The 115343-nt window shown below is 59.3% G+C and carries 103 protein-coding genes, 4 tRNA genes, 2 rRNA genes, 1 pseudogene and 1 riboswitch; of the genes and pseudogenes, 20 read left to right on the top strand and 90 right to left on the bottom strand.

The genetic code is table 11. The features are described from left to right. Window positions 1–60 precede the first annotated feature (60 nt). The 9 genes from AC1DWG_RS14890 to AC1DWG_RS14850 form a co-directional block, all read right to left on the bottom strand. Window positions 61–774, bottom strand: coding sequence for a PqiC family protein (locus tag AC1DWG_RS14890; protein ID WP_477763676.1), 714 nt, complete (start codon window positions 772–774; stop codon window positions 61–63). 175 nt (window positions 775–949) lie between these two features. After that, complete coding sequence (gene parC, locus AC1DWG_RS14885; protein ID WP_477787948.1) at window positions 950–3217, bottom strand: DNA topoisomerase IV subunit A; 2268 nt, start codon at window positions 3215–3217, stop codon at window positions 950–952. A gap of 7 nt (window positions 3218–3224) precedes the next feature. After that, a complete protein-coding gene (locus AC1DWG_RS14880; protein WP_477753912.1) occupies window positions 3225–3749 on the bottom strand; it encodes a retropepsin-like aspartic protease family protein in 525 nt (174 codons plus the stop codon). Then, window positions 3746–4735: an esterase-like activity of phytase family protein gene (locus AC1DWG_RS14875; protein WP_477787947.1), complete on the bottom strand. Its 990-nt coding sequence runs from the start codon at window positions 4733–4735 to the stop codon at window positions 3746–3748. Before AC1DWG_RS14875 ends, AC1DWG_RS14880 begins: the two co-directional genes overlap by 4 nt. After that, complete coding sequence (gene parE, locus AC1DWG_RS14870; RefSeq protein WP_477763679.1) at window positions 4735–6639, bottom strand: DNA topoisomerase IV subunit B; 1905 nt, start codon at window positions 6637–6639, stop codon at window positions 4735–4737. The genes AC1DWG_RS14875 and parE overlap by 1 nt, the downstream gene beginning before the upstream one ends. 50 nt (window positions 6640–6689) lie before the next feature. Further along, window positions 6690–7298: a YqiA/YcfP family alpha/beta fold hydrolase gene (locus AC1DWG_RS14865; RefSeq protein ID WP_477763680.1), complete on the bottom strand. Its 609-nt coding sequence runs from the start codon at window positions 7296–7298 to the stop codon at window positions 6690–6692. A 48-nt stretch (window positions 7299–7346) separates the two neighbouring features. After that, window positions 7347–8162 carry a 3',5'-cyclic-AMP phosphodiesterase gene (gene cpdA, locus AC1DWG_RS14860; RefSeq protein ID WP_477753916.1) on the bottom strand — a complete coding sequence of 272 codons (816 nt, stop codon included), beginning with the start codon at window positions 8160–8162 and terminating at the stop codon, window positions 7347–7349. A gap of 112 nt (window positions 8163–8274) precedes the next feature. Continuing rightward, window positions 8275–8727 (bottom strand): DUF1249 domain-containing protein, encoded by a 453-nt coding sequence (locus AC1DWG_RS14855; RefSeq protein WP_007977461.1) that lies wholly within the window; start codon window positions 8725–8727, stop codon window positions 8275–8277. Continuing rightward, window positions 8718–9335, bottom strand: a complete 618-nt coding sequence (locus tag AC1DWG_RS14850; protein WP_015093209.1) for an NUDIX domain-containing protein — start codon at window positions 9333–9335, stop codon at window positions 8718–8720. The genes AC1DWG_RS14855 and AC1DWG_RS14850 overlap by 10 nt, the downstream gene beginning before the upstream one ends. A gap of 226 nt (window positions 9336–9561) precedes the next feature. On the opposite strand from AC1DWG_RS14850, the gene AC1DWG_RS14845 reads away from it, so the two are divergent. Further along, window positions 9562–10308, top strand: a complete 747-nt coding sequence (locus tag AC1DWG_RS14845) for an RsiV family protein (RefSeq protein WP_477760288.1) — start codon at window positions 9562–9564, stop codon at window positions 10306–10308. Here AC1DWG_RS14845 and cytX read toward each other — a convergent pair. Then, complete coding sequence (gene cytX, locus AC1DWG_RS14840) at window positions 10277–11569, bottom strand: putative hydroxymethylpyrimidine transporter CytX (RefSeq protein ID WP_477787946.1); 1293 nt, start codon at window positions 11567–11569, stop codon at window positions 10277–10279. The two genes, AC1DWG_RS14845 and cytX, sit on opposite strands and share 32 nt — an antisense overlap. A gap of 151 nt (window positions 11570–11720) precedes the next feature. Further along, on the bottom strand, window positions 11721–13610 hold the full coding sequence (gene thiC / locus AC1DWG_RS14835) for a phosphomethylpyrimidine synthase ThiC (protein WP_477787945.1): 1890 nt from the start codon (window positions 13608–13610) through the stop codon (window positions 11721–11723). 165 nt (window positions 13611–13775) lie between these two features. After that, window positions 13776–13881: riboswitch (TPP riboswitch) on the bottom strand. Between the two features lie 204 nt (window positions 13882–14085). Between thiC and AC1DWG_RS14830 the strand changes: the two genes are divergently transcribed. Next, window positions 14086–15525 carry a TolC family outer membrane protein gene (locus tag AC1DWG_RS14830; protein WP_477763683.1) on the top strand — a complete coding sequence of 480 codons (1440 nt, stop codon included), beginning with the start codon at window positions 14086–14088 and terminating at the stop codon, window positions 15523–15525. Between the two features lie 100 nt (window positions 15526–15625). Here AC1DWG_RS14830 and waaA read toward each other — a convergent pair whose 3' ends face one another. Continuing rightward, window positions 15626–16903 carry a lipid IV(A) 3-deoxy-D-manno-octulosonic acid transferase gene (gene waaA / locus AC1DWG_RS14825; protein ID WP_477787944.1) on the bottom strand — a complete coding sequence of 426 codons (1278 nt, stop codon included), beginning with the start codon at window positions 16901–16903 and terminating at the stop codon, window positions 15626–15628. Window positions 16904–16914: 11 nt separating this feature from the next. Continuing rightward, entirely contained in the window at window positions 16915–17817 is a 903-nt protein-coding gene (locus AC1DWG_RS14820) for a LysR family transcriptional regulator (RefSeq protein ID WP_477753922.1), read from the bottom strand. 103 nt (window positions 17818–17920) lie between these two features. Here AC1DWG_RS14820 and AC1DWG_RS14815 point away from each other — a divergent pair, with 103 nt between their 5' ends. The 4 genes from AC1DWG_RS14815 (at window position 17921) to AC1DWG_RS14800 (ending at window position 21386) form a co-directional block, all read left to right on the top strand. After that, window positions 17921–18253: a DMT family transporter gene (locus tag AC1DWG_RS14815; RefSeq protein ID WP_007977444.1), complete on the top strand. Its 333-nt coding sequence runs from the start codon at window positions 17921–17923 to the stop codon at window positions 18251–18253. A gap of 147 nt (window positions 18254–18400) precedes the next feature. Next, window positions 18401–19576: an NAD(P)/FAD-dependent oxidoreductase gene (locus AC1DWG_RS14810; RefSeq protein WP_477763684.1), complete on the top strand. Its 1176-nt coding sequence runs from the start codon at window positions 18401–18403 to the stop codon at window positions 19574–19576. After that, on the top strand, window positions 19573–20385 hold the full coding sequence (locus AC1DWG_RS14805; RefSeq protein ID WP_477760290.1) for an aldo/keto reductase: 813 nt from the start codon (window positions 19573–19575) through the stop codon (window positions 20383–20385). The genes AC1DWG_RS14810 and AC1DWG_RS14805 overlap by 4 nt, the downstream gene beginning before the upstream one ends. A gap of 32 nt (window positions 20386–20417) precedes the next feature. After that, the gene (locus AC1DWG_RS14800) at window positions 20418–21386 is read left to right on the top strand and encodes a metal ABC transporter ATPase (protein ID WP_477787943.1); all 969 of its coding nucleotides are present in this window, start codon (window positions 20418–20420) and stop codon (window positions 21384–21386) included. A gap of 109 nt (window positions 21387–21495) precedes the next feature. Here the strand turns inward: AC1DWG_RS14800 and hldE are convergent, their stop codons facing one another. The 3 genes and pseudogenes from hldE to msbA all read right to left on the bottom strand — a co-directional run bounded on the left by hldE (window position 21496) and on the right by msbA (window position 25094). After that, window positions 21496–22917 carry a bifunctional D-glycero-beta-D-manno-heptose-7-phosphate kinase/D-glycero-beta-D-manno-heptose 1-phosphate adenylyltransferase HldE gene (gene hldE / locus AC1DWG_RS14795; RefSeq protein WP_477753926.1) on the bottom strand — a complete coding sequence of 474 codons (1422 nt, stop codon included), beginning with the start codon at window positions 22915–22917 and terminating at the stop codon, window positions 21496–21498. 102 nt (window positions 22918–23019) lie between these two features. Continuing rightward, a pseudogene (locus AC1DWG_RS14790) lies at window positions 23020–23187 on the bottom strand (adenylyl-sulfate kinase); the annotation flags it as partial. 104 nt (window positions 23188–23291) lie between these two features. After that, window positions 23292–25094, bottom strand: coding sequence for a lipid A export permease/ATP-binding protein MsbA (msbA, locus tag AC1DWG_RS14785; protein WP_477763687.1), 1803 nt, complete (start codon window positions 25092–25094; stop codon window positions 23292–23294). Between the two features lie 154 nt (window positions 25095–25248). Here msbA and AC1DWG_RS14780 point away from each other — a divergent pair, with 154 nt between their 5' ends. Both AC1DWG_RS14780 and AC1DWG_RS14775 read left to right on the top strand, forming a co-directional pair. Further along, a complete protein-coding gene (locus tag AC1DWG_RS14780; protein ID WP_477760292.1) occupies window positions 25249–27111 on the top strand; it encodes an O-antigen ligase family protein in 1863 nt (620 codons plus the stop codon). Beyond that, window positions 27111–28334, top strand: coding sequence for an acyltransferase family protein (locus AC1DWG_RS14775; RefSeq protein ID WP_477753614.1), 1224 nt, complete (start codon window positions 27111–27113; stop codon window positions 28332–28334). The genes AC1DWG_RS14780 and AC1DWG_RS14775 overlap by 1 nt, the downstream gene beginning before the upstream one ends. Window positions 28335–28402: 68 nt before the next feature. On the opposite strand, the gene AC1DWG_RS14770 is transcribed toward AC1DWG_RS14775, so the two are convergent. The 15 genes from AC1DWG_RS14770 to glnE form a co-directional block, all read right to left on the bottom strand. Then, a complete protein-coding gene (locus AC1DWG_RS14770) occupies window positions 28403–29287 on the bottom strand; it encodes a glycosyltransferase (RefSeq protein WP_477763688.1) in 885 nt (294 codons plus the stop codon). Continuing rightward, on the bottom strand, window positions 29284–30438 hold the full coding sequence (locus tag AC1DWG_RS14765) for a glycosyltransferase family 4 protein (RefSeq protein ID WP_477787942.1): 1155 nt from the start codon (window positions 30436–30438) through the stop codon (window positions 29284–29286). Before AC1DWG_RS14765 ends, AC1DWG_RS14770 begins: the two co-directional genes overlap by 4 nt. Further along, complete coding sequence (locus AC1DWG_RS14760; RefSeq protein ID WP_477760293.1) at window positions 30435–31877, bottom strand: PIG-L deacetylase family protein; 1443 nt, start codon at window positions 31875–31877, stop codon at window positions 30435–30437. The genes AC1DWG_RS14765 and AC1DWG_RS14760 overlap by 4 nt, the downstream gene beginning before the upstream one ends. Window positions 31878–31885: 8 nt before the next feature. Further along, on the bottom strand, window positions 31886–32782 hold the full coding sequence (locus AC1DWG_RS14755; protein ID WP_477753618.1) for an antimicrobial resistance protein Mig-14: 897 nt from the start codon (window positions 32780–32782) through the stop codon (window positions 31886–31888). Then, window positions 32782–33912: a glycosyltransferase gene (locus AC1DWG_RS14750; RefSeq protein ID WP_477763690.1), complete on the bottom strand. Its 1131-nt coding sequence runs from the start codon at window positions 33910–33912 to the stop codon at window positions 32782–32784. Before AC1DWG_RS14750 ends, AC1DWG_RS14755 begins: the two co-directional genes overlap by 1 nt. Then, on the bottom strand, window positions 33896–35653 hold the full coding sequence (locus tag AC1DWG_RS14745; protein ID WP_477753620.1) for a carbamoyltransferase family protein: 1758 nt from the start codon (window positions 35651–35653) through the stop codon (window positions 33896–33898). The genes AC1DWG_RS14750 and AC1DWG_RS14745 overlap by 17 nt, the downstream gene beginning before the upstream one ends. A 166-nt stretch (window positions 35654–35819) precedes the next feature. Next, window positions 35820–36155, bottom strand: a complete 336-nt coding sequence (locus AC1DWG_RS14740) for a YceK/YidQ family lipoprotein (protein WP_477753621.1) — start codon at window positions 36153–36155, stop codon at window positions 35820–35822. Window positions 36156–36405: 250 nt separating this feature from the next. Further along, on the bottom strand, window positions 36406–37857 hold the full coding sequence (locus AC1DWG_RS14735; protein ID WP_477753622.1) for a lipopolysaccharide kinase InaA family protein: 1452 nt from the start codon (window positions 37855–37857) through the stop codon (window positions 36406–36408). Further along, window positions 37857–38609: a lipopolysaccharide kinase InaA family protein gene (locus tag AC1DWG_RS14730; RefSeq protein WP_477763692.1), complete on the bottom strand. Its 753-nt coding sequence runs from the start codon at window positions 38607–38609 to the stop codon at window positions 37857–37859. Before AC1DWG_RS14730 ends, AC1DWG_RS14735 begins: the two co-directional genes overlap by 1 nt. Beyond that, complete coding sequence (locus AC1DWG_RS14725; RefSeq protein WP_477753624.1) at window positions 38606–39340, bottom strand: lipopolysaccharide kinase InaA family protein; 735 nt, start codon at window positions 39338–39340, stop codon at window positions 38606–38608. Before AC1DWG_RS14725 ends, AC1DWG_RS14730 begins: the two co-directional genes overlap by 4 nt. Then, window positions 39340–40146, bottom strand: coding sequence for a lipopolysaccharide core heptose(I) kinase RfaP (gene rfaP / locus AC1DWG_RS14720; protein ID WP_477763693.1), 807 nt, complete (start codon window positions 40144–40146; stop codon window positions 39340–39342). The genes AC1DWG_RS14725 and rfaP overlap by 1 nt, the downstream gene beginning before the upstream one ends. Continuing rightward, window positions 40147–41268 (bottom strand): glycosyltransferase family 4 protein, encoded by a 1122-nt coding sequence (locus AC1DWG_RS14715; RefSeq protein WP_477763694.1) that lies wholly within the window; start codon window positions 41266–41268, stop codon window positions 40147–40149. Beyond that, on the bottom strand, window positions 41268–42329 hold the full coding sequence (waaC, locus tag AC1DWG_RS14710; RefSeq protein ID WP_477763695.1) for a lipopolysaccharide heptosyltransferase I: 1062 nt from the start codon (window positions 42327–42329) through the stop codon (window positions 41268–41270). Before waaC ends, AC1DWG_RS14715 begins: the two co-directional genes overlap by 1 nt. 1 nt (window position 42330) lies before the next feature. Further along, entirely contained in the window at window positions 42331–43365 is a 1035-nt protein-coding gene (gene waaF, locus AC1DWG_RS14705) for a lipopolysaccharide heptosyltransferase II (protein WP_477787941.1), read from the bottom strand. A 51-nt stretch (window positions 43366–43416) separates the two neighbouring features. Further along, window positions 43417–46356, bottom strand: coding sequence for a bifunctional [glutamate--ammonia ligase]-adenylyl-L-tyrosine phosphorylase/[glutamate--ammonia-ligase] adenylyltransferase (gene glnE / locus AC1DWG_RS14700; RefSeq protein ID WP_477787940.1), 2940 nt, complete (start codon window positions 46354–46356; stop codon window positions 43417–43419). Between the two features lie 383 nt (window positions 46357–46739). Here glnE and aceE point away from each other — a divergent pair, with 383 nt between their 5' ends. The 5 genes from aceE to AC1DWG_RS14675 all read left to right on the top strand — a co-directional run bounded on the left by aceE (window position 46740) and on the right by AC1DWG_RS14675 (window position 56784). Further along, entirely contained in the window at window positions 46740–49385 is a 2646-nt protein-coding gene (gene aceE, locus AC1DWG_RS14695; RefSeq protein WP_477753630.1) for a pyruvate dehydrogenase (acetyl-transferring), homodimeric type, read from the top strand. 11 nt (window positions 49386–49396) lie between these two features. Next, on the top strand, window positions 49397–51343 hold the full coding sequence (aceF, locus tag AC1DWG_RS14690) for a dihydrolipoyllysine-residue acetyltransferase (RefSeq protein WP_477763698.1): 1947 nt from the start codon (window positions 49397–49399) through the stop codon (window positions 51341–51343). 273 nt (window positions 51344–51616) lie between these two features. Next, entirely contained in the window at window positions 51617–53011 is a 1395-nt protein-coding gene (locus AC1DWG_RS14685) for an alkaline phosphatase D family protein (RefSeq protein WP_477753632.1), read from the top strand. A 234-nt stretch (window positions 53012–53245) separates the two neighbouring features. Beyond that, complete coding sequence (locus tag AC1DWG_RS14680) at window positions 53246–55939, top strand: sensor domain-containing phosphodiesterase (protein ID WP_477753633.1); 2694 nt, start codon at window positions 53246–53248, stop codon at window positions 55937–55939. A gap of 146 nt (window positions 55940–56085) precedes the next feature. Further along, the gene (locus tag AC1DWG_RS14675; protein ID WP_477753634.1) at window positions 56086–56784 is read left to right on the top strand and encodes an OmpW/AlkL family protein; all 699 of its coding nucleotides are present in this window, start codon (window positions 56086–56088) and stop codon (window positions 56782–56784) included. A gap of 161 nt (window positions 56785–56945) precedes the next feature. Here the strand turns inward: AC1DWG_RS14675 and AC1DWG_RS14670 are convergent, their stop codons facing one another. Both AC1DWG_RS14670 and AC1DWG_RS14665 read right to left on the bottom strand, forming a co-directional pair. Then, complete coding sequence (locus tag AC1DWG_RS14670; RefSeq protein WP_477763699.1) at window positions 56946–57875, bottom strand: NAD-dependent epimerase/dehydratase family protein; 930 nt, start codon at window positions 57873–57875, stop codon at window positions 56946–56948. Continuing rightward, complete coding sequence (locus AC1DWG_RS14665) at window positions 57868–58752, bottom strand: sugar nucleotide-binding protein (protein ID WP_223461694.1); 885 nt, start codon at window positions 58750–58752, stop codon at window positions 57868–57870. Before AC1DWG_RS14665 ends, AC1DWG_RS14670 begins: the two co-directional genes overlap by 8 nt. 309 nt (window positions 58753–59061) lie before the next feature. Between AC1DWG_RS14665 and AC1DWG_RS14660 the strand changes: the two genes are divergently transcribed. Then, window positions 59062–63378, top strand: coding sequence for an Lhr family helicase (locus tag AC1DWG_RS14660; protein WP_477787939.1), 4317 nt, complete (start codon window positions 59062–59064; stop codon window positions 63376–63378). A 94-nt stretch (window positions 63379–63472) separates the two neighbouring features. Here AC1DWG_RS14660 and AC1DWG_RS14655 read toward each other — a convergent pair whose 3' ends face one another. After that, entirely contained in the window at window positions 63473–65593 is a 2121-nt protein-coding gene (locus AC1DWG_RS14655) for a mechanosensitive ion channel family protein (protein ID WP_477787938.1), read from the bottom strand. A 196-nt stretch (window positions 65594–65789) separates the two neighbouring features. On the opposite strand from AC1DWG_RS14655, the gene AC1DWG_RS14650 reads away from it, so the two are divergent. From AC1DWG_RS14650 to AC1DWG_RS14635, 4 genes are all read left to right on the top strand, one after another. Then, window positions 65790–67001 (top strand): MFS transporter, encoded by a 1212-nt coding sequence (locus AC1DWG_RS14650; protein WP_477787937.1) that lies wholly within the window; start codon window positions 65790–65792, stop codon window positions 66999–67001. Between the two features lie 180 nt (window positions 67002–67181). After that, complete coding sequence (locus AC1DWG_RS14645) at window positions 67182–67946, top strand: endonuclease/exonuclease/phosphatase family protein (protein ID WP_477753643.1); 765 nt, start codon at window positions 67182–67184, stop codon at window positions 67944–67946. Continuing rightward, on the top strand, window positions 67943–69235 hold the full coding sequence (clsB, locus tag AC1DWG_RS14640) for a cardiolipin synthase ClsB (protein ID WP_477753640.1): 1293 nt from the start codon (window positions 67943–67945) through the stop codon (window positions 69233–69235). The genes AC1DWG_RS14645 and clsB overlap by 4 nt, the downstream gene beginning before the upstream one ends. Next, on the top strand, window positions 69222–70208 hold the full coding sequence (locus tag AC1DWG_RS14635) for a lysylphosphatidylglycerol synthase domain-containing protein (RefSeq protein ID WP_477753641.1): 987 nt from the start codon (window positions 69222–69224) through the stop codon (window positions 70206–70208). Before clsB ends, AC1DWG_RS14635 begins: the two co-directional genes overlap by 14 nt. Window positions 70209–70346: 138 nt before the next feature. Here AC1DWG_RS14635 and AC1DWG_RS14630 read toward each other — a convergent pair whose 3' ends face one another. The 3 genes from AC1DWG_RS14630 to AC1DWG_RS14620 all read right to left on the bottom strand — a co-directional run bounded on the left by AC1DWG_RS14630 (window position 70347) and on the right by AC1DWG_RS14620 (window position 73498). Further along, window positions 70347–71105, bottom strand: a complete 759-nt coding sequence (locus AC1DWG_RS14630) for an alpha/beta hydrolase family protein (protein WP_477763703.1) — start codon at window positions 71103–71105, stop codon at window positions 70347–70349. Next, window positions 71095–72204 (bottom strand): DUF3182 family protein, encoded by a 1110-nt coding sequence (locus tag AC1DWG_RS14625; protein ID WP_477787936.1) that lies wholly within the window; start codon window positions 72202–72204, stop codon window positions 71095–71097. The genes AC1DWG_RS14630 and AC1DWG_RS14625 overlap by 11 nt, the downstream gene beginning before the upstream one ends. 301 nt (window positions 72205–72505) lie before the next feature. After that, window positions 72506–73498 carry a GlxA family transcriptional regulator gene (locus AC1DWG_RS14620; RefSeq protein WP_477756195.1) on the bottom strand — a complete coding sequence of 331 codons (993 nt, stop codon included), beginning with the start codon at window positions 73496–73498 and terminating at the stop codon, window positions 72506–72508. A gap of 102 nt (window positions 73499–73600) precedes the next feature. Here AC1DWG_RS14620 and AC1DWG_RS14615 point away from each other — a divergent pair, with 102 nt between their 5' ends. Next, window positions 73601–74149 (top strand): cysteine hydrolase family protein, encoded by a 549-nt coding sequence (locus AC1DWG_RS14615; protein WP_477756196.1) that lies wholly within the window; start codon window positions 73601–73603, stop codon window positions 74147–74149. Between the two features lie 91 nt (window positions 74150–74240). On the opposite strand, the gene AC1DWG_RS14610 is transcribed toward AC1DWG_RS14615, so the two are convergent. After that, the gene (locus tag AC1DWG_RS14610; RefSeq protein WP_347909392.1) at window positions 74241–74759 is read right to left on the bottom strand and encodes a single-stranded DNA-binding protein; all 519 of its coding nucleotides are present in this window, start codon (window positions 74757–74759) and stop codon (window positions 74241–74243) included. Window positions 74760–74768: 9 nt separating this feature from the next. After that, window positions 74769–76166 (bottom strand): MFS transporter, encoded by a 1398-nt coding sequence (locus AC1DWG_RS14605; protein ID WP_477760297.1) that lies wholly within the window; start codon window positions 76164–76166, stop codon window positions 74769–74771. A 191-nt stretch (window positions 76167–76357) separates the two neighbouring features. Here AC1DWG_RS14605 and uvrA point away from each other — a divergent pair, with 191 nt between their 5' ends. Beyond that, window positions 76358–79192 carry an excinuclease ABC subunit UvrA gene (gene uvrA / locus AC1DWG_RS14600; protein ID WP_477760298.1) on the top strand — a complete coding sequence of 945 codons (2835 nt, stop codon included), beginning with the start codon at window positions 76358–76360 and terminating at the stop codon, window positions 79190–79192. 179 nt (window positions 79193–79371) lie between these two features. Here uvrA and bfr read toward each other — a convergent pair whose 3' ends face one another. The 51 genes from bfr to AC1DWG_RS14345 form a co-directional block, all read right to left on the bottom strand. Further along, on the bottom strand, window positions 79372–79836 hold the full coding sequence (bfr, locus tag AC1DWG_RS14595) for a bacterioferritin (RefSeq protein ID WP_008053867.1): 465 nt from the start codon (window positions 79834–79836) through the stop codon (window positions 79372–79374). Between the two features lie 149 nt (window positions 79837–79985). Beyond that, the gene (locus tag AC1DWG_RS14590; RefSeq protein WP_477787935.1) at window positions 79986–81440 is read right to left on the bottom strand and encodes a catalase; all 1455 of its coding nucleotides are present in this window, start codon (window positions 81438–81440) and stop codon (window positions 79986–79988) included. Between the two features lie 238 nt (window positions 81441–81678). Beyond that, window positions 81679–82065: a 50S ribosomal protein L17 gene (gene rplQ, locus AC1DWG_RS14585; RefSeq protein WP_046041617.1), complete on the bottom strand. Its 387-nt coding sequence runs from the start codon at window positions 82063–82065 to the stop codon at window positions 81679–81681. Window positions 82066–82107: 42 nt separating this feature from the next. Next, on the bottom strand, window positions 82108–83109 hold the full coding sequence (locus tag AC1DWG_RS14580; protein WP_007970428.1) for a DNA-directed RNA polymerase subunit alpha: 1002 nt from the start codon (window positions 83107–83109) through the stop codon (window positions 82108–82110). A 22-nt stretch (window positions 83110–83131) separates the two neighbouring features. Next, window positions 83132–83752, bottom strand: coding sequence for a 30S ribosomal protein S4 (gene rpsD / locus AC1DWG_RS14575; RefSeq protein ID WP_003176404.1), 621 nt, complete (start codon window positions 83750–83752; stop codon window positions 83132–83134). Window positions 83753–83770: 18 nt separating this feature from the next. Beyond that, window positions 83771–84160 (bottom strand): 30S ribosomal protein S11, encoded by a 390-nt coding sequence (rpsK, locus tag AC1DWG_RS14570; protein ID WP_002555466.1) that lies wholly within the window; start codon window positions 84158–84160, stop codon window positions 83771–83773. Between the two features lie 30 nt (window positions 84161–84190). Next, the gene (rpsM, locus tag AC1DWG_RS14565; protein WP_009045849.1) at window positions 84191–84547 is read right to left on the bottom strand and encodes a 30S ribosomal protein S13; all 357 of its coding nucleotides are present in this window, start codon (window positions 84545–84547) and stop codon (window positions 84191–84193) included. Between the two features lie 130 nt (window positions 84548–84677). Continuing rightward, entirely contained in the window at window positions 84678–84794 is a 117-nt protein-coding gene (gene rpmJ / locus AC1DWG_RS14560; protein WP_002555468.1) for a 50S ribosomal protein L36, read from the bottom strand. A gap of 24 nt (window positions 84795–84818) precedes the next feature. After that, on the bottom strand, window positions 84819–86147 hold the full coding sequence (gene secY / locus AC1DWG_RS14555) for a preprotein translocase subunit SecY (protein ID WP_003228718.1): 1329 nt from the start codon (window positions 86145–86147) through the stop codon (window positions 84819–84821). Then, a complete protein-coding gene (gene rplO, locus AC1DWG_RS14550; protein ID WP_003228720.1) occupies window positions 86148–86585 on the bottom strand; it encodes a 50S ribosomal protein L15 in 438 nt (145 codons plus the stop codon). It lies immediately after the preceding gene. Between the two features lie 3 nt (window positions 86586–86588). Beyond that, window positions 86589–86765 carry a 50S ribosomal protein L30 gene (gene rpmD / locus AC1DWG_RS14545; protein ID WP_003186033.1) on the bottom strand — a complete coding sequence of 59 codons (177 nt, stop codon included), beginning with the start codon at window positions 86763–86765 and terminating at the stop codon, window positions 86589–86591. A 2-nt stretch (window positions 86766–86767) separates the two neighbouring features. Continuing rightward, window positions 86768–87268 (bottom strand): 30S ribosomal protein S5, encoded by a 501-nt coding sequence (gene rpsE, locus AC1DWG_RS14540; RefSeq protein ID WP_003186035.1) that lies wholly within the window; start codon window positions 87266–87268, stop codon window positions 86768–86770. 3 nt (window positions 87269–87271) lie between these two features. Continuing rightward, window positions 87272–87622, bottom strand: coding sequence for a 50S ribosomal protein L18 (rplR, locus tag AC1DWG_RS14535; protein ID WP_003186037.1), 351 nt, complete (start codon window positions 87620–87622; stop codon window positions 87272–87274). 10 nt (window positions 87623–87632) lie between these two features. Then, a complete protein-coding gene (gene rplF / locus AC1DWG_RS14530; RefSeq protein ID WP_003176412.1) occupies window positions 87633–88166 on the bottom strand; it encodes a 50S ribosomal protein L6 in 534 nt (177 codons plus the stop codon). 12 nt (window positions 88167–88178) lie between these two features. Continuing rightward, a complete protein-coding gene (gene rpsH, locus AC1DWG_RS14525; protein WP_003186040.1) occupies window positions 88179–88571 on the bottom strand; it encodes a 30S ribosomal protein S8 in 393 nt (130 codons plus the stop codon). Between the two features lie 209 nt (window positions 88572–88780). Beyond that, entirely contained in the window at window positions 88781–89086 is a 306-nt protein-coding gene (rpsN, locus tag AC1DWG_RS14520) for a 30S ribosomal protein S14 (RefSeq protein WP_003176414.1), read from the bottom strand. A gap of 13 nt (window positions 89087–89099) precedes the next feature. After that, entirely contained in the window at window positions 89100–89639 is a 540-nt protein-coding gene (gene rplE, locus AC1DWG_RS14515; RefSeq protein WP_003210069.1) for a 50S ribosomal protein L5, read from the bottom strand. A gap of 22 nt (window positions 89640–89661) precedes the next feature. Continuing rightward, window positions 89662–89976, bottom strand: coding sequence for a 50S ribosomal protein L24 (rplX, locus tag AC1DWG_RS14510; protein WP_003176416.1), 315 nt, complete (start codon window positions 89974–89976; stop codon window positions 89662–89664). 11 nt (window positions 89977–89987) lie between these two features. Then, window positions 89988–90356 (bottom strand): 50S ribosomal protein L14, encoded by a 369-nt coding sequence (gene rplN, locus AC1DWG_RS14505; protein ID WP_002555479.1) that lies wholly within the window; start codon window positions 90354–90356, stop codon window positions 89988–89990. Between the two features lie 23 nt (window positions 90357–90379). Then, window positions 90380–90646: a 30S ribosomal protein S17 gene (gene rpsQ / locus AC1DWG_RS14500; RefSeq protein WP_003176419.1), complete on the bottom strand. Its 267-nt coding sequence runs from the start codon at window positions 90644–90646 to the stop codon at window positions 90380–90382. A gap of 2 nt (window positions 90647–90648) precedes the next feature. Next, the gene (gene rpmC / locus AC1DWG_RS14495; protein WP_002555481.1) at window positions 90649–90840 is read right to left on the bottom strand and encodes a 50S ribosomal protein L29; all 192 of its coding nucleotides are present in this window, start codon (window positions 90838–90840) and stop codon (window positions 90649–90651) included. Then, window positions 90840–91253 carry a 50S ribosomal protein L16 gene (gene rplP / locus AC1DWG_RS14490; protein ID WP_003176421.1) on the bottom strand — a complete coding sequence of 138 codons (414 nt, stop codon included), beginning with the start codon at window positions 91251–91253 and terminating at the stop codon, window positions 90840–90842. Before rplP ends, rpmC begins: the two co-directional genes overlap by 1 nt. A gap of 12 nt (window positions 91254–91265) precedes the next feature. Next, window positions 91266–91952: a 30S ribosomal protein S3 gene (rpsC, locus tag AC1DWG_RS14485; RefSeq protein WP_008065719.1), complete on the bottom strand. Its 687-nt coding sequence runs from the start codon at window positions 91950–91952 to the stop codon at window positions 91266–91268. Between the two features lie 13 nt (window positions 91953–91965). Then, window positions 91966–92298, bottom strand: a complete 333-nt coding sequence (gene rplV, locus AC1DWG_RS14480; protein ID WP_003103908.1) for a 50S ribosomal protein L22 — start codon at window positions 92296–92298, stop codon at window positions 91966–91968. A gap of 11 nt (window positions 92299–92309) precedes the next feature. Then, a complete protein-coding gene (rpsS, locus tag AC1DWG_RS14475; protein WP_002555486.1) occupies window positions 92310–92585 on the bottom strand; it encodes a 30S ribosomal protein S19 in 276 nt (91 codons plus the stop codon). 16 nt (window positions 92586–92601) lie between these two features. Then, window positions 92602–93426, bottom strand: a complete 825-nt coding sequence (gene rplB / locus AC1DWG_RS14470) for a 50S ribosomal protein L2 (RefSeq protein ID WP_003186055.1) — start codon at window positions 93424–93426, stop codon at window positions 92602–92604. 14 nt (window positions 93427–93440) lie between these two features. Next, on the bottom strand, window positions 93441–93740 hold the full coding sequence (rplW, locus tag AC1DWG_RS14465; RefSeq protein ID WP_002555488.1) for a 50S ribosomal protein L23: 300 nt from the start codon (window positions 93738–93740) through the stop codon (window positions 93441–93443). Then, window positions 93737–94339: a 50S ribosomal protein L4 gene (gene rplD / locus AC1DWG_RS14460; RefSeq protein ID WP_003228735.1), complete on the bottom strand. Its 603-nt coding sequence runs from the start codon at window positions 94337–94339 to the stop codon at window positions 93737–93739. The genes rplW and rplD overlap by 4 nt, the downstream gene beginning before the upstream one ends. 12 nt (window positions 94340–94351) lie before the next feature. Further along, window positions 94352–94987, bottom strand: coding sequence for a 50S ribosomal protein L3 (gene rplC, locus AC1DWG_RS14455; RefSeq protein ID WP_003186059.1), 636 nt, complete (start codon window positions 94985–94987; stop codon window positions 94352–94354). An 80-nt stretch (window positions 94988–95067) separates the two neighbouring features. Next, complete coding sequence (rpsJ, locus tag AC1DWG_RS14450; protein WP_003186070.1) at window positions 95068–95379, bottom strand: 30S ribosomal protein S10; 312 nt, start codon at window positions 95377–95379, stop codon at window positions 95068–95070. 157 nt (window positions 95380–95536) lie between these two features. After that, window positions 95537–96730: an elongation factor Tu gene (tuf, locus tag AC1DWG_RS14445; RefSeq protein ID WP_008053875.1), complete on the bottom strand. Its 1194-nt coding sequence runs from the start codon at window positions 96728–96730 to the stop codon at window positions 95537–95539. Between the two features lie 30 nt (window positions 96731–96760). After that, window positions 96761–98866: an elongation factor G gene (fusA, locus tag AC1DWG_RS14440; RefSeq protein ID WP_007994652.1), complete on the bottom strand. Its 2106-nt coding sequence runs from the start codon at window positions 98864–98866 to the stop codon at window positions 96761–96763. Window positions 98867–98896: 30 nt separating this feature from the next. Then, window positions 98897–99370 carry a 30S ribosomal protein S7 gene (rpsG, locus tag AC1DWG_RS14435; protein ID WP_007994653.1) on the bottom strand — a complete coding sequence of 158 codons (474 nt, stop codon included), beginning with the start codon at window positions 99368–99370 and terminating at the stop codon, window positions 98897–98899. Window positions 99371–99478: 108 nt separating this feature from the next. Continuing rightward, window positions 99479–99850, bottom strand: coding sequence for a 30S ribosomal protein S12 (gene rpsL, locus AC1DWG_RS14430; protein ID WP_003186084.1), 372 nt, complete (start codon window positions 99848–99850; stop codon window positions 99479–99481). Window positions 99851–100066: 216 nt separating this feature from the next. Next, complete coding sequence (gene rpoC, locus AC1DWG_RS14425; protein ID WP_347909400.1) at window positions 100067–104266, bottom strand: DNA-directed RNA polymerase subunit beta'; 4200 nt, start codon at window positions 104264–104266, stop codon at window positions 100067–100069. 64 nt (window positions 104267–104330) lie between these two features. After that, a complete protein-coding gene (gene rpoB, locus AC1DWG_RS14420; protein WP_108218341.1) occupies window positions 104331–108404 on the bottom strand; it encodes a DNA-directed RNA polymerase subunit beta in 4074 nt (1357 codons plus the stop codon). A gap of 220 nt (window positions 108405–108624) precedes the next feature. Next, complete coding sequence (rplL, locus tag AC1DWG_RS14415) at window positions 108625–108990, bottom strand: 50S ribosomal protein L7/L12 (RefSeq protein WP_108218340.1); 366 nt, start codon at window positions 108988–108990, stop codon at window positions 108625–108627. Between the two features lie 75 nt (window positions 108991–109065). Further along, window positions 109066–109566: a 50S ribosomal protein L10 gene (gene rplJ, locus AC1DWG_RS14410; RefSeq protein ID WP_007970413.1), complete on the bottom strand. Its 501-nt coding sequence runs from the start codon at window positions 109564–109566 to the stop codon at window positions 109066–109068. A 198-nt stretch (window positions 109567–109764) separates the two neighbouring features. Then, window positions 109765–110460: a 50S ribosomal protein L1 gene (gene rplA / locus AC1DWG_RS14405; RefSeq protein ID WP_003186095.1), complete on the bottom strand. Its 696-nt coding sequence runs from the start codon at window positions 110458–110460 to the stop codon at window positions 109765–109767. Next, on the bottom strand, window positions 110460–110891 hold the full coding sequence (gene rplK / locus AC1DWG_RS14400; protein ID WP_007933726.1) for a 50S ribosomal protein L11: 432 nt from the start codon (window positions 110889–110891) through the stop codon (window positions 110460–110462). The genes rplA and rplK overlap by 1 nt, the downstream gene beginning before the upstream one ends. Window positions 110892–111008: 117 nt before the next feature. Beyond that, on the bottom strand, window positions 111009–111542 hold the full coding sequence (gene nusG / locus AC1DWG_RS14395) for a transcription termination/antitermination protein NusG (RefSeq protein ID WP_477787934.1): 534 nt from the start codon (window positions 111540–111542) through the stop codon (window positions 111009–111011). A 9-nt stretch (window positions 111543–111551) separates the two neighbouring features. Beyond that, a complete protein-coding gene (gene secE / locus AC1DWG_RS14390) occupies window positions 111552–111920 on the bottom strand; it encodes a preprotein translocase subunit SecE (RefSeq protein ID WP_046041610.1) in 369 nt (122 codons plus the stop codon). 45 nt (window positions 111921–111965) lie between these two features. Next, window positions 111966–112041, bottom strand: a tRNA-Trp gene (locus AC1DWG_RS14385). A 174-nt stretch (window positions 112042–112215) separates the two neighbouring features. After that, a tRNA-Thr gene (locus AC1DWG_RS14380) sits at window positions 112216–112291 on the bottom strand. A 26-nt stretch (window positions 112292–112317) separates the two neighbouring features. After that, a tRNA-Gly gene (locus AC1DWG_RS14375) sits at window positions 112318–112391 on the bottom strand. A 24-nt stretch (window positions 112392–112415) separates the two neighbouring features. After that, a tRNA-Tyr gene (locus AC1DWG_RS14370) sits at window positions 112416–112500 on the bottom strand. Window positions 112501–112643: 143 nt separating this feature from the next. Next, window positions 112644–113084, bottom strand: coding sequence for a hypothetical protein (locus AC1DWG_RS14365; RefSeq protein WP_477763707.1), 441 nt, complete (start codon window positions 113082–113084; stop codon window positions 112644–112646). A gap of 7 nt (window positions 113085–113091) precedes the next feature. Further along, complete coding sequence (locus tag AC1DWG_RS14360) at window positions 113092–113841, bottom strand: pantothenate kinase (protein ID WP_477756580.1); 750 nt, start codon at window positions 113839–113841, stop codon at window positions 113092–113094. Beyond that, complete coding sequence (gene birA, locus AC1DWG_RS14355; protein WP_477763708.1) at window positions 113831–114790, bottom strand: bifunctional biotin--[acetyl-CoA-carboxylase] ligase/biotin operon repressor BirA; 960 nt, start codon at window positions 114788–114790, stop codon at window positions 113831–113833. Before birA ends, AC1DWG_RS14360 begins: the two co-directional genes overlap by 11 nt. A 135-nt stretch (window positions 114791–114925) precedes the next feature. Beyond that, window positions 114926–115041 (bottom strand): 5S ribosomal RNA (gene rrf, locus AC1DWG_RS14350). Window positions 115042–115199: 158 nt separating this feature from the next. Then, window positions 115200–115343, bottom strand: a 23S ribosomal RNA gene (locus tag AC1DWG_RS14345); the annotation flags it as partial.

The raw sequence follows: 115343 nt of genomic DNA, 5'->3' as shown, positions 1-115343 counted from the left end.
GCAGAAACAACAAAGCCCGCACAGGGCGGGCTTTGTATGGGGAACAGCTTCAGTTCCGGGTCAGAAGCGGAACACTTCCATATCCGTCCGGACCGGCGCGGCCATCGGGATCTTAGGCTGCTTTTCCTGTTCTACCGCAGGTGCTGCCGCCTTGGCTGCCGGCTTGCGCGGGACCTCGGCGATCGGCGGCTGATTGGCCAGCGGCTTGAGCGCCACCGACAGCTGCTCGGCCAGGCGTTGCAGCAACACACCCTGAGCCTGGACCTGAGCCGCCGTACTACCGGCATGCTGCTCCTGCAAATGGATGATGCGGTTGTCGCGGACCTGCCCGCGACGGTCGATCAGGCGCCATTGCGCGTCGAGGACCGCCGGTTGTTTTTCACCCGAGTCCAGCCGCGTGATGGTCAGCAGTACCTGAACGTCCGGGGTGAAGCCCACTGTCGCCGGGGCCAGCACCACGCGCTGGCTGTCCAGGCGACCTGCGACCTGACGCAGCAGCAGCTGATCGATATCCGACGAAAGGCTGCCAGCCCAACGACCGTCGGTCGAGGCTTGCAGGCTGCCATCCAGCTGACGCTGCAACAGGGTTTCGCGTTGCAGGTAGTCGGCCACGGTGACCGGCCCCAACAATACCGCCATGCCCGCGTTCTGTGCGGGCTGAACCGGACTACCAGCGTCCAGTTGATACAACGACACCGGTTGGTGAACGCTGCAACCCGCCAGGCCAAGAACGCCGACGAGCAAAAGAATAAAAGGAAGGCGCAGAGCAGTCATCGTCCCATCCAAGTGATCGCTAAAAGGCTGATCACAGTGAAAATACTCAATAAATATGAAGAACGCGCGGCAATGCCGGCGCTTGAAAGGCCATATCATCCGTGAATATGCGTTCCGACTCCAGCGCAAAGCGCCGAACTACGGGTTAAATCGTAGATCGGCGCTTCTAAGTCGCCTAATTGAGGTTTTCGACGAGCAGCGCATCGACCCTCTGGAAGCCACGCGGCAACTTATTGCCACGACGGCCACGTTCACCCTTGTAGTGTTCGAGGTCGTCCGCTTTCAGTGACAAGGTCCGTTTCCCGGCCTGCAACACCAATGTTGCACCGTCCGGCAATACAGCGATGTCCGTCACGAACTCTTCGCGACAGGCCACTCGCTCACCGGGAATCCCGATGATCTTGTTGCCTTTGCCCTTACCTAATTGTGGCAGGTCGCTGATTTTGAAGATCAGCAGGCGACCTTCGGTCGTCACCGACGCCAGCCAGTTCTGCTCACGATCGGCCACTGGGCGCGGCAGCATGACTTTGGCGTTGTTCGGCAGGCTCAGCAGGGCCTTGCCCGCCTTGTTCTTGGCCTGCAGGTCTTCACCCTTGACCACAAAACCGTAGCCGGCGTCGGAGGCTATCACATACAGCGCATCGTCTTCCGGCATCAGCACGCATTCGAAACTCGCTCCCGGCGGTGGCGTCAGGCGACCGGTCAGCGGTTCGCCCTGGCCACGGGCCGACGGCAAGGTGTGGGCGGCCACTGAATAACTGCGGCCGGTGGAGTCGATAAACACCGCGAACTGGTTGGAGCGTCCGGCTGCCAGCGCCTTGAATCCGTCCCCGGCCTTGTAGGAAAGCCCAGTGGCGTCGATTTCGTGGCCTTTGGCGGAGCGAATCCAGCCTTTTTCCGACAAAACGACCGTCACTTTCTCGTTCGGCAGCAGATCGTGCTCGGTCAGGGCCTTGGCTTCGGCGCGCTCGACAATAGGCGACCGACGGTCATCGCCGTAGGTTTCCGCGTCCTTGATCAGTTCGCTGCGCACCAGTTTTTTCAACTTGGCTTCGCTGCTGAGCAGGGCTTGCAGCTTGGCTTGCTCCTTGAGCAGTTCATCCTGCTCCGCACGCAGCTTCATCTCTTCCAGTCGCGCCAACTGACGCAAACGGGTGTCGAGGATGTATTCGGCCTGGATTTCGCTGAGGGCGAAGCGCTCGATCAGCGCGGCTTTCGGGTGCTCCTCGGTGCGGATGATGTGGATCACTTCATCCAGGTTGAGGTAGGCAATCAACAAACCGTCCAACAGGTGCAGGCGACGCTCGACCTTGTCGAGGCGGAATTGCAGGCGGCGACGCACGGTCTGCACCCGGAACTCCAGCCATTCGACCAGCAGCGCCCGCAGGTTTTTCAGTTGCGGCTTGCCGTCCAGGCCAATGATGTTGACGTTGACCCGGTAGCTCGACTCCAGCTCGGTGCTGGCGAACAGGTGCTGCATCAGCGCATCGTGGTCGAAGTTTTTCCGCGCGCCCGGAATGATCACGATCCGGCACGGGTTTTCGTGGTCGGATTCGTCACGCAAGTCGGCAATTTGCGGCGCCTTGGACGGCTTGGCCTGCATCATCGCGGCGATCTGTTCCAGCACCTTGGCGCCCGAGACCTGGTGCGGCAGTGCGGTGACGATGATGTCGCCGTCTTCAATGTGATACACGGCACGCATGCGCACCGAACCACGACCGGTTTCGTAGATCTTCAGCAGGTCGGCGCGCGGGGTGATGATTTCCGCTTCGGTCGGGTAGTCCGGGCCCTGGATGTGTTCGCAGAGCTGTTCGACCGTGGCCTTGGGCTCATCGAGCAAACGCACGCACGCCGTGGCGACTTCCCGCAGGTTGTGCGGCGGAACGTCGGTGGCCATGCCCACGGCGATACCGGTGGTGCCGTTGAGCAGAATGTTCGGCAGACGGGCCGGCAAGACCAGCGGTTCGTCGAGGGTACCGTCGAAGTTCGGGCCCCAATCAGCCGTGCCCTGGCCCAGTTCGCTGAGCAGCACTTCGGAATAACGCGACAACCGCGCTTCGGTGTAACGCATGGCGGCGAAGGACTTGGGATCATCCGGCGCACCCCAGTTGCCCTGGCCGTCGACCAGCGTGTAGCGATAGCTGAACGGCTGGGCCATCAGCACCATGGCTTCGTAGCAGGCCGAATCGCCGTGAGGGTGGAACTTGCCGAGCACGTCACCGACGGTACGCGCCGACTTCTTGTGCTTGGAATCGGCGTCCAGCCCCAACTCGCTCATCGCATAAATAATGCGGCGCTGTACCGGTTTCAGACCGTCGCCGATATGCGGCAGGGCACGGTCCATGATCACGTACATGGAGTAGTTGAGGTAGGCATTTTCGGTGAAGTCAGCCAGCGAGCGGCGTTCTACACCGTCCAGGCTGAGATCAAGGGAGTCGCTCATGCGGGCCTCATCGGTTCGTTGTCTGGCGCAGCAGCATGGTGCCACCGCGCTGGGTAAATTCAAGTTTGTTCAGTGCGCTCATGCCGAGCAACACCTGATCGCCATGCAGCCCCGGGGCCACCAGTGCGCGTACATCCCGCAGCACGATGTCGCCCAGTTGCAGGCGTTCGATACGGGTGCGATAGCCCTGGCTCAGGCCATTGGCCGTGCTCAGGGTCACGCCGAATCCTTCTTCGAGCTTCAATCGCCTGGCCAGATCCAGAGGGATCGATACATCGGTCGCCCCGGTATCGAGCATGAAGTCCACCGGCTGACCGTTGATCTGACCGCTGGCGACAAAATGCCCCTGCACATTGCTGGCCAGTTTCACCTCAATGAAACCTTCGCCCTGCTCCGAACTGACCACCACATTCGGATTTTGCTGACGCGCTTCCCACTGGCCGAAAAACCGCGTGGCCAGAAACAGCGCCGCACACCAGGCCAGCACCATGAACACCCGGCCGATGCGCTGCCCTGGGGTTTGTTGTCTCACGGCTTGGCACTCCAGCCACCTTCCGGTGCAGCGAAGCGCCAGACCACCGGACGGACTTCGCCATCGGCACGCGCGCCAAAATTGTTGTCGACACCGACCCAGGCGCCATCGGCATCCACGATCAACGCTTCTTCCAGTCCGTAGCTCTGTGGATAACGACGGTTTTCCTGCAACAACTCGGCGGCGTACGACCAGCAGCGCTCGACCTTGGCCGTCTGCGGATCCCGGCGGCAGATTTGGTAGGCGTTGCGTTCAAGGGTGAACAGCTTGCCGTTGAACAGTGACAGGTCAGAGAAGTCCCGCGGCACGGCTTTGGCATGGGGAAACTGCTCGGGCTGCATTTCCATGCCCGCCTCGCTCAGCAGCACGCAACCACCGTCGCAATCCCACAGGGTCTGTTTGCGCTTGATCATCAGCAGTCCGCGGCCTTGCCGCTCGGCGGCGAACCACAACTGATCGCCTGCCGGATTGACCGCCAGCCCTTCGAACAACGCATTGAACTGCAACAGCAGGCCTCTGGCCCGTGCCTCGCGAACCAGCATCGGCGAGATCTTCAGCCAGGCGGCGGGCCCCGTTGGCGGCACTTGCAAGACAGCAGCATGGCCTTCGCTGACGATGTAGCGATTGCCGGCGCTGTCGCAGGTGATGCCTTCAAAGTCCAGATCACCGCCACGCACGAAAGAAGCCCCCCAGACGCGAGACTTCAGCCCCCAGGGCAAGCCGCTGTCAGGCACTGGCGGTGCGTTGATGTGCACCGTTTCAGCCTGCCAGACAGATTCGCTGGTATCCAGGCGGTAGATCTGATTATCGTCGCGGTCGGAAACCGCCCACAGATCATTGCCGCACTGCGCCAGCCCGGACAGGTTGCCGCCGCGCATGCCGTCGACGACATGTTCGGACAACAGGCGCAACTGTGGCGCCGGCTCGGCGGATACCATGTTCGACGTCAGCAGCAACCCACAGGCCAGGGCAAAGCCCAGGCGCATCAGCCCAGAACCTCGGCCAGGTTGCCCTTGGACTCCAGCCAGGTCTTACGGTCGCCGGCGCGCTTCTTCGCCAGCAGCATGTCCATCATTTCCGAGGTCGCCTCGAAATCTTCCAGGGTCAACTGCACCAGACGCCGGGTGTTCGGGTCCATGGTGGTCTCACGCAGCTGCGGCGGGTTCATTTCACCCAGGCCCTTGAATCGGGTGACCTGCGGCTTGCCGCGCTTCTTCTCGGCCACCAGGCGATCGAGGATGCCATCGCGTTCGGCTTCATCGAGGGCGTAGTAGATCTCTTTGCCCAGATCGATGCGGTACAACGGCGGCATCGCGACGTAGACGTGACCGGCATCCACCAATGGGCGGAAATGCTGGACGAACAAGGCGCACAGCAAGGTCGCGATGTGCAGACCGTCGGAGTCGGCGTCGGCGAGGATGCAGATCTTGCCGTAGCGCAGCTGGCTGATGTCCGCCGCGCCCGGATCGACACCGATGGCCACGGCAATGTTGTGCACTTCCTGGCTGGCCAGCACTTCGCTGCCGTCGACTTCCCAGGTGTTGAGGATCTTGCCGCGCAATGGCAGGATCGCCTGGAATTCCTTGTCCCGCGCTTGCTTGGCGGAACCGCCGGCGGAATCACCTTCCACCAGGAACAGTTCGGAACGCATCGGGTCTTGCCCGGCACAATCAGCCAACTTGCCTGGCAGCGCCGGGCCTTGGGTAATGCGTTTGCGCTCGACCTTCTTGCTGGCCTTGAGGCGACGGCCGGCGTTGTTGATCGCCAGTTCCGCCAGCAGCATGCCGGTTTCCGGGTTGGCATTGAGCCACAGGCTGAACGCATCCTTGACCACACCGGAGACGAACGCCGCCGCTTCACGAGAAGACAGCCGCTCCTTGGTCTGGCCGGAGAATTGCGGTTCCTGCATCTTCATCGACAGCACGAAGGCAATGCGCTCCCAGACGTCTTCCGGCGCCAGCTTCACGCCACGCGGCAGCAGGCTGCGGAATTCGCAGAATTCACGCATGGCGTCGAGCAGGCCTTGACGCAAACCGTTGACGTGGGTGCCGCCCTGGGCTGTCGGGATCAGGTTGACGTAGCTTTCCTGGACCGCGTCGCCACCTTCGGGCAGCCACAGCAGCGCCCAATCCACCGCTTCTTTATTACCGGCCAGGCTACCGCAGAACGGCTCGTCCGGCAGGCGCTCGAATTCGCTGACCGCATCCACCAGGTAGGAACGCAGGCCGTCTTCGTAATGCCATTCGACTTTCTCGCCGGTGGCCTTGTCTTCAAAACTGACCAGCAGCCCCGGGCACAACACGGCCTTGGCCTTGAGCACGTGCTTGAGGCGACTGATGGAGAATTTCGGGGAGTCGAAGTATTTCGGATCCGGTGCGAAGAACACGCTGGTGCCGGTGTTGCGCTTGCCGACCGTACCGACGATTTCCAGCTCGGTGGCCTTGTAGCCATCCTTGAAGGTCATCTGGTATTCGTTGCCGTCACGCTTGACCCGCACCCGCACTTCGGTGGACAAGGCGTTGACCACGGAAATACCCACACCGTGCAGACCGCCGGAGAACTGGTAGTTCTTGTTGGAAAACTTGCCACCGGCATGAAGCTTGGTGAGGATCAACTCGACGCCCGAAACACCTTCCTCGGGGTGAATGTCCACCGGCATGCCACGGCCGTCGTCGCTGACTTCCAGGGAATGGTCGGCATGCAGGATCACTTGCACCGATGTGGCATGCCCGGCCAAGGCTTCGTCGACACTGTTGTCGATGACTTCCTGGGCAAGGTGGTTCGGCCGACTGGTGTCGGTGTACATGCCGGGGCGCTTGCGCACCGGGTCGAGGCCCGAGAGGACTTCGATGGCGTCTGCGTTATAAGAGCTAGCGCTGGGAGTGGCCATGGGGTCTCGTCGTCAGTGTTCGGTGAAAAAAGAATTCATGGGGCTATCGCTCACAATGCGGTGAAATCGATTGCCTGATACAAATCGGCGCCAATGCCGGCAAAACTCAGCATGGCCGGCAGTTGCGTGGCAAAACCCTGGAAACTGTGGTCGCCGCCGGCCTGAATGCGCAAGGCACAGGCCCGGTAATACTGCTGGGCGAGGCGATAGTCCAGCGTTTCGTCCCCGGTCTGCAACCATACCTGATAACGCTGTGGATCCTGGGGCACCGGCACTTCCAGTTCGGCCAGGGCCGCCACGTGGTCGTGGGTCATTTCCCAGGTCTCTTCGGTATACAGGTTTTTCTGTGTCCCCAGAAAGCCGTCGAACATCCGGTGCGGGCTGACGGCAGGGTTGATCAACAGGGCTTTCAAGCCAAGGCGCTCGGCCAAGTGAGTGGCATAGTAGCCGCCGAGCGAGCTGCCGACCAGCAGTGGCCGCCCCAGCTCGGCAATCGCCTGCTCCAGTTGAGCAATAGCCTGGCGCGGGTGATGGTGCAACGCTGGAACGCGCAAGTGTTCGCTCAGGCCCAAGCGCTCCATCACGTCGATCAACTGGCAGGCCTTCTTCGACAACGGCGAGCTGTTGAAGCCGTGGACATAAAGGATCGAACCGGACATTTGAGTTCCCTGTGCGTCGGCTAAAAGAGGCGGAGTTTACGGGATTTATCAGTAGCCGTTGGAACCGTAATCCACAGTGAAATCGAACCCGGTGACCCGCTCCACCCCGGTTTCCAGCCGCCCGTCGGGCAGCAGTCGCAACCAGCGATAGCCCGGTGCCTGTTCGCCGACCTTGAAATCCTCGCTGCCCGGTTCGAACTGGATGCAAGTCGAGGGCGAGGCGATCAGACGCACGCCGTTACGTAATTGATCGATTTCCTGGTGCACATGTCCCCACAGCACGGCGCGCACTTGTGGAAAACGATCCAGCACTTCAAAAAACGCCTCGGGATTGCGCAGACCGATAGGCTCCATCCACGCGCAACCAATCGAAACCGGGTGATGGTGGAAGCACACCAGATGATGACGCTCCGGCGCTTCGCTCAACGCGCGGGCGAGCAGCTGCAACTGTTCATCCTCCAAATAACCCGGCACCGAGCCTGGCACGGCCGAATCAAGCAACGTGACCCGCCAGTTGCCGATATCCACCACCGGTTCGAGCAAAGCACTCTGCACCGCGGCCTCGGCCATGATCTGCGGCTCATCGTGATTACCGGGAATCCAGCGCGCCGGCGCATCGAGCTGGCGCGTCATGTCACGAAATTGCCGGTAGGACTCCAGCGTCCCGTCCTGGGACAGATCACCCGTTGCCAGGATCAAGTCAATCTGCGGCTGTTGCGCGCGCACCAGCTCGATGACCTTCTGCAGGCTGTCGCGGGTATTCATGCCCAGCAACGCGCCGTCCGCTTCGGCAAACAGATGGCTGTCGGAGAGTTGCACCAGCAACGCCGGATCGGCGGTGGTCAATGTGGATACGCTCGGCAAGGCGTTCTCCCAGGGCGTGATCACGGGGATGGGTAAGTGCCGCAATTATGCTGGGGGACGATCGAAAGGGGAAACCTGTGAACCTGACATAGTTCACAACTGCGCTTCACAACTAACGTACTACTTCGTATTCATGCCCCAGCGCCAGGCAATGGCTCAGCCATTCGCCCAGAAACATGTTCAACTGGGCCTTTTCGTCCGGCTGGTGCATCGAGGCGTTCGGGTAAGGATAGATGCCGCGAAAGCGTCGTGCATGTTCGGCGCTGACCACTTCGGCCATGCGCGCGTCGTGATAGACCTGCACTTCCAGTTGCGGCACCGGCAGCCAGGGCAGGCTGTGTTCCTGACGCACTTGCAGGGTCGTGGTGTAAGGACAGGTCAGCAGCACTTCCAGCGCCAGTACGCCGAGCATCTGGTCGCCATGGGTCACGGCGATGCGCCGCGCGGCAGGCTCGCTGCGCATGTCCGGCAGCAGTCGCATCAGGCGTGCGTAGTTCGCCTCGCAGGACGCTTGCAGCCCCACCAGGTCCACCCGATAGCGATCGCGCAGCTTGTTTACGACCATAACCCCCTCACTTCAACGCGGTTCAAAGCCAGCCATTGCAAGGCAATGATGCTCGCCGCGTTGGCAATACGTCCATCGCGTACGGCTTGCAGGGCATCTTCGAAAGCCCAGACCGTGACGCGAATATCTTCTGCCTCTTCCTCCAGCCCATGCAGGCCGCCAACCCCGGTAGTGTCGCAACGCCCCAGGTACAGATGCACGAATTCGTTGCTGCCGCCCGGCGATGGAAAGTATTTGAGCATCGGCCAGAGCGCCCCGATTTCCAGCCCAGCTTCCTCCTGCGCTTCGCGGTGAGCAACTGCTTCCGGCACTTCATCCTTGTCGATCAGACCAGCGACCAGTTCGATCAGCCACGGATTGTCGGTCTTGCCCATGGCACCGACGCGAAACTGCTCGATCAGCACCACTTCATCGCGCTGCGGATCGTATGGCAGCATGCAGACCGCGTCATGGCGAACGAACACTTCACGATTGATCTCGCGGCTCATGCCCCCGGCGAACAATTCGTGGCGCAAGTGCACGCGTTCGAGTTTGTAGAAGCCCTCGTAGCACTTTTCGCGCCGCACGATATCAACGGCGGTCGGAATGGCGTTGGCAAAATCCGTCATGACAATCCTCTTTTACTGCAAATCCTGTTCGAGGCTGCTTTTTTTCCTGGGCCTCGACTTCGCGCCATCCTAACGCGCCCGTGACGTTTGATGCAGCCCCTTTCCCGTCAGCGGGATGGACGGTGAGGGCGAAACCCACTCTAATTAGCTTAGTGGCGAACTGACTGCTTTGTTGAGAGTCGAAGCCGGTAACTTTTTGCCTTCCCCTGTTTCAGAAAGGACGCTCATGTCGCTTTTCAAAATCGCCTCCGTGGCCGCTATCGCCCTGACCCTGGGCGCTTGCGCGAGCCTGTTCCAGCCCAACTACCGGACGCCGCTGGAAACCACCCGCGATGCCTCCGAGCAACTCAAGCCCGGTTGCAGCAACCCGGATTGCCCGCTGGTCAACATCGACACCCTGCACTTTCCGGCCGAGCCTGCACTGGACGGCATCATCGAAAAACGCCTGCTGCAAATGACCCGCACCTCGCCCGACGCGCCGGTCGCTCCGACCCTGGCGGCCTATCGCGAAGAATTTTTGCGCACCGCCGGCCCACGCAACAGCAGTTATCTGCAGGCGAAGGTACGTGAGCAGCATGACGGCTTGGTGATAGTCGAATTGTCCAGCTACCTGGACACCGGCGGTGACCACGGCACCGCAGGTCGAGGTTTCATCAACTATTCGCGCCAGCAGCATAAAGTGCTGACGTTGTCGGACATGCTGGTGCCAGGACAGGAAGACGCGTTCTGGAAAGCCGCGCAGGTGGCGCACAACAGCTGGTTGATCAGCACCAAACTCGATCAGGAACCGGAGTTCGTGAAGAGCTGGCCGTTCCAGAAAACCCGGAACGTGGCGCTGACCTACGGTGGGGTGATCCTCAAGTACGAAACCAGCACCATCGCGCCTTACGCGCTGGGCCACGTCGAACTGAAGATCCCCTACCCTCGCCTGAACGGCATCATCAAGCCCGAACTGTTTCCCGGCCGTAACTGAAGGCCCGGCCCAGCACTAGCTGGAGCAACCCTGCCACTACCAGTGCCGGCAGGGTTGCACCGACATCCGGATACAGGTTGGCCAACAAATGATAGGTGCTGACCCCGCCCAGCCAGGCGAGCAGTGCCGGCCAGCGCAATGCGGCCGAGGCCACCTGGGCGCTACGCTTGCGCAGGATGAAGTGGTCAACCAGCACCACGCCGAACAACGGCGCAAACACTGAACCGATCAGCAGCAGGAAGTTCTGGTACTGGGCCAACGGCGCCAGCAAGGCAATCAGCGTGCAGATAACGCCGATGGCCAGGGCCAGGTGTTCGACTTTGGCGCGCAGCAGAATCCCGCTGGACACCGCCGCCGAGTGAATATCGGCAAAGGCGTTTTCCGATTCATCCAGCAGAATCAGCAGCAGCGGAATCCCCAGGCCGGCCCCGGCCAGCGCCAGTAGCAAGGCATTGACTTCACCGCTCGGCGCGAACGCCAGGGTGTAGGCCACGCCCAGGCTCATCAGCCAGAAATTACCGATGAAGAAACCGATGGCGGTGCCACCGAAGACATTTTTCGCCCGCTTGCCAAAGCGCGAGTAGTCGGCGATCAGCGGCAACCACGACAGCGGCATGGCAATGGCGATGTCGAAACCCACGGCAAACGGCATCGAACCGTCACCGGCCTGGGCCCACAACGCGGCCAGGTCGGCCTTGGCGAACAGGTTCCAGGTCAGCCAGGTGCAGGCGGCCAGCAACAGCCAGATACCCCATTTGCGCAGGATCTGCCGGACGAAAGTCAGCGGACCGCTGACCGCCAACAGAGTCGCCAGGGCGCCGAAGACTAGCGTCCAGATCAGCGGATTCGACAGCAGACTGCCTTCGCTGAAGGCCTTCGCACCCAGCAGGCTGGCGGCATCGCGCATGACGATGATTTCGAACGAACCCCAGCCGATCAATTGCAGCAGGTTCAGCACCGCCGGCAGGCTCGCGCCCTTGACGCCGAGGCTGAGCTTGAGCGCGGCCATCGACGACAGGCCGGTGTCACTACCGATCACCCCGACCGCCGCCAGCAGCAGAACGCCGACCAGGGTGCCCAGAAAAATCGCCAGCAATGAACCGGAGAGGCCCAGGCCCGGTGCCAGCAATGCACCGGTTTGCAACACCATCAGGCCGATGCCGAGGGAGAACCACAAGGAAAACAGGTCGCGGCCACCGAAGACACGTTTGTCGGTCGGCACCGCGATGTCAGGGGAATAAGTGCTGGGTTGAATGCTCAAGGGTGTTATCTCAGAGGGGCATTTGTTGTTGTGTAGATCGCTATCGCCAGCAGGCTGGCTCCCACAGGGGACATGTGAACGCCACAGATCCAATGTGGGAGCCAGCCTGCTGGCGATGGGGCCTGTGCAGGMCCCACCCTTTCAGGTCAGATCAAACTTTCTGGTAAAGCTGACTGCCTTCCTGCTTGAAGCGCTCGGCCTGTTCGGCCATGCCCTGGGCGACGTCCACGTCGACCGCTTCGATCCGTTGGTTGGCCGCATACTCGCGGACTTCCTGGGTGATTTTCATCGAGCAGAATTTCGGCCCGCACATCGAGCAGAAGTGCGCGACCTTGGCCGAATCCTTCGGCAGGGTTTCATCGTGATACGAACGGGCGGTGTCCGGATCGAGGCCCAGGTTGAACTGGTCTTCCCAACGGAATTCGAAACGCGCCTTGCTCAAGGCATTGTCGCGGATCTGTGCGCCCGGGTGCCCCTTCGCCAGATCGGCGGCATGCGCGGCGATCTTGTAGGTGATGATCCCGGTCTTCACGTCATCCTTGTTCGGCAGACCCAGGTGCTCCTTCGGCGTCACGTAGCAGAGCATGGCGCAACCGAACCAGCCGATCATCGCCGCACCGATGCCGGAGGTGATGTGGTCGTAGCCCGGCGCGATGTCGGTGGTCAGCGGGCCGAGGGTGTAGAACGGCGCCTCGTCGCAGCACTCCAGCTGCTTGTCCATGTTCTCTTTGATCAACTGCATCGGCACGTGGCCCGGGCCTTCGATCATGCACTGCACGTCGTGCTTCCAGGCGATCTTGGTCAGCTCGCCGAGGGTCTCCAGTTCACCGAACTGCGCTTCGTCGTTGGCGTCGGCAATCGAGCCCGGACGCAGGCCATCGCCCAGCGAGAAGCTGACGTCGTAGGCCTTCATGATTTCGCAGATGTCTTCGAAATGGGTGTAGAGGAAGTTCTCTTTGTGGTGCGCCAGGCACCACTTGGCCATGATCGAACCGCCACGGGAGACGATGCCGGTCACGCGCTTGGCGGTCATCGGCACGTAGCGCAGCAACACGCCAGCGTGGATGGTGAAGTAGTCGACGCCCTGCTCGGCCTGTTCGATCAGCGTGTCGCGGAACAGCTCCCAGGTCAGGTCTTCGGCGACGCCATTGACCTTCTCCAGTGCCTGATAGATCGGCACGGTACCGATCGGCACCGGCGAGTTACGGATGATCCATTCGCGAGTTTCGTGGATGTGCTTGCCGGTGGACAAGTCCATGACCGTGTCCGAACCCCAGCGAATGCCCCAGGTCAGTTTCGCCACTTCTTCTTCGATGGACGAACCCAAGGCACTGTTGCCGATGTTGCCGTTGATCTTCACCAGGAAGTTACGGCCGATGATCATCGGTTCCAGTTCGGTGTGGTTGATGTTGGCCGGAATGATCGCACGGCCACGGGCGATTTCGTCACGGACGAATTCCGGGGTGATGATTTTCGGCACGCTGGCGCCGAAGCTGTGGCCGGCGTGTTGCTGGTCCAGCAGGCCGGCGGCGCGGGCCACTTCGAGCTTCATGTTTTCGCGGATGGCGACGTATTCCATCTCCGCGGTGATGATGCCTTTGCGGGCGTAGTGCATCTGGCTGACGTTGGCACCCGGTTTGGCGCGGCGCGGGTTGTTGACGTGGGCGAAGCGCAGCTTGGTCAGCTCCGGATCGGCAAGGCGCTCCTGGCCGAAATTCGAGCTCAGGCCGCTCAGGCGCTCGGTATCGCCGCGGGATTCGATCCACGGCGAACGCACGTCGGCCAGGCCTTTGCGCACATCGATGATGATATTGGGGTCGGTGTACGGGCCCGAAGTGTCATACACCACCACCGGTGCGTTGACCTCGCCGCCGAAGTCGGTCGGCGTCACGTCGAGGCTGATTTCGCGCATCGGCACGAGGATGTCCGGGCGAGTGCCCTGAACATAGATTTTTTGCGAGCGGGTAAACGGCTGAACCGATTGCTGATCGACCTTGGCCGAGTCACTCAGGTTGGTGGCGATTTTTGCTTTTGTAGTCATCACGGGCTCTCCAGACACACATCCAGGCAGTGGATTTTTGTCGGAGCGAACCTGTAAACGAATGGACGCACGGGCGCTGGGAAAACCAGCTGTGCTGTGCTCAGTGCTCGAGGGGTGTTCGATTGTCGAACAACATCCCGGACGAAGCACAAGAGGACTCGCCGGGTGACGAGAAATCTTGTTCCCTACGCAGGCGCTAACCTGATCAGGTTCAACGGGATCCGAAATTATTCGATCTCAGCCTCATAGCAAGGCACCCCGACAAGAACCCGGCCAGTCTAGACACAACTGGCAAAGAACGCCAACCCCACGGCAAATACCATGATGAATGGCGTAATTACACGCAGTATCAGGATTGTTGCAGCCCCAATGCACAACTACACTCGCTACGCTGAGCCGGCATTGACGCTGTCAAAGCGGGGCCTTAGCCTTGGCGCTCAAATTACCTTCGTAATATCAATTCTAGGGATCGTCTATGCTGCGCAAACTCTCACTGGCCCTTGCCGTGTCTTGTGCGTCCAACGGAATGGCCTGGGCAGCAGATGCGCCCTTATCGACCAAGACGGACCTGGTCAGCGTTTATCAGGAAGCCGTCAACAACAACGCCGATCTGGCGGCTGCCATCGCCCAATACGGCGCGCAGAAGGAAGTCGTACCCCAGGCCCGCGCCGGGCTGCTGCCGAACCTCTCGGGCGGCGCGAATATTTCCGAGGTGCGTACGGATCTCGATCAGCCGTCCGCCACGTCCAACCGCGATGCTCATTCCTACCAGGCCACTTTGGCGCAGCCGCTGTTCCGGGCTGATCGCTGGTTCCAGTTCCAGGCCGCCAAGGAAGTCAACGAACAGGCCGCCCTGCAACTCTCGGCGACCGAGCAAAACCTGATCCTGCAAACCGCTGACAGCTATTTCAACGTGCTGCGCACCCAGGACAACCTGGCCTCGACCAAGGCCGAAGAAGCGGCGTTCAAACGCCAGCTCGATCAATCCAACGAGCGTTTCGATGTTGGTCTCTCGGACAAGACCGACGTATTGAACTCACAAGCCAGCTACGACACCGCACGTGCCAACCGCATTGTTGCGCAGCGCCAGGTGGACGACGCCTTTGAAGCATTGATCACCCTGACCAATCGCCAGTACAACTCGATCTGGGGCATCAGCCATAACTTGCCGATCCTGCCGCCAGTACCGAACGACGCCAAGGCCTGGGTCGAAACGGCGGGCAGGCAGAACCTCAATCTGTTGGCCAGCAACTATGCCGTCAGCGCCGCCGAGCAGACCCTCAAGCAACGCAAGTCCGGGCACTTGCCAACGGTTGACGCGATAGCCAAGTACGAGAAAGGCGACAACGACGCACTGGGCTTCAGCAACCCGAACAACCAGCCCCTGCCGTACGGTGGCAACGTCGAGCAAACGACCGTTGGCCTGCAACTGAACATCCCGATCTACAGTGGTGGTTTGATCAACTCTCAGGTGCGTCAGTCCTATGCACAATTGGACCAGACCGAGCAGCAACGCGAATCCCTGCGCCGCAGCATCGTGGAAAACACCCGTGACCTGCACCGGGCGGTGAACACCGATGTCGAGCAGGTACAGGCGCGCAAGCAATCGATCATCTCCAACCAGAGCGCGGTGGAAGCGACTGAAATCGGCTATCAGGTGGGTACGCGAAACATCGTCGACGTGCTGGATGCGCAGCGCTCGCTCTACACCTCGGTGCGCGACTACAACAACACCCGCTACGACTACATCCTCGACAACCTGCGCTTGAAGCAACAGGCCGGTACGTTGAATCCCGGGGATCTGCAAACCCTGGCACGCTGGCTCAATCCCAACTACAACCCGGACAAGGATTTCCTGCCACCGGATCTGGCCAAGGCTGCGGCTGAGCAGTTGAAAGCGAGACCTGATCAGTAAAAGCAAAAGATCGCAGCCTGCGGCAGCTCCTACAGGATGAACATCAATCCCGTGCAGGAGCTGCCGCAGGCTGCGATCTTTTTCTGTCCGACCATTCGGTCTAACGCTCGATCAACCGCCCCAACCCGTCCAGCAACCGCTGCAATGCACCCTGATTGGCGCGCATCACGTTCAACCCGGCCTCTGCCATGCGCTGCGCATCTCGCGGCAGTTCGAACAGCCGTTGCACCGCCACCGCCAGCCCTTCGGCATCCTCCACCTCCTGCAACGCCCCGGCACTGCGCAACTGCGCGGCGATTTCGAGGAAGTTGAAAAGATGCGGCCCGCTCAATACCGGTTTAGCCAGAGCCGCCGGCTCCAGCAAGTTATGCCCGCCATTCGGCACCAGGCTGCCGCCGACGAATGCACTGTCCGCCAGGGCGTAGAGAAACAGCAACTCGCCCATGGTGTCGCCCAGCAGCACCGACGTATTCGCACTGATCGCATCGCCGCTGGAACGCCGGACCGTGGAAAAACCTTGTTGCTGGCACAACCCGTACACCGAATTGAAGCGTTCCGGATGACGCGGCACCAGAATCAGCAAGGCATCGGGGTGAGTGGTCAGCAACTGACGATGGGCCGCCAGCACCACCTCGTCTTCGCCGTCATGGGTACTGGCCGCGATCCACACCGGTCGTTCCAGCGCCTGCCATTGCCCGCGCAATTGGCTGGCGCGCTCAAGCAGTTGCGGGTCGATGGTCAGGTCGAACTTGATCGATCCGGTCACTTCGACGGTTTCCACTCGCGCGCCGAGATCGCGCAAGCGTCGGGCTTCGGCTTCGGTCTGCACCGCGAACAGGCTCATCTCGGCCAGCATCGGCTGGGTCAGCCTGGGGAACCGGCCGTATCCCCTGGCCGAACGCTCGGACAGCCGCGCATTGGCCAACGCCACGGGAATCCCGCGTTTGGCACATTGATGGATATGGTTGGGCCACAGCTCGGTTTCCATGATCACCGCCAGTTGCGGCTGGACCCGATCGAGGAAACGCCGGGCAGCGCAAGGCAGGTCATAGGGCAGATAACAGTGCTGGATACGCGGCTCATTGGCGAACAGTGCCTGGATGCGTTCCGAACCGGTCGGGGTCATGCAGGTCACGGTGATCGGCAGATTCGGATAACGCGCCAGCAAGGCGCGGATCATCGGCGCGGCAGCAATGCTTTCGCCCACCGACACAGCGTGCACCCAGATGCCGCCCGGTTTCATCGTCGGCATCCCGTAGGAAAAGCGTTCGCCGATGCGCCTGGCATAGGCAGGCGCCTTGCGTGCGCGCAGCCAAAGCCGAATCGCTACCAATGGCAGCCCCAGATAAAACAGCGCGGTGTAGAGAGTTCTATTCATGGCGGCGGAGTTTATCGGCTTTTTTCGCCAATCGTCTGCAAGTGCACGGCAAAACGTTCGGCGAGCCAGCGCGCGGCCGGACCGAGCGGCTCATCCCGGCGCCATACCAGCTCCACCACCAGGGCCGGCGGGGTCCATTCGCTGACCAGTTCGACCATCTGATTCTGATAAGTCGGGTACTGCACCACGTGGCGTGGCAACCAGGCCCAGCCGAGGCCACGCACCAGCCATTCGGCCATCACATAGAAACTGTCGGCGCGCCAGACTTGCGGGCTGGCGGGATCACTGCCGGGATAAATGCTCGACTCCGTGGACATCAGCAACTGCCGATGTTGCGCCAATTGTTGGCTGTCCACTGCGCCTTTACGCGCCAACGGATGATCCTTGCCGCACACCGTGACCATTTCCACGCTGCCCAGCACCCGCCGTTCAAGTGCCTCGGGAATCTGATCGTGAAAGAACAGCAGCCCAAGATCGGCACGCCGCTCCACCAGCTTGCGCGCGACTTCGCCTTGGGCGGCGCTGGTCAGTTGCACTTCAAGACTGGGGAATTTGTCCGCCAGGGCCTCGAAGCTTTCGATGATCGGCTGATAAGGCATCGCTTCATCCTGCGCCACACGCAGTCGTGCCTCCTGGCCGCGCATCATCGCCAATGCCCGCCCGTTTAGCCGTTCGCACTGGCGCAACACCTCCCGCGCTTCGTCCAGCAAAGCGGTACCGGCTTCAGTGAGCTTCGGTTGACGCCCGCTGCTACGGTCGAACAGGCTGACACCCAGGTCTTCTTCCAGCAACGCTATCGAACTGCTGACCGCCGACTGCGCCTTGCGCTGATCCCGCGCCACGGCAGAAAACGAACGCTGCTCCGCTACGCTGACAAACAACTGCAGCTGCTCCAGATTCCATTGCATGCTCATGGCTCAACCCATCTTCAAAACAGATAGGTAATGACTTTACCGCATCTGGCGAATCTCTAGAATGCCGACCTCAGAGAGCAACACTTCACACGAGGATTGACCCATGACCGCTTACTACTACCTGGCCATTGCCATCTGCGCCGAAGTGATTGCCACTGTTTCGATGAAAGCCGTCAAGGGCCTCAGCACCCCACTGCCGCTGGTGCTGGTCATCCTCGGCTACGGCATTGCCTTCTGGATGCTGACCCTGGTGGTGCGCAGCGTTCCGGTGGGCGTGGCGTACGCCGTGTGGGCCGGCATGGGGATCGTGATGGTCAGCGTTGCAGCGCTGTTTATCTATGGGCAGAAGCTGGACGTGCCGGCGATGCTGGGGATGGCGTTGATTGTGCTGGGCGTCGTGGTCATCCAGCTCTTCTCCAAGACGGCCGGGCATTGATAAAAAGATCGCAGCCTGCGGCAGCTCCTACAAAGGCAGACCGAGCCCACCTGTAGGAGCTGCCGCAGGCTGCGATCCTTTTCCCGTCTCAGCTCCAATCCATGAATCTGTATACTGCGCCCTCGTCTTGAACACAGAGGTCGCTGCATGCCATCCGTTATTTCCACCGACGTTCTGATTGTCGGCGCTGGTGTCGCCGGCCTCTGGCTGAACGCGCGCCTGCGCCGCCAGGGTTTTTCGACCGTGCTGGTGGAAAGTGCCAGCCTCGGCGGCGGGCAGAGTGTGAAGTCCCAGGGCATCATCCACGGCGGCGCCAAATACGCGCTGCATGGCGCCTTGACTGGCGCCTCGGAAGCCATCGCCGACATGCCGCGCCGTTGGCGTGAAGCATTGGCAGGGAATGGCGAGCTGGATCTGTCCGGCGTGCGCCTGCTGTCCGAAGCCCATTACTTGTGGTCCCCCGGCACCCTTGCCGGCAACCTCACCAGTTTCTTTGCCAGCAAGGCCGTGCGCGGTCGCGTCGATCAGGTCAAGGGCGAGCAATTGCCGCCAGCCCTGCAAGACAAGCGCTTCAGGGGCAAGGTCTATCGCCTGGCGGAACTGGTGGTCGATGTGCCGAGCCTGATCCAGCGCCTGGCCGATCTGGCGGGAGATGGTTTGCTCGCCGGGCAGAGAATCGAGCCGTTGCTGGAAGGTGGCGTGCTGGTCGGCCTGAAGGTGGATGAGCGCGAAATCCGTGCCCAGCGCATCGTCCTGAGCGCCGGTGCCGGGACGGCGGCATTGCTTGAAGCACTGGGTCTGAGCCAGCCCGCCATGCAGCGCCGTCCGTTGCACATGATCATCGCCAAGGGGCCGAGCCTCAAACCGCTTTACGCCCATTGCCTGGGTGGCGGCACCAAACCGCGTATCACCGTGACCACGCACCCGGCGGCGGATGGCCAATGGGTCTGGTACCTGGGCGGCGATATCGCGGAATCTGAAGGCGTGGCCCGTGAGCCCGCCGAACAGATCGCCACCGCACAGAAAGAACTCGGCCAATTGCTGCCATGGATCGACCTGAGCACGGTGCAATGGGCGACCTTGCGCGTGGATCGCGCCGAACCGCTGCAATCAGGCCTGACGCGTCCCGACAACGCCTTTGTGGCCGAGGAAGGCCGCCTGCTGGTGGGCTGGCCGACCAAGCTCGCCCTGGCGCCGGACTTCGCCGACCGCGTGATCGCCAGCCTGACCCGCGACGGTATCCAGCCAAGCCACCCGGCAGCATTGCCTGAACTGCCGAAGCCGCCGATGGGCGTACCGGCCTGGGAGCAACTGCTGCCATGAGCCAACCGACCCTGCACGACCGGCATCGCCCGCTGGGCAGTACCGGCCTGATGGTTTCACCCTTGGGCCTGGGCACGGTGAAACTGGGCCGCGACCAAGGGGTGAAGTACCCCAACGGCTTCCGGATTCCCGATGACGTTGAAGCGCGCATGCTGCTCAAACTCACCCGCGACCTGGGCATCAACCTGATCGACACCGCCCCGGCCTATGGTCGCAGCGAAGAACGCCTCGGCCCGTTGCTGCGCGGTCAGCGTCAGGATTGGGTGATTGTCAGCAAGGTCGGTGAAGAGTTTGCCAACGGCCAGTCCCGTCACGATTTCAGCGCCGCACACACTCGAATGTCGGTGGAACGCAGCCTGCAACGTCTTGAAACGGACTTCATCGACCTGGTGCTGGTGCACTCCGATGGTAACGACCTGGCGATCCTCAATGACTGCGAAGTCTACGAGACCCTCGCCGCGCTCAAGGCCGAAGGCAAGATTCGCGGTTTCGGCTTTTCCGGCAAAACCGTCGACGGTGGCCTGAAGGCACTGGAGCAAGGCGACTGCGCGATGGTCACCTACAATCTGAACGAACAAAACGAGAAGGCCGTCATTGACTATGCTGCTGCACACGGCAAAGCCATTCTGGTCAAGAAAGCCCTCGCCAGTGGTCATGTCTGCCTGAGTCCGGGCGTGGATCCGGTGCGCGCCAGTTTCGAATTGTTGTTTGAACATCCGGGTGTTGCCAGTGCTATTGTCGGGACCATCAATCCGCTGCACCTCGCCCACAATGTCGCGACCGTTGCCCAGGTCCTACGTAGCCACTGACGCCGCCCACGCGGCCTTAAGCAGGAGCCGACATGTCGCGTACGCTCATCAGAAAGAACCCGAGCAACTTCAAGACCCTGCCGTTATTCGTCGAAGCGACCCCCGAAGGCCTGACTTATCAGAGCGTCGGCAGGCCGCTGAATTTCTCCCAGACCCTGCAACGTCGTCGGCCGGTGACGGTCGGCGACAGCGAACGGTTTGCCCTGGAGCTGGCCAACCTCGGGGTTTCGGTGCGCCTGACCCTGCATTGGCAGAATCGCGATTATTGGGTGCTGGTGCGCCAACGCCGGCAGGACCGTGGCGATGTGGTGCTCAAGCTGATCTCCGGCTACGTGCCGGCCCATGAGCTGAACCTGCCCTTGCACACGGCGATCCAGGAAATTGCCGAAGAATGTCTGCTGGAAACTCCGGAAGGCTGGCTCGGTGGGCGGTTCAATGACACCTGGCTGCCGACGCCCTACTCGGCCGCCCTGCATTACCGTGAAGCCCTGCCGTTTCGCTTGTCGCCACTGTCCGGCTCGGCGCGGCCGGTACGTTGCGCCAACCTGATGCTGATAGAGCGCCCGCGGGCTTACGTGCATTTGCCAACGGCGTCACTGCAACTGATTTACGACTTGCGCCTGGACGTTCCCAGGGAAGCCAAATCCCTGAGCCTGTTCCATGTCGATGAAAGACTGGAAGGCGATCAACTCGTCGCCCGCCTCGACCGCAAGCGCCCCGATCTGTACTTGATGCCCTTGCAGGACGGCCACCCGATGGCTGAGCTCTACACCTTGAAAAAGGATCAGCTGTACCCGGCCAGCACGCGCGGACTATACCTGGCCGAGAGTTTCGCCCAACAGGAAGGCTGGCTGGTTCGCGACGAGCGAATTCGCTGGAAGGACTGGGTGAGGCAGCAGGGTCTGACCCCGCCAGGGAAGGATTCAGGCCTGGCGCGGTTGCGCGGCAAGGCCAAGCAACTGCTGAAGAAAATTGTGCCGCGTAAAAAGGTAAGCTCTTAAACGCAAAAGATCGCAGCCTGCGTACTCCATGTAGGAGCTGCCGCAGGCTGCGATCTTTTGATTTTACGATCCCCAGGCTACCGGAAAAGATCGCAGGCTACGCCAGCTCCTACGACTTGCGGATCTTCTCGACAATCGCCGTGGTCGAGCTGTTTTCCACCAGCCCCAGCACTTTCACGGTACCGCCGTAGGCCGTCACGATGTCCGCGCCGACCACCTGGTCGATCCCATAGTCGCCGCCCTTGACCAGCACGTCCGGCTTGACCGCGCTCAGCAGGTTTTCCGGAGTGCCTTCCGAGAAACTGATGACCCAGTCCACCGCACCCAGACCGGCCAGTACCGCCATGCGCCGGTCGACACTGTTGATCGGACGGCCCGGCCCTTTCAGGCGGCTGACCGATGCATCGTCGTTGATCGCGACGATCAGGCGATCGCCCTGGGCCCGTGCCTGTTCCAGATAGGTCACGTGACCGGCGTGCAGGATGTCGAAGCAACCGTTGGTGAACACGATCCGCTCGTTGTGCGCGCGGGCATCGTCGACCGCCAGCAACAGCTGCTCAAGGCCCAGCACTCCACGCTCGGAACCTTCCTCACGCTGAATCGCACGACGCAGTTCCGGCGCACTGATGGCCGCCGTACCGAGTTTGCCGACCACGATACCGGCCGCCAGATTGGCCAGAGCCACCGCGTGAGGCAGTTCTTCGCCAGCGGCCATCGCGGCCGCCAGAGTGGATATCACCGTATCGCCGGCACCGGTCACGTCGAACACTTCACGGGCACGGGCCGGCAAGTGCAGCGCCGGGTGATCCGGACGCAACAAGGTCATGCCGTGCTCGCCACGTGTCACCAGCAAGGCACCGAGGTCCAGGTCGTGCATCAACTGCGCGCCCTTGCTCACCAATTCGTGCTCATCGGCGCAACCACCGACGATGGTTTCGAATTCGTTGAGATTCGGCGTGATCAGGCTCGCACCGCGGTAGATCGAGAAATCCTTGCCCTTGGGATCGGCCAGCACCGGAATGCCACGGGCACGGGCGGCCTGGATCAGCGCCTGATGGTTTTTCAGCGCGCCTTTGCCGTAGTCGGACAGCACCAGCACCTTGATGCCTTCGAGCAACTCATCGACCTGCACGGCCAGCGCCAGCGCGTCAGTGGCGAAGGGTTCTTCGAAGTCGATACGCAGCAATTGCTGGTGACGGCTCATGACCCGCAGCTTGACGATGGTCGGCTGGTGCGCAATGCGCTGGAAGATGGCCCGCACGCCGGCGCCCTTGAGGCTGTTGACCAGGCTGTTGGCGGCTTCATCGTCGCCGGTTACACCGACCAGCGAGGCCGGGGCCCCCAGGGCGGCAATGTTCAAGGCAACGTTGGCAGCGCCGCCCGGACGGTCCTCGATGTGATCGACCTTGACCACCGGCACCGGCGCCTCAGGAGAAATCCGTGAGGTACCACCATGCCAGTAACGGTCGAGCATGACATCGCCGACCACCAAGACGGGGGCTTGATCGAATCGCGGCATGGACAACTTCATGGTGCAACCCACATACAGAATGAACAGGGGCGCGATATTAACACAGGGTTGGTGTCGGCTTGTGCGGTGGCTGCAACCGGATTATTCGCCGGGCTTTATTGCTCATTTTTTGAGCAAAAAAAAAAACGCCAGACGACGGCACGCGTCGCTCATTTCCATCGCCTGCGTATCGATATCACACTCCGCATGCAGCGGCGCCTCGTAGGGACTGTCGATGCCGGTGAAATCCTTGATCCGGCCTTCCCGGGCAGCCCGATACAAACCCATGGGATGAATTCCGGCTTGGTCAAGAAGCGTAAAGGTCTGGATACAAATCACCGGACGCGTTGCACGTCGGGTGCGCGAAAGGGCGAGCCAGGCTCGCCCTTTCGCGGTCAGGCGATGTCTTCGGCCGGGGCGTCGAGGCCCATCGCGTTGAGGCGCGAGTAGTAGCCGTTTTGCGCCAGCAGTTGATCATGGGTGCCGCGCTCGACGATTTTCCCCTGATCCATGACCAGGATCAGGTCGGCCTTCTCGATGGTCGACAAGCGGTGAGCGATCACCAGCGTGGTGCGACCTTTCATGACCTGATCCAGGGCTGCCTGAATATGCCGCTCGGACTCGGTATCGAGTGCCGAAGTCGCCTCGTCGAGAATCAGCAGCGGAGCATTCTTCAACAATGCCCGGGCAATCGCCAGGCGCTGGCGCTGACCACCGGACAGCAGCACGCCGTTTTCCCCGACCTGGGTGTCCAGGCCTTCAGGCAACTGAGCAATGAAGTCCATTGCATAGGCATCCTTGGCCGCCTTTTCAATGTCTTCACGGGGTGCGCCAGCCAGGTCGCCATAGGCGATGTTGTTGGCCACGGTGTCGCTGAACAGGGTCACGTGCTGGGTCACCTGGGCGATATGCTGACGCAGGTTCAACAGTTTGTACTGTTCCACTTCGACGCCATCGATGAGGATTTCGCCCTTGTCGTGGTGATAGAAACGCGGAATCAGGTTGGCCAGGGTCGACTTGCCGCTGCCCGAACGTCCCACCAGCGCCACCATTTGCCCGGGCTCGACCGAGAAACTGATGTCATTGAGCACCTGACGCTCGGTGTCAGGGTACGTAAAGCTGAGGTTGCGCACGTCCAGGCGACCGCTGACGACGTCACGCTCGACGGTGCCGGTATCGACTTCGGGCGCGACATCCAGTTGTTCAAAGATACTTTCGGCACCGGCCACACCCTTCTGGATGGTCGAGCTGACTTCGGACAGCTGGCGAATCGGCTTGGGCAGCAGGCCGGCCAGGGTGATGTAGGCCACCATGTCGCCGGCGGACGCATCGCCACGCAGGAACAGCACCAGGAACATCAGCACGGCCATGGCGGTGTAGATCACCAATTGCAGTAGCGGCGTGTAGATGGCGCCGGTGCGGGTCATGCGCAATTGCTTGTCGGTGTTGCCCTGGCTGGCGTCGAAGAAGCGTTTCTCTTCGTACTTTTCACCGCCGAAGCTGCGCACCACGCGATAACCCTGGATCGTTTCGGACGCCACATGCGTCACGTCCCCCATGGCCAGCTGGATTTTCTTGCTCTGCTTGCGGAATTTCTTGCTGGCGGTGCGCACCATGATGGCGATCAGCGGCAGGATGGCGACCATGACCAGCGTCAGGCGCCAGTTCATGAACAATAGCGAGGCAAACAGGAAGATCACCGTCATGCCTTCACGAATTACGACCTTGATCGCATCCGTTGCCGCCCCCGTGACCATGGTCACGTTGAAGGTGATACGTGAAATCAGGTGCCCCGAGTTATGCTTGTCGAAATACCGGTTTGGCAACACCAGCAGGTTGTTGAACAACTGCACCCGCAAGTCATGGACCAGGCCCAGGGAAACCTTGGCCAGGAAGTAGTTGCCCAGGTACGACCCCAATCCCTGCCACGCAGCGATCAGGATGATCAACAACGGCACCGCCTGCAGCAGTTGCAGATCCCGCAGGTAGGGCACGGTTGGAAACAGCGCCGCTTCAGGGTTGGACAGACCGTCGACGAAGTACTTGAGGATGTAGCCCAGCATTGGCTGTGTCGAAGCGAAAATCAGAAAACCGACGATGCTGATCAGGAACAGGCTGATGTACGGCCGGACATAGCCGAGCAGACGGAAGTAGATTTTCAAGCTCGATGGGCTTGCGCAGAGACTGGAGTCGGTCATATCACGCGATTGTCGATAAAAAGGACGCTGACTTTAGCACAGCTTCCCCAGGGTTCTGGCAATCGCATACAGTCTGTGTATTGTGGCGCGTCAAATAGCCACCAAATGTCCCTGCCTTGGTACGCTCGCTCAATTCAGGAATAAGTTACTCAGCATGCAATTAAACGCGTTGAACAGCACGTCCAATAGAATCTTCGATTTCATTTGCTTGTGGATCCTTCCGCTCGGTTATTTATTGCTGCTTTGTGCACTGTTTTTCCTGCCAGGGCGCAGTGTGCATCACAAGCTTTACTATGGCCTGTTCAGCATTCCGGCACTGATTGCGCTGTGCCTGCGTCCGCGGCTCAGCAAAGAACTGCTGCACGAACCGATCGTCATTGCAGCCCTGTTGTTTCTGGCGTGGGCACTGCTCAGCCTGTGCTGGGGGCCAGGCAACGACATCGACTTTGGTCAGTTCAAACCGCCATTGCATACCCTGTTTCTGTTCGTTGGCTGCTACCTGCTGGTGCGCTATCGCAGCGAAATCATTCAGCCCCTGCTGTTCTGCGCCGCGATTGTGGCGCTGGTCGCCACGGTCTACAACCTGTACAGGTTCGGTCTGATCTACCAACCGGAAATGCGCCTGATCGGAGTAGGTGCGTTCGACAATCCACTGCTCAGCTCCCACGTTTTCGGCTTTTTCTGTACCTACTGGCTGAGCCTGAGCATGACCTGCAAGCGACACCAGGTACTTTGGTTGAGCATACCGGCGATGGCGATCATGTTCGCCGCCGTCCTGGCCACCGGCTCCAGGACCCCACTGGTTGCACTGACGCTGGCTGCGCTGTGGCTGTGTTACATCTGCTGGAATCGACGCCCGGTCTTCATGCTTGGTTCCATGCTCATTGCAGGAACGGCGACTTTCGCGTTGTTTGCGGACAAGATCTTCGAAAGAGGCAGTTCCTTCCGTATCGAACTCTGGCAATTGGCCCTGGACAGGATCGCTGAACATCCATGGATCGGGCACGGCTACAACGCCGGACTGAGCCTGGACCCCGGCGCCGGCTACCTCCTTCAGGAGCCCCATAGCTTCGCCCTGGGCGTGCTCTACTACGTCGGCATTATCGGCCTGCTGCCATGGCTGTTCTTCCTTGCGTGGAGCTTCATCAGCAGCCGGCGCCATCGCGTGCAACCGCTGTTTATCATTGCCTCCGCCTGGCTGGCCTTCGGTATCGGTGCAGGCCTGACCGAAGGTGGCGGGATTATCTCTCGCCCCAAGGAGCACTGGTTCCTGCTGTGGATCCCGTTGGCACTGATTGCCGCGTTGAGCATCAATCAACGGGCCAGGCGCCTGCTGGACATGCCAATCAAGACCGCGACGCCAAGCGCCCTGCAACAGCTGACTGTCGATGCCCGGGTCATCGAAGAAGATGGTTTGGGCCCCAAAGTCCTGCGCCTGACCGATGGCAGCTTTCTCAAGCTGTTCCGCCGTCGCCGCTGGTACACCTCGGGCAGTTTCACGCCCTACTCCGATCGTTTTGCCGTCAACAGCGTGCAACTGCGCAGCATGGGCATCCCGACACCGCACATCCTCGACCTCTACCGGTTCGAAGACGGCAGCACCGCTGTGCACTACTCTCCCTTGCCGGGCAACACGCTGCGCCAGATCCTGCAAGGCATCACCGCCCCGGCGGTGCGCCAGGCACTGGTGGAGCGCTTCGGCAAATTCATGGCCCAACTGCATCAGCAAGGGGTCTACTTCCGCTCCCTGCACCTGGGCAATGTGCTGGTGCTGGAGGACGGCGAGTTCGGCCTGATCGACCTGGCCGACCTGCGAATTTACCCTTCATCGTTGAGCCCTTCGCTGCGGCGGCGTAATCTGCGCCACATGCAACGCTACGCATCAGATCGGCACTGGCTGTTCGAGGATCACTTCGAAGCGCTGCTGCAGGGATACGCCGCGGCGGCTTCGAAAGCCGACGTGGATAATTTGCACAGACACGTGCTGGCCGGGAGTCCTTCGGCCCAGGCTCACTGATGATAGAAACCAACCCCCTTATCGCGATGATGGCCTACCTGCTCGCCATCGCGACCGCTGCGCTACTGTTGCACCGCGTGCCGAGATTCACCCGACAGCTGGAGCATTGCGGCGAAAGCCGCTTTGCCGGCATCGACGGCTTACGCGGGTATCTGGCCTTCGGCGTGTTCGTGCACCACTCGATCATTACCTGGATCTTTCTGCAAACCGGCGTGATCGATTTTCCGCCGAGCAACTTCTACTCGCAGCTCGGCCAGGGTAGCGTCGCCCTCTTTTTCATGATCACCAGCTTTCTGTTCTGGGACCGCTTGCTCACCCACGGGCGGCAACACGACTGGCTGGCATTTGCGGTATCTCGGCTATTTCGCCTCTACCCGCTCTACCTGCCGCTGATGTTGACCGTGTTTGTCTGTGTGTTCTATTTGCAGGACTGGGAACTCAAGGACTCCGGCACCCAGCTCATTGGCCAGACCCTGGCCTGGCTGATCTTCGACCGGCCAGACGTCAACCAGTACCACCAGACCGGCATGCTGATCTCCAACGTCACCTGGACGCTGGGGTATGAAGTGTTTTTCTACCTGGCCCTGCCACTGGCCGCCATGGTGTTCATTTATCGCGGCGGCTGGATGCAGACAGTGCTGTGCCTGATCGGCATCTACACCCTGTACCAGGTGGTCGGCTGGGAACACTCGCTGAAGAAGCACTACCTGGCCAGTTTCCTCGGTGGCATCGCTGCAGCGTACTGGGTTCGCCGTCCACAATGGGTCGCCTGGAGCCTCTCTCCGCTGGCGGGCATCATCGCCCTGCTCGCATTGGCGATCGCCTTTACGGCGTTCAACCGGGCATTCAATCCGGGAGCGCTGCTGCTGCTTTCACTGTTTTTTGTGATTGTGGCGTCCGGCAACACCTTGTTCGGCGCCCTGAGACCACGCAGCATTCGCTGGCTAGGGGAAATCAGCTACAGCACGTATTTGCTGCACGGTTTCGTGCTCTGGATACTGGTGCAGCGACTGCCGCCGGTATTGCATCTTGACGCCCGGGAAGTGTGGGTCTTCCTGCCGTTGCTGGCCGTGTGCAGTTGCCTGCTGATCATCATCAGCAGCCTGACCTACCTGCACATCGAAAAGCCCGGTATCAATGCCGGCAAGAAAACCCTGCACTGGTTACGCCAGAACAGGAAACCGAGGAAAGAACTTTTGGAGGAGACGGTTCAACAACGTTGAGCAATCGTCGAGGCATGTCACCGCGAACAATGCCACGTCGTCCACCCCCCTTGAATCCAGCCTATGGCTCAGTCTTTCTCCAACCGTGAGAAATACATCCGGCCCAACCCACGCCAGGTTTTCTTGTTCCAGGCCTTGAACGGAATCTGCGCCAGCAACTCCCGCGCCAGCTTGCGATCACGATTGGCGGTCTTGAGGAACATGGAATTGAGAAACTTGTAGCGCACCTCGTCATACAGCGGGTGATCGCTGAAGAGCGCGTAGGTGCGCAGGATGCTGTCGATCATGAAGCGGTGGTTCTTGTAGGAGTTGGTGGCGTGCTTGCGATAACGCGCCATCAACACATTCAGACCGTCGATGAAGTAACCGGCATGGGTCACCTTCAACTCGATCAGCAAGTCTTCCAGGCGAATGGTCGGGTCGAAACCGCCCACCTTGTCCAGAGCTTCGCGACGAATCATCAGCGTGGGTGCCGGTGGATAGGGCTTGCGCTCCAGGAACATGTCATCGAAGTCCAGGCGACGGAACGGCACATCCCGGCGCTGGCGCTTCTCGGGGTAGAGATTGCCGTCGGCATCGATCAGTTCGATGTTGCCGGCGCAAATGCCGACCTCGGGTTTGCCGTCCATATGAGCGACCTGGGTGGCGATTCGCTCCGGCAGCATGATGTCATCCGAACCGAACGGCACGATCAGGCTGCCCTTGGCCCGGGCAATCGCACCATTGAGGGTGTTGGTCAGCCCCTGGTTTTCCTGCACCCGGAAATCGAAACCATGGATGACCTGCAGCGCCTTGATCCGCTCGACGCTGTCATCTTTCGAGCCATCGTCGACCACCAGCAACTCGATGTTCTGATAGGTCTGGTTGAGGACGCTGAGAATGCTTTCCTCGATGTAAGGGGCATGGTTATACGACGCGATGATGACCGTGACGATGGGTTGCGCGTCGTTCATGGCTGTTCCTTGCGGGCCTGTTCCAGGCCGGAGTCGATCAGATTGAGGTATTCCCGACGGAACTCCTCGATGTCATGGTGTTGCTGCAGATAACGGAAGGCCTGCTCACCCTTGGCCTTGAGCTCGTCATCCGACAGCCCGAGGTAGGTGTCCAGCGCCGCCTGCAGCGTCGGCACATCCTTCGGTGTAATCGCCAGGCCACCGGCGCCCTCGATGAGCGGCAACATGGCCGGCACGTTCGAGGCAATCACCGGCAAATGCCCGCTCATGCCTTCAAGCAGCGCCAGCCCGAGGCCTTCGGCCAGGGAGGGCATGGTCCAGATATCGAAAGCGCGAATGTACTGCAGGGCGATTTCCTTGAACCCCAGCAAATGGGCACGACCGCTGAGGCCGAGGCGGTCGATTTCCGCGGCCAGGCGCGACTCTTCGCGGCCGGCACCGATGATCGCCAGTTGGGTATTCGGGTATTTGTCCTTGAGCGCGGCAAAGGCCTGCAGCAAATAGATATGGCCCTTGACCGGCACCAGTCGCCCCAACGCACCGATCAACCGCACCGACAGATCGATGCCCAACAGTTCACGGGCCTTTTCACGACTGTGTTGCAGACCTTCGGCTTGCTCGATGTCGATGGCGTTGGTGATGGCGTAGGTATTCTGGTCGGTGAAGCCACAGTCACAGTCCAGCAGATACTGTTTCACTGCAGGCGACACGCCAACGAAGCGCCAGTGACGATCAATCAGGCGCTGGGTCTGGCGGCGACGGTAAAAGCGGTCGTACTCGCCAAAGCCGTGGGAAATGCCAATGCACAACGACACTTTCAACCAGCGGTTGAGCGCCAGCATCATGTTCACCGGTTTGAAGCGGTTGCAGATCACCACATCGAATTTTTCCCGGCGGCAGAACTTGTACAGCTGCCACATGGCCCGCAGGCGCATGCCCTTGAGGGACTTGTCGGAAAACTCGAAGTACACCGAACGGTCGGCTCGGCTCACTGCTTCGCCCGGCCCGGGTTTGCCACGCAGAAACGCGGCGGTCACTTCATAGCGATCGCTGGGCAGGGCCTTGACGATTTGCTCCGCGAGGTCGGCGAAATCATGGGCTTTGACGTTGTAGTCAGGCTGCAGCTGCAGGACCTTTGACCGCTGACTCATAACTCTCCCCGCTGAGAAACATTGCCTGGTGTGTGCTTGAGGGACCACAAAAGCTCGTGGCGCCGGACTGCCTTGCGAAAGAACTCGTTCTGGCCATAGGTGGGCAGCAAGCGGCCGGCCAACAACCGTTGGATCAGCCGACGCAAGCGACGTTTGAACGGCATCGCCGGTTGCAGGTCGTGCATCATGCCCAACGCCATGGCTTTGTCTCGCTGTTGCTCCAGCGGCATCGGCAGGCAATAAGGCTGCATCGGCCGGGCCGAATCGAAGGCAGGCGGCAAGGCGATGCCATCACCGGTATCGCCCATCGGCCAGCGGTCGTTGTCGTGCAGGTGGTTGGCATAGCCCAATAGCGTGGCCGGCTGCCAGTCCAGGCCTTGCAAGGCTTCGAGGACTGCCGCCTGGGCGCAGACATGATCGGGATGCGGATCGAGGGTCGGATGCGGCAGGACGATGACCTCGGGCCGGGCCCGCAGCAGCAACTCACGCAGATCCGCCAGAAGATTGTTCCAGGTCGGCGCGCCATCGGCATCGCCAGGCAGCGCGAAAGGATTCAACCGGCGGAACAGCCGGGTGTCGCTCATATCCGCCTCCCGCGATCCCGCCGCCACGGCAGGCGCGGCCTGCATGTTCGCCAGTTGCAGACAGAAGTAACCCAGTTGTACGCAGTGAGCCTCGGGCACACCGGCCCAACGTGGCACGGCGATGCTGTCCCAGGTGCGCAGACGGCCTTTCAAGCGGGCCGCATCGACCTTGTTCAGGCCCATCTGCTGATAGTGTTCGGCTTCGATTTCACCCGCTGTCAGCGTGACGATCCAGGTTTCGTCGGCCTGGCTGTACAAACCGTAGGCCGCCAGCTCGGCGTCATCGGCGTGGGGGGCGATGACCATCACCCGCTGACGCCGGTAATCCGGATGTTCGAACGCCCACAGCACGGGCTCACCAAACACGCGACAGAAGCGCCCGCGCAAGCGCAGGTCACCGCGCGACAACGCCTGAGCCTGACCACTGAGATTGAGGTAACGCAGGCCGTTCACGCCCCGTTCGAAGGTTTGTCGGTCAGGGTTTTCGCCACCCGCCAACTCCACCACCGGATCGATAAATCGTCCCAGCCAGGTGCTCTTTACCCGCAGGGCCAGCACCAGCGTCGCGTCGTCGACCAGCATCACGCCCTCGTCCAGCCGCAAATGTTCACCGCTCAGGTGCACCTTGGGTTGTGGCGTGTACGGGGGAAAGCTGTACTGGTAATCGTCTTTCGCTGAGTAGAACAGATGGTCGGCAAACCAGGCTTCGTGGGCAATCCAGCCCAGAACCGCCAGCACCAGCGGCAACCACCAGGCCACCAGAACACCGATGACGATCAACAACGCCAGCGCAATCAACAGGCCTATGCGTTTATTGCGCCGATGGCGCTTGAGCAGTTGCTGTTTGCGGCTCATGGCTTGGCTCATACAGTGAAGACCGGCACGGGGTTGCACCAGCGATCCTTGTATTCACGGTCGGCGCGACCGAAGGAAAAGCGCAACGGTTTGTCCTGCGCCCGGGCATGCTCCCAGGCGCTTTGCGTATTGAGGAAACTCAGCACGCTGCCGGGGCTGAACTCACGGGTTTGTGGATCGACCCCGCCGTTGATGTACTCGACACTGATCCACTGCGTGGTTTCTACGCGGTACACCAGTTGAATCGCAATCGGCGCATCGTTGAGGAAAATCACCGAACCGATCAGCAACTCGCGCAGCAACTCGATGACATCAGCCATGCGCTCGGCACCCGTCGCCGGGAAACCCCAGCGGCGCTGGAACAGGTCGCAGTAAATCGCCGCCAGATCGAAGCTGGAAAATTCGGACACCGGTCGAACCACGCCACCGGCCTCTTCCAGCAAGCGCAACTCGCGGCGCTGGTTATAGCGAAACTTTTTCGACAGCTCTTCGGGGGTACGGGCCATGGCCAGTTGCTCGGTCTGCAACCTGATGCCAGTGAAACGGCCTTCGTTCAGCGCCGACAGATACCGCGCGCGATGGCGCAAAGGCACCTGGGCATCGGCAGCGGCCGGCAGGATGATCTCGGCGTTGCCCAGATCGAACAGACCTTTTTTGCCGCGACGCTTGAGCACGTCCTTGGACAAGGCCAAGTCGCGGCCCCAGGTCGGGATCGCCGCCTTGACCTCATCGCCCTGCACCCAGGCCAGGTAACGCACCGGAATGTCAGCCAGTTGCGCCAGCCGCTCGACCACCATGGGATGAGTCGCGACACTGCCGCCATAACGTTGCCAGGTTTCGGCGTATGTCGAGCCGTCGACTACCGCCCAGCCACGCTCGCGCCAGCCTTGAAATCGGTTGAGCATCAGCCCCTCTGTGCCAGTTCGGTAACATGCGGCAAATGCCAGAAAGCATCGCGTACCGCGCAATCGGAGAAGCGTTCGCGCAAGCGCTCGAGCATTAACTCGGCACACTGTCGGCGTTGCTGATCATCCATGCCAGCCAGATGTTGCAGCCCTTGGGCCAGACGCTCGGCATCGCCCAACGGGAACAGGATGCCCACGCCTTCGACCACTTCTTTCGCTCCGCCGCACGCCGTTGCGAGCAAAGGTACACCAGCGGCCATGGCCTCCAGCAGCACCATGCCGAACGGTTCGTGATCGGAGCTCAGGGCAAACACATCGAAGGCCCGGAAGTAGTTGCGCGCATCCGGCACCTGACCGAGAAACAGAACCCGGTCACCGATACCCAGCTCCCGGGCTTGAGCCTTGAGGTTTTCCTCCAGACGCCCCTTACCGAGAATCACCAGTTGACTGTTGGCCGGCAACCCCGGCAACGCCTCGGCGAAACCGTGCAACAGCGTGGCCTGGTCCTTGTCCGGATGCAGCCGTCCGACGTTGCCGACGATCCAGGCATCCGCCGCCAGCCCGAGGGTTTCCCGGGCCTCGCGAGCCAACACCTGCGAGGCTTGCAAGGCATCTACGTCGATACGGTTGTATATGGTCTGGATCCGCGAAGCCGGCCACTTCGGCAGGCAATTGCGCATGTCGTCGCGCACGGCGTCGGACACACCGAGCAGACTCAAACGCTTGCGGAAAATATGCGCGAACAGTTTGCGGCTACCACGCTTGTAATCGTCAAAAGCGTGATGCACGCCAATCACCGGCAACGACGTGCCGAGCAAGGCGATATAGATCGGCTTGAAGCGGTGAGCAATGCAGAAACTGAAGTTGCGCGACGCGACGATCTTGCGCAGATCGCCGATGGCACCCAGCTTCAGGCCACGAATGGCCTTGGAGCTGTACTCCATGAATAGCACTTCATCGGAAGCACAACCCGCGGCGACTTCGGCATCGGCAACCCCGGTGAGAAACACCGTGGTCACTCGATAACCGGTCCCCGCGAACAGGCTGGCGTACTGCCGTGCGCAGTCCAGGAACGGCCCGTCATAGCCGTGGCAGAACTGCAGCACATGGCGTTCAGCCGAACGTGTCATAGGCGTTCGCGCCCTCTTTGACCACCAGGATGTCTTCCATGATCAGATACTGTAGATCCGAACCGAAGAACATGTTCAGGGCGTCGGTCGGCGAGCAGATCATCGGTTCGCCGCGACGGTTGAGCGAGGTGTTGAGCGACACGCCGTTGCCGGTGAGCACTTCCAGCGCTTTCATCATGTCGTAGTAGCGCGGGTTGTATTCGCGCTTGAGTACCTGGGCGCGGGAAGTGCCGTCTTCGTGGACGACTTCCGGCACGCGGGTTTTCCACTCTTCCGCCACTTCGAAGGTGAAGGTCATGAACGGAGCCGGGTGATCGATCTTGATCATCTGCGGCGCCACGGTGTCGAGCATCGACGGGCAGAAAGGCCTCCAGCGCTCGCGGAACTTGATCTGGTGGTTGATCCGGTCCGCCACGCCCGCAATGCTCGGGCAACCGATGATCGAACGACCGCCCAATGCACGCGGACCGAACTCCATGCGGCCCTGGAACCAGGCCACCGGGTTGCCATCGACCATGATTTTGGCGATCTGCTCCGGCATGTTGTCGAGCTTGCGCCACGTCGGCTTGTTGGCGTGACGGGCGCACGCGGCGATCACATCTTCGTTGCTGTACGACGGGCCGAGGTAGACGTGTTCCATCTTCTCGACCGGTACGCCACGGGCGTGGGACACATAGGCTGCCGCGCCCACCGCGGTACCGGCGTCGCCGGAGGCAGGCTGAACAAACAGCTCCTTGACGTCGTCGCGGGCGATGATTTTCTGGTTCAGCTTGACGTTCAACGCACAGCCACCGGCGTAGGCCAGTTTGCCGGTTTCCTTGAGCACGTCGCCCAGGTAGTAGTCGATCATCTGCAGCGCAATTTTTTCGAACAGCGCTTGAATGCTCGCGGCGTAGTGGATGTAAGGCTCGTCGGCGATGTCGCCTTCTCGCTTGGGACCCAGCCACTCGATCAGCTTCGGCGAGAAGTAGTAACCCTTGCCCTTCTCTTTGTAGCGACGCAGGCCGATGACGTTGGCGTAGTCGGTGTTGATTACCAACTCGCCGTTTTCGAACGAAGCCAGTCGCGAAAAATCGTATTTGCTGGCGTCGCCGTACGGCGCCATGCCCATGACCTTGAACTCACCATCGAGCATATCGAAACCGAGGAACTCGGTGATCGCGCCGTACAGGCCGCCGAGGGAGTCCGGATCGAAGAATTCCTTGATCTTGTGGATCTTGCCGTTTTCGCCGTAACCGAAAAAGGTCGTGGCGTACTCGCCCTTGCCGTCGATGCCCAGGATCGCGGTTTTCTCTTTGAAACCGGAGCAGTGATAAGCGCTGGAGGCGTGGGCCAGGTGGTGCTCGACCGGCTCGATCTTGATCTTCTTCGGATCAAAGCCCAGTTGCTCCAGGCACCAGACGATCTTGTTGCGATAGCGCTTGTAGCGACGGTTGCCCATCAGGATCGCGTCGAGGGCGCGGTCCGGGGCGTACCAGTAACGCTTGGCGTACTGCCAGCGGGCCTTGCCGAACAGACTGATCGGGGCGAACGGGATCGCTACCACGTCGACATCGGACGGCTTGATGCCAGCCTGTTCCAGGCAGAATTTCGCCGATTCGTAGGGCATGCGGTTCTTTGCATGTTTATCGCGTACGAAGCGTTCCTCTTCAGCCGCCGCGACCAGCTTGCCGTCGATGTACAGGGCTGCGGAAGGATCATGGCTAAGGGCGCCGGACAGGCCAAGAATCGTCAATGCCACAGGGGTCTAGCCTCTTTAGTCTGCATGCAGGCGCAAGCGCCTCAAAAATTAATGTGCCCTCGCAAGGGGCGAGAGACAGCTAAAGGGCGGGATTATAGCGTAAAAGCAGCGGCAAACCTCTAGCCGCAAGCGGCATGCAACTACGGCCGGGGCCTCGCGACATTTTTTATCCGCGCGCAGGTCGCCAATAGATGGAAATATTGCCGTCCACGCTTTGCCGGTAAATCGTGTACGGCAAGACAACGGTGTCCAGCGCGCCAGACACGGCCAAGTCCAGCAATACGAGTGGCACAAGGAAACCCGTAGGGTCTGGCGGCGCATTCAATACACAGAAGTCATAAGCCAGGCCGCTGTAGACCCGCGGGATGGACTGGCAATAGGTCTTTTGCCTGCGCAGCCCCTGCGCTGCTTCGGCTTCATCCTGCAGGACGGTGGCGGCGGTCCCGCAGCCCATTAGCGACACTGATAAAACACCTGCTGAAACTGCCATTTTGATCGTCACAGCCTGACCTCCGAGAGCGTCAGGCAAACTAGCATCGGGGCAATTTCAGCCACAGTTCATGACTTCCCAAGATCGCGTAGGACGGATCACAAGAACTTGTCTGCTTTCTCGGTTGGCAGTTCCGGCCTCTTCGCGGGCAAGTCGGATCGCCGCACCGCCGCTCCTACAGTAGTTCCGGTCGTTCAGAAATCCCTGTGGGAGCGGCGGTGCGGCGATCCGACTTGCCCGCGATAGGACCGAAGGTCCTGATTCAGCCAGCGCTGGAGATGTCTTTGGGCAACCGCTGATCGATGACCCGGTAAAGGGCGCTGCCTTCAGGCCAATTGCGCATGAACCGTGCGCGATCCCTGGCATACGCCGGGGCGAAACTGCCGAGAGAACCGTGCTGGCACATCGAATCGAGGTCGATCAACGCCCAGCGATCTTGCTGCCAGAACAGGTTATGCCCCTTGAAGTCGCCATGACTGATGCGTTCGCGAATCAGCTCGGCAAACAAATGATCCAGCGCCGCCAGCTCGGCTTCCGGTGCATCACCGCTTTCAACATACGGCGCAAAACGCTCGATGATGTCCGGCCCCGACAGATACTCGGTGATCAGGTACGCCCGGCTGCGCAGCCACAGAAAACGCTTTTCCAGCAACACCAGCGGCTTGGGCGTGGCAATCCCGAGGAACGCCAGGCGATTGCCTTCGCGCCATGAATGCCAGGCCCGGCTCGGACGCCAGAAGCGTTTGAGCCAGTGGGCGAAGCCCTTGATGTTGTAGCGCTTGATCACCAGCGTGCGGCCATCCACCTCGACCTTACCGACGCTCGCCGCGCCCCCGGTCTTGTACAGATGCCCCTGATCGAGCAGGGTATCGGCCTGCTCCAGCACCGGCACCATCGACGGCTCTTCCTCGCGGCGAATCGCCCGCAATCCGAAGGCACCGCGCTGGACGCTGAACAGCGTGCACTCGCGGCCGACCTTGATCAGGAAGTCCTTGAGGCGCCAGCTGCGGACCTTGTCGATCTGCTTCTGCAGCGCCTCCATGGGCAAGGCGTGCTCGCCGTTGCTGAGCAGGTAATACACCAGCAACTCTTCAATGAAGGGCTCGATCGACTTCGGCAACTGGGCGAAGAACACCCCGAGGTTTTCCAGGACCTTCTGCCGCGACAGCGGCTGGCCAGGTGTTTCGGAGCAAATCCCGGCGCCGTCGATCAAGTACAGACGACCACGCTGACGCAGCAGGTTGTCCAGGTGCAGATCTTCCTGCCACAGGCCTTTGCGGTGCATTTGACCGATGGCACCTAACGCCTCGGCCAGCACCGCTCCTTGCCCATCGGACAGCACGGGCTGCTGCTCAACCTGCTTCCAGGTATCACCCAGGCTTTCGGCGCCTTCCAGAAACTCGAACAGCAGCCAACCACCCTCACCCTCTTTCAGGCCATCGGCCAACAGCTGCGGCGTGGTCAATCCTTGAGCGGCAAGCAAGCGCACGCCGTCCAGCTCACGCTGGAAGTGCCGCGAAGCCTTGCTGCCGACCAGCAACTTGGCCAACACCGGCCGGCCACGCCAGACGCCGGCACCGACATAACGCTGCCCCGGCAACACCCGCAACAGGCTCAGCAGTTGTAGCTCGGCGGGGCCTGCGGCATCAGCCAGCGAAACGCTCAATGGCAACGCCGGGTTGCGGCCGGCGGACTTCAACTCGGATAAACGCATCAGCGTGGTCCCTTTTGGCTGCGCCGCGTCGTCAAACGCCCCAGCCAGCTGTCGATCAACGAGCTGTCCTGTGGTTGATCCAGATAGGCGGCCAGCAATTGCCGCAGGTGCGACTCTCCCCACTCTGGCGCGCGACGCGTCAGCGGTTCCAGGTCCTTGATTCGGTCACGCTGCCCGTACAGCAGTGGTCGGGTTTTTTCCAGGTCGATCAATTGAGCCTGATAGCCGTTGCCGGTGGCGCGCATGAAAATATGCTTGGGATAGAAGCACCCATGCACCTGGCGTGCGGCGTGCAACTGCCTGGCCAGTTCGCCAATGGCCTTGAGGATTTCCGAGTGCTGCTCAGGGCTCAATTCAGCCCAGCGCTGCAACAGCGAGTCGAGATCGTCCCAACCATCCAGGGCACGGGTCAGCAGGATCGCGCGGACTTCGCCATCGACCTTGCGCTCCCCGTAGAACACCGCTTCCAGCGCCGGAATGCCCATCCTCCGGTAGAGGGAGATGTTGCGAAACTCGCGAGCGAAACTCGGCTCGCCGAACGGCGCACGCAAGGTGCGGGTCAGGTAGTTGCTTTGACGCTTGAGGTAGAAACCATGACCTTCCAGATCCAGCCGAAACACGCTGCTCCAGCCGCCGCGACCGGTGTTGGGCTCGTCCACCGCATCGAGTTGCTTGGCCCAGAGTGCTTCGAATGTGCCGAGGCCGTGGCGCTCAAGCAGCGCTCGGTCTTCAGCGGCCAGAAAATCAGTCATTCACGCCCCTCGAAAAATCTCACCACGTGCCGGATACGTTTTTTGTCCGCAGCGTTGAGCCGGGTCCGATTGCGGTATTGCAGGTAAAAGCGCAGGCGCTGGGTTGCCGACAGTTGATACTTGGCGACCTTGTCCAGGCACGCCAGATCCTTGGTAATACGGTACTTGAGCCAGAAACCGCGCCAGAAATCGCCGTTGGGGCAATCGATCAAAAACACTCGAGCCTCATCGTCGATCAGCAGGTTGCGCCACTTCAAATCATTATGGGTGAAGCGGTGGTCGTGCATGGTCCGGGTATATTCGGCCAGCTGACGACTGACGGTATCGACCCAGGCGCGATCCGAAAGTTTCGGGTCGCGACGCTCGGCCAGTGCCGACAAGTCTTCGGTACGAGGCAGCTCCCGGGTAATCATCGCGCCGCGAGCGTAGGCCACACCGCGTCGTTCCAGCCCCCAGGCCACCACTTCGGCCGTGGGGATGCCCCACTTGGCGAAGCGCTTGAGGTTCTGCCATTCCATCTTCACCCGAGGCTTGCCCAGGTAACGCCGCAAGCCTTTGCCAGCGCCCACATACCGCTTGACGTAATAGTTGACGCCATTGCGCTCGACCCGGATGACCTCCGAAAGCAGATCGCTGGTCAAACGCTCGCCTTGCAGCGCAAACACAGCCTCGAGGCTGCCAAAGTCATCGGCCAGTTCGCTGTAGGCCGGTTCCAGTTTCCAACCCGACATCAGAGCGCATCCCCGTATCGCTGTTTACGCTCGTAGAGCTTGTTGGCCTTGCCGTCGAGCCATGCCAGCAAAGACGCCTCTTCAATCAGGATCTTACGCAGCGGCTGCTGGAAATAGCCTTTGAGGAAACGCAGCTTGTCGCGGCGGGTCAGGCCAATGTCCAGCGCGGAAAAGTACAGCGCGGCCAGGTCCTTGTTGCGCCAGCGCGAGGTGATCGCCGGGCGGGTCTGGGCGCGGTGCAGGTCGATCACCGAGAGTTTGAAGTCGTCGGCGGTCACCGGTTTGTCGGTATGCAGCAGGAAATGGCAGATGTAGCAGTCGCGGTGATTGACCCCGGCGCGGTGCATCATGCCGGTCATGCGTGCGACTTCGGCGATCAGCGCGCGCTTGAGCTTTGGCTCCGGTGGCTGCTTGATCCAGTTGATACTGAAATCTTCGAGACTGACCGTCGGCGCTAGCTCCTCGGTGACGATGAACGAGTGCTGGTCGGCGGGGTTGCTGCCCTTCTCGCCATACGCGACGGCGGTCATGGTCGGCACGCCAACTTGCTGCAGGCGTTGAATGGCCTGCCACTCCTGACCGGCCCCCAATACTGGAAGCTTGGCAGTGAGCAGATTCTTGAAAATTTCGCCCCAGCCGATGCCACGGTGGATTTTCACGAAAAATCCGTTGCCATCGACTTCCGTGCGTAAGGTCCGGCGCGCTTCCAGCTCGCGGTACACCTCGCCCTTGAGCCCCTCGACTTCGGCGAACGGGTCGCGTCCGGCCCAGAGGCTCTTGAACGGTTCAGCCAGCATCAACTTCATTTAAGCGTGCTCCGCCAGAATCACATCGGCCGCGTGCTGCGGCATGCTGTAGAGGTCGGCCGTCCCGGCGTAGGCCAGACCATTGCGGCTCCAGGCCGCCCTTGCTTGAGCGTCGTTCAACATGCCGGTCAGGTACTGCGTCAGCTGTGCCTGATCGAACGGTTCGTCCAGCACCAGGCCGGCGTCGGCCTCGGCAATGTAATGGGCGTACCCGCACACCGCGCTCACCAGCACCGGCAAACCGGCCACCAGCGCTTCGAGCAGCACGGTGCCGGTATTTTCGTTGTACGCCGGGTGGATCAACAGATCGGCACCCAACAGGAACCGCGGGATATCACTGCGCCCCTTGAGGAACGTGACATTGTCGCCCAGCCCTAATGTCGCACTCTGCATCTGGAATAATTTGGGGTCATCCTGGCCAATTACAAACAGCCGGGTGCGTTTCCTCAACTCGGCAGGCAATGCTGCCAGTGCCTTGAGGCTACGGTCCACGCCCTTGGTCTTGAACCCGGAGCCGATCTGCACCAGCAGCAGTTCGTCGTCCTTGAGATCGAATTCAGCGCGGAACCCTGCGCGAACTTCATCGGCATCCGCCGGCCGGCGACGGTCCTGGGCGATGCCCGGTGGCAGCAGGTGGAAGCGCTCCAGCGGCGTGTCGTAATGCTTGATGAACAACGGCTGCTGAACCTCGGAAATCATCAACACTTCGGTCTTGGCGTCCCTGGCGAACACCGCCCGCTCGTATTCGGCGAAGTGGCGATAGCGGCCCCAACGGCGATACAGCGAGTTACGCAGGTTCTGCGCCTTGTCTTCGAAGCAGCCGTCGGCGGCGTAGTAGACGTCCAGGCCCGGCATCTTGTTGAAGCCAATCAGGCGGTCGACCGGGCGCTTGGCCAGGTCCGCATCCATCCACTCGCTGAGTTTCTCGTTGCGGCGATGGTTGAAGAACGCCTTGACCGGCGCCACCAGCACTTCGAAACCCGGCGGCACGTCACCCTCCCAGATCAGCGTGTAGACGCGAATCTGATGACCGCGCTTCTGGCACTCCAGGGCGATTCGCATGAAATCGCGCTGCAAGCCGCCGAACGGGAAATATTTGTACAGGACAAATGCCAATTGCATCAGCGCAGCTCCTCAGCCATTAACAACGTGCTCAGTCGGCTGGCGACACGCTCGGGATTCAGACGCGTGAAGCACAACGGCCACTCGCGTTTCAAGTCAAATTGACGGGCATCTTCAGCCGTCGGCTGATAAGTGCATTTCTTTTGCAGGCACGGTGCACAAGGGAAGTCGCTGGCCATGTGAATCTGCACTTTGCCATAGGCGCCGGTCAGGCCCGGATTGGTCGGACCGAACAGCGACAGCGTCGGCACATCCAGTGCGGCGGCCAGATGGCCCAGGCCAGTATCCACCGCCACGCAGGCTTGCGCGCCGGCCAGCACCTTGCCGACACCCGCCAGGTTCAGTTTTGGCAGCACTTCGGCGTGCTTGAAACCCGCGGCGATACGCTCGGCCCGGGCTTTCTCCAGGGCATTGCCCCAGGGCAACTTCACCCCGACGCCAAGGTAGCCAACCCGTTCGGTCAGCTCGCGCCAGTAGGCTTCGGGCCAGTGCTTGGTGTCCCAGGTGGTGCCGTGCAAAAACACCACGTAAGGATTCTTGCGCGGCAACTCCACCAGGCGCTCGATATTCAGTCCGTAGTCGCCCAGACCTTTGGGCAAGTCATAGCCCAACGCAATGGCGAACAACTGACGCACTCGCTCCACCGCGTGCTGCCCACGGGCAACGGCCAGACGTCGATCATAAAAGCGCGCAGCAATGGGCTCGCGTGCGGAGCTTTTATCGAGGCCGGCCACCGGAGCCTTGACGTAACGGGTCAGCCAGGCGCTTTTCAGCAAGCCCTGGGCGTCTATCACCAAGTCATATCTGGTGGCGCGAACGCTTTGTTTGAAGCGCTTCCACTCGCCGCTCTTAATGGTCTGCCAGATGTTTTGGCGCCAGCGACGGATCGCCACCGGAATCACCTTGCCCACCGCCGGATGCCAGGTCGGGATTTCGGCAAAGCCTTCTTCCACCACCCAGTCGAATTTGATGCCGGGAATCGCCCGCGCCGCGTCGGTCAACGCCGGTAACGCGTGAATGACGTCGCCCAGCGAAGAAGTCTTGATCAACAGAACCCGCAAGCTATTTGACCTCGACCACAGTGCCTTGCAACCGCTGCAAGGCTTCGTTCACGGCCTGCGGCATGAGCTGGCGCAGGCAGTTGTAATGGCCGAAACGGCAGGTGCGATCGAAGCACGGACTGCACTCGATGCCCAGGCGTACGATTTCCACGTGCTCGGCCAGCGGTGGCGTGAAGCCCGGCGACGTCGAACCGTAGACCGCGACCAGCGGGCGGTTCAGCGCGGCGGCGACGTGCATCAGGCCGGAGTCGTTGGACACCACAGAATCTGCACAGGACATCAGGTCGATGGCTTCGGCCAGCGAGGTGCCGCCACTGAGATTGACCGATTCTTCACGCAGGCCGGGAATCAGCCGCGCGCGGATGTCTTCGCCTACGGTGTGATCGTTTTTCGAACCGAACAGCCAGACTTGCCAGCCTTCGCGGATCTTCGCTTCGGCGACTTTGGCGTAATGCTCGGACGGCCAGCGCTTGGACTCGCCGAACTCGGCGCCGGGGCACAAGGCCAACACCGGACGGTCGAGGGCCAGGTCGAACTTGGCCAGCGCCGCCTCGCGAGTTACCGGGTCGATCTGCAGCGTCGGACGCGGATAGGGTTTTGGCAGCTCAACGCCCGGCTCGAACGCCAAGGCCATGAAGCGCTCGATCATCAGCGGGTAACGATCCTTGTCCAGCGTGCGCACGTCATTGAGCAGGCCGTAGCGGAACTCGCCACGCCAGCCGGTGCGTTTCGGGATGCCGGCAAAGAACGGCACCAGCGCCGACTTCAGGGAGTTGGGCAACAGGATCGCCTGGTCGTACTGGCCGGCCAGGGATTTACCGATGCGCCGACGCGTCGCCAGTTCCAGAACACCGTGACCAAGCGGAAAGCTCAAGGCCTGGCGAACTTCGGGCATCCGCTCAAGAATCGGCCGGCTCCACTCGGGGGCCAGCACGTCGATTTCGCATTGCGGGTGGCGTTGTTTCAGACACTGGAAAAGTGTCTGCGCCATCACCATGTCACCGACCCAACTGGGCCCAACGATCAGAATTTTCATGTGGTTTCCATAAACGAACCGGGGAGGCTTTACGCCTCCCCGCCTCGAGAATCAGCTTAGCCCCAACTCACGCCAGATCCGCATGACCTGCCGCCGTTCGTCTGCGAACTGGTCGCCCGGTATCACCCCGGGGTCCTTCTGCAAGGCCTGCCGGTGGGCGGCGGAGCGGTAGGCTTTATACGCTTCACGCAACAGACTGGCATCTTCGACGGGCATCAGCCCTTCATGCTCCAGCTCTTCCAGAATGCGGATATTGTCCGTCCAGCGCAGCAATGGCGGGTGTGTTTCGGACCACGCCAGGGCCGCGTATTGCACCATAAATTCAATATCGACGATACCTCCGGCATCTTGCTTGATATCGAACGGCGCCGTGGCTTCGAAGGCATTTGCCCCGGTGCCGGCCGCCGTGCTCTTGCTGCCGAGGTTATCGCGCATCTTGGCGCGCATCTCGCTGACCTCCTGACGCAGGGTCGGTAGATCACGGGTTTTGCCCAATATCGCGGCGCGGACTTTCTCGAATGCCTGGCCGACATCCTGACTGCCCACCAACACCCGCGCACGCACCAGCGCCTGATGTTCCCAAGTCCAGGCTTCGTTCTCCTGATAACGGGCAAACGCCCCGAGGGAACTCACCAGCAACCCCGACGCACCGGACGGCCGCAGACGCATGTCCACCTCATACAGCTGCCCGGAGTTGGTCTGCGCTGTCAGCAAGTGAATGATCCGTTGCCCCAGACGGGTGAAAAATTGCGCGCCATCGATGGGTTTGGGTCCGTCGGTTTCAGCCTGCGGATCGCCATCGTGGATGAACACCAGGTCCAGGTCCGAACCATGCCCGAGTTCCAGGCCGCCGACTTTCCCATAACCGACAATGATGAAGCCGGGATCGCACAAGGTGCCATCGGTGCGCAGTGGCGTGCCGTACTTGGCCACGGTCTGGCGCCAGGCCAATGCCAGCACTTGCTCCAGGATCGCTTCGGCGAGCCAGGTCAGGTAATCGCTGACTTTCATCAGCGGCAGACTGCCGGCGATTTCCGAAGCGGCCACTCGCAAGCGGTGCGCCAGCTTGAAGTGGCGCAGGGCTTCCATTTGCTGTTCGAGGTCGTCCTCGGGAATCCGCGTCAGGCGCTCGCGCAACTCGGCCGCCAATTCTGGCGCCAATGGCGGTTTGAACAGCCGGCCTTCGTTGAGCAGTTCGTCGAGCAGTAACGGGAAACGGGTGATTTGCTCGGCGATCCACGGACTTGCCGCACACAGCGTCAACAAACGCCGCAGCGCACCGGGGTTCTCGGTCAACAACACCAGATACGCGGAGCGACGGGCCACGGCTTCAACCAGCGGCAGCACCCGTTCCAGTACCAGGTCCGGATTGTCATGTTCCACGGCCTGTGCCAGCAGACGCGGAATAAAAGCATCGAGACGTTCGCGGCCCAGACGCTGCATCGCCCGCAATTGCGGGCTGCTGCGCAAGCCGGCCAAGGCTTTCAAGGCTTTGGGGGCATCCTTGAAGCCACCCTCTTCCAGTTGGCGGCAAGCGGCCTCATCGTCCTGAGCCTCTTCCCACAGCGGCAACCACTCACCGCCGACCACCACTTCGCTTTCGGCGCCCTGCTCTTCGTCGGGATCGGCGATCACCTGCCCGAAGTGCCAGGCCACGCGGCCGCGCCAATACATCAGTTGTTCGTGGAACGCCGTCCAGTTGGCGAAACCCAGCATAAAGGCAATGCGCGCCTGATCCTGCTCGCCACTGGGCAACATTTGCGTCTGGCGATCGGCAATCGCCTGAATCGCGTGTTCGGTGTAACGCAGGAATTCGTAACCTTCACGCAGCTCGCCGATCACGGCCGGCGGCAGGTAACCCTGACCTTCCAGCGTGCTCAGCACTTTTAATAGCGGGCGTTGCTGCAAGCTCAAATCGCGGCCGCCGTGAATCAGCTGGAACGCCTGGGCAATGAACTCGACTTCACGAATACCGCCGGAACCGAGCTTGATGTTGTCGGCCATGCCCTTGCGCCGTACTTCCTGCTGGATCAGTTGCTTCATGGTGCGCAGCGCTTCGATGGCCGAGAAGTCCAGGTAGCGCCGGTAAACGAACGGCCGCAGCATCTCCTGCAGTTGCGCGCCGGCTACTTGATCGCCGGCCACCACCCGCGACTTGATCATCGCGTAGCGTTCCCAGTCGCGACCCTGGTCCTGGTAATACTGTTCCAGCGCGTTGAAGCTCAGCACCAGAGCGCCGGACGAACCGTAAGGTCGCAAGCGCATGTCGACGCGAAATACAAAGCCGTCGACGGTCATCGGGTCCAGGGCCTTGATCAGCCGCTGGCCCAGACGAATGAAGAACTCCTGGTTATCCAGCGGGCGTTTCACGCCGACGGTTTCGCCGCCCTCGGGGTAGGCAAAAATCAGGTCGATGTCCGACGACAGGTTCAACTCCACGGCACCGAGCTTGCCCATGCCGAGAATGACCATCTGCTGCGGCTCGCCGCTGCGCCGCCCGGTCGGCACGCCGAACTGCTGGCAATGCCGCACATACAACCATTGATAGGCCTGATCGATGCTGGCATCCGCCATGTCCGAAAGGTCGCGACAGGTCTGGATCAAATCGGCCTGGCGGGTCAGGTCGCGCCAGATGATCCGCACCTGATGGCGTGCACGCTGGCGGCGCAAGGCGCGGCCAAGCTGATCGTCGGACTCGGCCTCGCTCACGGCGGCCGCGATCTGCCCGCACAACTCGCCGGGAGCGAAGCGGCGATCCAGTTCGCCGGACTGCACCAGCTCCAGCAACATCAAAGGGTCACGAGCACACTGTTCAATCACGAAATCGCTGGCGGCGGTGACGCGGGCAAATTGCGCCCAGCGTTCCGGCGTCCAGGTGGACAGCCCGTGGTCATCGTCCAGGGCAGCGACGGCAGCCCGGAACGACTGCTCGGCGCGGGAGACCAACGGCAGGAGAATGGCGGGCAGTTCGGCAAGCGAAGGGAGGCTCATGGTCTATCCTTGATCGGCGTACAACGGACTGCATGTAGTGGTTTTCGAAAACTCACTACCTGAGGGACTGTCGAACAAAAGTTAGAAATAGCTGAGATTTCTTTAATTTTGGCAGCCAGCATCAAGCTTTTACCTTCTGTAGTTGGAAAAAGACCAACCTTAACGATTATTCTCACAACGCAGCCGGGGGCGACAAGCCGCTCATCTGTAGTTTTACTACTCGTATATACATTAGACGGGCTGAAATGCCGGAAGATTTGTAGTAAAACTACACGCCGCCGGAACAACCTGTCGGCAATCCAAGAATTCATAACGTCTGCCCACAAGGCCAGTCGCTAACTCAGGCAACCGATTCTGGTAGCCTTTCCGCCCTGGAGCAAGCCATGCAAGACCTCGATCCCGTCGAAACCCAGGAATGGCTGGACGCCCTGGAATCGGTTCTCGACAAAGAAGGCGAAGACCGTGCTCACTATCTGATGACCCGTATGGGTGAACTCGCGACCCGCAGCGGTTCGCAGTTGCCTTACGCCATCACCACACCTTACCGCAACACGATCCCCGTTACCCACGAAGCACGCATGCCTGGCGACCTGTTCATGGAACGCCGCATTCGCTCGCTGGTACGCTGGAACGCGATGGCCATGGTAATGCGTACAAACCTGAAAGATTCTGACCTCGGCGGTCACATCTCCAGCTTCGCTTCCAGTGCGACCCTGTATGACATCGGCTTCAACTACTTCTTCCAGGCCCCGAGCGACGAACACGGCGGCGACCTGATCTACTTCCAGGGCCACACCTCGCCAGGCGTTTACGCCCGCGCATTCATGGAAGGCCGCATCACCGAAGACCAGATGAACAACTTCCGCCAGGAAGTCGACGGTCAGGGCCTGTCGTCCTACCCGCACCCTTGGCTGATGCCTGACTTCTGGCAGTTCCCGACCGTATCCATGGGTCTGGGGCCGATCCAGGCGATCTACCAGGCACGCTTCATGAAGTACCTGGAACACCGTGGCTTCATTCAGCCGGGCAAACAGAAAGTCTGGTGCTTCCTGGGCGACGGCGAGTGCGACGAGCCGGAATCCCTGGGTGCGATCTCCCTGGCCGGCCGCGAGAAGCTGGACAACCTGATCTTCGTCATCAACTGCAACCTGCAACGCCTCGACGGCCCGGTTCGCGGCAACGGCAAGATCATCCAGGAACTCGAAGGCGTGTTCCGCGGTGCCCAGTGGAACGTGACCAAAGTCATCTGGGGCCGTTTCTGGGACCCACTGCTGGCCAAGGATGTCGACGGCATCCTGCAACGCCGCATGGACGAAGTCATCGACGGCGAGTACCAGAACTACAAGGCCAAAGACGGCGCGTTCGTGCGTGAACACTTCTTCAACACGCCTGAACTCAAGGCAATGGTCGAAGACCTGTCCGACGACGAGATCTGGAAACTCAACCGTGGCGGCCACGACCCGTACAAGGTCTACGCGGCGTACCACGAAGCGGTCAACCACAAAGAACAACCGACCGTCATCCTGGCCAAGACCATCAAGGGTTATGGCACCGGTGCCGGCGAAGCGAAGAACACTGCGCACAACACCAAGAAAGTCGACGTCGACAGCCTGAAATTGTTCCGTGATCGTTTCGACATCCCGGTCAAGGACGATGAGCTGGAAAACCTGCCATTCTTCAAACCGCAAGAAGGCAGCGCCGAAGCCCGTTACCTGAGCGAGCGCCGTACCGCACTGGGCGGCTTCGTACCTCAGCGTCGCGCCAAGAGCTTCAACATCCCGACTCCGCCACTGGACACCCTCAAGGCGATCCTGGACGGCTCGGGCGACCGCGAAATCTCCACCACCATGGCCTTCGTGCGGATCCTCGCGCAACTGGTCAAGGACAAGGAAATCGGTCCGCGCATCGTGCCGATTATCCCGGACGAAGCCCGTACCTTCGGTATGGAAGGCATGTTCCGTCAGCTGGGCATCTACTCCTCCGTCGGCCAGCTCTACGAGCCAGTCGATAAAGACCAGGTGATGTTCTACAAGGAAGACCAGAAGGGTCAGATCCTCGAGGAAGGCATCAACGAAGCGGGCGCCATGAGCTCCTTCATCGCTGCCGGTACTTCGTACTCCAGCCACAACCAGCCGATGCTGCCGTTCTACATCTTCTACTCGATGTTCGGCTTCCAGCGTATCGGCGACCTGGCCTGGGCCGCTGGCGACAGCCGCACCCGTGGCTTCCTGATCGGCGGCACCGCCGGCCGTACCACCCTGAACGGTGAAGGCCTGCAACACGAAGACGGTCACAGCCACCTGCTGGCCGCGACCATCCCGAACTGCCGCACCTACGATCCAACCTACGGCTACGAGCTGGCGGTGATCATTCAGGACGGCATGAAGAAGATGACCGAAGAGCAACAGGACGTCTTCTACTACATCACCGTAATGAACGAGTCGTACCAGCAGCCAGCCATGCCGGCCGGTGCCGAAGAAGGCATCAAGAAAGGCATGTACCTGCTCGAAGAAGACACCCGCGAAGCGGCGCACCACGTTCAGCTGATGGGCTCCGGCACCATCCTGCGTGAAGTCCGTGAAGCAGCGAAGATCCTGCGCGAAGAGTTCAACGTCGGCGCCGACGTGTGGAGCGTTACCAGCTTCAACGAACTGCGTCGCGACGGCCTGGCCGTTGAACGCACCAACCGTCTTCACCCTGGCCAGAAGCCTAAGCTGAGCTACGTCGAAGAGTGCCTGAACGGCCGTAAAGGTCCGGTCATCGCGTCTACCGACTACATGAAACTGTTCGCCGAGCAGATCCGTCAGTGGGTACCGTCCAAGGAATTCAAAGTCCTGGGCACCGACGGTTTCGGCCGTAGCGACAGCCGCAAGAAACTGCGTCATTTCTTCGAAGTCGACCGTCATTTCGTGGTGTTGGCAGCCCTGGAAGCACTGGCTGACCGTGGCGACATCGAACCTAAAGTGGTGGCCGAGGCCATCGCCAAGTTCGGTATCAACCCGGAAAAACGCAACCCACTGGACTGCTGAGGAGAGATTCTGTGAGCGAACTCATTCGCGTACCTGACATCGGCAGCGGTGAAGGTGAAGTAATTGAACTGTTTGTGAAGGTCGGCGACCGTATCGAAGCCGATCAGAGCATCCTGACACTTGAGTCGGACAAGGCGAGCATGGAAGTGCCTGCGCCGAAGGCCGGTATCATCAAGAGCCTGAAAGTGAAGCTGGGTGATCGCCTGAAAGAAGGCGACGAACTGCTGGAGCTGGAAGTCGAAGGTGCCGCTACTGCGGCTCCTGCGGCTGCCGCTGCGCCGGCGGCCAAGGCTGAAGCCAAACCGGCTGCTGCACCTGCCGCCGCCCCTGCTCCTGCTCCTGCTGCGCCGGCTGCTGCCAGCGTTCAGCAAGTGCACGTGCCGGACATCGGTTCGTCGGGCAAGGCCCAGATCATCGAGATCCAGGTCAAGGTCGGCGACACCGTCGCGGCTGATCAGTCACTGATCACCCTGGAATCCGACAAGGCAAGCATGGAAATCCCGTCGCCTGCCGCTGGCGTGGTCAAGGCCATCAGCGTCAAGCTCAACGACGAAGTCGGCACCGGCGACCTGATCCTGGATCTGGAAGTGGCGGGTGCTGCTGCACCGGCTGCTGCTCCGGCCCAGGCTGCCGCTCCGGCACCCGCCGCTGCACCTGCACCTGCGGCAGCCCCGACTGCTCCAGTGGCCGACAGCGTTCAGGACATCCACGTTCCGGACATCGGTTCGGCGGGCAAGGCCAAGATCATCGAAGTCCTGGTCAAGGCCGGCGACACCGTTGTGGCCGACCAGTCGCTGATCACTCTGGAATCCGACAAGGCGAGCATGGAAATCCCGTCGCCAGCCGCTGGCGTGGTGGAAAGCGTTTCCATCAAGCTCGATGACGAAGTCGGTACCGGCGACCTGATCCTCAAGCTGAAAGTCAAAGGCGCCGCTCCGGCACCTGCCGCTGCGGCTCCGAGCGCACCTGCTCCAGCTGCTGCACCTGCCGCCGCCGCACCTGTTGCAGCCCCGGCCGCTGCTCCAGCCAAGCCAGGCGCCAAGGTTCACGCCGGCCCTGCCGTGCGTCAACTGGCCCGAGAATTCGGCGTCGAGCTGAGCGCCGTTGGCGCCAGCGGTCCGCACGGTCGCATCCTGAAAGAAGACGTGCAGGTTTACGTCAAAGCCATGATGCAGAAGGCCAAGGAAGCACCGGCCGCTGCTGCCGGCGCAACCGGTGGCGCGGGCATCCCGCCGATTCCGGTCGTGGACTTCAGCCGCTTCGGTGAAATCGAAGAAGTGCCGATGACCCGCCTGATGCAGGTCGGAGCCGCCAACCTGCACCGCAGCTGGCTGAACGTGCCGCACGTGACGCAATTCGACTCGGCGGATATCACCGAACTCGAAGCGTTCCGTGTTGCCCAGAAAGCCGTTGCAGAGAAGGCCGGCGTCAAGCTGACCATCCTGCCGTTGCTGCTCAAGACCTGTGCGCACCTGCTCAAGGAACTGCCGGACTTCAACAGCTCGCTGGCGCCAAGCGGCAAAGCGATCATCCGCAAGAAATACGTGAACATCGGCTTCGCCGTCGACACCCCGGATGGCCTGCTGGTACCGGTCATCAAGAACGTCGACCAGAAGAGCCTGCTGCAACTGGCCGCCGAAGCTGCTTCCCTGGCTGAAAAAGCCCGGACCAAGAAGCTCTCGTCGGATGAGATGCAAGGCGCCTGCTTCACCATTTCCAGCCTCGGCCACATTGGCGGCACCGGCTTCACGCCGATCGTCAACGCGCCGGAAGTGGCGATCCTCGGTGTTTCCAAGGCAACCATCCAGCCAGTCTGGGACGGCAAAGCCTTCCAGCCGAAACTGATGCTGCCGCTGTCGCTGTCCTACGATCACCGTGTGATCAACGGCGCCGCTGCTGCACGCTTCACCAAGCGTCTGAGCGATCTGCTGGGCGACATTCGCACCATGCTCCTGTAACACCGACCGGCCCTCCCTCACCGGAGGGCCAGTGCGTTCCACGTTTCCGAGCGCCACGCTCGTACCTCAACCCCGCCAATTTGGCGGGGCTTTTTTTGCCTGAATTTTCTGCTTAAAACGTCTTCCTACATTTGTGGCTGATATCGCCCACAACTCGAATCCATTTCTGCCAGATATTTTTTCGGGCCAAATAACTAGCCTTGACTGAAAGACTACTTATTACATCCGAAACAACCATCTATCTAATTCGTTGGCAGCCGAATGGACTCAAACATGCTTAAACCAACTGTCGGCCCGATTATTGGCCACACCACCACTAATCACGCACGTATTTTTTTGCGCGGCGAATACAATAAAAACACCTTGGTATTTGCCGGCATTCGTTATAGACGACAAGGCGAAGATCACTGGTCAAAAGGCAGCTTTACAAAACTCGAACCCGAGCACGACATGTGCGAAGTCTTTGCACTAAACAACCTGTCCGCCGACTCCGACTATGAATATCAGGCCGGGTGGTTCAGCCCGACGAGCCCGGCGCACACCGTCGACACGGTGAAGGAACTGCCGCTGCAATGGCCACGACAGACTTATCAATTGCGTACCCGCTCCAGCGAAGCCAACCTGCCAAGGGCCTACATTGTCGGCTCTTGCCGATACCTGCGCATGACCGCAGGTATCGCCTTGGCCCCTCACTTGGGCGACAGAATCTTCGCTTCAATTTCACGCCTGGTGGAGCAAGCCAGCCCTCCCGTCAGCGCGCTGGTGATGACGGGAGACCAAATCTACGTCGATGATTTGAACATCATTGCTCCTGATCGGGAACTCAAGGAAATCCTGCAAAAATATCGCGTGGCGTTTTCGCAGATAAATATCGGCAGATTAATGTCCAGCCTGCCCACTTACATGATCCTTGACGACCATGAAATAGAGGACAACTGGCCCGCCAACAAGAGCAGGTCCGATGACTACTTATATGCAAACGCAATCAGGGCCTATGAGTTGTATCAGGCCAGCCATAGCCCAGCTCATGCACTAACCAGTGATGGACTGATAAATAAACGACTGGACAAATACTGGTATCAATTTACTGAAGGTGATATCGAATGGTTTGTTACCGACAGTCGAACCCGACGCAATCTGTCGACCACTGACCGACGCATTCTCGACGCAGCCCAGGAACAGGCCTTGTGCGACTGGCTGATCCACAGTCCGGCACGGGTCAAACTCGTGGTCACCAGTGTCATGTTCTACCCCGACCGCAAACGCCTGGGTGATGACGCTTGGCAGGCCTTCCCTGAACAACGACTACGGCTGCTGGAGAGCATTCGCACACACTGCATCAAGAACGTCGTGTTCATTTCCGGTGATGTTCACGGCTCACTGACCAGTCGGCTTACCCACAGCGAGGACCCGGATTTCGAAGTCCACACCATCGTCTCGTCACCGCTGTGCAACAGCAGAATGTTGCCCTATGCCACGGCCGCCACGTTCGCCCTCGATCAGCCCCTGGTCCGCACCGCTTCCGGCGACTATTTCCATGAGCTGACCAGCAACGTGATCAGCCAGGATAACTTTGCACACCTGGTCGTCGATGCCGGGCAGCTTCAAGTGAATTATCACGATCGGGAAGGCAAGTTATTGCAGTCCATTGGCATCCGGTTTCGCTGATCCGGAAACAGATCGTAGCCATTTGCAACACGTGCAAAACTGCGACTTTTCGGCGAACAGCATTACTTTTTGCCACCGACTGAAGAAATCCCGTCGCCTGCCGACATATTCTTATAGCACTTGGCCTTCATCTCTCTTGTCAGTCGGTGTCGCAATGATGCAACCTTGCCGCAGGCAACAGTCAAGAGGGCGAGAGCCCAGCGCGTTCAGCATATTCGAAGCGAGTTTCCCTCCATGAAAAGCCAACCCGATGCCGCCAGCCGTATGGTGGCCGAGGTAGTGACGCAGTTGCCTGTGCCCTCGCGGCTCGGCATGCTGCGTTTCGAACGGCTTAATGAACCCAGCTGGGCGCTGCTGTTTCTTGATCCCAATTGCGAACGCCAGTTCGGCCTGCCGGCCGTGGAGCTGTGTGCGCTGGTGGGCTCGCCCTACGCCAGCCTGATGGAGCCGCAAGCGCGCTATCAACTGCACGACGCGGTCCAGCAACAGCTGACTGAAAGCACGCATTACCTGATCCGCTACACCCTGCACACCGCCTCAGGCTCCCTGAATCTGCTGGAACTGGGCGAAGCCTACAAACAACACAACCGCCACCTGTTGCGCGGCTATCTGCTGGTCATCGACGGTCTGTTCGAGGATGACCCGCTGCAACCGGCCCTGGATCTGGAAACCCAGAACTCGCGCCTGCAAATCGCCCTGGAACTCAATCAGCGTGCCCAGCAGGAGCAACTGCTACATCTGGACCGGGTGCGTGCCCAGCAGGACCTGATCCTGCTGCTGACCCGGCAACGCTACAGCAGCAACAATTCCCTGCAAGAAGCTGCCGAACTGATCACCCGCAGCGCCTGCGACATTTACGAAATCGACTGCGCCAGCCTGTGGCACCTCGAAGGCTCGATGCTGGTGCCGATCTCGGCCTACCACCGCACGAACCAGGAATACCTGCTGCCGCAACCGATCGACGTCAGCGTATTCCCCGATTACCTCGACGCCTTGCACACCGGCCGCGCCATCGACGCCCATAACGCCATGCGCGACCCGCGTACCCGGGAGATGGCCGAGAGCCTGCGCCCGCGCGACGTTAACGCAATGCTCGACGCCAGTATCCGCGTCGATGGCCAAGTGGTCGGCGTGCTGTGCCTGGAGCAGACCGGTGCGACCCGTGCCTGGCAACAGGACGAAATCGCTTTTGCTGGCGAACTGGCGGACCAGTTTGCCCAGGTCATCAGTAACCACAATCGTCGAACCGCCACCAGCGCCCTGCACCTGTTTCAGCGTGCGGTCGAGCAAAGTGCCAACGCCTTTCTGCTGGTCAACTGCGACGGCGTGGTGGAATACGTCAACCCGAGCTTCACCGCGATCACCCAATATTCCACCGAAGAAGTGCACGGTCAGCGCCTGTCGGAACTGCCGGCCCTGGAGAACCTCAGTGAACTGCTGTTCGACGCACCTTCGGCGTTGGCCAAGAGCAACAGTTGGCAAGGCGAATTCAAGAGTCGCCGGAAAAACCTCGAACCCTACTGGGGCCAGTTGTCGATCTCCAAGGTTTACGGCGACAACCGCGAGTTGACCCACTACATCGGCATATACGAAGACATCACCCAGACCAAGCTTGCTCAGCAACGCATCGAGCGCCTGGCCTACACCGACAACCTGACAAACCTCGGCAACCGCCCGGCGTTCATCCGCAACCTCGATGAACGCTTTGCCCGGGACAGCGATGCGCCGATCAGCCTGTTGCTGGTGGACATCGACAACTTCAAGCGGATCAACGACAGCCTCGGCCACCAGACCGGCGACAAACTGCTGATCAGCCTCGCCCGGCGCCTGCGCAACAGCCTGGTTCCGAGCGGCAGCCTGGCGCGATTCGCCAGTAATGAATTCGCCGTGCTGCTGGACAACACTGACCTGTCGACGGGCCAGCAAGTGGCCAACCAATTGCTGGCGACCCTCGACAAACCGATGTTCGTCGACAACCAGTTGATCAGCGTCACCGGCTCCGTGGGCCTGGCCTGCGCGCCGCTGCACGGGCGCGACCCGCAAACCCTGATGCGCAATGCCGGGTTGGCGCTGCACAAGGCCAAGGCCAACGGCAAACACCAGGTGCAAGTGTTCACCGAAGCGCTCAACGCCGAGGCCAGCTACAAGCTGTTCGTCGAGAACAACCTGCGCCGAGCCCTGACCCAGAACGAGCTCGACGTGTTCTATCAGCCCAAGCTGTGCCTGCGCAGCGGTCGCCTGCTGGGCATGGAAGCACTGCTGCGCTGGGACCATCCGGAAAAGGGCATGATCCGCCCGGATCAGTTCATCAGCGTCGCCGAAGAAACCGGACTGATCATTCCGATCGGCAAATGGATCGCCCGCCAGGCATGCCGCATGAGCAAAGCGCTGACCGCCGCCGGCCTGGGCAACCTGCAAGTGGCGATCAACCTGTCGCCCAAGCAGTTTTCCGATCCGGACCTGGTGGCCTCCATTGCCAACATCCTCAAGGAAGAAGCCCTCCCCGCTCATTTGCTGGAGCTGGAGCTGACCGAAGGCCTGCTGCTGGAAGCCACCGAAGACACCCACTTGCAACTCGACCAACTCAAGCGCCTGGGCCTGACCCTGGCCATGGACGACTTCGGCACCGGTTACTCGTCGCTCAGTTACTTGAAAAAATTCCCCATCGACATCATCAAGATCGACCGAAGCTTCATCCACGAAATCCCGGACAACCAGGACGACATGGAAATCACCTCCGCGGTGATCGCCATGGCGCACAACCTGAAACTCAAGGTCGTGGCTGAAGGCATCGAAACCGCCGAACAGTTGTCGTTCCTGCGCCGTCACCGCTGCGACGTCGGCCAGGGCTACCTGTTCGATCGTCCGATCCCGGGCAATGAGCTGATCGAAAAGCTCAAGCGCTACCCGCGTGGTCCAATCGCCTGACAGACACAGAACCTGCTCGCGAAGGGGCCATCGAAATCGCTACAAAATCCATTCCTTACCACTTTCCTTGAGCTGCATCAAAAGACCGATTCGTTAGGCACCTTACCATTGGACATCGAACATTTTTAACGTCCTCTGGAGCCCTCATGAACAAGTCCATGCTCAGCGCTTCGCTGGTTGCCTTCGCGCTCGCAGCCCCGCTCGCCCAAGCCCACGAGGCCGGTGACATCATCCTTCGGGCGGGCGCCATCACCGTTAACCCGAAAGCCGACAGTTCCAGCGTGAAGGTCGATCAGGGTCCGTTGGCCGGTACCAATCTGGGCGGCAAGGCGACCATGGACAGCGACACGCAGCTGGGCCTGAACTTCGCCTACATGCTCACCAACAATTGGGGAATCGAACTGCTTGCCGCCACTCCGTTCGAGCATGACGTGAATCTCAAAGGTACCGCCCTGCCTGCTGCCAACGGCAAACTCGGTTCCCTGAAACACCTGCCGCCAACCCTGAGCGTGGTCTACTACCCGCTGGATTCGAAGTCGGCCTTCCAGCCCTATGTCGGCGGTGGCATCAACTACACCTGGATCTACGACGAAAGCCTCAGCAGCGAAGCCAAGTCCGCCGGTTTCAGTAACTTCAATGCGAAGAACTCCTGGGGTCTGGCCTGGCAGGTCGGTGCCGACTACATGCTGACCGACCATGTCATGCTCAACGCCCAGGTGCGCTACATCGACATCGATACCCGCGCCACAGTGGAAAACAACGCCATTGCCCCGGGCACCCGCGCCAAGGTCAACATCGACGTCGATCCGTTTGTGTACATGGTTGGCCTGGGTTACAAGTTCTAAGCGACATCGCTGGAAGAATGTTCACGTGGTGGTGAACCAGGCCGTTGTGGCGAGGGAGCTTGCTCCCTCGCCACAGGGATTGCATCCGCTTTAACGCAAATTCCGGCCGTGAAAAAGGCGCCTGTAAAAAGGCGCCTTTTTCATGTCCGCAGGGCAGCGATTTATCGCCCGAGCAACCGCGCCAGCCCCACACGCATCGGTGTCTGCTCTGTGGTAGTGAAGCGCTCCAACAGACGCTGGTTGTTCGCCCGGGAGTGACGAATGTCACCGGAGCGCGCCGGGCCGTAGCTCACCGGAGGCAACTTGCCGACCACGGCTTCCAGCGCTTCGAGCATTTGCTTGAGGGTCGTCGCCTGGTTCCAGCCGACGTTGACCGCACCGACTTCGACCTGAGGTTTCTCGATGGCCTGCACCAGCAAGTCGACCAGGTCTTCGACGTAGACAAAATCCCGGGTCTGCTCGCCATCGCCGAACACGGTGATCGGCAAGCCCTTTAGTGCGCGCTCGCTGAAAATACTGATCACCCCGGAGTACGGCGAGGACGGATCCTGACGCGGGCCGAAGATGTTGAAGAAGCGGAAAATCACCGGCTCCAGCCCATGCAGGCGGCGGTAGAAATCGAAGTAATGCTCGCTGGCCAGTTTGTCCACCGCATAAGGCGTCAACGGCGCCTTGGGCGTGTCTTCGTCGATCGACTCACCTTCGCCATTGTTGCCATACACTGCCGCGCTGGAGGCGAACAGCACGCGTTTGACCCCGGTCTGGCGCATGGCTTCGCAGACGTTCAACGTACCGATGAAGTTGCTTTGGTGCGTGCGCACCGGATCGTCCACCGAGGCCTGCACCGAAGCCACGGCGGCCAGGTGCGCCACGGCGCTGCATCCAGCCATCACCTGGGCAACCAAAGCCGCATCGGCCACGTCGCCGACGATCAGTTCGACCCTGGGATTATCCAGCGGCAGATTGCTGCGCTTGCCGGTGGACAGGTCATCGAGAATCCGCACTGCATGGCCCTTGGCAAGCAGGGCGTCAGTCAGGTGTGAACCAATGAAACCGGCACCACCGGTGATCAAAACGGGACCGTCAGCCATGGCGATAGAACCTGTCCAGTAGGCCGGGAAGCGCCGCACGCCAGGCGCGCGGCTTGATCCCGAAGGTGTGCAGAATTTTCTTGCAGGCCAATACCGCGTGTTGCGGTTCTTCGGCAGCATCCGGACGCGCGGCGTGAGCCTGAGCGGTCGGGGCCTCAATGGCCAGCGGATGCAGGCTGCGGGCTTCGGTCAGAATCGCCTGTCCCAGCGCCAGCGGCGTGGTCGCCTCATGCCCGGCGTAGTGGTAGGTGCCCCACAGCGGCGCGGCGCAATCGAGTTGCTTGAGCACAGAAATGATCACCCGGGCAGCATCGTCGACCGGCGTCGGATTGCCGCGTCGGTCGTCGGCCATCAGCAGTTCTTCGGGTTGTTCGGCACGGGCGAGGAAGCGGCCAAGGGTGCCATCCGGACTGTCGTCCAGCAGCCAGCCGAAACGCAACAGCACGTGTTGCGGGCAGGTGGCGCGAACGCTTTGTTCGATCCGCCACAACGCCTGACCGCGCAAGCCCAGTGGAACGGGTTCGTCTTTTTCGCTGTAGGCCGTGGCACGGGAGCCGTCGAACACTCGATAGCTCGAAGGTTGCAGTAGAACGATGTTGTGGTGCTGGCACAGTTCCGCCAGACGCTCGATCGCACGCTCCTGGCCGGCCAGACGCTGTTCGCTCACTGCCTCCGCCTGAAACCAGTCGAAGTAGTAGGCAAGGTTGATCAATGCATCGGGACGGGTGTCGTCGAGCAGTTGTGTCAGGCTCGCGGCATCCCAGCCGTCTTCGGGCGGGCGGGGGGCGAGGAAACCGATGTCTTCCTCCGCACCGAGGCGAATCAGCGCCTGCCCAAGGGCATTTCCGCCGCCCAGTAACATAAGGCGCATTCGCATAGAGTCAGCAGGCCCAGTCTGATTGAAACAATGGCGTTATCGACACCGCGCCCAGGCGATGTCGTTGGTAATTGCCGGAATCCTTGCATTTTGCGGGTTTAGTGCGCAACCGTCACCCGTAAAGTGTAGATGTCTGACTTTTGCGGTGCCTGGACTGGCCTCATCGCGAGCAAGCTCGCTCCCACATTGGATTTATGTGAACCGAAGATCCACTGTAGGAGCGAGCCTGCTCGCGATGAGGCCCTGGAAGGCGGTGAAGATCTTGAGTGGTACTTGCATCTTCGGCCACCCACCCGCATAACTTGCTGCATGAACCTGCCCATTCCTGCAGACAGTGCCCTGAGCGGCTTTCATCCCGCAGTCAGCGCCTGGTTCAGTCACACATTCGCAGCGGTCACCGCCGCCCAGGCCCGGGCGTGGCCGTCGATCCGCCAGCGCCGTTCGACCCTGGTCGCCGCGCCCACCGGCTCCGGCAAGACCCTCACCGCCTTTCTCGCCGTCATCGACGACCTGGTGCACCGTGGCCTGGAAAGCCCCGAAGGCTTGCCCGACGCCACCCTGGTGGTCTACGTCTCGCCGCTCAAGGCGCTGTCCAACGACATCCAGATCAACCTGCAAAACCCGCTGGCCGGCATTACCGAACAATTGCGCGTGATGGGCCTGCCCGAATTGCAGATCACCACCGCCGTGCGCACCGGCGACACACCGCAAAAAGACCGCTCGGCGATGCGCAAGACGGCGCCGCATATTCTGGTGACCACACCGGAGTCCCTGTACGTGCTGCTCGGTTCCGATTCCGGTCGGCAGATGCTTGGCACGACACAAACGGTGATCATCGACGAGATCCACGCCATGGCCGCCAGCAAACGCGGCAGTCATCTGACCCTGAGCCTCGAACGCCTGCAAGCACTCTGCGCTGAGCCGTTGCTGCGCATCGGTCTGTCAGCCACGCAAAAACCCGTCGAAGCCGTCTCGCGCTTCCTGGTGGGTCGCGACCGCCCGTGCGAGATCGTCGACATCGGCCACGCCCGCCCCCGCGATCTGGATATCGAAGTGCCGCCCGTGCCGCTATCGGCGGTGATGGCCAACGATGTCTGGGAATTGGTATACGACCGCCTCGCCGCCCTCGCCCGGGAACACCGGACGACGCTGATTTTCGTCAACACCCGGCGCCTGGCCGAACGCCTCAGCCGGCACCTGAGCGAGCGCCTGGGCAAGGATGCCGTGGCGGCCCACCACGGCAGCCTGGCCAAGGAATTTCGCCTGGACGCCGAACAGCGTCTCAAGCGCGGCGACCTGCAAGTGCTGATCGCCACGGCATCGCTGGAACTGGGGATCGACATCGGCGACGTCGACCTGGTGTGCCAGATCGCCTCGCCGCGTTCGATTGCCGGGTTTCTGCAGCGGGTCGGCCGTTCAGGGCACCAGGTCGGCGGCACGCCCAAGGGCCGTTTGTTTGCCACCACCCGCGACGACCTGATCGAATGCGCCGCGCTGCTCGACTGCGTGCGCCGGGGAGAACTGGATACCTTGCTGATCCCGCAAGCGCCGCTGGACGTGCTGGCGCAGCAGATCATCGCCGAGGTCAGTTGCCAGGAGTGGCCGGAGCAGGCGTTGCTGGAGATGCTGCGTCGCGCCTCGCCCTACGCCGCACTCGACGACAAACACTACCAGGCGCTGCTGCACATGCTCGCCGAGGGCTACAACGGGCGTCAGAGCGTCCGCAGTGCCTACCTGCACCGCGACGCCGTGAGCCGCACCMTGCGCGGTCGCCGTGGCGCAAAACTGACAGCGGTGACCAGTGGCGGGACCATTCCGGACAACGCCGACTACAGCGTGCTGCTGGAGCCTCAAGGGCTGAACATCGGCAGCGTCAACGAAGACTTCGCGGTGGAAAGCATCGCCGGGGATGTCTTCCAGTTGGGCAATACGTCCTATCGGATCCTGCGCGTGGAAACCGGCAAGGTGCGGGTCGAGGATGCCCAAGGCCAGCCGCCGACCATTCCGTTCTGGCTCGGTGAAGCACCGGGGCGCAGCGCCGAACTGTCCGCGGCGGTGGCGCGCTTGCAGGCACAACTCGACGACCTGCTGGGGGCTGCGCCAGGCAACTTGCAGCCAGCGCTCGACTGGCTGACCGAGACCTTGGGCTTGAACCTCGCCAGCGCTGATCAACTGGTGGACTACCTGGCCCGTGCGCGACAGGCGTTGGGGGCCCTGCCATCCCAAGACACGCTACTGATGGAACGTTTTTTCGACGAGTCCGGCGGCACGCAACTGGTCATTCACACGCCGTTCGGCAGCCGCATCAACCGCGCCTGGGGCCTGGCCCTGCGCAAGCGTTTCTGTCGCACCTTCAACTTCGAATTGCAGGCCGCCGCCAGCGAAGACGCCATCGTGCTGTCGCTGTCCACCAGCCACAGTTTTGAACTGGACGACGTCTGGCGTTACATGCACAGCAACAGTGCCGAACACATCCTGATCCAGGCCGTGCTCGACGCGCCGCTGTTCGGTGTGCGCTGGCGCTGGAACGCCGGGGTGGCCCTGGCGCTGCCGCGCTACAGCGGCGGGCGCAAAGTCCCGCCGCAGATCCAGCGAATGAAAAGCGAAGACCTGATCGCCAGCGTGTTTCCCGACCAGATCGCCTGCGTGGAAAACCTCGCCGGCGAACGGGAGATTCCCGACCATCCGCTGGTGGAGCAAACCCTCGACGATTGCCTGCACGAAGCCATGGACACTGAAGGTTGGCTGGCACTTTTGCGGCGCATGGAACGCGGCGACATTCGCCTGATCAGCCGCGATTTGCCGGCACCTTCGCCACTGGCGGCGGAGATTCTCAGCGCCCGGCCCTATACCTTTCTCGACGATGCGCCACTGGAAGAACGCCGCACCCAAGCCGTACTCAACCGCCGCTGGAGCGACCCACAATCCACCGACGATCTCGGCGCGCTGGACGCCGAAGCGATTGCCGCCGTGCGCGACGAAGCCTGGCCGACGCCCTCCGGTATCGATGAAATGCACGAGGCCTTGATGAGCCTGGCGTGCATCACCGATACCGAAGCCGACGCCAATCCGCAGTGGCTCGATTGGCTCACGACCCTGGCCGACAGCGGACGCGCGAGCCGTTTGCAGATCAACGCCGGGCAATCGTTGTGGCTGGCACTGGAGCGCCTGACCTGCCTGCGGGCGATTTATCCACAGGCCGATTTGACGCCATCGCTGCAAGCGCTGCCGGACTTCGACGAGGTCTGGGAACCCGACGACGCCATCCTCGAACTGATCCGCGTGCGGCTCAGTGCCTTCGGACCTCTTGCGCTCGATCGCATTGCCGAACCGCTCGGCTTGCCCGCTACGCAAGTGAATCAAGCCCTGGCGCAACTGGAGCGCGAAGGCTACGTGCTGCGCGGTCGCTTCACCCCGGGCACCGCTGAGGAAGAATGGTGCGAGCGGCATTTGCTGGCGCGGATTCATCGCTACACGGTCAAGCGCCTGCGCCGGGAAATCGAACCAGTGGCGTTGCAGGATTTCATGCGATTCCTGTTCGACTGGCAGCATGTGTCGGCCGCGAGCCAGGGCCGGGGCGCGGCGGTTTTGCCAGCCGTCGTTGCGCAGTTCGAAGGCTACCCCGCCGCCGCTTCAGCCTGGGACAGCGACATCCTGCCGGCGCGGATCAAGGACTACTCGGCGACTTGGCTCGATGATCTGTGCCGCAGCGGCAGACTGGTGTGGACGCGCCTGACTGCGCACAACAAAAGCGCCAGCACCGCCCTGCGCAGCACGCCGATCGTGTTGCTGCCGCGCAACCGGGTCGGACTCTGGAGCGGCTTGACCGAACAGACGCCGGTCAGCGAACTGTCGCCGAAAACGCAAAAGGTCCACGCCGCCCTCAGCCAGCATGGCGCGCTGTTTTTCGATGAGCTGATCCATGAGGCCCACCTGCTGCGTTCGGAGCTGGAGATCGCCCTGCAGGAACTGGTGGGCGCGGGGTTGGTGAATGCCGACAGCTTCGCCGGATTGCGCGCACTGATCACCCCGGTCAGCAAGCGCCAGCCGCGCAACAGTCGGCGTGGGCGCGGGGCATTTATCGGTGGCATGGACGACGCCGGGCGCTGGGCCCTGTTGCGACGCGAACCTGCCGCGCCGGTGGTGGAAAACCAGCGGACGCCTGCCGAAACCCTTGAACACATCGCCATGACCTTGCTGCGCCGCTACGGTGTGGTGTTCTGGCGCTTGCTGGAACGTGAGGCGGACTGGTTGCCGAGCTGGCGCGAACTGCTGCGTACTTTCCATCGCCTGGAGGCTCGCGGCGAGATTCGCGGCGGGCGGTTTGTCAGTGGCCTGGCGGGCGAGCAATTCGCCCTTCCCGAGGCGATTCCGTCGTTGCGCGAAGTTCGGCGTCGGCCCCATGACGGCAGCCTGGTCGCGGTGTGCGGGGTTGATCCGTTGAACCTCACCGGCACGCTGTTGCCCAGCTCGAAAGTCCCGGCACTGGCGAGCAATCGACTGGTGTATCGCGACGGGTTGCCGGTCGCTGCCGAGATTGCCGGCAAGCAGCAGTTCTGGGTGGAACTGGATCAGCAGATGGGCGCTGAAATACATAAAAAACTGATTCAACACAGTTATCTGTAGGAGCTGGCTTGCCAGCGAAGAGGCCTTCAGGTTCAAGATCAATGTTGCCTGACCATGCGCCTTCGCTGGCAAGCCAGCGCCTACAAAGGTGTTGCTATTGAGACCGCGGCCGATCCGGCATCAGCACCGCCGAGTGATCCGGCTCATGCCCTGCCTCGGGTGGCGCTTCGACCGGATGCCGCGGCACCAGCGCCCGCTGTGGATAAGTCTGCGCGAAGTTCACCCACGGGCAGTTATCCACAAGCTTTTTCAAACGCTGGTTGAAGGCGCGGCTCACCGCATATTGGCCACCGGACACCGTGCGGAATTGCGCGGTCAGCACCACACCGTTGAGGTCCATCTTGTCGACGCCAAACACGTCCAGCGGTCCTTGCAGGTTGTAGCGCAGGAATGGGTCGTTGCTGATGGAATGCCCGGCCTCGCGGATCAGTTCAATGGCCTTGTCGACATCAGTGTCGTAGGTGAATTGCACCGAGAAAAACGCATAGGCGAATTGCCGCGATTGGTTGGTCACGGCCTTGATCTGCCCGAACGGCACCGAGTGCACGAAGCCTTTGCCGTCGCGCAAGCGCAAGGTGCGGATGGTCAGACCTTCGACCGTGCCGGCATGTCCGGAATCGAGCACCACCCAGTCGCCGATGGACAGGGTATCTTCGATGATGATGAACAGCCCGGTAATCACGTCCTGCACCAGTTGTTGGGAACCGAAACCGATCGCCAGGCCGATCACCCCGGCACCGGCCAGGAAAGGCGCGACGTTGATTCCCAGGTTGGCCATGGTGGTGATCGCGCAAATCACCACCAGGATGATTTTGATCGCGTTGCGCAGCAGCGGCAGGATGGTTTTCACCCGCGTACTCGGCTGGCGCTCCGAACGCTTGTTGGTCGGTGGCTTCAGGGCTTCCTGAATCGCCGTGTCGAGCACTACCCAGACCATCCAGGTCACCAGCAGGATCAGGCCGATGTGGCTCAGGGAATCACTGATCGCCCGGCCCACGGCATTGCTCACCGCGAATTCGAACAGCGACACGCCCCAGACCCGTCCGAGGATATCGATGAACACGATGGCCATGCCGATGCGCAGCAAGGCGTGGGACAGATTGAGAAAGCGTTCCTTGTAGGCGCTGCTGCGGCGCAGGTCCGCTTCGCTGCGGGCCTTGAACAAATGGTGCAGCGTGGTGCTGAGAAACACCGTGGCAATCAGCAACACCGTGGTGAACAAGGCGCTGCGCAGCACTCTCTGGTTGTCCGCCCCGGCGCCGATCAGGTTGATGATCGAAACCAGTACCATCAACAGAATCGGCCAATACCAGAGCCCGGAAAATATCCGCAGGGTTTCACGCAACGCCGGCTGCCTGAGGCGCTGAGCCAGCGGCAAAATACGGATCACATGGGCGACCGGGCGACGCATGCGGATCACCAGCAAGCCGAAGGAAACCGACGCTGCCAACCCGGTGAACACGGCGATGCTGCTGGTGAGATTGTTGCCCAGTTGATGGGCGATCTGCGGGCTGGTCAGGGCATCGCTCAATGCCACCAGAAAGCCGATACCGAATAACGGCCGGGGACTCTTCTCGCGAATGATCTGCACCGCCCGCCGCTTGTGGCCGGCATTGAACACCACCACCAGCGACAGCACCAATGACGCGGCAAATATCCCCGCGCTAGCGGCATAAGCCAGACACAGCGCCAGCACCCGACCCGCCGATATCGGCAAAAACTGGCTGGCATAAATCGTCAGGGGCAGGCTGACCACCGCCGGAAGGGTGTAGGGCAGCACGTAACCGAGCAACGCCTGGCCCCGTTCACGACTGAGCAGCAGACGATGCTCGCACAGGCGCCTGGCGGCCATCCGCCCAAGCAGCCAAAGACAGGCAAACACCACCGTCCACACGCAGGTCAGCAGCAGGAAATCGCCGGCGACGCTCCAGGGCGAACGCGCCGATGGCTGATTGACCAACTGATCCACTTCATCGGCCGCGAGATCGGCACGCAGGCGCCAGGCGTCGACCAGGTTCTCGTTGAGATCGAGTTTGGTCTGGACCTCGTCGATGCTTGTACTGATGGCCCCCAGTAATCCGCCTTGCACCAAGGGTTCGGGGTGCGCCAGCGGCGTCGCGGTGGCCGGCAGCCCCGGTATCGCGGCGGCTTCCAGTTGCTCGCTGCCCAGCAACAGCAACGCGCCCAGCAGTATCGCGGTCTTGAGCCTGATCAAAGCACCCACTCCTTTGGCTGTGTGTGTGTGTAAGGAACTGATCGAGAAATGCCGGGCAAGTTCGGACATTGCCCGCAGATAGCAGGACAGCGATATTTGATCTGCACGCAAATATCAAATGTCCGTCCCTGTATTTTTCCGCACAACCCGAACCCCGACACTGCGCTCCATCGAATCAACCTCCGGAGTTGCAGCCATGCCCATTGCCCTGCTCGCGCTGACCCTCAGCGCCTTTGCCATCGGGACGACCGAGTTCGTCATCGTTGGCCTGTTACCCACCATTGGCGCCGACCTCGGCATCAGCCTGCCGTCCGCCGGCCTGCTGGTCAGCCTGTATGCCCTGGGCGTTGCCGTCGGCGCCCCGGTGCTGACCGCCCTCACCGGCAAGGTTCCACGCAAATTGCTGCTGTTGTCGCTGATGGTGCTGTTCACCCTCGGCAACCTGCTGGCCTGGCAAGCACCGGGCTACGAGTCGTTGATCCTCGCCCGGATCGTCACCGGCCTGGCCCACGGGGTGTTTTTCTCGATCGGTTCGACCATCGCCACCAGTCTAGTGCCGAAGGAAAAAGCCGCCAGCGCGATCGCCATCATGTTCACCGGCCTGACCGTGGCGCTGGTCACCGGCGTGCCGCTGGGGACACTCATCGGCCAGCATTTCGGCTGGCGTGAAACCTTCCTCGCCGTTTCGGCACTGGGCGTGATCGCCTTCATCGGCAGCCTGCTCTACGTACCGAACACTATCGCCCACACCAAACCCGCGTCGTTGTTGCAGCAATTGCAGGTGCTCAAGCAACCGCGCCTGTTGCTGGTGTATGCCATGACAGCCGTCGGCTACGGCGGTTCGTTCATCGCCTTTACCTTCCTCGCGCCGATTCTTCAGGACCTCTCCGGCTTCAGCGCCAGCACCGTCAGCCTGGTGTTGCTGGTCTACGGCATCTCCGTGGCCGTCGGCAACATCTGGGGCGGCAAACTGGCGGACCAGCGCGGCCCGATCAGCGCCCTGAAAATCATCTTCGCCCTGCTCGCCGCCGTGCTGTTCGTGCTGACCTTCACGGCCGGCAATCCTTGGCTGGCGCTGGCTACCGTGCTGGTGTGGGGCGCCGTGGCATTTGGCAATGTGCCGGGGTTGCAGGTGTATGTGGTACGTCAGGCTGAGCATCACACCCCGCAGGCGGTGGACGTGGCATCCGGCCTGAACATCGCGGCATTCAACCTCGGCATTGCCGGTGGCGCGTGGGGCGGTGGCCTGATCGTCGCCCACATGGGGTTGATTCACACCGCGTGGATCGGCGGTCTGGTGGTGTTGCTGGCGCTGGCATTGACCGCGTGGAGTGGACGTCTTGATCGCCTCGGCCCGGTCTATGCCGAACCGGCAGAAGGGACGACCCGGATAGTTGCTGGTCACTGAGGGACCCGGTGGGAGCAACTGTCTTCACCATGCCACTCGTCACCGCCATTCGGTACCGTCCGTAGCCCCATCGAAACTTTCGCCGCCGCCCCAGAGTCATCCAAGGACAGGAGCCGTCAGGCGGGAGGCGACATGACAGCGAATCACACCGATATTCCCGCACACTCAAACGCAACCGACATGCGGGTACAGGGTTCGTCCGTCACTTGTCGTTTCACGGTACTGACGGTCAACACCCATAAAGGTTTCACCGCGCTCAACCGGCGCTTCATCCTGCCGGAACTGCGTGAAGCGGTGCGCAGTGTGTCTGCCGATGTGGTGTTTTTGCAGGAAGTCCACGGCACCCACGAACAGCATCCCCGGCGCTACACCAACTGGCCGGCGATGCCGCAATACGAATTCCTTGCCGACAGCCTGTGGCCGCAGTTCGCCTATGGCCGCAATGCGGTGTATCCGGCGGGCGATCACGGCAATGCGCTGTTGTCGAAGTTCCAGATCATCCGCCACGACAACCTCGACGTATCCATCAGCGGCCACGAGAACCGCGGGCTCTTGCATTGCGTGTTGCGTTTGCCCGGCGACGGCCAGGAGGTGCATGCCATTTGCGTTCATCTGGGGCTGCGCGAAACCCATCGCACCGCGCAACTGAAGCTGCTCACCCAGCGCCTGGACGCCCTGCCCGGCGACGCCCCGGTGATTGTCGCCGGGGACTTCAACGACTGGCGCCAGCGCGCCGATGCGTTTCTCAAGCCCAGCGGTCTGCATGAAGTCTTCGCCGCGCTGCATGGCAAACCGGCGCGCAGTTTCCCCGCGCGCTTGCCGGCATTGCGCCTGGACCGCATCTACGTGCGCAACCTCAAGGCCAGCCATCCGCAAGTGCTGACCACCCGGCCCTGGTCGCATCTTTCCGACCACGCCCCGCTGTCGGTGGAAATCGAGCTATGAGCAGCCAATCGATGGAAAAAAACACGCTGGCAGACATTCCCGCCCCATCGATCCGCGAGCCGACAGCAGTCGATGTCGAATACGGCTGGCAAGGCAGCAATCGCGTCGAGTTGCTGGAAAACGGCGAGGCGTACTTTCCCCGGGTATTTGAAGCCTTGCGCCGGGCGCAAAGTGAAATACTGCTGGAAACCTTCATCCTGTTCGAGGACAAGGTTGGCAATGAGCTGCAACAGATCCTGATCGAAGCCGCTCAGCGCGGCGTACGCACCACCGTCAGCCTCGACGGCTTTGGCTGCGGCGAGCTGAGTACCGGGTTCCTCACCGCACTGACCGCGGCCGGGGTGCAACTGCAAATATTCGACCCGGCACCGAAACGCCTGGGCATCCGCACCAACTGGTTCCGGCGCCTGCACCGCAAGATTGTGGTGGTGGATGGCACCGTCGCGTTCGTCGGCGGGATCAACTTTTCCGCCGATCATCTGGTCGACTTCGGCCCCGAGGCCAAACAGGATTATTCGGTAGAAATTGAGGGTCCGGCAGTGGCCGATATCCATCACTTCGCCCTGCTGCAATGCGGTCGCCCGGTGCACGCCAAATACTGGTGGCAACGCCGTCGGCTGCGGCGTTCGGAACTCGCCTTCAGCGATCACGACGGCCAGGTGCGGCTGGTGTACCGCGACAACGGTGAACACCCGACCGACATCGAGGAGGTTTACCGCCTGGTGTTGCGCCAGGCGCAGCGCCGAGTGGTGATCGCCAACGCCTACTTCTTTCCCGGTTTCCGCTTGCTGCGCGAGATCCGCAACGCGGCCCGCCGAGGCGTGGATGTGCGGCTGATCCTGCAGGGCCAGCCAGACATGCGGGTGGCCAGGCTCGCCGCGCGCATGACCTATGACTACCTGCTCAAGTCCGGGGTGAAGATCTACGAATATTGCGACCGCCCGCTGCACGGCAAGGTCGCCTTGGTGGACGAGGACTGGAGCACCGTTGGCTCCAGCAACCTCGACCCGTTGAGCCTGTCGATGAATCTGGAAGCCAACGTGCTGATCCGCGACCAGGCCTTCAATCGTCATCTGTTCGATCGCCTGGAAGACCTCAGCGATAACCATTGCAAGGCCATGTCTCCCGACATCGCGCCACGCGGGCGTGTCTGGCACATGACCATCGGTTTTCTGGTGTTTCACTTCCTGCGGCATTTCCCGGCATGGGCCGGTTGGTTGCCGGCGCATAAACCTCGCCTGAAACCCTTCCACCCGCCAACCGGAAGCGCTGACCATGAACCGCGCTGAGACCCACCCGGCCTCTCAGGGCAAAAGCTCCGGCAAGTCCCATTGGCGTCGCTGGAAACGACCGCTGACGATGCTGTTTTTCCTGATGCTGATCGTGCTGTTCACGACGCTCGCCCAGCGCATCGAGTGGAACGAAGTGTTCGATAACCTGGCCGATTTCAAGGTGCGCACGTTGATCATTGCTTCGGGGCTGACCCTGGTGAGTTTTCTGGTGTACGCCTGCTTCGACCTGATTGGTCGCACCTACATCCGCCAGAACCTGACCTGGAAGCAGATCCTGCCCGTGGGGATCATCAGCTACGCCTTCAACCTGAATCTGAGCGCATGGGTCGGCGGCATCGCCATGCGTTACCGGTTGTATTCGCGGCTCGGGGTGAGCAAGAGCAACATCGCGAAAATCCTTGGCCTGAGCCTGGCGACCAACTGGTTCGGCTACATGATAATTGCCGGCGCCGTGTTCAGCAGCGGGCTGGTGCACATGCCACCGGGCTGGAAACTCAGCAGTAGTGCGCTGCAAGGCGTGGGGGGTTTGTTATTGCTGCTGAGCGCCGGGTACCTGGCGGCGTGCCGGTTTGCCAAACGTCGGGAGTGGGCGACTCGCGGCGTGGAAATTGATCTGCCGTCGCTGCGCATGGCGGTGCTGCAACTGACCCTCGGGGCTCTGAACTGGTCGCTGATGGCGGCGGTGATTTTCACCTTGCTGCCGAGCAAACTGGACTATCCATTGGTACTTGGCGTGTTGTTGATCAGCGCCATCGCCGGAGTCATTACCCACATCCCGGCCGGGCTCGGCGTGCTCGAGGCGGTGTTCGTGGCGCTGCTGCAACACGAGGTTTCACGGGGCAGCCTGGTGGCGGGACTGCTGGCCTATCGGGCGATTTATTTCATTTTGCCGCTGTTGATTACCGTGGTGATGTATTTGCTGGTGGAGGCCAAGGCCAAGGCGTTGCGGATCGAGAAAAAACCCAAGTGACGGGGTGGTTGTGAGGACGCTATCGCGAGCAGGCTCGCTCCCACATTGGATCTCAGGAGTTCCACAAAAACTGTATTCACCACTGAACTACTGTGGGAGCGAGCCTGCTCGCGATTGGTAGCAAGATCACCGCAAATTTCAAGATGATTGAATAATGCTCAACCGCTCCCCCACCACCATCTCGGTAATCCAGCCGACGAGGATCGAGGTGTAGGCCTGCTGCGAAACCGGGTCGTTCAGCGCATGGTCGGCACCGTCGATGATGCGGTGAGTCAGCGAGTGCGTCTGCTGACAGGCTGCCCGATAGCTCATGATCGTCGCGTGGGGCACGTATTCGTCGGTCTCGGACTGCACCAGAAGCACGTCCCCGGTGAATTGCGAGCAAGCATGCAAGGCACGGTTGCTGTCGGCACGCACCAGGGTGCCTCGGTAATCACGCAGATCCAGTTTGTCCAGATCGCGTTTCGGCGTGTGCCATTGCTCGTCGCGATACAACGCCGGCACCCGTAGCGCCAGCCAGCGCACTGGCCTGAGCGAGGTCAGAATCGAGGCCAGATACCCCCCGTAACTGGTGCCGACCACCGCAATCGCCGACGTATCGAGAGCCGGGTGCGCGAGCAATCGGTCATAGGCTGCCAGCAGGTCGCGCAGGTTGTCTTCGCGGGTCACCCGGGACAATGGAATGCCGGTGCCGCTGGTGTGCCCGCGCAGGTCGAAGGTCAGGCAGACACAGCCCAACCCGGCGATGCCTTTGGCGCGCTCCAGGTCCCGCTCCTGACTGCCGCCCCAACCGTGCACGAAGAGCACGCCGGGGACCTTCGATTTGGGGCTCAGGAAGGTCCCACTCATCTGTTCGTCGTCGATGTCGATCTGAATGGATTCGCTTCTAGCCGTCATAGGATTTGACCGTCACGTACTTGAGGAGAAAGTCACTGGTCTGCGCCCGCCCGCGGTACACCTCGATGGCGTCCGCCGGCAGCGGCTGATCGCTGTAGGTTTCCACCGAAGACACACGAATCGCACACATCCCCGGATCGTTGACGAAACGCTGCAAGGCCGCCACCTCGGCACTGCTGGCACCGCCCATGCGCCAGGACTGTTCGAGCACACCACTGCGCTGTTTGCCGTCGCTATCGATGCCCTGAGCGATGTCGTAGTTGCGCCGTGACGCGTAGAAACGCGGATAGGCTTCATCCGCAGCGCTGTCGAACACCTGCGCTTGCTTGATAGCCACCCGCACATCATCGGCCAGGTCCAGCTTCAGTAAATCGACGTAGCTGCCCTGCACCACCAACAGGTTCGAGCCGCCATACACCTCTTCGCCCCTTGCGTCCTTGGTCAAGTATTGTTCACCGCAGTAACTCAGCACCTTGTCGCCGATGAAACTCTGACCGACGCTGTGGGTGATCACTTGATCCAGGTCCTGCTCCAACACCACGCCTTCCGTGAACAGCGTTTTGGCTTCGGGCCGGGCGAGGATTTCGTCGAACCGGTCGAGGCTGTCGATCACTTCCTGACCCCGCCCGGCGCAGGCGTGAATCGGCTTGAGGCGGATCGGGCCGGTATAGAGCAGATGCTTCGCCGCTGGCCGTGCATCCTCCAGCGAGAACACGCTGAGACCGTCGAGCACGACACTGCGCACCCGCTCGGAAAACAATGGTGTCCAGCCTTGCGGTGCATGGGCGTGGTGGTTGAGCAATCCATGACTGATGGCTTTGGTGCACATGAAGTCGTGGTCGACATAACCGCCCCAAAAATCCTCCGGCCCCTTGACCCCTAGTTGCCGGGCAGCCGCAGCGCCCACCAGGGTCTGGGTCGGCAACAGGTAGAGGTCCCGTCCTTCATGCAACTGCGGGTCGTAGCTGCCGCCGTACTTGAGCCCCAGTATCTGCGCCAGCCAGCGGGCCAGTGCACGGTTGGTTTCAACTTCGTGCACTGGCGCGTCGGCGAGCACCGAATGGGCGACCACCAGTTTCCTGCGGTTTGTTGGGGTCATGCATCCCCCTTTCAATCGACGCTTGATGAATGTAGCTGAAGGGGTGCAGAGATCAGGCCAAGGCCCGGTGCGGGAAAAGGGGGTTTTAAATCAGCCCGTTGCGCAAAAAGTGATGGCATGGGGCCTGTTTTATTCTGCACGACGCCCTTTGATATTCCGGCATTTTGCACGACTCTCTGTGGGAGCGAGCCTGCTCCGGGCGGCGTTCCGACGATCAGGCCAACACCATCAACATTGATGTAGCCTGACACACCGCGTTCGCGGGCAAGCCCGCTCCTACAGGTTATTGGCAGTACAGCGACTACCGCACAGCAGCACCCGGCGTCACACCAAACCTCGACCGATAATCACTCGGCACCAGCCCGGTGATTTTCTTGAACGTCGCACGAAACGCCCCGGGGTCCTGATAACCGACGGTCCAGGCGATGTGGTCGATGGTGCCGTTGGTGAACTCAAGCATTTCCCGGGCCTTGCCGACTCGCAGATGCTGGCAGTATTCGGTGGGTTTGAGCCCGGTGGCCGCGCGGAAGCGTCGCAGGAAGGTGCGCTCTTCCAGGCCTGCCTTTTCGGCCATCGCCGCCAGCGACACATCGGTTGCCCCGGTACTTTGCAGCCAGTGTTGCACCTTGAGGATCGCCGCATCGCCATGGCTGAGAATCGGCGCAAAATTACTGCCGCACTCGCTGGCGCTGTCGCAGTGCTCCACCACCAGAAAACGTGCGGTATTGGTGGCAATGCTCGGTCCCAGCAACCGGTTGACCAGCCGCAAACCCAGTTCGGACCAGGCCATCAGCCCAGCGGTGGTAATCAGATCGCCGTCATCGACAATCGGTGTGTCGGCCTTGAGCCTGATCGCCGGGTAACGTTCGGCGAAGGCTTTGGCCGAGGTCCAGTGGGTGGTGGCGCTACGACCGTCGAGCAGACCGCTTTCAGCCAACAGGATAGAGCCCACGCAAACACCGCCCAGTGTCGCGCCGCTGGCATGTTGCTCACGCAACCAGCGGATCAATCCCTGTGGCGCCTGGCCTTCGGAAAAACCGCCGATCGATGGCGGAATCAACACGGCCACCAGGGTGCGCTCCGGGCCGGGATGGCTGTCGAAGACCCGAACTGGCGGCTGATCACCCTCGACCTGCCAATGGCTGACCCGCAGCAGCGGCAACTGCGCAGACTGATGCTCGGTGGCGATCCGGTTGGCCACCCCGAACAGGTCGGTCAAGCCATGCACCGCCGCCATCTGCGCGCCGGGATAGATCAACACACCGAGCTCGGCGATTGCCCTTTCTGCATCCATTGTCAGTTTTCCCCCTCTTATTGTCGGTGCGGCCAATCCCCGGACCGCCTGCCAGCGCCAATACTTCATTCCACACCCAACACACACTTCGAGGAAACAGTCATGGCCAAGCAAGCGCTCATCGTAGTCGATATCCAGAACGACTACTTCCCCCAAGGAAAGTGGCCACTGGTCGGCGCCGACGCCGCCGCCGACAACGCCGCACGCCTGATCAAGACCTTCCGCGACGCCGGTGATTCTGTGGTGCACATCCGCCACGAATTCACCTCCGAAGAGGCACCGTTTTTCACCCCGAACTCCGAAGGCGCCAAGCTGCACCCGAAAGTGCTCAACCGTGCCGACGAACCGCTGGTGCTCAAGCACTTCGTCAATTCGTTCCGCGAAACCGGGCTGAAATCGATCCTCGATGAGCAAGACATCAAGGAGCTGGTGGTCGTGGGCAGCATGAGCCACATGTGTGTGGACGCCATCACCCGTGCGGCGGCGGACTTTGGCTATAAGGTGACAGTGATCCACGACGCCTGCGCCACCCGCGACCTGGAATTCAATGGCGTGGCGGTTCCGGCGGCGCAGGTTCATGCGGCGTTCATGGCGGCCCTGGCGTTTGCGTATGCCAGTGTGGTGTCGACCAACGAGTTCCTCGCGGCCTGAGTCTTCAAATAAATTTCACCGCCCATAAAAAAACCCGCACTTCAGACCGAAGTGCGGGTTTTGTTTTGTCAGCTTGCCGCTTGTAACTGTTTTAGAACGGGATATCGTCATCAAAGCTGTCGAAATCCGGGGCCGGCTGAGGAGCAGCCTGCTGTGGAGCCGGGCGCGACTGTTGCGGCGCCGACTGCTGTGGACGCGGAGCCTGCTGGCGCGGAGCGGGTTGCTGGTAGTTGTTACCGCCGCCCTGGCCTTGCTGGTCGCCCTGTGGACGGCCGCCCAGCAGTTGCATGGTGCCTTGCATGTCGACCACGATTTCGGTGGTGTAACGCTTGATACCGTCTTTTTCCCACTCGCGGGTCTGCAGCTTGCCTTCGATGTACACCTGCGAACCTTTACGCAGGTATTCGCCTGCGATTTCCGCAACTTTGCCGAACATCGACACACGGTGCCATTCGGTCTTTTCGACTTTCTGACCGGTTTGCTTGTCGGTCCACTGTTCGCTGGTCGCCAGACTCAGGTTGGTCACGGCGTTACCGTTAGGCAAGTAGCGAACTTCGGGATCCTGGCCGCAAGTGCCGACCAATATGACTTTGTTAACCCCACGGGCCATAACGTTCTCCTAGGCTACGCACGCTGCCCCGGCCGGGTTGTTCACCAGGCACTCAAGGGTGGTGCGATCCAATAGTTCGGTGTCCAGTTTGATGTAAATCGCCGCCTCTTCTGCGACGATGACTGCATCTGTTACCCCTACGACCGCCTTCAGGCGCTCGACCAGACCCGCTTCGCGGATCGCCTCGGGCGACAACGGCAAGCGCAGGCTCGTGACGTAGGGAGGTTCGCGCATGGTAACAGCAAAGGCCAGCCAGAGGGCAGCCAGACCGGCGCATCCGAGGAACACAACCGACAGACCGCCATGCTGGAACAGCCAGCCGCCAAGAATGCCGCCCAATGCCGACCCGAGGAACTGGCTGGTGGAATAAACCCCCATCGCAGTGCCCTTGCCGCCGGCCGGTGAAACCTTGCTGATCAGCGATGGCAACGAAGCTTCCAGCAGATTGAACGCGGTGAAGAACACCACCGTACCGATCACCAGAGCCCGCAAGCTGTCGCCGAACTGCCAGAAGAATAGCTCAGTGAGCATCAGCGTCACGACGGAGCCGAGTAAAACTCGTTTCATTTTGCGTTTCTTCTCGCCGTAGATAATGAACGGGATCATGGCGAAGAAAGAAATCAGCAGCGCGGTCAGGTACACCCACCAGTGCTGCTCTTTGGGCAGCCCGGCCTTCTCGACCAGCGCCAGTGGCAAGGCGACGAAGCTGGACATCAACATCGCGTGCAACACAAAAATGCCCAGGTCCAGGCGCAGCAGGTCCGGATGCTTGAGGGTCGGTATCAGCGCCTGGCGCGCGACACCGGACTCGCGATGCTGCAACGGGCCGGTGGAGCGCGGCACCATGAACATCACGATCACGATGCCGAACAGTGCCATACCGCCGGTGGCAAGGAACAATCCGGACAGTCCGAAGGCGCGGGTCAGCAGCGGGCCGACCACCATGGCCACCGCAAACGACAGGCCGATGGTCATGCCGATCATGGCCATGGCCTTGGTCCGGTGCTGCTCGCGGGTCAGGTCGGACAGCAAGGCCATGACCGCCGCGGAAATCGCCCCGGCGCCCTGCAGGATCCGGCCGGCAATCACGCCCCAGATCGAGTCGGCATTGGCTGCCAGCAGACTGCCGAGGGCAAACACAATCAGGCCCAGGTAAATCACCGGGCGGCGACCGATGCGGTCGGAAATGAAACCGAAAGGAATCTGGAACACTGCCTGGGTCAGGCCATAAGCGCCAATCGCCAGACCGATCAGGGCCGGCGTGGCTCCGGCCAGATCCATCCCATAGGTCGCCAGTACCGGCAACACCATGAACATGCCAAGCATACGGAAGGCGAACACCAGGGCCAGACCGCTTGCTGCGCGGGTCTCGCTGCCACTCATGCGCTCGCTGTGGGGATCGTGCATGGAAAAACCTCATGTGAACCGGCGGCGATTCTACCAGTCCCATCGATTGGCAGGGTATATCGCGACGCTTTGACGCGCATTGCTGACACACTCTTCATGTAAGACGGTAACCCTCTCGTTTGATAGTGTGCATCCATCCAGTATTTGGCCGTATACTCCTACGTTTTCGACGCCCGCCAAGCGAGGCCACCTTGGACAAGATCCTGATTCGTGGGGCTCGAACCCACAACCTGAAGAACATCGACCTGACCCTGCCACGGGACAAGCTGATCGTCATCACCGGCCTGTCCGGCTCCGGCAAGTCATCCCTGGCTTTCGACACCCTGTACGCCGAGGGTCAGCGCCGCTACGTCGAATCGCTGTCGGCCTACGCCCGGCAGTTCCTGTCGATGATGGAAAAACCCGACGTCGACACCATCGAAGGCCTGTCGCCGGCGATCTCCATCGAGCAGAAGTCCACCTCGCACAACCCGCGTTCGACGGTCGGCACCATCACCGAAATCTACGACTACCTGCGCCTGCTATATGCTCGCGTGGGTATTCCCCGTTGCCCGGATCACGACATCCCGCTGGAAGCGCAGACCGTCAGCCAGATGGTCGATCTGGTCCTCGCCGAACCGGAGGGCAGCAAGCTGATGCTGCTGGCGCCGGTCATCCGCGAGCGCAAAGGCGAGCACCTGTCGGTTTTCGAAGAGCTGCGCGCACAGGGCTTCGTCCGCGCCCGAATCAACGGCAAGCTCTATGAGCTGGACGAAGCCCCCAAGCTCGACAAGCAGAAAAAACATACCATCGATGTCGTGGTCGACCGCTTCAAGGTTCGCGCCGACCTGCAACAACGCCTGGCCGAATCCTTCGAGACCGCGCTGAAACTGGCGGACGGCATCGCCCTGGTGGCACCGATGGACGACGAGCCGGGTGAAGAGATGATCTTCTCCGCACGCTTCGCCTGCCCGATTTGTGGCCACGCCATCAGCGAGCTTGAGCCAAAACTGTTCTCCTTCAACAACCCGGCCGGCGCATGTCCGACCTGCGATGGCTTGGGGGTGAAGCAGTTCTTCGACATCAAGCGCCTGGTCAACGGCGAACTGACCCTGGCCGAAGGGGCGATTCGCGGTTGGGATCGACGCAACGTCTATTACTTCCAGATGCTCGGCTCGCTGGCCTCGCACTACAAGTTCAGCCTGGAAGTACCGTTCAACGAACTGCCGGCCGATCAGCAGAAATTCATCCTGCACGGCAGCGGTTCGCAAAACGTCGACTTCAAATACCTGAACGACCGTGGCGATATCGTCAAACGCTCGCATCCGTTCGAAGGCATCGTGCCGAACCTGGAGCGACGCTACCGCGAAACCGAATCCGCGTCGGTGCGTGAAGAGCTGGCCAAGTTCCTCAGCACCCAGTCCTGCCCGGACTGCCGCGGCACCCGCCTGCGGCGTGAGGCGCGGCACGTGTGGGTCGGCGAGAAAACCCTGCCGGCGGTAACCAACCTGCCGATCGGCGATGCGTCCGATTATTTTGGCGGGCTCAAGCTCACCGGCCGGCGTGGCGAAATTGCCGACAAGATCCTCAAGGAAATCCGCGAACGCCTGCAGTTCCTGGTCAACGTCGGCCTCGACTATCTGTCGCTGGATCGCAGCGCGGACACCTTGTCCGGTGGCGAGGCCCAGCGTATTCGTCTGGCCAGCCAGATTGGCGCCGGCCTGGTGGGCGTTCTGTACATCCTTGACGAACCCTCCATCGGCCTCCATCAGCGCGACAACGACCGGTTGCTGGGCACCCTCAAGCACCTGCGCGATATCGGTAACACGGTGATCGTGGTCGAGCACGACGAAGACGCGATTCGTCTGGCCGACTACGTGGTGGACATCGGCCCGGGCGCTGGCGTCCACGGCGGGCACATCGTCGCCGAAGGCACACCGGCCGAGGTCATGGCGCATCCGGACTCACTGACGGGCAAATACCTGTCGGGCCGGGTGAAGATCGAAGTCCCGGCCAAACGCACACCGCGCAACAAGAAGCTGACGCTGGCGCTCAAGGGCGCGCGCGGCAACAACCTGCGCAATGTCGACCTGGAGATTCCGATCGGCCTGCTGACCTGTGTCACCGGCGTGTCCGGCTCCGGCAAGTCGACGCTGATCAACAACACCCTGTTCCCGCTGAGCGCCACGGCGCTGAATGGCGCCACTACCCTCGAAGCGGCCGTCCACGACAGCATCAAGGGCCTGGAGCACCTGGACAAGGTCGTCGACATCGACCAGAGCCCTATCGGTCGCACACCGCGCTCCAACCCGGCGACCTACACCGGGCTGTTTACACCGATCCGCGAGTTGTTCGCCGGCGTACCGGAGTCCCGCTCCCGGGGCTATGGGCCGGGGCGCTTCTCCTTCAACGTCAAGGGCGGCCGCTGCGAGGCATGTCAAGGCGACGGACTGATCAAGGTCGAGATGCACTTCCTGCCGGACATCTATGTGCCGTGCGACGTGTGCAAGAGCAAGCGCTACAACCGCGAGACCCTGGAGATCAAGTACAAGGGCAAGAGCATCCACGAAACCCTCGAGATGACCATCGAGGAAGCACGGGAGTTCTTCGATGCCGTACCGGCCCTGGCGCGCAAGCTGCAAACGTTGATGGACGTCGGTCTGTCGTACATCAAGCTGGGGCAATCGGCGACCACGCTGTCCGGCGGTGAAGCCCAACGGGTGAAGCTGTCCCGCGAGCTGTCCAAGCGTGATACCGGCAAGACCCTGTACATCCTCGATGAACCGACCACCGGGCTGCACTTCGCGGATATCCAGCAACTGCTGGACGTGCTGCATCGCCTGCGCGACCACGGCAACACCGTGGTGGTGATCGAACACAACCTGGACGTGATCAAGACCGCTGACTGGCTGGTGGACCTGGGTCCGGAGGGTGGTTCCAAGGGCGGGCAGATCATTGCCGTCGGCACGCCCGAGGAAGTGTCAGAGATGAAGCAATCCCATACCGGTTACTACCTCAAGCCGCTGTTGGAGCGTGACAGGGCTTAACCGGGACCCATGAAAAAGCCCCTGTCACTTCATCAGTGACAGGGGCTTTTTTGTATCTGTAGGAGCGAGCTTGCTCCGGGCGGCGTTCCGACGAAGGTCGTAAACGATAACGCAGCGCCTTCAGATTTTTCGCGAGCAAGCTCGCTCCTACAAAAGACGCTGGGGCTTCCCCTATGCAATCAGGTGTGGGATTGCAGGTAGTTCTCAAGCCCGATCAACTTGATCAGACCCAACTGCTTCTCGAGCCAGTAGGTGTGATCTTCTTCGGTGTCATGCAATTGAACCCGCAGCATTTCGCGGCTGACATAGTCCTTGTGCTGCTCGCAGAGCTTGATGCCCTTGCACAGCGCAGCACGGACCTTGTATTCCAGGCGCAAATCCGCTTCGAGCATCTCGGTCACCGTGGTGCCGACATCGAGATCGTCCGGACGCATGCGCGGCGTGCCTTCGAGCATCAGAATCCGGCGCATCAGGGCATCAGCGTGCCCTGCTTCCTCTTCCATCTCGTGGTTGATTCGTTCGTAGAGCTTGGTGAAACCCCAGTCCTCATACATCCGCGAGTGGACGAAATATTGATCACGCGCGGCCAGTTCGCCGGTCAGCAACGTGTTGAGGTAATCGATCACATCTGGGTGGCCTTGCATCGCCCTACATCTCCCTGCTTGAAAGTTGTAGTTTGAACCAACATGCCCTTATCGTCACTCGCAAGACGCAATAAAAGCGAAGATATTCTGAGAAAAGCGGCTGAAATAACGCAAAAAACCGCCCAAACAAGGGCGGTTCTGCTTCTCATTTAGACTTCGTTAAGCTGTACGTTGAGCAGCTTTGCGATTGCTTCTCCATACGCCGGGTCAGCCTTGTAGAAATGCTGCAACTGACGGTCAACCACATCACTCGACACCCCCGCCATCGCACCGGCGATGTTGCTGACCAGCAGTGATTTCTGCTCTTCAGACATCAAGCGAAACAACGCGCCGGCGTGACTGTAGTAATCAGTATCTTCACGGTGGTCGTAACGATCGGCAGCACCACCGAGGGCCAATGCCGGCTCTGCGTAACGAGGCGCCTGCTTCGGCGACTCGACATAGCTGTTCGGCTCGTAGTTCGGTGTCGCACCACCATTGCTGCCAAAAGCCATCGAGCCATCGCGCTGGTAAGTATTGACCGGACTCCGCGGAGCGTTGACTGGCAATTGCTGGTGATTGGTGCCGACACGGTAGCGATGAGCGTCCGCGTAGGCGAAGACCCGACCTTGCAGCATACGATCCGGCGACAGACCAACACCAGGGACCATATTGCTGGGACCGAACGCGGCTTGCTCAACTTCCGCGAAGTAGTTCTGCGGATTGCGATTGAGCTCAAGTTCTCCAACTTCAATCAGTGGAAACTCTTTCTGCGACCAGGTTTTGGTGACATCAAACGGGTTCTCGTAGTGCGCCGCCGCCTGAGCCTCGCTCATGATCTGAATGCACACGCGCCATTTCGGGAAATCACCCTGCTCGATGGCATTGAACAGGTCGCGCTGGGCGTAATCCGGATCAGTACCCGCAAGGCGCGCAGCCTCGGCAGGAGCAAGGTTCTTGATCCCCTGTTTGGTCTTGTAGTGCCACTTCACCCAATGACGCTCACCTTGAGCGTTGATGAGGCTATAAGTGTGGCTGCCAAAGCCGTGCATGTGGCGGTATCCGTCAGGAATACCCCGGTCGGAGAACAGGATGGTGACCTGGTGCAGCGCCTCGGGCGAATGCGACCAGAAGTCCCACATCATCTGGACACTCTTCAGGTTGCTTTGCGGCAAACGCTTCTGGGTGTGGATAAAGTCCGGAAACTTCAGTGGATCGCGAATGAAGAACACAGGGGTGTTGTTGCCAACGATGTCCCAGTTGCCTTCCTCGGTGTAAAACTTCAAGGCAAAGCCGCGCGGATCACGCTCGGTATCGGCCGAACCACGCTCGCCACCCACGGTGGAAAACCGCAGGAAAGTCGGGGTTTGCTTGCCGACTGCCTCAAACAGCTTCGCACTGGTGTATTGAGTGATATCGCGCGTCACGGTGAACGTACCGTAGGCACCCGAGCCTTTGGCGTGTACACGGCGCTCAGGGATGTTTTCACGGTTGAAGTGGGCAAGCTTCTCGATCAGGTGAAAGTCGTCGAGCAGCAGCGGGCCACGAGGGCCGGCGGAACGGGAATTCTGGTTATCGGCAACAGGAGCGCCACTGGCGGTGGTAAGCGTTGTGTTTTGGCTCATGCGATCTTCCTTCCTCTGTCGGTCTTGAACTGCCGGCTAATCGGCTGAGAAGGAGTATTGATCATCAATATGACACCTACAAATTCATTAACTTGCAGACATCGATAGAAAAATACTAATGATCATCCCCGTCACATGATGACGACACAGACGAAGGAAACGCTTGTACAAAAGGCGCGTTTCTTACAGGCACAAAAAACCGGGCACTAGGCCCGGTTCTTTGTTTCAGACTGACGTCTTACTCGGCAGATACAGCTTCGCCAGCAGTAGCACGATCAACCAACTCGACGTACGCCATAGGCGCGTTGTCGCCAGCGCGGAAACCGCACTTGAGGATGCGCAGGTAGCCACCCTCACGGGTAGCGTAACGCTTGCCCAGGTCGTTGAAGAGCTTACCAACGATAGCTTTCGAACGAGTACGGTCGAAAGCCAGACGGCGGTTAGCAACGCTATCTATCTTGGCCAAAGTGATCAGCGGCTCGGCAACGCGGCGCAGTTCTTTAGCTTTTGGCAGAGTAGTTTTGATCAGCTCGTGCTCGAACAGCGACACCGCCATGTTTTGGAACATGGCCTTGCGGTGCGAGCTGGTGCGGCTCAGGTGACGACCACTTTTACGATGACGCATGGTTCATTCCTTACCAAACACTACGTTCGGTGATTACGACGATCAGGCAGTCGCCTTGTCGTCCTTCTTAAGACTTGCAGGCGGCCAGTTGTCGAGGCGCATGCCGAGGGACAGACCGCGGGAGGCCAGAACGTCCTTGATTTCAGTCAAGGATTTCTTGCCCAGGTTCGGAGTCTTCAACAGCTCTACTTCGGTACGCTGAATCAGGTCACCGATGTAGTAGATGTTTTCCGCCTTAAGGCAGTTAGCCGAACGTACAGTCAGTTCCAGATCGTCAACCGGGCGAAGCAGGATCGGATCGATCTCGTCTTCCTGCTCGACAACCACTGGCTCACTGTCACCCTTGAGGTCGACGAACGCAGCCAACTGCTGTTGCAGGATGGTTGCAGCGCGGCGAATTGCCTCTTCAGGATCCAGAGTACCGTTGGTTTCCAGATCAATAACCAGCTTGTCCAGGTTAGTACGCTGCTCGACACGGGCGTTTTCCACCACGTATGCGATACGGCGAACCGGGCTGAACGAAGAGTCAAGCTGCAAGCGACCGATGCTGCGGCTTTCGTCTTCATCGCTCTGACGCGAATCTGCCGGTTCATAACCACGACCACGAGCTACTACGAGCTTCATGTTCAGGGCGCCGTTAGACGCCAGGTTAGCGATTACGTGATCGGGATTAACGATCTCGACATCATGATCCAGCTGAATATCGGCAGCGGTAACCACCCCCGAACCCTTCTTCGACAAGGTCAGCGTAACTTCGTCACGACCGTGCAGCTTGATAGCCAGACCTTTAAGGTTCAACAGGATTTCAATGACGTCTTCCTGTACACCTTCGATGGCGCTGTACTCGTGGAGCACACCGTCAATCTCGGCCTCGACTACTGCACAGCCGGGCATTGAGGACAACAGGATGCGGCGCAGCGCGTTGCCCAGGGTATGGCCAAAGCCACGCTCGAGAGGCTCGAGAGTGATCTTGGCGCGGGTTGGACTGACAACCTGCACATCAATGTGGCGGGGTGTCAGGAACTCATTTACCGAAATCTGCATGGATGCACCTATTTTCTAGCCCTTACTTGGAGTAGAGCTCGACAATCAGGCTTTCGTTGATGTCGGCGGACAGATCACTGCGAGCTGGAACGTTCTTGAAAACGCCCGACTTCTTCTCAGTGTCTACTTCTACCCATTCTACGCGGCCACGTTGGGCACACAGATCGAGAGCTTGGACAATGCGAAGTTGATTTTTTGCTTTCTCGCGAACAGCGACCACGTCACCAGCACGAACCTGGTAGGACGGAACGTTAACGGTCTGACCGTTTACGCTGATCGACTTGTGCGATACCAGCTGACGGGATTCGGCACGAGTCGAACCAAAGCCCATACGGTATACAACGTTGTCCAGACGGCATTCGAGCAGTTGCAGCAGGTTTTCACCGGTTGCACCTTTCTTGCCAGCAGCTTCTTTGTAGTAGCCGCTGAATTGACGCTCGAGAACGCCGTAGATACGACGGACCTTCTGCTTTTCACGCAGTTGGGTGCCGTAATCGGACTGGCGACCGCGGCGTTGGCCGTGGATACCAGGTGCTGCTTCAATGTTGCACTTCGATTCGATCGCGCGCACGCCGCTCTTCAGGAAGAGATCGGTGCCTTCGCGACGAGCGAGTTTGCATTTTGGACCAATGTAACGAGCCATTCTTTACAATCTCCTGGATTACACGCGGCGCTTCTTCGGCGGACGGCACCCGTTGTGCGGGATTGGCGTCACGTCGGTGATGCTGGCGATCTTGTAGCCACAGCCGTTCAAAGCGCGGACTGCGGATTCACGACCTGGACCTGGACCTTTGACGTTGACGTCGAGGTTTTTCAGGCCGTATTCCAGCGCAGCTTGACCAGCACGTTCAGCAGCTACTTGAGCAGCAAACGGGGTGGACTTGCGGGAACCGCGGAAACCCGAACCACCGGAGGTAGCCCAGGAAAGAGCGTTACCTTGACGGTCGGTGATGGTCACGATGGTGTTGTTAAAAGATGCATGGATGTGGGCGATGCCATCAACCACTGTCTTTTTAACTTTTTTACGAGGACGAGCAGCAGGTTTTGCCATGATTAAATTCCTGTCGATTCGCTGGGGCGATTACTTGCGGATCGGCTTACGCGGACCTTTACGGGTACGCGCGTTGGTCTTGGTACGCTGACCGCGTACTGGAAGACCGCGACGATGACGCAGACCGCGATAGCAACCGAGGTCCATCAAGCGCTTGATTTTCATGTTGATTTCGCGACGCAGGTCACCTTCAGTGGTGAACTTCGCCACTTCGCCACGCAGCTGTTCAATTTGCTCGTCGCTCAGATCTTTGATCTTTGCTGCTGGGTTTACCCCAGTCTCTGCACAAATTTTCTGTGCAGTAGTGCGACCAACACCATAGATGTAGGTCAGCGAGATAACAGTATGCTTGTTATCTGGAATGTTAACGCCTGCAATACGGGCCATTCAGTGGGACTCCAATTGACAGCTACCTACGCCCCGGAAGCCAAGAAATAGGGCGCGAGATAATATCGCTGTAATAACAAATAATCAACCCGGCAGCGCACTAGCTGCCGGGCTTGAAGCACAATCACACTCAGCCTTGGCGCTGTTTGTGACGCGGTTCCGCGCTGCAAATTACTCGAACAACACCTTCGCGGCGAATAATCTTGCAGTTACGGCACAGCTTTTTCACCGATGCACGAACTTTCATCACCAACTCCTCGAACCTTATAGGTCAGCGCAGCATGCCGCTGCCGTAACCCTTCAGGTTGGCTTTCTTCATCAGGGATTCGTACTGGTGCGAAACGAGGTGCGATTGTACTTGGGACATGAAGTCCATCACAACCACGACGACGATCAGCAACGAGGTCCCGCCAAGGTAGAACGGTACGTTGGCTGCAACCACCAGGAACTGGGGCAACAGGCAGACGGCCGTCATGTAAAGAGCACCGAACATGGTCAAGCGAGTCAGAACGCCATCAATGTAGCGCGCAGACTGCTCACCTGGACGGATGCCCGGAATAAAGGCACCGGACTTCTTCAGGTTTTCCGCTACGTCTTTCGGATTGAACATCAACGCCGTATAGAAGAAGCAGAAGAAAATAATCCCTGCACTAAACAGCAGAATATTCAACGGCTGACCAGGAGCGATCGACTGCGAGATGTCCTGCAACCAGCCCATACCTTCAGACTGACCGAACCAGGCACCCAACGAAGCCGGGAACAGCAAAATGCTGCTCGCGAAAATAGCCGGAATAACACCGGCCATGTTCACCTTCAGCGGCAAGTGGCTGGTCTGCGCAGCGAAGACCTTGCGGCCCTGCTGACGCTTGGCGTAGTGAACAGCAATACGACGCTGACCACGCTCAATGAACACCACGAAACCGATAATCGCTACTGCCAGCAAACCGATGGCAACCAGGGCGAAGATGTTGATATCACCCTGACGTGCAGACTCGAAAGACTGCCCGATCGCTCTCGGAAGACCGGCGACGATACCCGAAAAAATCAACATCGAGATACCGTTGCCAACACCACGCTCAGTAATCTGCTCACCCAGCCACATCATGAACATCGCACCAGCCACAAACGTGGATACCGCGACGAAATGGAAGCCAAAGTCACCAGTGAACGCAACGCCCTGCCCCGCCAGACCAATGGACATGCCAATGGCCTGGACGAGAGCGAGGACGACAGTGCCGTAGCGGGTGTACTGGCTGATCTTGCGACGGCCAGCTTCACCTTCCTTCTTCAACTGCTCCAGCTGCGGGCTGACGGCGGTCATCAGTTGCATGATGATCGATGCCGAGATGTACGGCATGATCCCCAGTGCAAAGATGCTCATCCGTTCCAGCGCGCCGCCGGAAAACATGTTGAACAAGCTAAGAATGGTCCCCTCATTCTGTCGAAACAGGTCCGCGAGTCGGTCCGGGTTGATACCTGGAACCGGGATGTGTGCGCCTATTCGGTAGACGATAATCGCCAGGAACAGAAAACGCAGACGAGCCCAGAGTTCAGACATACCGCCTTTGCCGAGCGCAGAGAGAGCACCTTGCTTAGCCATTTATTCCTCGAACTTGCCGCCAGCTGCTTCGATAGCCGCACGCGCACCTTTGGTGGCGCCGATTCCCTTGCCGATAGTGACAGCGCGAGTCACTTCACCGGACAGCATGATTTTCACACGCTGTACGTTGACGTTGATCACGTTGGCATCTTTCAGGGACTGCACGGTGACGATGTCGCCTTCCACTTTAGCCAGCTCGGACAGACGCACTTCTGCGCGGTCCATGGCTTTCAGGGAAACGAAACCGAACTTCGGCAGGCGACGATGCAGCGGCTGTTGACCGCCTTCAAAGCCTGGAGCAATGGTGCCACCGGAGCGGGAGGTCTGACCTTTGTGACCACGGCCACCAGTCTTACCCAAACCGCTACCGATACCACGGCCCGGACGATGCTTTTCGCGACGGGAACCCGGCGCTGGACTCAGATCATTGAGTTTCATCGATTAACCCTCGACACGCAGCATGTAGTAAGCCTTGTTGATCATCCCGCGATTCTCGGGAGTATCCAGGACTTCTACAGTGTGACCGATGCGACGCAGACCCAGACCCTTAACGCACAGCTTGTGGTTAGGGATGCGGCCGGTCATGCTTTTGATCAGCGTTACTTTTACGGTAGCCATGATCAGAAGATCTCCTTGACGCTTTTGCCACGCTTGGCGGCAATGGATTCAGGAGACTGCATTGCTTTCAAACCCTTGAAAGTGGCGTGAACCACGTTTACCGGGTTAGTCGAGCCGTAGCACTTGGCCAGAACGTTCTGAACGCCCGCAACTTCGAGGACAGCACGCATAGCGCCGCCAGCGATGATACCGGTACCTTCAGAAGCAGGCTGCATGTACACCTTCGAAGCGCCGTGAGCGGACTTCATTGCGTACTGCAGAGTGGTGCCGTTCAGATCAACCTGGATCATGTTGCGGCGAGCAGCTTCCATTGCCTTCTGGATCGCAGCAGGCACTTCACGCGACTTGCCACGGCCGAAGCCAACACGGCCCTTACCATCACCAACCACGGTCAACGCGGTGAAAGTGAAGATACGGCCGCCTTTAACGGTTTTGGCTACGCGGTTAACTTGAACCAGCTTCTCGATGTAGCCTTCGTCGCGCTTTTGGTCGTTATTTGACATAACTTAGAACTCCAGCCCAGCTTCACGAGCAGCATCAGCCAGCGCTTTAACGCGGCCGTGATACTTGAAGCCAGAGCGGTCGAAAGCCACTTGCGAGACGCCAGCGGCCTTAGCACGCGTAGCGACCAGCTGGCCAACCTTAGTGGCCGCGTCGATGTTGCCGGTGGCACCATCACGCAGTTCTTTATCCAAAGTCGAGGCGCTTGCCAGGACTTTGTTGCCGTCGGCCGAAATGACCTGGGCGTAGATGTGCTGCGAAGAGCGGAACACGCAGAGACGCACGACTTCGAGTTCGTGCATTTTCAGGCGTGCTTTGCGAGCGCGACGCAGTCGAGTAACTTTTTTGTCGGTCATTTGCTATGCCCTACTTCTTCTTGGCTTCTTTACGACGGACGACTTCGTCCGCGTAGCGCACACCTTTGCCTTTGTACGGCTCTGGTGGACGGAAGTCGCGGATCTCGGCGGCCACTTGACCTACCAGCTGCTTGTCGATGCCCTTGATCAGGATATCGGTCTGGCTAGGAGTCTCAGCGGTGATGCCTTCCGGCAGTTCGTAATCCACTGGGTGCGAGAAGCCAAGAGCCAGGTTCAGCACTGTGCCTTTTGCTTGCGCTTTGTAACCAACACCGACCAGCTGGAGCTTGCGCTCGAAGCCTTGGCTTACGCCTTGGACCATGTTGTTTACCAACGCACGAGTGGTACCAGCCATTGCGCGAGTCTGTTGATCGCCATTGCGAGCAGCGAAACGCAGCTCACCGGCTTCTTCAACGATCTCAACGGACGAATGGATGTTCAGTTCGAGAGTGCCCTTGGCACCCTTCACCGAAAGCTGTTGGCCTGCGAATTTTACTTCGACACCGGCTGGCAGCTTAACGGGGTTCTTAGCGACGCGAGACATGCTTATCCCCCCTTAGAACACAGTGCAAAGAACTTCGCCGCCGACACCGGCAGCGCGCGCAGCACGATCAGTCATCACACCCTTGTTGGTGGAGACGATAGACACACCGAGACCGCCACGAACTTTTGGCAGATCATCGACGGACTTGTACTGACGCAGGCCTGGACGGCTAACGCGCTTCACTTCTTCGATAACCGGACGGCCTTCGAAGTACTTCAGCTCGATGGACAGCAGTGGTTTGATTTCGCTGCTGATCTGATAACCCGCAATGTAACCTTCGTCCTTCAGGACTTTGGCAACAGCTACCTTCAACGTGGAAGATGGCATGCTTACGACGGACTTTTCAGCCATCTGGGCATTACGGATACGAGTTAGCATGTCCGCTAACGGGTCCTGCATACTCATGGGCTAGACGCTCCTAATACAAAAAAATTAGCCTTGCGGCTATTACGTGTCGCCGAGAATCTCCGAGCATGAAAAACACGGGCTCAGGCGAGCCGGGTATTCTAGACACACCCCAGAAATGAATCAAGCCCCAAAAGGGGCTTGATCCAGATTCAAGGCCACCGGTGGTCAGGATCTTGCGATCCTGGACACCGAGACTTTGACAGTACTTACCAGCTGGCTTTAACCAGACCCGGTACGTCACCACGCATGGCAGCTTCACGCAGCTTGTTACGGCCGAGGCCGAACTTGCGGTAAACGCCGTGTGGACGACCGGTCAGGCGGCAGCGGTTACGCATGCGCGAAGCGCTTGCGTCACGTGGCTGCTTCTGCAGGGCTACTGTAGCTTCCCAACGCGCTTCTGGACTTGCGTTCAGATCAACGATGATAGCTTTCAGTGCTGCACGCTTCTTGGCGTACTTGGCAACCGTGAGCTGACGCTTCAGCTCGCGGTTTTTCATGCTCATCTTGGCCATGGTCCTACTCCAATCAGTTGCGGAACGGGAATTTGAACGCACGCAGCAGAGCGCGGCCTTCATCATCGTTCTTGGCAGTGGTGGTCAGGGTGATGTCCAGACCGCGGAGAGCATCGATCTTGTCGTAGTCGATTTCCGGGAAGATGATCTGCTCTTTCACGCCCATGCTGTAGTTGCCACGACCATCGAAGGACTTGGCATTCAGGCCGCGGAAGTCGCGAACCCGAGGCAGGGAGATCGACAGCAGACGATCCAGGAACTCGTACATACGCTCACGGCGCAGGGTCACTTTGACGCCGATCGGCCAACCTTCACGGACTTTAAAGCCAGCGATGGATTTGCGAGCGTAGGTCACAACGACTTTCTGGCCGGTGATCTTTTCCAGGTCAGCAACAGCGTGCTCGATGACTTTTTTGTCGCCGATCGCTTCGCCCAGACCCATGTTCAAGGTGATTTTGGTAACGCGCGGAACTTCCATCACGTTCGAAAGCTTAAGTTCTTCCTTAAGTTTCGGAGCAATTTCCTTCCGGTAAATCTCTTTTAGTCGTGCCATGGTCTCATCTACCTAGCAGTGTTCAAGCATCAACCGCTTTTTGGGTCGACTTGAAGACACGAATTTTCTTGCCGTCTTCTACTTTGAAACCAACGCGGTCAGCCTTGTTGGTTTCGCCGTTGAAAATGGCGACGTTAGAAGCATCCAGTGGAGCTTCTTTTTCGACGATACCGCCCTGCACGCCCGACATCGGGTTAGGCTTGGTATGACGCTTGACCAGGTTCAGACCACCAATAACCAAACGGTTGTTAGCGAGAACCTTAAGCACCTTACCGCGCTTACCTTTGTCTTTGCCGGCGATCACGATGATCTCGTCGTCACGACGAATCTTTTGCATGTCGGATCTCCTTACAGCACTTCTGGGGCGAGCGAGACGATCTTCATGAACTTCTCAGTACGAAGTTCACGGGTCACTGGCCCAAAGATACGGGTGCCGATCGGCTCTTGCTTGTTGTTCAACAGAACAGCAGCGTTGCCATCAAAGCGGATAATGGAGCCATCAGCACGACGTACGCCGTGACGAGTGCGGACTACAACAGCAGTCATCACTTGGCCTTTTTTCACTTTACCGCGAGGAATTGCTTCCTTGACGGTAACTTTGATGATGTCACCGATACCAGCGTAACGACGATGGGAGCCACCCAGCACCTTGATGCACATAACGCGGCGAGCGCCGCTGTTATCGGCCACATCGAGCATGGATTGAGTCTGAATCATATAATTTCTCCGACCCCTAGTCCTTAGACTTCCACAGCGCGTTCGAGAACATCAACCAGCGCCCAAGACTTGGTCTTGGCCAAAGGACGAGTTTCACGAATAGTGACTTTGTCGCCGATGTGGCACTGATTGGTTTCGTCGTGCGCGTGCAGCTTAGTCGAACGCTTAACGTATTTACCGTAGATCGGGTGCTTAACGCGACGCTCGATCAGAACGGTGATGGTTTTGTCCATCTTGTCGCTGACAACACGGCCAGTCAGCGTACGGACAGTTTTTTCGGCTTCAGCCATGATTACTTACCTGCCTGCTGGTTGAGCACAGTCTTCACGCGAGCGATGTCACGCTTAACTTGCGAGAGCAGATGAGACTGCCCCAACTGGCCAGTTGCTTTCTGCATACGCAGATTGAACTGGTCGCGCAGCAAGCCGAGCAGTTGCTCGTTCAGCTGCTGTGCGGATTTTTCACGAAGTTCATTCGCTTTCATCACATCACCGTCCGTTTAACAAAGGAGGTGGCGAGCGGCAGCTTTGCAGCAGCCAGGGCGAAAGCCTCACGCGCCAGCTCTTCAGAAACACCCTCGATTTCATACAGGACTTTGCCTGGCTGAATCTGGGCAACCCAGTATTCGACGTTACCCTTACCTTTACCCATCCGAACTTCGAGTGGCTTCTTGGAAATAGGCTTGTCCGGGAATACACGGATCCAGATCTTGCCGCCACGTTTAACGTGACGGGTCAGTGCACGACGCGCTGACTCGATCTGACGAGCGGTGAGACGACCACGAGCTACAGACTTCAGCGCGAACTCGCCGAAGCTGACTTTGCTACCGCGCTGAGCCAGACCACGGTTGTGGCCTGTCATCTGCTTGCGGAACTTCGTACGCTTTGGTTGCAACATTTGGCGTACCCCTTACTTAGCAGCTTTTTTACGAGGCGCTGGTGCTTGTGGTTTCAGTTCTTCTTGGCGACCACCAATTACTTCGCCTTTGAAGATCCAAACCTTTACACCGATCACACCGTAAGTGGTGTGAGCTTCGTAGTTGGCATAGTCGATGTCGGCACGCAGGGTGTGCAGTGGCACACGACCTTCGCGATACCATTCAGTACGTGCGATTTCAGCACCGCCGAGACGACCGCTCACTTGGATTTTGATGCCTTTGGCACCAATGCGCATGGCGTTCTGTACGGCGCGCTTCATAGCGCGACGGAACATTACGCGACGCTCCAGCTGCTGAGCTACGCTCTGCGCAACCAGCATACCGTCGAGCTCCGGCTTGCGGATCTCTTCGATATTGATGTGCACAGGCACACCCATTTGCTTGGTCAGGTCCTGACGCAGTTTCTCAACATCTTCACCTTTCTTCCCGATAACGATACCTGGACGAGCGGTGTGGATGGTGATACGTGCAGTTTGGGCCGGACGATGGATATCGATACGGCTTACGGACGCGCTTTTTAGTTTGTCTTGGAGATACTCACGCACCTTCAGATCTGCGAGCAAATAGTCCGCATAAGTCCGACCGTCTGCGTACCAGACGGAGGTGTGCTCCTTGACGATTCCCAGGCGAATGCCAATGGGATGTACTTTCTGACCCATCTCTTCGACTCCGTTACTTGTCAGCAACCTTGACAGTGATATGGCAAGACCGCTTGACGATGCGATCAGCACGGCCTTTGGCACGTGGCATGATGCGCTTCAGCGAACGCCCTTCGTTGACGAAAACGGTGCTGACCTTCAGGTCATCAACGTCTGCGCCTTCGTTATGCTCGGCGTTGGCTACGGCCGACTCCAGCACTTTCTTCATGATCTCGGCGGCTTTCTTACTGCTGAAAGCCAACAGGTTGAGCGCTTCGCCCACCTTCTTCCCGCGGATCTGGTCGGCGACCAAGCGGGCTTTCTGGGCGGAGATTCGAGCGCCCGACAACTTAGCGGCTACTTCCATTTCCTAACCCCTTAACGCTTGGCTTTCTTGTCTGCCACGTGCCCGCGATAAGTGCGGGTACCGGCGAACTCGCCCAGTTTGTGGCCGACCATGTCTTCGTTCACGAGAACTGGGACGTGCTGACGACCGTTGTGTACTGCGATGGTCAGACCGACCATTTGTGGCAGGATCATCGAACGACGCGACCAGGTTTTCACCGGTTTGCGATCGTTCTTTTCCGCCGCCACTTCGATCTTCTTCAGTAGGTGAAGATCGATAAAAGGACCTTTTTTCAGAGAACGTGGCACTGTCGTATCCCTCTATTTACTTGCGACGACGGACGATCATTTTGTCGGTACGCTTATTACCACGAGTCTTCGCGCCCTTAGTCGGGAAGCCCCATGGCGATACCGGATGACGACCACCAGAGGTACGACCTTCACCACCACCATGTGGGTGGTCAACCGGGTTCATGGCAACACCACGAACGGTTGGGCGAACGCCACGCCAGCGTTTGGCACCAGCTTTACCCAGCGAACGCAGGCTGTGCTCGGAGTTCGAGACTTCGCCCAGGGTCGCACGGCATTCAGCCAGGACTTTACGCATTTCACCGGAACGCAGACGCAGGGTAACGTACACGCCTTCACGAGCGATCAGCTGAGCCGAAGCACCAGCGGAACGAGCGATCTGAGCGCCTTTACCTGGCTTCAATTCGATGCCGTGTACGGTGCTACCAACTGGAATGTTGCGCAGTTGCAGAGCGTTGCCCGGCTTGATCGGTGCCAGGGCACCTGCGATCAGCTGGTCGCCAGCGCTCACGCCTTTAGGGGCGATGATGTAGCGACGCTCGCCATCTGCGTACAGCAGCAGAGCGATGTGAGCAGTACGGTTTGGATCGTATTCGATACGCTCGACAGTGGCAGCGATGCCATCTTTGTCGTTGCGACGGAAGTCGACCAGACGATAATGCTGCTTATGACCACCACCGATGTGACGAGTGGTAATACGGCCATTGTTGTTACGACCACCAGACTTCGATTTCTTCTCGAGCAGCGGTGCGTGAGGAGCGCCTTTATGCAGCTCCTGGTTGACCACCTTGACCACAAAACGGCGGCCAGGGGAAGTCGGTTTGCATTTAACGATTGCCATGATGCACCCCTTCCTTACTCAGCACTGCTGCTGAAATCGAGATCTTGGCCTGGCTGAAGGGAGATAACTGCCTTCTTCCAGTCATTACGCTTGCCCAGACCGCGAGCAGTGCGCTTGCTCTTACCCAGAACATTCAGGGTAGTAACACGCTCTACTTTCACGCTGAACAGGCTTTCGACGGCCTTCTTGATTTCCAGCTTGGTTGCGTCGGTAGCAACCTTGAAAACGAACTGGCCTTTCTTGTCTGCCAGAACCGTAGCCTTCTCGGAAACGTGCGGGCCAAGCAGAACTTTAAATACGCGTTCCTGGTTCATCCCAGCAGCTCCTCGAATTTCTTCACGGCCGACACGGTGATCAACACCTTGTCGTATGCGATCAGACTAACTGGATCGGAACCTTGCACGTCACGTACATCTACGTGTGGCAGGTTACGAGCAGCCAGGTACAGGTTCTGATCAACAGCGTCGGACACGATCAGAACGTCGGTCAGGCTCATGTTGTTCAGTTTGCCCAGCAGGTCTTTGGTTTTCGGCGTTTCAACGGCGAAATCCTGAACCACGACCAGACGATCAGTACGCACCAGCTCAGCAAGGATGGAACGCATTGCTGCGCGATACATCTTCTTGTTCAGCTTCTGGGAGTGATCCTGAGGACGAGCTGCGAAAGTGGTACCGCCGCCACGCCAGATTGGGCTACGGATAGTACCGGCACGAGCACGGCCAGTACCTTTCTGACGCCATGGGCGCTTACCGCCACCACGAACGTCGGAACGGGTCTTTTGCTGCTTGGAACCCTGACGGCCGCCAGCCATGTAGGCTACGACTGCTTGGTGAACCAGCGTCTCGTTGAATTCGCCGCCAAATGTCAGTTCGGAAACTTCGATCGCTTGAGCGTCATTTACATTTAATTGCATGTCAGCTTCCCCTTAACCGCGAGCCTTGGCTGCTGGACGTACAACCAAGTTGCCGCCAGTAGCGCCAGGAACAGCGCCCTTGACCAACAACAGATTGCGTTCAGCGTCCACGCGCACTACTTCGAGGGACTGCACGGTCACGCGCTCAGCGCCCATATGACCGGACATTTTTTTGCCCTTGAATACACGACCAGGAGTCTGGCACTGGCCGATAGAGCCTGGAACGCGGTGGGATACGGAGTTACCGTGGGTGTTATCTTGCCCGCGGAAATTCCAACGCTTGATCGTACCCTGGAAGCCTTTACCCTTGGACTGACCGGTTACATCAACCAGTTGACCAGCGGCGAAGATTTCAGCGTTGATCAGATCGCCGGCCTGGTACTCGCCTTCTTCAAGGCGGAATTCCATTACGGTACGACCAGCGGCAACGTTCGCTTTAGCGAAGTGGCCAGCCTGAGCTGCTGTTACACGCGAAGCACGACGCTCGCCGACAGTGACTTGCACTGCACGATAGCCATCGGTCTCTTCAGTTTTGAACTGGGTGACGCGATTCGGCTCGATCTCAATGACCGTGACCGGAATGGAGACACCTTCTTCGGTGAAAATACGGGTCATACCGCATTTACGACCGACTACACCAATAGTCATGTTGTAAACCTCATGAGTGTACGGGGCTTTCACCCGCTATGGCCGCCCATTTCAGAGCGTTACACGACTAAGACCGAGTCTTAGCCGAGGCTGATCTGTACTTCCACACCGGCCGCCAGATCAAGCTTCATAAGTGCATCAACGGTTTTATCCGTTGGCTGGACGATGTCCAGTACGCGCTTATGAGTACGGATCTCGTACTGGTCACGCGCGTCTTTGTTGACGTGCGGGGAGACCAGAACGGTGAACCGCTCTTTACGGGTAGGCAGTGGAATTGGACCACGCACTTGTGCACCAGTACGTTTCGCGGTTTCCACGATTTCCTGGGTGGATTGGTCGATCAGGCGATGGTCAAAAGCCTTCAACCTGATACGGATTTGCTGATTTTGCATTGGATTTCAGACTCCGGCTGCTATTCCCAGCGAGCGCAATACGCCCGTTAAAAGGAGGCGCAATTCTATAGACGCCCCAGATAGGTGTCAACCCAATAAAAAAGCCCCCGCTGAGCGGGGGCTTTTCAAAGCATCGAAGCTATCTCAAAAGAGATGCTTACTCGATGATTTTGGCTACGACGCCAGCGCCGACGGTACGACCGCCTTCACGGATAGCGAAACGCAGGCCGTCTTCCATCGCGATGGTCTTGATCAGGGTAACTTCCATCTGGATGTTATCACCTGGCATTACCATTTCAACGCCTTCTGGCAGCTGGCAGTTACCAGTCACGTCAGTAGTACGGAAGTAGAACTGTGGACGGTAGCCTTTGAAGAACGGAGTGTGACGACCGCCTTCTTCCTTGCTCAGAACGTAAACTTCTGCGGTGAACTTGGTGTGCGGCTTAACCGAACCCGGCTTAACCAGAACCTGGCCACGCTCAACGTCGTCACGCTTGGTACCACGCAGCAGAACGCCGCAGTTCTCGCCAGCACGACCTTCGTCGAGCAGTTTGCGGAACATTTCAACACCGGTGCAGGTGGTGGTGGTGGTGTCACGCAGACCAACGATTTCCAGAGCATCTTGAACGCGAACGATACCGCGCTCGATACGACCCGTCACAACAGTACCACGACCMGAGATCGAGAATACGTCTTCGATTGGCATCAGGAATGGCTTGTCGATAGCACGCTCTGGCTCTGGGATGTAGCTGTCCAGAGTTTCAACCAGTTTACGAACGGCAGTGGTGCCCATTTCGTTGTCGTCTTTGCCTTCCAGCGCCATACGAGCCGAACCGATGATGATTGGAGTGTCATCGCCCGGGAAGTCGTAGGTGGACAGCAGGTCGCGAACTTCCATCTCGACCAGTTCCAGCAGCTCAGCGTCGTCTACCAGGTCAGCCTTGTTCAGGAAAACCACGATGTACGGAACGCCTACCTGACGGGACAGCAGGATGTGTTCACGGGTTTGTGGCATCGGACCATCAGCGGCCGAGCAAACCAGGATCGCGCCGTCCATCTGGGCAGCACCGGTGATCATGTTCTTCACATAGTCAGCGTGACCTGGGCAGTCAACGTGAGCGTAGTGACGGATCTTCGAGTTGTACTCGACGTGCGCGGTGTTGATGGTGATACCACGAGCTTTTTCTTCTGGAGCGCTGTCGATTTTATCGAAATCAACGATTGCAGAACCGAAAACTTCGGAGCAAACGCGAGTCAGAGCTGCGGTCAGAGTGGTTTTACCGTGGTCAACGTGACCGATGGTGCCAACGTTGACGTGCGGTAGGGAACGATCAAATTTTTCTTTAGCCACGACAATTAACTCCTTGCCTAAAGGACTGAATCAGCCTTGTTTTTTGGTTACAGTTTCGACGATGTGCGACGGAGCTGTATTGTATTTTTTGAATTCCATAGAGTAGCTTGCGCGCCCCTGGGACATCGAACGAACGTCGGTCGCATAACCGAACATCTCGCCCAACGGAACTTCAGCACGGATCACCTTGCCGGAGACCGTGTCTTCCATACCCAGAATCATGCCGCGACGACGGTTAAGGTCGCCCATCACGTCACCCATATAGTCTTCAGGCGTAACAACCTCTACCGCCATGATCGGCTCGAGCAACTCACCACCGCCCTTCTGGGCCAGTTGCTTGGTCGCCATGGAAGCAGCCACCTTAAACGCCATCTCGTTCGAGTCGACGTCGTGGTAAGAACCATCAAACACGGTAGCCTTCAGGCCGATCAGCGGATAGCCGGCAACTACGCCGTTCTTCATCTGCTCTTCGATACCCTTCTGGATAGCCGGGATGTATTCCTTAGGAACCACACCACCCACTACTTCGTTCACGAATTGCAGACCTTCCTGACCTTCGTCAGCAGGAGCAAAACGGATCCAGCAATGGCCGAACTGGCCACGACCGCCGGACTGACGAACGAACTTGCCTTCGATTTCGCAATTCTTCGTGATGCGCTCACGATACGAAACCTGAGGCTTGCCGATGTTGGCTTCGACGTTGAACTCACGGCGCATCCGGTCAACCAGGATGTCCAGGTGCAACTCGCCCATGCCAGAGATGATCGTTTGACCAGTCTCTTCATCAGTCTTGACGCGGAAAGACGGGTCTTCCTGAGCAAGTTTGCCCAGAGCGATACCCATTTTTTCCTGGTCATCCTTGGTCTTAGGCTCAACGGCAACCGAAATAACCGGCTCCGGGAAGTCCATGCGAACCAGGATGATTGGCTTGTCAGCGTTGCACAAGGTTTCACCAGTGGTGACGTCCTTCATGCCGATCAGGGCCGCGATGTCACCAGCGCGTACTTCCTTGATCTCTTCGCGGGCGTTTGCGTGCATCTGCACCATACGGCCCACGCGCTCTTTCTTGCCTTTGACCGAGTTGATCACGCCGTCGCCGGAGGCCAACACGCCCGAGTAAACACGGACGAAAGTCAAGGTACCCACGAATGGGTCGGTAGCGATCTTGAACGCCAGAGCCGAGAACGGCTCGTTGTCGTCTGCATGACGCTCCATCTGCTTTTCCTCGTCATCCGGGTCAGTACCCTTGATGGCAGGAATGTCGGTTGGAGCCGGCAGGTAGTCGATAACGGCGTCGAGAACCAGGGGAACACCCTTGTTCTTGAAGGAAGAACCGCAAACAGCCAGAACGATCTCACCAGCGATAGTACGCTGACGCAGAGCACCCTTGATTTCCTCGATGGTGAGTTCTTCACCTTCAAGGTACTTGTTCATCAGCTCTTCGCTGGCTTCGGCCGCAGCCTCAACCATGTTGTTGCGCCACTCTTCAGCCAGTTCCTGCAATTCAGCAGGGATAGCTTCACGACGAGGAGTCATACCCTTGTCGGCATCGTTCCAGTAAACCGCTTCCATGGTCATCAGATCGATCTGACCCTGGAAGTTGTCTTCGGAACCGATAGCCAGCTGGATAGGCACCGGAGTGTGACCCAGACGCTGCTTGATCTGAGCGATCACACGCAGGAAGTTCGCACCGGCACGGTCCATCTTGTTCACGTAAACGATACGTGGAACACCGTACTTGTTGGCTTGACGCCATACGGTTTCGGACTGCGGCTCAACGCCGGAAGTACCGCAGAACACAACGACCGCGCCGTCGAGTACGCGCAGGGAACGTTCAACTTCAATAGTGAAGTCTACGTGGCCCGGGGTATCGATGACGTTGAAACGGTACTGGTCCTTGTGCTGCTTCGCAGAACCCTGCCAGAAGGCGGTAATGGCAGCAGAAGTAATGGTAATACCACGCTCCTGCTCCTGCACCATCCAGTCTGTGGTCGCGGCGCCGTCATGCACCTCGCCCATTTTGTGACTTTTGCCAGTGTAAAAAAGGACGCGCTCAGTGGTGGTGGTTTTACCAGCATCCACGTGTGCAACGATACCAATGTTACGGTAGCGATTAATCGGTGTTGTACGAGCCATAAAGCCCTCGCAAAATGAGTGACGCTAAAATTAGAAGCGGTAGTGCGAGAAAGCCTTGTTGGCTTCAGCCATACGGTGAACGTCTTCACGCTTCTTAACTGCAGCACCTTTACCTTCGGCAGCGTCCAACAGTTCGCCAGCCAAACGCAGAGCCATAGACTTCTCGCCGCGCTTGCGGGCGTAGTCTACCAACCAGCGCATTGCCAGAGCGTTACGACGGGAAGGACGAACCTCGACCGGAACCTGGTAAGTAGCACCACCAACGCGGCGCGACTTCACTTCGACCAGCGGAGCGATGGCGTCGAGTGCTTTTTCGAAGAGTTCCAGGGGATCGGTGCCGGCCTTACGAGCCTTCACGGTATCCAGGGCACCATAAACGATACGCTCGGCAACGGCTTTCTTGCCGCTTTCCATTACGTGGTTCATGAATTTGGCGAGGATTTGGCTTCCGTATTTCGGATCGTCCAGAATCTCACGCTTGGCTGCTACGCGACGTCTTGGCATTGATAAGCCCTCAAACGGTCTTCAGGTTAGCCCGGGACAGCTCCTATGGATGCGTGCCCGACCTTACTCTTATCGACTCAATAAAATTAAAAACTGCAAAACGGCCGATTACTTCGGACGCTTGGTACCGTACTTCGAACGACCCTGGTTACGACCTTTAACACCGGAAGTATCCAACGAACCGCGAACGGTGTGGTAACGAACACCTGGCAAGTCTTTTACACGACCGCCGCGGATCAGTACCACGCTGTGCTCTTGCAGGTTGTGGCCTTCACCGCCGATGTACGAGGAAACCTCGAAACCGTTGGTCAGACGCACACGGCATACTTTACGCAGTGCCGAGTTAGGTTTTTTCGGCGTGGTGGTGTACACACGGGTGCACACGCCACGGCGTTGCGGGCAGTTCTGCAGCGCAGGCACGTCGGATTTCTCGACGATACGCTTACGCGGCTGACGTACCAGCTGGTTGATAGTTGCCATCTACTAGCTCCACTGTTGTCTTGCGACGCTATTGTCTTGCAAGAAAAGCAAAATGGCAGGAACGAGTTCCCGCCAAATTTAGGGGTACAAGAGTCTAAAGAGGATCTTGTCCCCAGTCAAGGCAAGGCCCCGCCCTCCCCGCTCATCCAATCTCGACAAATTGTCTCGATTCGATGAACGGAGCGACCAGGGCCTCACACTCATTTACCGCAGAACTCAGTTACCGCTCGAGTTCAGCGCTTCGGTCAGTGCAGCTTCCACTTCACTGGCGCTTACGCGCAACGGCTTGTCTGCTTCACGGCGGCGCTTACGCTCGCTGTGATAAGCCAAGCCGGTACCGGCCGGGATCAGACGACCCACGACCACGTTTTCTTTCAGGCCGCGCAGGTAATCGCGCTTGCCGGTTACCGCCGCTTCAGTCAGTACGCGAGTGGTTTCCTGGAAGGAAGCCGCCGAGATGAACGATTCGGTGGACAACGACGCCTTGGTGATACCCAGCAGAACGCGAGTGAACTTGGAGACAAACTTGTCTTCGCCGCTCAGACGCTCGTTCTCTACCAGTACATGAGTCAATTCCATCTGGTCGCCCTTGATGAAACTGGAATCGCCGGATTCAGCGATCTCAACTTTACGCAGCATCTGACGCAGGATGGTCTCGATGTGCTTGTCGTTGATCTTCACGCCTTGCAGACGGTAAACGTCCTGGATCTCGTTAACGATGTACTTGGCCAGCGCACTCACACCCAGCAGACGCAGGATGTCGTGTGGATCGCTCGGACCGTCGGAGATAACTTCGCCGCGGTTTACCTGTTCGCCTTCGAACACGTTCAGGTGACGCCACTTCGGAATCAGCTCTTCGTACGGATCGGTACCGTCGTTCGGGGTGATGACCAGACGGCGCTTGCCTTTGGTCTCTTTACCGAACGCGATGGTGCCGCTGACTTCAGCCAGAATCGACGCTTCTTTCGGACGACGGGCTTCGAACAAGTCGGCAACACGCGGCAGACCACCGGTAATGTCGCGAGTTTTCGAAGTCTCTTGCGGGATACGAGCGATAACATCACCGATCGCGATCTTCGCACCATCCGCCACACCGACCAGGGCGTTGGCTGGCAGGAAGTACTGAGCGATAACGTCAGTGCCTGGCAGCAACAGATCCTTGCCGTTGTCGTCGACCATCTTCACGGCAGGACGGATGTCCTTACCGGCAGCTGGACGATCTTTGGCGTCAAGTACTTCAATGTTGGTCATACCGGTCAATTCGTCAGTCTGACGCTTGATCGTGATGCCTTCTTCCATGCCCACGTAGGTCACGGTACCTTTCATTTCGGTAACGATTGGGTGAGTGTGCGGATCCCACTTGGCCACGATAGCGCCAGCTTCGACCTTGTCACCTTCTTTAACCGAAATCACGGCACCGTACGGCAGCTTGTAACGCTCGCGCTCACGACCGAAGTCGTCAGCGATCGCCAACTCACCGGAACGGGACACAGCAACCAGGCAACCATCCACTCGCTCAACGTGCTTCAGGTTATGCAGACGGACGGTACCGCCATTCTTCACCTGAACGCTGTCGGCTGCGGAGGTCCGGCTTGCCGCACCACCGATGTGGAACGTACGCATGGTCAGCTGGGTACCCGGCTCACCGATGGACTGGGCAGCGATAACGCCGACCGCTTCACCGATGTTCACCTGGTGACCACGAGCCAGATCGCGGCCGTAGCACTTGGCGCAAATACCGAAGCGGGTTTCGCAGCTGATCGGCGAACGCACGATCACTTCGTCGATGCTGTTCAGCTCGATGAACTCGACCCACTTCTCGTCTACCAGGGTGCCGGCAGGAACGATGACGTCCTCGGTACCTGGCTTGAATACGTCACGGGCGATAACTCGACCCAATACGCGCTCACCCAACGGCTCTACAACGTCACCGCCTTCAATGTGCGGAGTCATCAGCAGACCGTGTTCGGTGCCGCAATCGATCTCGGTTACAACCAGATCTTGTGCAACGTCTACCAGACGACGAGTCAGGTAACCGGAGTTAGCGGTTTTCAACGCAGTATCCGCAAGACCCTTACGAGCACCGTGAGTGGAGATGAAGTACTGAAGTACGCTCAAACCTTCACGGAAGTTCGCAGTAATCGGCGTTTCAATGATGGAACCGTCCGGCTTGGCCATCAGGCCACGCATACCGGCCAGTTGACGAATCTGTGCTGCGGAACCCCGCGCACCCGAGTCAGCCATCATGTACATCGAGTTGAAAGACTCTTGGTCGACTTCGTTGCCGTGACGGTCGATGACTTTCTCTTTCGAGAGGTTGGCCATCATCGCCTTGGAGACTTCGTCGTTCGCTTTCGACCAAAGGTCGATCACTTTGTTGTACTTCTCGCCCTGGGTTACCAGGCCGGAGGCGTACTGGCTTTCGATCTCTTTCACTTCATCAGTAGCAGCATTGATGATTCGGGCTTTTTCATCCGGGATAACGAAGTCGTTAACACCGATGGAAACGCCGGAAATGGTCGAATAAGCAAAACCGGTGTACATCAACTGGTCAGCGAAGATCACAGTCTCTTTCAAACCAACCACGCGATAGCACTGGTTGATCAGCTTGGAGATCGCCTTTTTCTTCATCGGCAGGTTGACGACGTCGTACGACAGACCTTTTGGCACAACCTGGAACAACAGAGCACGGCCGACAGTGGTGTCGACGATACGGGTGTTGCTCACGCTGCCGCCATCACGGTCGTTGACGGTTTCGTTGATCCGCACCTTGACCTTGGCGTGCAGTGCGGCTTCGCCGGCACGGAACACACGGTCAACTTCCTGCAGATCCGCGAACACACGACCTTCGCCCTTGGCGTTGATCGCTTCACGCGTCATGTAGTACAGACCCAATACAACGTCCTGCGACGGAACGATGATTGGCTCACCGTTGGCTGGCGACAGAATGTTGTTGGTCGACATCATCAACGCACGCGCTTCGAGCTGGGCTTCCAGCGTCAGCGGTACGTGCACGGCCATTTGGTCGCCGTCGAAGTCGGCGTTGTACGCAGCACAGACCAGAGGGTGCAGCTGGATAGCCTTACCTTCGATCAGTACCGGTTCAAACGCCTGGATACCCAGACGGTGAAGGGTCGGTGCACGGTTCAGGAGAACCGGGTGTTCACGGATCACTTCAGCGAGAACGTCCCAAACCTCAGGCAACTCGCGCTCGACCATCTTCTTGGCAGCCTTGATGGTGGTAGCCAGACCACGCATTTCCAGCTTGCCGAAAATGAACGGCTTGAACAGCTCGAGAGCCATTTTCTTCGGCAGGCCGCACTGGTGCAGACGCAGGGTCGGACCTACGGTAATTACCGAACGACCGGAGTAGTCAACACGCTTACCGAGCAAGTTCTGACGGAAACGACCTTGTTTACCCTTGATCATGTCAGCCAGGGATTTCAGAGGACGCTTGTTGGAACCGGTGATAGCGCGGCCACGACGACCGTTGTCGAGCAGTGCGTCGACAGCTTCCTGCAACATACGCTTTTCGTTGCGCACGATGATGTCCGGAGCGGACAGATCAAGCAGGCGCTTCAAGCGGTTGTTACGGTTGATCACTCGACGATACAGATCGTTGAGGTCGGAAGTCGCGAAGCGACCGCCATCCAGCGGGACCAGTGGACGCAGATCTGGCGGCAGAACCGGCAGAACGGTCAGCACCATCCACTCTGGCAGGTTGCCGGAACCCTGGAAGGCTTCCATCAACTTCAGACGCTTGGACAGCTTCTTGATCTTGGTTTCGGAGTTGGTTTGCGGAATCTCTTCACGCAGACGACCAATCTCGTGTTCCAGGTCGATAGCGTGCAGCAGTTCGCGGACAGCTTCGGCACCCATGCGGGCATCGAAATCGTCGCCGAACTCTTCCAGCGCTTCGAAGTACTGCTCGTCGTTCAGCAGCTGACCTTTTTCAAGGGTGGTCATGCCTGGATCGATAACGACGTAGCTCTCGAAGTAGAGAACGCGTTCGATATCACGCAGGGTCATGTCCATCAGCAAGCCGATACGCGACGGCAGCGATTTCAGGAACCAGATGTGGGCAACTGGCGAGGCCAGTTCGATGTGCGCCATGCGCTCACGACGAACTTTTGCCAGCGCGACTTCAACGCCGCACTTCTCGCAGATCACACCACGGTGCTTCAAGCGCTTGTACTTACCGCACAGGCACTCGTAATCCTTTACCGGGCCAAAGATCTTGGCGCAGAACAGGCCGTCACGCTCAGGCTTGAACGTACGGTAGTTGATGGTTTCCGGCTTTTTAACTTCACCGAACGACCACGAACGGATCATCTCAGGCGATGCCAATCCGATACGGATGGCGTCGAACTCTTCGACTTGACCCTGGTTTTTCAGCAAATTCAGTAGGTCTTTCAAGGCCTTTCCTCCTGGCGGAGCAGAGAGCGGGCAATCCTGCCCCGCTCTCGATTCGCGTCACGTGTTATTCGGTTTCCAGATCGATATCGATGCCGAGGGAACGAATTTCCTTGATCAACACGTTGAAGGACTCGGGCATGCCCGGCTCCATACGGTGATCGCCATCCACGATGTTTTTGTACATCTTGGTACGGCCGTTCACATCGTCCGACTTCACTGTGAGCATTTCTTGCAGAGTGTAAGCGGCACCGTATGCTTCCAGTGCCCAGACCTCCATCTCCCCGAAACGCTGACCACCGAACTGCGCCTTACCACCCAGCGGCTGCTGGGTAACCAGGCTGTACGAACCGGTAGAACGAGCGTGCATCTTGTCGTCTACCAAGTGGTTCAGCTTCAGCATGTACATGTAGCCAACGGTAACCGGGCGCTCGAACTTGTTGCCGGTACGGCCGTCGGTCAGCTGCATCTGGCCGCTTTCTGGCAGGTCTGCCAGTTTCAGCATGGCCTTGATTTCGCTTTCCTTGGCACCGTCGAACACTGGAGTGGCCATTGGAACGCCGCCACGCAGGTTTTGAGCCAGATCCAGGATTTCCTGGTCCGAGAAGTCATCGAGGCTTTCCTGACGACCGCCGATCTCGTTATAGATCTCGTGCAGGAACTTGCGCAGCTCGGCAACTTTGCGCTGCTCTTCAATCATGCGGTTGATCTTCTCGCCCAGACCTTTGGCCGCGAGGCCCAGGTGGGTTTCAAGGATCTGACCGACGTTCATACGCGAAGGTACGCCCAACGGGTTGAGGACGACGTCTACCGGGGTGCCATTGGCATCGTGCGGCATGTCTTCAACCGGCATGATCACGGAGACCACACCCTTGTTACCGTGACGACCGGCCATCTTGTCGCCCGGCTGGATGCGACGACGGATTGCCAGGTAGACCTTGACGATTTTCAGCACGCCTGGAGCCAGGTCATCGCCCTGCTGCAGTTTGCGCTTCTTGTCTTCGAACTTGTCGTCCAGCAGACGGCGACGATCAACGATGTAGGCCTGAGCCTTCTCGAGCTGCTCGTTCAGAGCATCTTCAGCCATGCGCAGTTTGAACCACTGGCCGTGCTCGAGACCGTCGAGAACTTCGTCGGTGATGTCCTGGCCTTTCTTCAGACCGGCGCCGCCTTCGGCTTTATGGCCGACCAGAGCGGAACGCAGACGTTCGAAAGTAGCACCTTCAACGATGCGGAACTCTTCGTTCAGGTCCTTGCGGATCTCGTCCAGCTGGGACTTCTCGATCGACAGGGCACGAGCATCACGCTCAACGCCGTCGCGGGTGAAGACCTGTACGTCGATGACAGTACCTTTGGTACCGGTAGGTACACGCAGGGAGGTGTCTTTAACGTCGCTGGCTTTTTCACCGAAGATCGCACGCAGCAGTTTTTCTTCCGGAGTCAGTTGGGTCTCGCCTTTCGGAGTGACCTTACCGACCAGGATGTCGCCTGCGCCAACTTCGGCACCTACGTAAACGATACCGGCTTCGTCCAGCTTGTTCAGTGCCGCTTCACCCACGTTCGGGATGTCGGCAGTGATTTCCTCTGGGCCAAGCTTGGTGTCACGGGCCACACAGGTCAGTTCCTGGATGTGGATCGTGGTGAAGCGGTCTTCCTGAACAACACGCTCGGAAAGGCAGATGGAGTCTTCGAAGTTGAAGCCGTTCCATGCCATGAACGCGATGCGCATGTTCTGACCCAGTGCCAGTTCACCCATGTCGGTGGACGGGCCGTCGGCCATGATGTCGCTACGCTGCACCCGATCACCCTTACGCACCAGCGGACGCTGGTTGATGCAGGTGTTCTGGTTGGAGCGGGTGTATTTGGTCAGGTTGTAGATGTCGACACCAGCTTCGCCGGTTTCAACTTCGTCATCGGCAACACGAACCACGATACGGCTGGCGTCGACGGAGTCGATCACGCCGCCACGACGAGCCACGACGCAAACGCCGGAGTCACGGGCTACGTTACGCTCCATGCCGGTACCTACCAGCGGCTTGTCAGCGCGCAGGGTTGGTACAGCTTGACGCTGCATGTTCGAACCCATCAACGCACGGTTGGCGTCGTCGTGCTCGAGGAACGGAATCAGCGACGCAGCAACCGAAACTACCTGCTTCGGCGATACGTCCATCAAGGTGACGTCTTCCGGCGCCTTGACGGTGAATTCGTTCAAGTGACGAACAGCTACCAGTTCGTCGATCAGGACTTTCTTGTCGTTCATCGTGGCCGAGGCCTGAGCGATCACGTGATCAGCTTCTTCGATAGCGGACAGGAACACGATCTCGTCGGTGACCAGAGCGTCTTTCACCACACGGTACGGGCTCTCGAGGAAGCCGTACTGGTTGGTGCGCGCATAAGCGGCCAGGGAGTTGATCAGACCGATGTTCGGACCTTCCGGCGTTTCGATCGGGCAAACACGACCGTAGTGCGTCGGGTGTACGTCACGAACTTCGAAGCCGGCACGCTCACGAGTCAGACCGCCAGGGCCGAGTGCAGAAACACGACGCTTGTGGGTGATCTCGGACAGCGGGTTGTTCTGGTCCATGAACTGGGACAGCTGGCTGGAACCGAAGAACTCTTTCACCGCCGCAGCCACTGGCTTGGCGTTGATCAGGTCTTGCGGCATCAGGCCTTCGCTTTCAGCCATCGACAGGCGCTCTTTGACCGCACGCTCAACACGTACCAGGCCAACGCGGAACTGGTTCTCGGCCATTTCGCCTACGCAGCGAACACGACGGTTACCCAGGTGGTCGATGTCATCGACGATGCCTTTACCGTTGCGGATGTCGACCAGGGTCTTCAGTACCGCGACGATGTCTTCCTTGCACAGCACGCCCGAACCTTCGATCTCGGTACGACCGATACGACGGTTGAACTTCATCCGGCCGACCGCAGACAGGTCATAGCGCTCAGGGCTGAAGAACAGGTTGTTGAACAGGGTCTCGGCAGCGTCTTTGGTTGGCGGCTCGCCAGGACGCATCATGCGATAGATCTCGACCAGCGCTTCCAGTTGGTTGCTGGTGGAGTCGATCTTCAGGGTGTCGGAGACGAACGGACCGCAGTCGATATCGTTGGTGTACAGAGTTTCGATGCGAACAACCTGAGCCTTGGCGATTTTGGCCAGGATCTCGGTGTTCAGCTCGGTGTTGCACTCTGCCAGGATTTCGCCGGTTGCCGGATGCACGATGACCTTGGCGGTTGTACGACCCAGGACGTAGTCCAGAGGCACATCCAGCTCTTTGATCCCGGCTTTTTCCAGCTGGTTGATGTGGCGAGCAGTGATACGACGACCTTGCTCGACAATAACCTTGCCTTTGTCATCCAGAATATCGAGGACGGCGATTTCACCGCGCAGGCGCTGAGGCACCAGTTCCAGGCTCAGGGTCTCGCCCTTCACGTGGAATACGTTGGTGGTGTAGAACGCGTCCAGCACTTCTTCAGTGGTATAACCCAGCGCGCGCAGCAGTACCGAGGCAGGTAGCTTGCGACGACGGTCGATACGCACGAACACGCAGTCTTTCGGGTCGAACTCGAAGTCCAGCCACGAACCGCGGTAAGGAATGATGCGTGCGGAGTACAGCAGTTTACCGGAGCTGTGCGTCTTGCCACGGTCGTGGTCGAAGAACACGCCCGGGGAACGGTGCAGCTGGGAAACGATTACACGCTCGGTACCGTTGATTACGAAGGTACCGTTTTCAGTCATCAGGGGGATTTCACCCATGTAGACTTCTTGCTCTTTGATGTCCTTGATCGCTTTGTTCGACGATTCTTTGTCGAAAATGATCAGGCGCACTTTTACCCGCAAAGGTACGGCGTAAGTTACACCGCGCAATACGCATTCTTTGACATCAAATGCCGGTTCGCCCAAGCGATAACCGACGTACTCCAGCGCAGCATTGCCGGAGTAGCTGATGATCGGGAAAACGGATTTGAAGGCCGCATGCAGGCCCACGTCGCGGAACTGATCTTTAGTCGCTCCCGCTTGCAAGAATTCACGATACGAATCCAGCTGGATGGCCAGAAGGTACGGCACATCCATGACGTCCGGCAACTTGCTAAAGTCCTTGCGGATACGTTTTTTCTCAGTATATGAGTAAGCCATCAGCGTTCCCCAGCTTGGTCACCTGCTTGTTTGGCCCCTCCCGACGGGAGCAGCCAGAAAATCGTGCAAACCCCATGGTTTGCGCCACCGCATCGGGTGGTTACAGCACGTTATCGGCACCGACCGAATCGGCTGCCAGTAACGGAAAAAGGCCGGTGGCAAGAGCCACCAGCCATCAGCCTGTCGCTTAACGCTCGGGCTGGAGGAGCAAAGTCGATGCTTACTTCAGCTCGACTTTAGCGCCTGCTTCTTCCAGAGTTGCTTTGGCTTTGTCGCCTGCATCTTTGGTCACTGCTTCCAGAACCATGGCAGGAGCACCGTCAACGACAGCCTTGGCTTCTTTCAGGCCCAGACCGGTCAGTTCACGTACTGCCTTGATCACGTTAACTTTCTTCTCGCCAGCTTCCAGCAGCATGACGTTGAATTCAGTTTGCTCTTCAACAACAGCGGCAGCAGCAGCTGGACCAGCCGAAGCAGCAGCAGCGGTAACGCCGAATTTTTCTTCGAAAGCTTTGATCAGCTCAACAACTTCCATTACGGACATGTTGCCAACTGCTTCAAGGATATCGTTCTGAGAGATAGACATGAATCTAATTCCTGATATTGGGGACGGCCTACGCGACCATCGAAAAAAACAAAAAACGCGAGAAGTTGACGAGCCTTAGGCTGCAGCAGCTTCTTTCTGGTCGCGAATTGCCGCCAGAGTACGAGCCAATTTGCTGGTAGCGCCTTGAATCACGCTCATCAGCTGAGAAATTGCTTCGTCACGGGTCGGCAGAGTTGCCAGTACGTCGATTTGGTTAGCTGCGAGGAACTTGCCCTCGAACGCAGCTGCCTTGATCTCGAACTTGTCCTGACCCTTTGCGAATTCCTTGAAGATCCGGGCAGCAGCGCCTGGATGTTCTTTGGAGAACGCAATCAGGGTAGGGCCAGTGAACACGTCGTTGAGGACACTGAATTCAGTGTCAGCAACAGCGCGCTTGAGCAGGGTGTTACGTACAACACGTACGTAAACGCCAGCTTCACGAGCCTCTTTACGGAGTCCGGTCATCGCGCCTACTGTTACGCCACGGGCATCAGCCACGACAGCGGACAGAGCGACTTTGGCAGCCTCGTTGACTTCAGCGACGATGGCCTTCTTGTCTTCGAGTTTAATTGCCACGGGTTTAACTCCTGCTTGTTACCGTTTCATCTGGTCGAAACCGGATGTCGTTTTGGTGTCTGATTCGGTAAGGAACCGGGAGCACCATCTGCGTAGGCTTGTGGTTTAAGACTTGCGTCGCCTACGGTCTTGGATAGCCCCCGCCAGGCAGGGACCCCAATTTTTCAATTGGCGCGATCGCTCGCGCCAATCTGTGTCTTACGCGTCGAGCGAGCTTTGGTCGATGACCAGACCTGGGCCCATAGTGGTGCTCAGGGTAACGCGCTTGACGTAAATGCCTTTCGAGGAAGCTGGCTTGATACGCTTCAGATCAGCGATCAGGGCTTCAACGTTTTCCTTCAGCTTGACGGCGTCGAAGCCGATCTTGCCAACGGAAGTGTGGATGATGCCGTTTTTGTCGGTGCGATAACGAACCTGACCAGCCTTGGCGTTTTTAACCGCGGTAGCTACGTCTGGAGTTACGGTGCCGACTTTAGGGTTAGGCATCAGGCCACGTGGACCGAGGATCTGACCCAACTGACCTACAACGCGCATTGCATCCGGGGATGCGATCACTACGTCATAGTTCAGGTCGCCGCCTTTCATTTCGGCAGCCAGGTCGTCCATGCCTACGCGGTCAGCGCCGGCAGCCAGAGCGGCTTCAGCAGCTGGACCCTGGGTGAACACAGCAACGCGAACGGTCTTGCCAGTGCCGTGTGGCAGCACAGTAGCGCTACGAACGACCTGGTCGGATTTACGCGGGTCAACACCCAGGTTTACAGCTACGTCGAACGACTCGCTGAACTTGACAGTCGACAGCTCAGCCAGCAGGGCAGCGGCGTCTACAAAGTTGTAGGCCTTGCCTGCTTCGATTTTGCCGGCGATAGCCTTTTGACGCTTGGTCAGCTTAGCCATTACACACCCTCCACGTTAAGGCCCATGCTACGAGCAGAACCGGCGATAGTACGCACGGCTGCTTCCATATCAGCTGCAGTCAGATCCGCGTTTTTGGTTTTCGCGATTTCTTCCAGCTGAGCACGAGTCACGGTGCCAACCTTAACGGTGTTCGGACGAGCGGAACCGCTGGTCAGACCGGCCGCCTTCTTCAGCAGAACCGAAGCAGGGGTGGATTTGGTTTCGAAAGTGAAGCTACGGTCGCTGTAGACAGTGATGATCACTGGAGTCGGCAGACCTGGCTCAAGACCCTGAGTACGGGCGTTGAAAGCCTTGCAGAATTCCATGATGTTCACGCCGTGCTGACCCAGAGCAGGACCAACAGGTGGGCTTGGGTTAGCCTGAGCGGCCTTCACTTGCAGCTTGATGTAAGCGGTAATCTTCTTGGCCATGAGGCACTCCAATTACGGGTTCGAACGCCTCGAGAGGCTCCCCGGTTACTTGCGCGTTTATCCCAGTGACGACAAAACCCCACAGCCTACGGCTGCGGGGTTGGGATTTTTGTTCAACTAGACCTTTTCGACCTGGCTGAACTCGAGCTCCACCGGAGTAGAGCGACCGAAAATGAGCACTGCGACCTGGATCCGGCTCTTTTCGTAGTTAACTTCTTCAACAACACCGGTAAAGTCTGCGAACGGACCATCATTGACACGCACCGACTCACCCGGCTCGAACAACGTCTTCGGCTTCGGCTTGTCGCTGCCATCGGCAACGCGGCGCAGAATCGCTTCTGCTTCTTTATCGGTGATTGGCGCAGGCTTATCGGCAGTACCACCAATGAAACCCATCACCCGAGGAGTATCCTTGACCAAGTGCCAAGTACCCTCGTTCATATCCATCTGCACCAGCACATAGCCAGGGAAGAATTTGCGTTCGCTTTTGYGCTTCTGGCCATTGCGCATTTCAACCACTTCTTCAGTGGGAACCAGAATCTCGCCGAAGCCATCTTCCATACCGGCCAGCTTTACGCGCTCGATCAGCGAGCGCATTACATGCTTCTCGTAACCGGAGTAAGCATGCACAACATACCAACGCTTAGCCACGGGACACCCTTAGCCGACGATCAAGGAAACAAGCCAGCCGAGCAGGGAATCAAGCCCCCACAACAGCAACGCCATAACCAGGACAACAGCCACAACGATCAACGTGGTCTGCGTGGTTTCTTGGCGAGTTGGCCAAACGACTTTACGAATTTCGGTGCGCGCTTCCTTAACCAGTACAAAGAAAGACTTGCCCTTGACCGTCTGCAGGCCTACAAAGGCAGCTACGGCAGCAATAGCAAGCAATGCGAGTACGCGGTACAGGATCGGCGAAGCAGAAAAGTACTGATTGCCAACAACGCCAACAACCACCAGAACGACTACTACAAGCCACTTGAGGAGGTCGAAACGAGAGCCTTGAGCTTCAGCTTTAGGAGTCATCTATGAAGATCCTGTGAAAAGAAAGCCAGACACACCGAGTGAATCTGGCAGGTCAGGAGGGAATCGAACCCCCAACCTACGGTTTTGGAGACCGTCGCTCTGCCAATTGAGCTACTGACCTAAAACAAAATCAGGCCGACCATTATGCCGACCCGAAAAAGACTTTACAACACTTACCAGGCAACCTTGGCTGCAACACCGGCATTCATGACACCAGCAACCTTCAGAAACACAATCAGGCGCAACCACTACCACCTAAAACAAAGGCAGATATTTTCATATCTGCCTTGTTATATGGAGCTCTTGAGCGGATTTGAACCGCTGACCTCACCCTTACCAAGGGTGTGCTCTACCAACTGAGCTACAAGAGCGTAACACTTTGCAAAACCTGTAAACTTGGAGCGGGTAGCGGGAATCGAACCCGCATCATCAGCTTGGAAGGCTGAGGTTCTACCACTAAACTATACCCGCGAGGCTTACAGCTCTCGCTAAAAATGGTGGAGGGGGAAGGATTCGAACCTTCGAAGTCGTAGACGTCAGATTTACAGTCTGATCCCTTTGGCCGCTCGGGAACCCCTCCTAAGCGAGCCGGCATTCTACATCATGCCAGCCTTCTGTCAAGCATTTTTCTCATTAAAAACCTGAGCTTAGCTGCGTTGACCTCGCTTCACACCGTTAACCGTTTCCGGTGTTCGCTGTGGAGCGGGCGCCATTCTATGCAAACTATTCGGTGGGTGCAACCCCCTCGCACGGCATTATTTTATGTTTTAACTCATTGAATTCTTTAGAAAGGTTTTGCAGCTGCAAATCGTCCAGCCAACGCCGGCTTTCCGGTGCGATACGCACCCAATACCCTGCCCCTTCTGTCGCAGCTTTCGGCAGGGACTGATACTTGACCTCCATCCCGCTCAAACGACGCTCAACCGCCTGCGCGGCCTCCTGGCGCGTATAGCCGCCCAGATAAAGGCAGCCATTGTCTGTCGAGACAGCCTTACCCTTGTCTTTGGAGACGTCACTTGCCTCGCTCAACAAGCGGATATCTTGTTGAGCCCCGCGATACAGACTCAAAGGCGTGACATCCTTCGCGCGCAGAGGAGCCTCTTGTTGATGCCAAATGTAGTAGAAGCCATTGAGGACAAGCAGCAGCAGAAACAACCAACGCATAAAAACCTCAGGACAAGGGACAGGCCATGGCCAATCCGACGAACACCAAGTCCGGAACTACCCTGGCCTGAGGCACGACCTCAGAAACCAGGCTCGCATCTCCCCCGGTGAGAAACACGACAAAGCCCTCACCCCAGTAGGTGCGCGCCAACTCGAGCTGAGTCAATACGAAGCCGCGCAACATCAACAAACAGCCACGCTCTACAGCCTCAACAGTCGCGCGACCTGGAACAAGATTCTCCAGAGCCTGCTCAGCCGCCAGGTCCCCATAACGAATTTTGCGAGTGTGGGTGCGCAATTGGTTGCGCATCAACGGCATCCCCGGACAAATGAAACCACCCAAGTGCTCTCCATCCGCCGCGATAAAGTCAGCAGTCACGGCCGTACCGAAGTCGAGCACCAGGCACGCACCTGAAGCCAGATGAAAGCCTCCAAGCATTGCCAGCCACCGATCCAGACCCAGCCGCTCAAACTCCTCATACCCATTGCGCACGCCTGACATTTCGCGCGCAGGCGATGCGCACACAACCGGCACATCAAAGGCATCCCTCAGCAACGACGTCAGCGCAGCGGTTTCCTCCGCGGTCCTGACGCTCACCAGCCGGCAAAACGTAAGGGCAAGCCCTTTGAGCCTCCCCAACCCCTCAAGCAATGCGAGATTGGAATCGACGACCCCCTCACCAAGCACCTGCCCAGCATTAGCGGCAAGCACGCGCCACTTGATGAAACTATTCCCACAATCGAGCTCAAGAATCATCACGCAACCTCAGGCTCAATTCACCACCACTGAAGACTTTCTCCACACCATCCACCTTCAGGCGCAAGGCGCCTTGGCCATCAATACCAAGCACCTCACCATCAATTTGATTGACGCCGGCAATCAACGACACGCTTCGCCCCTGCCACAGGTGATTTTGCTCCCACTCTGACTGGATGGCCAAAAAACCACCCGCTTGGTGACGAGCGAGGTATCGCTGCAGCATCTCCCCCAGCACCGCAACCAATTGGTTGCGATCAAACAATTTGCCTGACTCGAGCCGCAGGGATGTCCATTGCTGGTCCACCTCGTCAGCGGACTGCATGTTCACATTGATTCCCACTCCCAGGACCACGTGGCACACATCAGCAGGATCACCAACCAACTCCAGCAATATTCCCGCGATTTTTTTCTGGCCTACAAGAACATCGTTAGGCCATTTCAATCCAGCGGCTGCAATACCGAGCTCACGCAACGCCTGCAAGACAGCGAGTCCAACGACGAGACTCAAGCCCTCCAACTGACGCATCCCACCATCAATGCGTAGCACGAGGCTGTAATAGACATTTTCTGCGAATGGACTGACCCACTTGCGACCACGTCGCCCGCGCCCGGCCGTCTGCCGCTCCGAAAGCACCACAAACGGTGCCGCTTGCCCCCGCTCGATAGCACGCAGTGCCTCGGCGTTCGTGGAGTCGATTGAGTCGTAAACCTGGACGGGCCAGGCGCAAGAATGCGCCTGAGCGCTTATCTCGGCAGGATCGAGCAGCGCTAATGGCGCGGACAATTGATAGCCGCGCCCACGAACTTTATGAATAGACAAACCCAGCTCAGCTTCCAAATGCTGAAGCTGCTTCCACACAGCACTACGACTGACGCCCAGGGCGGCGCCCAATGCTTGACCCGAATGGAATCGGCCATCTTTAAGAAGCTTTAACAACGTCAGCATGCAGGTCTCGCCTCACAATGAGGCCCGCATGATAGCCACGCATCGAGCGATTGCATAGAAATCCAGCAGCCGTGGCTTTCCTGCGGACAAAAACAAAACCCCAACTGCTTTCGCAATTGGGGTTTCGGAATTTAATCTTGACGATGACCTACTCTCACATGGGGAAACCCCACACTACCATCGGCGATGCATCGTTTCACTGCTGAGTTCGGGATGGGATCAGGTGGTTCCAATGCTCTATGGTCGTCAAGAAATTCGGGTACTGAGTCGTGACCAGATGGCCTCGCTTCAGCAAATTGGGTAGGTGATAGCTTTCGGTGTTTTGTGAGCCTCGAACTTTCGGTTCATTTTCGTCTTCACACACCGCAATCTGATGCTCTTTCGAGTAGTCAAATTGCTTGGGTGTTATATGGTCAAGCCTCACGGGCAATTAGTATTGGTTAGCTCAACGCCTCACAGCGCTTACACACCCAACCTATCAACGTCGTAGTCTTCGACGGCCCTTCAGGGGACTCAAGGTCCCAGTGAGATCTCATCTTGAGGCAAGTTTCCC

It is taken from the genome of Pseudomonas sp. P4_B3 (assembly GCF_056402295.1).
The sequence above is the reverse complement of the archived record's forward strand: the minus strand, read 5'-3'. Positions and strand labels throughout refer to the sequence as shown.

What these genes read in the sequence shown, in the direction of transcription:
- AC1DWG_RS14890 (WP_477763676.1), bottom strand. Translation starts at nt 774, where the DNA reads ATGACTGCTCTGCGCCTTCCTTTTATTCTTTTGCTCGTCGGCGTTCTT.
- parC (WP_477787948.1), bottom strand. Translation starts at nt 3,217, where the DNA reads ATGAGCGACTCCCTTGATCTCAGCCTGGACGGTGTAGAACGCCGCTCG.
- AC1DWG_RS14875 (WP_477787947.1), bottom strand. Translation starts at nt 4,735, where the DNA reads ATGCGCCTGGGCTTTGCCCTGGCCTGTGGGTTGCTGCTGACGTCGAAC.
- parE (WP_477763679.1), bottom strand. Translation starts at nt 6,639, where the DNA reads ATGGCCACTCCCAGCGCTAGCTCTTATAACGCAGACGCCATCGAAGTC.
- AC1DWG_RS14865 (WP_477763680.1), bottom strand. Translation starts at nt 7,298, where the DNA reads ATGTCCGGTTCGATCCTTTATGTCCACGGCTTCAACAGCTCGCCGTTG.
- AC1DWG_RS14855 (WP_007977461.1), bottom strand. Translation starts at nt 8,727, where the DNA reads ATGGTCGTAAACAAGCTGCGCGATCGCTATCGGGTGGACCTGGTGGGG.
- AC1DWG_RS14850 (WP_015093209.1), bottom strand. Translation starts at nt 9,335, where the DNA reads ATGACGGATTTTGCCAACGCCATTCCGACCGCCGTTGATATCGTGCGG.
- AC1DWG_RS14845 (WP_477760288.1), top strand. Translation starts at nt 9,562, where the DNA reads ATGTCGCTTTTCAAAATCGCCTCCGTGGCCGCTATCGCCCTGACCCTG.
- thiC (WP_477787945.1), bottom strand. Translation starts at nt 13,610, where the DNA reads ATGACTACAAAAGCAAAAATCGCCACCAACCTGAGTGACTCGGCCAAG.
- AC1DWG_RS14830 (WP_477763683.1), top strand. Translation starts at nt 14,086, where the DNA reads ATGCTGCGCAAACTCTCACTGGCCCTTGCCGTGTCTTGTGCGTCCAAC.
- waaA (WP_477787944.1), bottom strand. Translation starts at nt 16,903, where the DNA reads ATGAATAGAACTCTCTACACCGCGCTGTTTTATCTGGGGCTGCCATTG.
- AC1DWG_RS14820 (WP_477753922.1), bottom strand. Translation starts at nt 17,817, where the DNA reads ATGAGCATGCAATGGAATCTGGAGCAGCTGCAGTTGTTTGTCAGCGTA.
- AC1DWG_RS14815 (WP_007977444.1), top strand. Translation starts at nt 17,921, where the DNA reads ATGACCGCTTACTACTACCTGGCCATTGCCATCTGCGCCGAAGTGATT.
- AC1DWG_RS14810 (WP_477763684.1), top strand. Translation starts at nt 18,401, where the DNA reads ATGCCATCCGTTATTTCCACCGACGTTCTGATTGTCGGCGCTGGTGTC.
- AC1DWG_RS14805 (WP_477760290.1), top strand. Translation starts at nt 19,573, where the DNA reads ATGAGCCAACCGACCCTGCACGACCGGCATCGCCCGCTGGGCAGTACC.
- AC1DWG_RS14800 (WP_477787943.1), top strand. Translation starts at nt 20,418, where the DNA reads ATGTCGCGTACGCTCATCAGAAAGAACCCGAGCAACTTCAAGACCCTG.
- hldE (WP_477753926.1), bottom strand. Translation starts at nt 22,917, where the DNA reads ATGAAGTTGTCCATGCCGCGATTCGATCAAGCCCCCGTCTTGGTGGTC.
- msbA (WP_477763687.1), bottom strand. Translation starts at nt 25,094, where the DNA reads ATGACCGACTCCAGTCTCTGCGCAAGCCCATCGAGCTTGAAAATCTAC.
- AC1DWG_RS14780 (WP_477760292.1), top strand. Translation starts at nt 25,249, where the DNA reads ATGCAATTAAACGCGTTGAACAGCACGTCCAATAGAATCTTCGATTTC.
- AC1DWG_RS14775 (WP_477753614.1), top strand. Translation starts at nt 27,111, where the DNA reads ATGATAGAAACCAACCCCCTTATCGCGATGATGGCCTACCTGCTCGCC.
- AC1DWG_RS14770 (WP_477763688.1), bottom strand. Translation starts at nt 29,287, where the DNA reads ATGAACGACGCGCAACCCATCGTCACGGTCATCATCGCGTCGTATAAC.
- AC1DWG_RS14765 (WP_477787942.1), bottom strand. Translation starts at nt 30,438, where the DNA reads ATGAGTCAGCGGTCAAAGGTCCTGCAGCTGCAGCCTGACTACAACGTC.
- AC1DWG_RS14760 (WP_477760293.1), bottom strand. Translation starts at nt 31,877, where the DNA reads ATGAGCCGCAAACAGCAACTGCTCAAGCGCCATCGGCGCAATAAACGC.
- AC1DWG_RS14755 (WP_477753618.1), bottom strand. Translation starts at nt 32,782, where the DNA reads ATGCTCAACCGATTTCAAGGCTGGCGCGAGCGTGGCTGGGCGGTAGTC.
- AC1DWG_RS14750 (WP_477763690.1), bottom strand. Translation starts at nt 33,912, where the DNA reads ATGACACGTTCGGCTGAACGCCATGTGCTGCAGTTCTGCCACGGCTAT.
- AC1DWG_RS14735 (WP_477753622.1), bottom strand. Translation starts at nt 37,857, where the DNA reads ATGCGTTTATCCGAGTTGAAGTCCGCCGGCCGCAACCCGGCGTTGCCA.
- AC1DWG_RS14730 (WP_477763692.1), bottom strand. Translation starts at nt 38,609, where the DNA reads ATGACTGATTTTCTGGCCGCTGAAGACCGAGCGCTGCTTGAGCGCCAC.
- AC1DWG_RS14725 (WP_477753624.1), bottom strand. Translation starts at nt 39,340, where the DNA reads ATGTCGGGTTGGAAACTGGAACCGGCCTACAGCGAACTGGCCGATGAC.
- rfaP (WP_477763693.1), bottom strand. Translation starts at nt 40,146, where the DNA reads ATGAAGTTGATGCTGGCTGAACCGTTCAAGAGCCTCTGGGCCGGACGC.
- AC1DWG_RS14715 (WP_477763694.1), bottom strand. Translation starts at nt 41,268, where the DNA reads ATGCAATTGGCATTTGTCCTGTACAAATATTTCCCGTTCGGCGGCTTG.
- waaF (WP_477787941.1), bottom strand. Translation starts at nt 43,365, where the DNA reads ATGAAAATTCTGATCGTTGGGCCCAGTTGGGTCGGTGACATGGTGATG.
- glnE (WP_477787940.1), bottom strand. Translation starts at nt 46,356, where the DNA reads ATGAGCCTCCCTTCGCTTGCCGAACTGCCCGCCATTCTCCTGCCGTTG.
- aceE (WP_477753630.1), top strand. Translation starts at nt 46,740, where the DNA reads ATGCAAGACCTCGATCCCGTCGAAACCCAGGAATGGCTGGACGCCCTG.
- AC1DWG_RS14685 (WP_477753632.1), top strand. Translation starts at nt 51,617, where the DNA reads ATGCTTAAACCAACTGTCGGCCCGATTATTGGCCACACCACCACTAAT.
- AC1DWG_RS14680 (WP_477753633.1), top strand. Translation starts at nt 53,246, where the DNA reads ATGAAAAGCCAACCCGATGCCGCCAGCCGTATGGTGGCCGAGGTAGTG.
- AC1DWG_RS14675 (WP_477753634.1), top strand. Translation starts at nt 56,086, where the DNA reads ATGAACAAGTCCATGCTCAGCGCTTCGCTGGTTGCCTTCGCGCTCGCA.
- AC1DWG_RS14670 (WP_477763699.1), bottom strand. Translation starts at nt 57,875, where the DNA reads ATGGCTGACGGTCCCGTTTTGATCACCGGTGGTGCCGGTTTCATTGGT.
- AC1DWG_RS14665 (WP_223461694.1), bottom strand. Translation starts at nt 58,752, where the DNA reads ATGCGAATGCGCCTTATGTTACTGGGCGGCGGAAATGCCCTTGGGCAG.
- AC1DWG_RS14650 (WP_477787937.1), top strand. Translation starts at nt 65,790, where the DNA reads ATGCCCATTGCCCTGCTCGCGCTGACCCTCAGCGCCTTTGCCATCGGG.
- AC1DWG_RS14645 (WP_477753643.1), top strand. Translation starts at nt 67,182, where the DNA reads ATGCGGGTACAGGGTTCGTCCGTCACTTGTCGTTTCACGGTACTGACG.
- clsB (WP_477753640.1), top strand. Translation starts at nt 67,943, where the DNA reads ATGAGCAGCCAATCGATGGAAAAAAACACGCTGGCAGACATTCCCGCC.
- AC1DWG_RS14635 (WP_477753641.1), top strand. Translation starts at nt 69,222, where the DNA reads ATGAACCGCGCTGAGACCCACCCGGCCTCTCAGGGCAAAAGCTCCGGC.
- AC1DWG_RS14630 (WP_477763703.1), bottom strand. Translation starts at nt 71,105, where the DNA reads ATGACGGCTAGAAGCGAATCCATTCAGATCGACATCGACGACGAACAG.
- AC1DWG_RS14625 (WP_477787936.1), bottom strand. Translation starts at nt 72,204, where the DNA reads ATGACCCCAACAAACCGCAGGAAACTGGTGGTCGCCCATTCGGTGCTC.
- AC1DWG_RS14620 (WP_477756195.1), bottom strand. Translation starts at nt 73,498, where the DNA reads ATGGATGCAGAAAGGGCAATCGCCGAGCTCGGTGTGTTGATCTATCCC.
- AC1DWG_RS14615 (WP_477756196.1), top strand. Translation starts at nt 73,601, where the DNA reads ATGGCCAAGCAAGCGCTCATCGTAGTCGATATCCAGAACGACTACTTC.
- AC1DWG_RS14610 (WP_347909392.1), bottom strand. Translation starts at nt 74,759, where the DNA reads ATGGCCCGTGGGGTTAACAAAGTCATATTGGTCGGCACTTGCGGCCAG.
- AC1DWG_RS14605 (WP_477760297.1), bottom strand. Translation starts at nt 76,166, where the DNA reads ATGCACGATCCCCACAGCGAGCGCATGAGTGGCAGCGAGACCCGCGCA.
- bfr (WP_008053867.1), bottom strand. Translation starts at nt 79,836, where the DNA reads ATGCAAGGCCACCCAGATGTGATCGATTACCTCAACACGTTGCTGACC.
- AC1DWG_RS14590 (WP_477787935.1), bottom strand. Translation starts at nt 81,440, where the DNA reads ATGAGCCAAAACACAACGCTTACCACCGCCAGTGGCGCTCCTGTTGCC.
- rplQ (WP_046041617.1), bottom strand. Translation starts at nt 82,065, where the DNA reads ATGCGTCATCGTAAAAGTGGTCGTCACCTGAGCCGCACCAGCTCGCAC.
- AC1DWG_RS14580 (WP_007970428.1), bottom strand. Translation starts at nt 83,109, where the DNA reads ATGCAGATTTCGGTAAATGAGTTCCTGACACCCCGCCACATTGATGTG.
- rpsD (WP_003176404.1), bottom strand. Translation starts at nt 83,752, where the DNA reads ATGGCTCGTTACATTGGTCCAAAATGCAAACTCGCTCGTCGCGAAGGC.
- rpsK (WP_002555466.1), bottom strand. Translation starts at nt 84,160, where the DNA reads ATGGCAAAACCTGCTGCTCGTCCTCGTAAAAAAGTTAAAAAGACAGTG.
- rpsM (WP_009045849.1), bottom strand. Translation starts at nt 84,547, where the DNA reads ATGGCCCGTATTGCAGGCGTTAACATTCCAGATAACAAGCATACTGTT.
- rpmJ (WP_002555468.1), bottom strand. Translation starts at nt 84,794, where the DNA reads ATGAAAGTTCGTGCATCGGTGAAAAAGCTGTGCCGTAACTGCAAGATT.
- secY (WP_003228718.1), bottom strand. Translation starts at nt 86,147, where the DNA reads ATGGCTAAGCAAGGTGCTCTCTCTGCGCTCGGCAAAGGCGGTATGTCT.
- rplO (WP_003228720.1), bottom strand. Translation starts at nt 86,585, where the DNA reads ATGAAACTCAATGATCTGAGTCCAGCGCCGGGTTCCCGTCGCGAAAAG.
- rpmD (WP_003186033.1), bottom strand. Translation starts at nt 86,765, where the DNA reads ATGGCTACCGTAAAAGTAACGCTGATCAAAAGCATGACCGGCCGCATC.
- rpsE (WP_003186035.1), bottom strand. Translation starts at nt 87,268, where the DNA reads ATGTCAAATAACGACCAAAAGCGCGACGAAGGCTACATCGAGAAGCTG.
- rplR (WP_003186037.1), bottom strand. Translation starts at nt 87,622, where the DNA reads ATGACCGACAAAAAAGTTACTCGACTGCGTCGCGCTCGCAAAGCACGC.
- rplF (WP_003176412.1), bottom strand. Translation starts at nt 88,166, where the DNA reads ATGTCTCGCGTCGCTAAGAACCCCGTTAAGCTGCCAGCCGGTGTCGAA.
- rpsH (WP_003186040.1), bottom strand. Translation starts at nt 88,571, where the DNA reads ATGAGTATGCAGGACCCGTTAGCGGACATGCTAACTCGTATCCGTAAT.
- rpsN (WP_003176414.1), bottom strand. Translation starts at nt 89,086, where the DNA reads ATGGCCAAGATGAGCATGAAAAACCGCGAGCTGAAGCGTCAGCTCACG.
- rplE (WP_003210069.1), bottom strand. Translation starts at nt 89,639, where the DNA reads ATGGCACGACTAAAAGAGATTTACCGGAAGGAAATTGCTCCGAAACTT.
- rplX (WP_003176416.1), bottom strand. Translation starts at nt 89,976, where the DNA reads ATGCAAAAGATTCGTCGTGACGACGAGATCATCGTGATCGCCGGCAAA.
- rplN (WP_002555479.1), bottom strand. Translation starts at nt 90,356, where the DNA reads ATGATTCAGACTCAATCCATGCTCGATGTGGCCGATAACAGCGGCGCT.
- rpsQ (WP_003176419.1), bottom strand. Translation starts at nt 90,646, where the DNA reads ATGGCTGAAGCCGAAAAAACTGTCCGTACGCTGACTGGCCGTGTTGTC.
- rpmC (WP_002555481.1), bottom strand. Translation starts at nt 90,840, where the DNA reads ATGAAAGCGAATGAACTTCGTGAAAAATCCGCACAGCAGCTGAACGAG.
- rplP (WP_003176421.1), bottom strand. Translation starts at nt 91,253, where the DNA reads ATGTTGCAACCAAAGCGTACGAAGTTCCGCAAGCAGATGACAGGCCAC.
- rpsC (WP_008065719.1), bottom strand. Translation starts at nt 91,952, where the DNA reads ATGGGTCAGAAAGTACATCCCATTGGCATTCGCCTGGGAATCGTCAAG.
- rplV (WP_003103908.1), bottom strand. Translation starts at nt 92,298, where the DNA reads ATGGAAGTAGCCGCTAAGTTGTCGGGCGCTCGAATCTCCGCCCAGAAA.
- rplB (WP_003186055.1), bottom strand. Translation starts at nt 93,426, where the DNA reads ATGGCAATCGTTAAATGCAAACCGACTTCCCCTGGCCGCCGTTTTGTG.
- rplW (WP_002555488.1), bottom strand. Translation starts at nt 93,740, where the DNA reads ATGAACCAGGAACGCGTATTTAAAGTTCTGCTTGGCCCGCACGTTTCC.
- rplD (WP_003228735.1), bottom strand. Translation starts at nt 94,339, where the DNA reads ATGCAATTAAATGTAAATGACGCTCAAGCGATCGAAGTTTCCGAACTG.
- rplC (WP_003186059.1), bottom strand. Translation starts at nt 94,987, where the DNA reads ATGACTATTGGTGTAGTCGGTCGTAAATGCGGTATGACCCGTATTTTC.
- rpsJ (WP_003186070.1), bottom strand. Translation starts at nt 95,379, where the DNA reads ATGCAAAATCAGCAAATCCGTATCAGGTTGAAGGCTTTTGACCATCGC.
- fusA (WP_007994652.1), bottom strand. Translation starts at nt 98,866, where the DNA reads ATGGCTCGTACAACACCGATTAATCGCTACCGTAACATTGGTATCGTT.
- rpsG (WP_007994653.1), bottom strand. Translation starts at nt 99,370, where the DNA reads ATGCCAAGACGTCGCGTAGCAGCCAAGCGTGAGATTCTGGACGATCCG.
- rpsL (WP_003186084.1), bottom strand. Translation starts at nt 99,850, where the DNA reads ATGGCAACTATCAACCAGCTGGTACGTCAGCCGCGTAAGCGTATCGTC.
- rpoB (WP_108218341.1), bottom strand. Translation starts at nt 108,404, where the DNA reads ATGGCTTACTCATATACTGAGAAAAAACGTATCCGCAAGGACTTTAGC.
- rplL (WP_108218340.1), bottom strand. Translation starts at nt 108,990, where the DNA reads ATGTCTATCTCTCAGAACGATATCCTTGAAGCAGTTGGCAACATGTCC.
- rplA (WP_003186095.1), bottom strand. Translation starts at nt 110,460, where the DNA reads ATGGCTAAGCTGACCAAGCGTCAAAAGGCTATCGCCGGCAAAATCGAA.
- rplK (WP_007933726.1), bottom strand. Translation starts at nt 110,891, where the DNA reads ATGGCCAAGAAGATTACCGCTTACATCAAGCTGCAAGTGAAGGCCGCT.
- secE (WP_046041610.1), bottom strand. Translation starts at nt 111,920, where the DNA reads ATGACTCCTAAAGCTGAAGCTCAAGGCTCTCGTTTCGACCTCCTCAAG.
- AC1DWG_RS14365 (WP_477763707.1), bottom strand. Translation starts at nt 113,084, where the DNA reads ATGCGTTGGTTGTTTCTGCTGCTGCTTGTCCTCAATGGCTTCTACTAC.
- AC1DWG_RS14360 (WP_477756580.1), bottom strand. Translation starts at nt 113,841, where the DNA reads ATGATTCTTGAGCTCGATTGTGGGAATAGTTTCATCAAGTGGCGCGTG.
- birA (WP_477763708.1), bottom strand. Translation starts at nt 114,790, where the DNA reads ATGCTGACGTTGTTAAAGCTTCTTAAAGATGGCCGATTCCATTCGGGT.